Here is an 82,452-nt window from a genome sequence, read left to right on the forward strand (position 1 = left end):
CCCGGATGGGCAAGGCCGTAGAGGCGGCGTACACGACTCTGCGCCAGCGCATCGCCGGCGGTCGGTACACGGCGAGCGGGAAGCTGCCCAGCGAGCGCGTCCTCGCGAGCGAGCTCGGCGTCTCGCGCGGCACGCTGCGCGGCGCGCTCAGGGCGCTGACCGCCGACGGGGCGGTGGCCCCGGCCCCGCAGTCCGGTTGGCAAGTGCTCGCGACGCCACTCGGCGAACCGCCCCACACTCTGGTCAGCTTCACGGAGATGGCCGAGTCCCGTGGTCTGACCCCGCGTACCGAGATTCTCGGCCGCACAGCCCGCCCGGCCACGCTCGACGAGGCGGATCAGCTCCGTATCGCCCCCGGCCCGGTCCTCGATCTGCGCCGGCTCCGCGGCCTGGGAGAATCGCCTGTCTGCGTCGACCACAACGTCATCGCGCTGTCCAGGGTGCCGGGCCTCGCCGAGGTGGATCTGACGGACCGCTCGCTGTACGCCGAGATGACGCGGCGGGGCACACACCCCTACCGCAGCGACTTCTCGGTCCACGCCGAGGCCGCCGACGACACCACGGCCGCCCGGCTGCACCTGGATGCCGGAGCACCCATCCTGGTGGGGCTCGAAATCTGCACCGACGCCGCGGGAAAGCCGCTCCTGCTAGGTCGCTCGATGTACCGGATGGACGCCTACCGATTCAAGGCCACCCTTTTCCGGCGCACCTGAACAACAGTCAGCTGGCATCACTAAGGGGCCTCGCTCGGACGGGAGTTCACCGCTCGCCGGCCCGGCCTGTCGGGAACCGGACACTGACGTGTTGTCGCCAGCCTTGGATCTTGTCGCTGATCAGCTCGGTGCGCTGGCATGGCGCGCATGCATGCAACTCGCGCGGTCACAGCGACCGCACTGCTCCTGTCGACGGCCTTTCCGGCGGCGGCATCGCCGTCGTACGCCCGGACCGACGGCCACGAAGTCACCCGCATCGTCACGCTGACCGGCTCACCGGCCGAACTCCAGGTTCCCTCGTCCCGACGGCGCGCTGCCGGGGTCACGCTCGCCGCGGACCAGGACCGGTTCCTGACCGACGCGAGACAGGCCGGTATCGCCGTCACCGTCTCCCGCCGCTTCCGCCAACTGGTCAACGGACTCACTGTCCGCGTGCCGTCGTCGCAGGCCGGGCGTCTCGGCTCGCTGGCCGGCGTCGCCTCGGTGAGCGTGCCGGCCCGATATGACGCACCGGAGTCTCCGACGCCGGTCGGTGCACGGGCCCTGCGCGCAGCCACCGCCGGAGCCGCCGGTGCCCGCTCGGCCGGCACTCCCCTGGGGCGGGAAACGGTGACCGCCACCGATCTGACCGGCGTCCCCGAGGCCCATCGCAGCGGCGCCACCGGCAAGGGCGTGACCGTCGGCATCATCGACAGCGGCATCGCGTACGACCATCCGGCACTCGGGGGCGGCGGCTTCCCCAACAGCAAGGTGGTCGGCGGTTACGACTTCGCGGACGGTGACGCCGACCCGTACGACGACAGCTCTGGGTCCGCGGTCGGCCACGGAACACACGTCGCGGGCATCATCGCCGGCGACGACGATCACATCCTCGGCGTGGCTCCGGATGCGCGGTTGAGGTCGTACCGCGTGTTCGGTGCCTCGGGCGGCGCCGGGGAGGACGTCCTGCTGGCCGCTCTCGACCGCGCGGCCGCCGACGGCGTCGACGTGGTCAACATGAGCCTGGGCTCGCCGACCGGGGCCCGGGCCGGCGGTGTCCTGGCATCGGCCGTCGACCGGCTCGTGGCGTCCGGCACCGCTGTGACGGTGGCCGAGGGGAATGGCTACGCGGGACCGTTCAACACCGCCGAACCCGCGATCGCCGACGGAGCCATGGGCGTAGGAAGCACGTACAGCGACCGCTCGCCGTATCTCGCCATGGCCCTGGACGGCGACAACTCCCCAGTGGCGTACTCCCTTTCGGGCCGCGGCCCCCGCACCCCTGCCACCGGTGCGGCCGACTGGGCCGATGTGCGCACCGGGTGCGACCCGCTCCCGCCGAACAGTCTGCGCGGCAAGATAGCCCTGTTCACGCCGGGAACCTCGACCGCCGACACGGTCTGCCGGCCGATGGACGTGGCCCGCAGGATCGCGGACGCCGGTGCCGTGGCCGCCGTCCAGCACAACAGCACGCTGCCCGACACCGTGGTGCCCATCGCGCCGTGCTGCGGCACTTCCACCATCCCGGTCCTCGGGATCAGCGAGCGTGACGCCCGACGCGTCCTCGCCTCCGCCCCGGACGCCGAGCTGCACTGGGGCGCGTACGCGGGCACCGAACTGGCCGCGGACACCTCTGGGCTGATGGACCTGGGATCGTCGTGGGGCCCGGGCAACGAGCTGGGCTTCAAGCCCGACTTCGCGGCGCCGGGCGGTTTCATCCTCTCGGCGATGCCCAAGGAACTCGACTGGTACGGCGTCTCGTCGGGCACCTCCATGGCCTCGCCCCACGTGGCGGGCGCGACGGCGCTGCTGCTGCAGAAACATCCCGGCCTGTCCCCCGCCCAGGTGCAGAGCGCGCTGCAGAACACGGCGATGCCGCTCGGCCGGACGGGCGGTCCGCAACGGGGACTTGAGCCCGTGGCACACCAGGGTGCAGGGCGCATCGACGTGGCGGCGGCCCTGGCGGCCACCGCGCGCGTCAGCCCGTCCGAACTCGCCCTGCACGACCTGGAGGGACGGCCGACGGCGCGCAGACTCACCGTGCGCAACGACACGAACCGGCCGCAGACCTACAAGCTCACGCACCGCGCGGCCCTCTCCGCGGCCCCGCCCTACACCTCCGAGTGGCAGGAGGAGCAGCGGTCGGCGCGGGTGACACTCCCCGGGGCACGGAGCATCACGGTCCCGGCGCACGGCGCGCGCACCGTCACGGTCGTCGTGCGGGAGCCGGCCGGGGTGACACCGGGCACGCTGTTCGGCGGCTGGATCGAGTTCACTCCGCAAGGCGCGAACGGGCAGCCGCTGCGGGTTCCCTACCAGGGGCTGGCCGGCGACTACGACGCCGTGTCGGCCATCAACCCCACGTTCACGGCGATCAATACGACGCTGGACAACCCCGCGCTCCGCCCGGCCGCCGGCGACTTCGGAAAGAACCTGCCGGTCACCATCGACCTCGGCGACGACGACCTCGGCAATGACACGGCCGCTGTGATGCTGTCCCACGGCTTCCCCCTGCTCGACCGGCTGCGCATGCAGGTGCTCGACGCCCGGGGCCGGGTGGTGGCCACCCCGTACGACCGGGCCTACGTCACCCGGAACTCCGGTGCGGGTACCGGGGTCGGCTTCTCCGCGTGGAACGCGACGCTGGACGACGGCTCGCCCGCACCCGCCGGCGTCTACCGGCTGCGGCTCGTCTTCGACAAGGCACTCGGCGACCGCGATCACGCGCCTCCGACGCAGTTGTGGACGTCGCCGGACGTCACGGTGATCCGCTGACACCACGGCTGTGGTGACCGTGCCCTGCGCGGTCACCACCCTTGTCGGTCCGCAGAGGTGTGCGGCGGCGCGGTTGTGCGCGCACACAGCCCCAGGCACTCGGGGTTGTGTCCGGGCTCCATTGTCCGGGTCCGACAGGCCGCCTAGCGTGATCCACATCCCCTGCCGATCCCCTTTGCCCACACGCCCCGTGGACATGACGTGCCGCGCTGCCGGAGAACCGTTGAAGCCCTCCCCTCTCTCGCCCGAAGACTGGCTCGTCTACGAACGACTGGCGTCCGGGACGGCCGAGCACCCGCATCCCGTCCGTGCCGAACTGGGCGCCGACGTCGTGCGCACCGCTCTCGAACGCCTGGGCGCCTGGGGCCTGGTGGAGTACGACCCTGTGTGTGCACTGCCCAGGGTTGTGGAACCGGTGATGGGGCTGGACGGTGTGATGCGGGCGTGGGAGGCCGCTCTCGACGATGTGCGACAGACCGCGACGGAGATCGCCGGGCGATGGCGGCGCGGGCAGGAAGTCCGGGGCGACCTCGTGGAGATGCTGGAGCGCGGGGACGCGGGACTTGCCGCTTTCGAGGCCCTTCAGCGGGCCGCGCGGGACGAGGTGCTGATCTTCGACCGTCCGCCGTACGTGTCGCCGAACCGTCTGAACACCGTACAGCTGGAGATGATGCGGGACCGCCGGGTGCAGTACCGCACGGTCTACGCGCACGCCGCTCTGGCCACGGAGGAAGGCGAGAAGTCGGTGCGGGCGGCGCTCGGCGCCGGAGAGCAGGCACGGACCACGGACCGGCTGCCGATGAAGCTCGTCCTCGTCGACCGGCGCGTGGCGATGATCCCGCTGGAACGTGAGGAACAGTCGCTGCACACCGCGGTGTTGGTGCGTCCTTGCGCGCTGCTGGAGGCACTGATCGAGCTGTTCGAGTCGGTGTGGGCACGCGCGCTGCCGTTGACGCTGACCGGAACCCTCACCGCACGCCCCGCGGTGTCGGCGCAGGACGAACAGCTGGTCCGGCTGCTGGTGTCGGGGCTGACGGACGCGGCCATCGCGCGCGCCCTGGGGTGTGCCGCGCGCACGGTGCAGCGACGCATCGCCCGCCTGATGGAGGCGAGCGGCAGCATCAACCGTCTGCAACTGGGGATCCATCTCGCGGCGGCCGGCTGGGGACCCGGGCGCCGCTCACGTGACTGATACCGGCGGCGTCGCCGTGAGGATCCGGTCGGGATCCTCACGGCGACGGCGGTTCAGCGGACGGCGTAGGCGCGGACGACGCTCTGGGTCACCTCGCTGCCGTCCTTCGCGGTGGCGTGGATGCGCAGCGAGACGAATCCCTCGCGGGCCGTCGTGTTGTCGACCAGGGCGGTGACGGTGGAACCCGCTCGGAGGGTCTTCGCCGGCTGCCAGGTCTTGCCGTCGTCGGACGAGTACTCGGCGCTCAGCGTCGCGGCTTCGGCGTCGTAGCCCTGCTGTCCCTTCGCGCTCAGCACGACGGGGTAGTGCTTGGTCGCCGGGGCCCGGTTGTACGTGTCCAGCGGTGCTCGGTAGGCGGGCACGAGGAGCGGGAGGGCATCGGTGCGGGTGGTGGTGTCGGAGGTGAAGTCCCAGCGGGTGGTGGTGGTCGGGGACAGCTTCCAGTCCCGCAGGCCGGGGACGGCGAGGTTGCGGGTGTCGGTGAGGGACAACGTGTAGCGGGCATTACCCGAGGCCACGGGCCAGATCCCCTGGCTTCCCGAGACGGTGCCGGTGACGGGCTTGCCGTCGCGTGCGAGGGTCAGGGAGACCTTGTCGTTGAAGGCGGGGTAGGCGTAGTGGCCGTCCGCGTCGCCGAAGGTGGGCAGCGCGGCCTGGACGGAGTCGCCGATACGTACGCCCATCAGGGCGCCGGTGTCGGGTGCGACGGCGCTGTAGGGGGCGCCGGGGGTGATGGGGCCTCGGTACCAGGATTCGGTGTCGAGACCGGGCTTGCTCCAGCGGCGTACCGGCCCGGCCATGATCTCCAGGGTGCCGGAGCTGCTGCTGGTGCCGAGGTGGACCCAGTTGGTGTCGGTGGAGTAGTACGCCCAGCGGGTCGACGGTGCGGCCAGCTGCTGGAGGATCGCGCTGTTGGCGGCCGGCAATCCGGGCACCGTGGAGACGGCGATCGAGTCCCCGACGTCGGTCTTCGTCAGCTGGCTGTACCAGGTCTCGTGGACCTTGGACAGCTCCCGGTCACGGACGGCGAAGGTGGGCCGCTGTCCCGGGCGCAGCACGTAGGAGAGGTTGTACACGTAGGGGCTGGCGGGGGTTCCGGTCCAGTGCACGCCCTTGTGGCCCTTGGCGAGGGCGGTGCGCAGGGCGTCGCCGTCCTCCTGCGGGATGCCGAGCACCGGCAGCGCGGTGGCGGTGAAGGGTTGCCAGGCACCGGGGAAGGCGTGGGTGACCAGGACGGCGCGGGCGCCGCGGGGCTTGACGTCGGTGAGGACGGCGGCGAGCCGCTTGACGGAGTCGCTGTCGACGGCGCCGAGGTCGACGAGGACGACCCGGTTCTTCACGTCGGCCGCTGCGAGCTCGTCGGCGGTTCCCGAGCCGACGTCGACGACGTCGGCACGTCCCGCGTCCGGCAGGTAGGTGATGCCCTCGGTGGCCGTGGCGCTGTAGGCGGCGTAGAGGGCGTCGAGGCGACGGCCGTCCTGGGTGCGCAGGTCGAGCAGAGGAGCGTACTCGCGTGTGGTGTAGCCGAGTTGGGCGTCCTTCCACGCCTCGGCGTCACCGGTGGTGGAGACGGCGAGATCCTGCGCACCGGAATAGCCGGAGATGACGCTCTGGGAGTAGACGAGGTCGCCGAAGGTGCGGGTGTAGCGCAGGGCGGCGGTACGGCTTTCCAGCGGGCGCTCGCCGGTCACCTTGACGCGGTGGGCGGTGCGGCCGTCGAGTTCGATCACCGTGTCGCTGTCGAAGTGCTGTCGCGGACGCGCGAACGCGGCGACGGATTTCACGGTGCGGTACAGGTTGTCCTCGGTCACACCCGGGTCGTAGCCGTACAGGGCGGCGTCGAGGTCGTACGTACCGGCGCGGACGGTGAACTTCACCTGGCCCTTGCCGAAGTACGCGCGCTGGACGGTGTCGCGCTCGGTGGACAGCAGGTCGGCGTAGCTGACGAGTCCTGCGGGGTCGCCGGCGCGGTTGGTGCCCTTGATCGTGACGTCGACCATGTGGGGTGCGTCGTAGAAGCCGAACGCCGTGGTGGTGTGGCGGTCCCCGGCGGTGGCGGTGATGCGGCCGGTGATCTCGCCGTAGGCGTCCTCGTCGAGTTCCGGCGCGGCCGAGAAGGTCACCTGCGTGGAGGCGGTGGCGTGCGCGGGGACGGTGAGCGTGTCGGCGGCGAGGGTGACCGTGCCGGCGGGTGCGGGCCTGCCCGCGACGTCGTAGGTGTCGGCGGCGAGGTGCAGGGTGACGTCGGTGTCGCCGTCGTTCGTCCAGGTCAGCGTGCGGGCGGTGTGCTGGTCGCCGGTGTGCGGCCAGGCGAGGGTGCCGCCGTCGACGGGGGCCGGGCCGGTCAGGGTGGCCCTGGTCGCGTCGGCGACGTCGACGAAGCCCGCGCCCTGGGCGAGGGGAACGTCCTTGGCCCCGCTGCGGACCGACGAGGTCAGTGCCTGCTTGAGGCGGCGGCCGCTCCAGTCGGGGTGCCGTTGAGCGAGGAGGGCGGCGGCGCCAGCGACGTGCGGTGTGGCCATGGAGGTGCCGCTGGCCGCGGTGTAGTGGTCGTCCACGGGGGTGCCCATCGAGGTGCCGGTGGCGCGGGCGGCGACGATGTCGACGCCGGGGGCGGTGATGTCGGGCTTGGCCCAGTGCTCGCCGGCGGCGTTGTGGACGTCGCCGCGGGAGGAGAAGGAGGCGGTGGCCAGGTCGCTGTCGGCGGCCGCGACGGTCAGCGCGCTGCGGGCGCAGCCGGGGGTTCCCACGGTGGAGGCGCCCGGTCCCGCGTTGCCCGCCGCCATGACGAACAGGGAGCTGCTTGCGGCGGACAGGTCGTCGACGGCCTGCGCCAGGGGGCTGTCGCACGCTCCGGCCGTGTCGGCGCCCAGCGACATGGACACGATGTCCGCGTCCTGTCCGACGGCCCACTCCATGCCGGCGAGGATCCAGGAGTCCTGTCCCGCTCCGGTGTCGGCCAGCACCTTGCCGACCAGCAGCTCGGTGTCGGGGGCCATGCCCTTGTAGCGGCCGTCGGAGGCGGCTCCGCTGCCCGCGATGGTCGAGGCGACGTGGGTGCCGTGGCCGTGGCCGTCGGTGGTGTCGCCCTTACCGGTGAAGTCCTTCGACTCCTCGATCTTCCCGGCGAGATCGGGGTGCGTGGCGTCGGCCCCGGTGTCGAGCACGGCGACCTTGACCCCCTTGCCGGTGTAGCCCGCGGCCCAAGCCTCGGGGGCGCCGGTCTGCGGGACGCTCTTGTCCAGCAGGGCCTTTTCGCGGCCGTCGAGCCATATCTTCTTCGGGGCGTCCGCCGAGCGCGCGTCGGCCGCGCTGCTCAGTGACTTCCAGAAGCCCGCCGCCTGCTGCTTGGACGTGTGCAGGGCGCGGGTGCGCAAGTGCGGGAAGGTGCGGTCGGTGGTAGCACCGGCGGGAGTGCGGGCGGCCCGGGCGCGTGCCTGGTCGGGGTAGGTGGCCAGCAGCGGCAGCCGGGCGGTGTGCGCGTCGTCGTAGTGCATCGCGACGAGCTCGGTGACGTTGAACAGCTCCGCGTCGACCCGGTCGTCGGCAAGGGCCGGGACCGCGTCCAGCGGCATCACGTAGAGGTCGTCGCCGAGTTGCCGGGTCTGGTACTCGATCGATGTGCCCCGGGCGTCGGTGACGTCGAGGATCTGCCGCCCGCGCAGGGTGACGCGGTCGCCGGAGACCAGGGTCACGGTGCTGGTGGCGGGGGCCGGGGCGGAGGGGGCGGTCGTCGCGGCGGCGTCCGCCACGGCTGCGGGTGCCGTGAGGGGGCTTCCCCATGCCGTGAGGGTGCAGGCGAGGACTCCTAGAGCCCAACGGGCCGCTCGGGGCGGTCTTTTCACAGTGGTCCCCTGAGGGTTCGTCCGGTGGTGGTGATCACGAACCTAGAAGCAGGGGCGGTGCACATGACAGGGCTTCGGCTGTCGTCTTGTGGACGCTGTCGCAATGTCGCCACCGCAGGTCAGGAGCGGGCGAGTTCACGACAGGGGCGGGTGCGTCGGTGTGCCGGTTCCGAGGCTCGGACGGGGATGGAGCGCCGCCGTTCGGGCGCGCCGGTCGATTCGCGCACGCAATCTCAACACCCTTCCAGATAAGGCGAGTTGCGACATCTCTGCCGAGCTCGGTCACGCCGTCGACCGACGGTTTCGGAGGCGGTGAAGCGGGGGGCGGTGGCCGCCCGACCGGGCTCAAGGGCATCGCGTCCGCCCACCGCCGGCCGTTGACGCCGCGCTCCGGGTGATCGCAAGCTCCTCACAGCGGCGGAGCAGATCTCCACCGCACGAGATCGTCGCGACGGAATACTCCGCCGCCCCGTCCGGTCCGTCGCAACTCGCCGCGGTCGGCCGCACCTTCCCGCCCACTGTCACGGTCCGCCCGTGCGCATCACCCTGCCCGGAGGCATCCATTGCCCTCTGCACCCCCGAAGCCGTGGTTCAGGCAACTCACCGGCGCCCACGTCCGTGCGCTGTTCGCGGCCTGGATCGGCTACCTGCTCGACGGCTTCGACTTCGTGCTGCTGACGTACGTCCTCAGCGACGTCTCGGCCGAGTTCGACGTGTCCCTGGCGACCGCCAGCACCCTGCTGGTGGCGACCTTCGGATCCCGCTGGCTGGGCGGGTTCGTGTTCGGTTCGCTCGGTGACCGCTACGGCCGCAAGTCGGCGATGGTCTGGTCGATCGTGCTGTACTCGGGCGGCACATTCCTGTGCGGACTCGCCTGGAGCTTCGCCGCCCTCTTCGCCTTCCGTCTCGTCGTCGGCATCGGCATGGCCGGCGAGTACGGCGCGAGCAGCACCTACGCCGTCGAGAGCTGGCCTGCGCACCTGAAGAACAAGGCCAGCGCCTTTCTGATCACGGGGTTCGCGGTCGGCGGACTCGTCGCGGCGCAGGTGTACTCACCGGTGGTCGACCGCTTCGGATGGCGTGCGCTGTTCTTCCTGGGGATCCTGCCGGTCCTGGCCGCCGTGTACGTCCGCAAGTCCGCTCCCGAGAGCCCCGAGTGGGAGGCGGCGGCGCGCGAGCAGGGTCACGTACAGGGCGTCTCGGCACTGTCGCTGTTCACCCGCCGACGGCTGCCGGTGACGCTCACGCTGATCCTGGTCGTGTTCCTGGCCTTCTGCACCAACTGGCCGGTGTCCGGGCTGATGCCGTCCTATCTGGACTCGCTCGGCTACGACCGGGGAACCACGGGCGACATCATGTTCTACGCGGGCCTGGGTACCGTCCTGGGCACCGCGGCCTCGGGCTTCGTCGGGGACCGGTTCGGCACCGCGCGCACCTACGCCTCCGTGCTCGCCGTGTCACTGGTCTTCCTGTTCCCCGTCTTCGCCGTCGGCGCCGGACGCCCCCTGGCGCTGGTACTCCTCCTGTTCTGCTTCATGGGCACGAACTTCGGCATCTCCGGGCTGCTGCCCAAGTACCTGTACGACTACTTCGACGCCCGGACCCGGGCGTCCGGACTCGGCACCGTCTACAACATCGGCGCCGTGGGCGGCGGCGTCGCCCCGTGGTGGGGCGCCGTGCTGGGCGACAGCGTGGGCCTGGGCACGGCGATGGCCGTACTGACCGCCGTCGGCGTGATCGCCCTCGTCCTTCTCGTCTCCTTCGACGTACCCGGGCGACTGCTGCGCCGCCAGGCCCGCCGCCATCCCCACGTCGCCGAGCTGACGGCGGCCCCCGCCGCGGCGGGCGACCCGGCCGCCGTCAGGGGCGGCCGCCGGCAGGAGGTGGCTTCCGTCCATGACTGACCACACCTTCGCCGGCCGCACGGACCCTCACCTGCTCTCCCGCCCCGAGCGTCTGGAAGGCCGCATTCGCGCCCTGCTGCCCAGCCTCAACCCGGCCGCCAAGCGCGTCGTCGGCGTCCTGCTCGCCGACCAGGCCCGCGCCGCCCGCAGGACGATGGCAGAACTGGCCGAACTGGCCGGCACCAGCGAGTCCTCCGTCGTCCGCACCACCCGGGCCCTGGGCTTCTCCGGCTACGCGGACCTGCGCCTGGCGCTGGCCGCCGAGGCCGCCCGTGACGCGGGCGAACAGCCCGTCACCGGCGACATCACCCGCGACGACCCACTGCCCGATGTGATCGCCAAGCTGGCCGGCGAAGAGATGAAGGCCATCTCCGACACCGCGGCCCAACTCGACATCGGCGCCGTCGACACCGTCATCGACCTGATCATCGCCGCCCGCCGGATCACCGTCCACGGCTCAGGAGCCTCCGGTCTGGTGGCCATGGACCTGCACCACAAACTGCAACGCATCGGCTATCCGAGCCATGTCCATCTCGACATCCACAGCGGCCTGACCAGCACCGCCCTGCTCAGTGACACGGACGTGGCCATCGGCATCTCGTACACGGGCGAGACCCACGACGTCGTCGAGCCGCTGCGGCAGGCGACCGCGGCCGGTGCCGCCACGGTGGCGATCACCAACCATCCGCGCTCCGCCCTGGCCCGCGCCTGCGGCCATCTGCTGCGGCCGGCGGGAGGCGAGACCCCGTTCCGCCCCGGCGCGCTGGCCAGCAGGATCAGTCAACTGCTCACGGTCGACTGCCTCTTCGTCGGCATCACCCAGCGCTCCTACGACACGACCATGCGCGCCCTGTCCCTCACCCACGACGCGCTGCAACGCCGGCGCACGCCTTCAAGGACACGACACCCATGAGCGCGGTGAACTCCACCACCCGCCCCGGTCCCCCGCTGCCGGTGGCCGCCCCGGAGCACGACCGGGACACCCGACGGGTGGCAGCCGTCGACGTCGGCGGCACCGGCATCCGCCTGACCGTCACCGGGGCCCGGCACGTGGCCCACGGCCCCGGTCGGACCGTCGACCGCACAGGCGTAAACGCGCCCGCTCTGCTCGCCGGGCTGAGGAGCACGCTCGAGGCGATGGACCTGCCCGAAGGCATCCGTGTCGAGGCGGTGGCCGTGGGGATGAGCGGCCTTCTCTCGCTCACCACGGAGCCGGTCCGCCTGATGACAGACCTGGCACACCTCTTCGGAACCAGCCGCGTCGTCCTTGCCTCCGACGTCTTCACCTCGTACGTCGGTGCCCTGGGGATGCGACCGGGTGCGCTCGTGGCCGCCGGCACCGGCGCGGTGGCACTCGGCACCGACTTCGCCGACTGCTGGCGCCACCGCGACGGCTGGGGTCACCTGCTCGGCGACGAGGGCAGTGGCGCGTGGATCGGCGCCGAGGGCCTGCGCGCCGCACTGCGCGCCCACGACGAACGCCCAAGCGGCTCAACCACGCTGCTGCGGCGGGCCGTCGACCGCTACGGTCCGTGCGCGCGGTGGCCGTCGCAGTTCTATCCCCACGGCGATGTCGCCGGACGTCTGGCCTTCTTCACCACGGAAGTCGCCGCGGCCGCCCTCGGCGGCGACCCGATCGCCCACGACATCTGGCGGCGCGCCGCACAACATCTGGCCGACAGCGTCGTCGCCGCGCTGCCCGCCCACCACGATCCGCTCGTGTCCTGGTGCGGCGGCCTGTTCCAGGCCGGAGCGCTGCTGCGCGACCCGTTCGAGGAAGCGGTACGCCGTGCGGCGCCGCACGCCCGGCCGACCGCGCCGGCCGGGTCCTCGCTCGACGGCGCGGGACACCTGGCACGGCTGGCCTGCCGCACCCCCGAGCTGCTGCCGAAGGACGTCCCCTATCTGCGGACGCTCACCCTCTGAGACCACTTCCGCTGTAACACCCGCAACACCTGCAGCACCCATAACACCCGCACCAATCAAGGGAAACATCTGCCGTGAACACCAAGCGATTCGCTCTCATCGGCGCCGGACTGTTCGGCGAACGCCACGCCCAGGCCTACCACCGCTCCCCCTACGTCGACTTCGCCGCCGTGTGCGACATGCGCCCGGGCCGGGCCGAGGAGATCGCCGCCACATACGGCGCGGAACACGCCACCCGCGACCACCGCGACGTCCTGGCCGACGCCACCATCGACGCCGTGTCCATCGCCACCCCCGACCACCTGCACCGCGACCTGGCCGTCGCCGCGGCCGAGGCGGGCAAACACATCCTCGTCGAGAAGCCGCTGGCCACCACCGTCGAGGACGCCCGCGCCATCGACGACGCCGCCCGGGCCAACGGCGTGAAGCTCATGGTCGACTTCCACAACCGCGTGAACCCGATGATGTACTCGGCCAAGCAGGCCATCGCCCGCGGTGACATCGGCTCCCCCGCCTACGTGTACTCCCGCCTGAGCAACACCCTGGGCGTCGCCACCGGCATGCTCTCCTGGGCCGGCCACTCCTCGGCTCTGTGGTTCCTCGCCAGCCACACCATCGACGTCGTGCGCTGGATGCTCGACGACGAGGTCACCCGCGTGTACGCGGTGAGCCGCGACAAGATCCTGCGTGAACGCGGCATACCCACCGCCGACTTCCACGCCGCCACCGTGGAGTTCGCCGGCGGCGCCGTCGCCGTCTTCGAGTCCGCGTGGATCCTGCCCGACACCCACTCCACCGTGAAGGACCTCAAGCTGGAGATCCTCGGCGACAAGGGCGCCCTCAACATCGACGGCTCCCACAACCGATCGCTGGAGCTGTACACCGCCGAGCGCAGCAGCTTCCCCGACCTGTACGCGCCGCCGACCGGCGAGCACCTCACGGGATTCGTGCTGGACGCCATCGCGCACTTCGTCGACGCCGTCGTCTTCGACAAGCCGGTCCTCGCCACCGGCCAGGACGGCATCGAGGTCACCCGGATCCTGTGCGCGATCGAGGACTCCGTGCGCAGCGGACAGCCGGTGGATCTGAAGCCGCGCACACGTGTCTGACGACCGACGGCCGGCCTCCAGGTCTCCTCGGACGAGGGGCCGTTGTCCCTAGTCCAGGCACTCCTCGCAGGCTCGCGAGTGGGGGTCCGTCCCGGCTCACCGCCGAGGCAGGCCCCCACTCGCCACGGCGCCGTGCCGCGAAGTTGCCCCTCATCATGGTGAAGCGGGCGAGACGAACGCATTGGCTCACGCCCCCTTCGTCTTGTGCATGGCCCACCCACCGTAGGGTTGCGTGTCCGCACGAAAAGCGGCGATTGACGACACTCAGGACCTTGGATGTTGTGCTCACCCACAACTGCCGGCGTGAGCAAGGAAAGCAACTTGGAGACCAACCCGCCGCCCGAGGCACTGGCGATCCTGGAAAGACTCCGGATCCGCGTGGACGCCATCGCACGCGACAGCAGTGCCGACCCACTGCTGGACGGCATGCCCGCGGACATCGCCCGCCACGAACTCCCTCTTACCGCGAGGCGGTACTACAGCACCGTCCTGGGGATGATCCGGCTGGGCGAGTCCGCCGACACGGTCGATCTCGACCTGGCCCGACGCCGCGCGGCCCAACGAGCCGAAGAGGGGATGCCGTTGCAGCTGGTCCTGCACAACTGGCAGCACGCCACACGTGTGTTGTGGCAGGCGTGCGTCGACGCCGCGGGCACCGAACTGGCCGCGGGACTCGGTCATCTCGGCCACCGGCTCTACGCGTTCCAGGAAGTGCTGCTGGGCGCGGTGACCGAAAGCTACCAGGCACGCCAGACAGCCCTCAGGAGCGAGCGTGAAGGCGCGGGCCGCCTCATCGCCCAGTCCTTGCTCGCAGGCCAGGACCCGACCGAAGAAGCTGCCGGCCTCGGTCTCACGATCGCTCCGCGGTACGCGATCCTGACGCTGGGCCTGCCGCCGCTGCCCGCCTCAGCGGACGGACACATCGCGCAAGAAGTCTCCGCAGGACGACGCATACGCGCGCTGAGCACCGTCCTGGCTCACCATTCCCTGTTGTTCGTCCTCGAAGCCGACCAGGGCCAGGTCCTGCTTCCGGCGCAGGCCACCGACAGCCCGGACGCCCTGACCATGCGCGCCGATCAGCTCCTCGACGCCCTCCGCGCGGAAACACGGCTGGAGGTACACGCATCGCTCACCGACCCGGCACCGCACGGTTTGCTGCCCGAGCAGGCGCACACCGGACACAGGGTGCTGCACCTGGCACGCCTCATCTCCCCCACCAGTCCCCGGCGCGTCCACCGGATCGAGGACGTCGCCCTTGCCTACCAGCTGGCACACCCCACTCCGGCCCGTCCTTTGCTGGCCGCCCGCATAGCCCCCCTCACCGAGCGCCCGGACCTCCTGGCGACTTTGACCGTCTGGTTCGATCAGGACCTCGATCGGGCCCGCACGGCCCAAGCACTCAACGTCCACCCCAACACGGTCAACAACCGGCTCCGCCGTATCGAACGGCTCCTCGACGCGGACCTCACTTCATTCACCACGCTGACGGGCCTCAACGCGGCTCTGACCATCCGTGCCGATGAGCACGCCGTTCGTCAGGCATGAACCACTGGGCCCACAGCGGTTCGTCGGTGCGTGGCAGCCCGCGGGGGCACGCTTCGAGAGGCGATCGCACCCCGAGGGCATGAGGAACCCGTCCCCTCGTCCGCCCCTCCCCCCACTCACGTCTCGCGCTGCGGCTCGTACGCATCGGCCGGCAGCCCGAACGTCCAGGCGACGCCCTCGCGCGCGGTTCTCGTGCGCGGCGGTACGCGCAGCCAGTAGGTGCGGTGCGTGCCGTCGGGCTCCGGGGTGGAGTTGACGACCTCGACCATCACCACGTCCTCGTCGCCGGGGAGTTGGACCCGCCACAGGACGCCGGTGGCGTCCCGGTGCATGGGCTCCGCCCCGGACTCGGTCAAGTAGCGGTCGTATCCGAAGTGCTCCAGCATCACGCGGCGCAGTTCCGCGTTCTCCTCGTCGCGGATGCGCTGTGGGGTCAGCCCGGCGAGCCCGGCCAGGAAGTCGGCGGGCACCGGCATGCCGCGCCAGGCGTGCAGCACGAATCCGTCGGGGAAGGCCAGGGCGGGTCCGGTGGCGCTGTCGAGGCGGCCGGCCTCGTCGCGGTGCAGCTCCGTGGGCCGCTCGCACACCACGGCCACCCGCTCGTACGGCCACCACCAGCCGGCCGACCGGGCGACCTGCGCCAACCCGTCCAGCCGGGAGTCCGGCTCCGCGCCGGACGAACCGAAAGCGCTCAGCCAAGCGGCCTCGTGCTGGCCGAGCACCGCGTCCAGCAGCATGAGCCGGATCGCCGTCTCGCTCTTGCGGTCCCGTGCGCCCGCGACCGTGCGGGACGGCGCGGCCAGTTCCTCCACGATGCCCGTTCTGATGCGGTCGACCAGCATCTGAGTGGTGTCCCACAGGCAGCCGCCCGTGGCGTTCCAGTGCGCGCCCCAGCCGCCCGGGCCGAGTCGCGCGTGCAACCGTTCACGGGCCTGGGCCCATGGCCCGTTGCGCACCGAGTCCCTCACGGAGAGGCCGAGTTCGCCCGTCTCCGTGAGCCGTACGAGCAGCGGCACGGCGGCGCGCGGCGAGTCCGCCCACAGGATGCGCGTGGGCTCGGCCAGCCCGGCCCCGCGGTAGGCGCGGCGCACACCGGCCTCGGCCGCTTCCCGGTCGGCGGGTCCGGTGGCGGCGACGACCGCCCGCCAGTGCGCCAGGTCCGCCGCGGTGCCCTGCGGATCCTCCTGGGCTCCCACCCCGACCGGCGCGCCCGTCCTCGTCATCGACGTCATCTGTTGTGCCCTCATCGTGTCGGTCATCCCCCGCATCTCCCCGTCCGCGCTCACTCGTCGTCCTGTCCCGCCCCGCCGTGTCCCGCCCGCTCAGTCCGCCACGATCCGCACCGAACCCGGCACGTACTCGCGCTGCCGGATCACCCGGAACCAGCCCTTGGGCAGCGGTATCGCCGCGTGCTCCTCGTGGACCACCCGTCCGCCGTCCGGCAGTTGGAGCAGCATCGGTCCGAACGGGCCCGGCTCGCGCACCAGTCGGCCGGGGCCGACGACCGCGTGGGCGTGGCCCGTGACCTCGCCCAGCGCGAGCACCAGCCGCCCGCGGGCGTCCCGCGGCTCGTCCGGGGCGTCCGTCACGTGCGGGGGCACCGCGCCCTCCGCGAGCGGCACGATCAGCACGTCTCCCTGCCGGTACATGACTCTCCCGTCCCACGGTCCGCCGAGTGCGGCCGCGTCGTTGCCGACGGTAGAGGCAGGGTCTGACAACGGCCGCCGAGCGCCCCGCGGCAGCCGTTGTCAGTGGCGGTTGGTACAACTTCAGTCCAGTGGAGATCGCGGACGGCGCGAACGGATCGGGAACGGGGCGGACATGACCATCGGAGACCACTTGCAGGAGCTGCACGGCCTGCGCACCTTCGACTTCCCGGAGGCTGACGCGGAGCAGGCGGCACCGCTGCCCGCCGCCGACGCCGTCGCGTGGCGGATCTCCGTCGAGTCGTACGACAGCGAGGAGTCGTGGCCGGAGGCGTTCGCCCGGTTCGCCGAGGCAGTGGACCTCGGCGGTGTCAGGGCGATCGTGGTCGGCTCGTGGAGCGACCCGTACGAGAACGGGCCGGAGCCGGTCATCGCCGCGCTGCTGAAGGAGCGGGACCGGTTGACGGCGCTGCGCGCGCTGTTCCTGGGCGACATGGTCGTCGAGGAGTGCGAGATCTCCTGGATCACGCAAAGCGACGTCACCCCGCTGCTGAACGGGTTCCCGGAGCTGACGGAGTTCGCGGTGCGCGGCGGGACCAGCCTGGCGTTCCCGGCGGTGCGCCACGAGCGGCTGCGGTCCCTCACCGTGGAGACGGGCGGCCTGCCCGCCGACGTGGTGCGCGGCATCGCGGCGAGCGACCTGCCGGCCCTGACCCGGCTGACCCTGTGGCTGGGCACGTCGGACTACGGCGGCGACTCCACGGTCGCCGACGTCGAGCCCCTGCTGACGGGCGGCCGGCTGCCGGCCCTGAAGCACCTGGCCCTGTGCAACAGCGAGATCCAGGACGACATCGCGGCGGCCGTGGCGGCCGCCCCGGTGGTGGCCCGGCTCGACACGCTCGACCTGTCGATGGGCGTCCTCACCGATGACGGCGCCACCGCGCTCCTCGCGGGCCAGCCGCTCACGCACCTGAGCAAGCTCGACCTGCACCACAACTACCTGAGCAGCGGGCTGCGTCAGCGCATCCTGGACTCCCTGGTGCCCGCGGGCGTCGAGGTCGACCTCGACGCCGACGACGCGGACGAGGACCAGGACGGGGACACCGTGTGGCGATACGTCTCGGTCGGCGAATGACCGGGCGGACCACACCGGCGGGGCCGGACGGCGTACCCGACACTGGGGCCACGTCCGCATCACGTCCCGTCCCGCTCCGGCTCGCGGTCGTCGGCAATCCCGGCAATCGGCGGGTGGACCTGTTCACGGCCGCGGTACGGAATGCGGGGCTGACGGCGCCGCGCGTGGTCGCGTGGCGTGACGTACTGCGTGACGGCGGCGCCTCGTTCGCCGACGACGAGATCGTGCGGATCGACTCGGCGGGCGAGGACGAGGAGGTCGAGCGCGCCCTGCGGGACGTGTCCGATCCGACGCGTGTCGAAGGCGGCGCCCGCTGGTACCGGCGGTTCCTGACGGCCGTGCGGTCCCTGGACGGCGGGGTCCGGCTCGACGATCCCGACGACGTCGCCGTGCTCTTCGACAAGCGCCGCTGCCACCATGTTCTCGCCGACGCGGGGGTGGCCGTGCCGGCCTCCCCCACCTCCGGCGGCGCCGTTGAGGTGCGCGGCTGGGACGACGTACGGGCGCTGCTGGCGGAGCACGGGATGCCCCGGGTGTTCGTCAAGCCGGCTCACGGCTCGTCGGCCTCCGGGGTGCTCGCCCTGGAGACGGCAGGCCCCGGCCGGATCCGCGCCACGACGTCCGTGGAGATGTCGGACGGCGCGCTGCACAACTCCCTGCGCGTGCGGCGCTATACACGCGAGGCCGACATCGCGGCGATCGTGGACGCGCTGGCACCGGACGGGCTGCACGTCGAGCGCTGGCTGCCGAAGGCGTCGCTGCACGGACGGGCGGCAGACCTGCGCGTCGTCGTTGTCGCCGGCCGCGCCACGCACGCCGTCGTGCGCACCAGTCGGACCCCGCTGACCAACCTCCACCTCGGCGGCCTGCGCGGCGAGTGGGTCGCCGCCCGGCAGGCCGCCGGCGCGTCCTGGACCCACGCCCTCGACCTGTGCGAGCGCGCAGCCGCCTGCTTCCCGCGCACCCTCTGCGTCGGCGTCGACCTGCTCCCCTCGGTGGGCTGGCGGCGCTTCGCCGTCGGCGAGGTCAACGCCTTCGGCGATCTGCTGCCCCGCCTGACCGGGCTGCCCGGCAGCGGCGCCGAGGGACTGGACACGTACGCGGCCCAGGTCGCCGCCGTGCTCCGCCACTACCCCGACGCCGCGCACCCCGCACGGGCACCTGCCGAGTTCGGCGCCCCGCACCGAGCGGCCATCGCCGCAACACACCCGCATCACCTTGCAAGGACCCGCGATGCCCGCACCTGACACCACCTCGCCACCGCCGACCGCCCAGCCCGCCCCGAGCGGAGCGACGGCCGCTCCAGACGTTCCCGACATGAATGAAGTGGTGGGCCACGACGACCTCCTGCTGCTCACCCTCGACACGCTGCGCTACGACGTGGCGGTGGAGCTGGCCGAGGCGGGCCGCATCCCTCACCTGGCACGGCATCTGCCGGGCGGCGCCTGGGAGAAGCGGCACGCACCGGGCAGCTTCACGTACGCCTCCCACCAGGCGATGTTCGCCGGTTTCCTGCCGACCCCCGCGACGCCCGGCCCGCATGCGCGGCTGTTCGCGGCGCGCTTCGCGGGCAGTGAGACCACCGCGGGCCGCACGTATGTCTTCGACACCCCGGACCTGGTGTCGGGCCTGGCGGCGGCCGGGTACCGGACGGTGTGCGTCGGCGGCGTCGGCTTCTTCAACCGGCAGGGCGCCCTGGGCAACGTCCTGCCGGGCCTCTTCCAGGAGAGCCACTGGGAGCCGGAGTTCGGGGTCGCCTCACCCACGTCGTTCGAGGCCCAGGTCGCGCGCGCGGAGCGGGTCGTCGCCGAACACCCGCACGAGCAGCGGCTGTTCCTGTTCGTGAACGCGGCGGCGCTGCACCAGCCCAACTGGTTCCATCTGCCGGGCGCCACGCGCGCGGCCGGTGACACACGGGAAACCCATGCCGCCGCTCTGGAGTACATCGACCGGCACGTGGGACGGCTGTTCGCGGCGATGAGCGCGCGCCGCCGCTGCTTCGCCATGGTCTGCTCCGACCACGGCACGACCTACGGGGACGACGGCTACACCGGCCACCGCCTCGGCCACGAGGCGGTCTGGACCGTGCCCTACGCCCACTTCTTCCTGGAGCCGACCGCATGACCACCACCGCCGAAGCACCCGGACACGCCGGGACCGTGCCCACCGACGCCCCGCGTCCGTACCAGAGTTATGTCTACGCGTACCCGCACAAGACCGCCTACCGGCCGCTGCCCGAGCGTCCGGCGCTGAGCGACCTGTGGCGCGAGGAGCCCAAGGGAGCGCTCTCCCTCTATCTCCACATACCGTTCTGCGAAGTCCGCTGCGGCTTCTGCAATCTGTTCACCCGCATCGGCGTCCCCGACGAGCTGACGGGCCGCTATCTGGATGCCCTGGAGCGGCAGGCCGTGGCGGTGCGCGAGGCGCTCGGCGACGGTCCGGACGTGCGGTTCGCCAACGCGGCGTTCGGCGGCGGCACCCCCACCTTCCTCGACGCGGACGAGCTGGCCCGGCTGTGCGACATCGCGGAGCTTCGCACGGGCGCGGACCTCAAGGCGGTGCCGCTGTCCGTGGAGACCTCGCCCGCGACGGCCACGGCGGACCGGCTCGCGGTCCTCGCCGAGCGCGGCACGACCCGGCTCAGCATCGGCGTGCAGAGCTTCGTCGACGCGGAGGCCCGCGCCGCGGTCCGCCCGCAGCGCCGCGCGGACGTGGAAGCGGCGCTCACCCGCATCCGGGACACGGACATCCCGGTGCTGAACATCGACCTGATCTACGGCATCGACGGCCAGACTCCGGCGAGCTGGCGCACCTCCCTCGACGCGGCGCTCGCCTGGCGCCCCGAGGAGCTGTACCTCTACCCGCTCTACGTCCGCCCGCTGACCGGCCTGGGCCGCAGCGCCGCCCCGCTCACCGACAGGGCCTGGGACGAGCAGCGACTGCGCCTGTACCGCCAGGGCCGCGACCACCTCCTTGAACACGGCTACGAGCAGGTGTCGATGCGCATGTTCCGGCGCTCGGACGCGCCCGCGCAGGGCCCGGACGACTACGCCTGCCAGACCGACGGCATGATCGGGCTGGGTTGCGGCGCCCGCTCGTACACCTCGTCGCTGCACTATTCCTTCGAGTACGCCGTCGACATGCGGGAGATCCGCGCGATCATCGACGGCTACACGGCCACCACGTCCGAGGAGTTCGCGCGGGCGCGGCACGGGCGCCGCGTAGACGGGCGGGAGGCGCGCCGCCGTCATCTGCTGCAGTCGCTGCTGCAGGCCGAGGGCATGCCGCTGGACGACTACCGCACGCGGTTCGGCGCGGGCCCGTTCGACGACTTTCCGGCCGAGCTCGCCGTGTTCGCCGCGCGCGGCTGGCTCGAACCGAGGGACGACGGGGTGCGGCTGCGGCTGACGCCCGAAGGTCTGGCGCACTCGGACGCGCTCGGGCCGGAGCTGTTCTCCCCCGAGGTGCGCGCCGCGATGGCCGCGTACGAACCGAGGTGAACGGCCCATGGATCTGACACTGCTATATCGGGGCCCGCTGTCGTCGTGCGACTACGACTGTCCGTACTGCCCGTTCGCCAAGCGCCGCGACTCCACCGCGCAGTTGCGGGCGGACCGCGCGGCGCTGGAGCGGTTCACCGGATGGGCTGCCGACCAGCACGAGGACCGGCTGTCCGTTCTGTTCACGCCGTGGGGCGAGGGGCTGGTGCGGTCCTGGTACCGCAGGGCGATGGTCGAGCTCTCGCACCACGAGCACGTCGCGCGCGTCGCCATCCAGACCAATCTCAGCTGCCGCACGGAGTGGCTCGCCGAAGCCGACCTGGACACGCTGGCCCTGTGGTGCACGTTCCACCCGGGTCAGACGCCCTACGAGCGATTCCTCGGCAAGACGCAGGAGCTGGCGCGGCAGGGTGTGCGGTTCAGCGTCGGCGTGGTCGGCTTCCCGGAGCATCTGCCACAGGCCCGCGAACTGCGCAGGGCGCTGCCGTCCGAGGTGTACCTGTGGGTGAACGCGGCGGAGGGCCGCACGTACACGGACGAGGAGGCCGCGGCCTGGACGGCCGTCGACCCCCTCTTCCCGTACAGCAGGCACCCGCACCGCTCCGCCGGACTGCCCTGCCGCACCGGTTCCTCAGTCGTCTCGGTCGACGGCGAAGGCACGGTGCGCCGCTGCCACTTCGTCCCGGCCGAACTGGGCAACCTGTACGACGATTCCTGGCGTGCGGCGCTCGCGCCCCGGGCGTGCCCGCTGGCGGTCTGCGACTGCCACATCGGCTACGTCCATCTGGAGACGCTGCCGCTGTACGACGTCTTCGCGGGCGGGGTTCTGGAGCGGATACCGGCGACGCCGGAGTAGCGTTCCGGCATGAGCTCAGTGCCGCTCCGCTTCCCGCCGCATCCAGTCCGCGGCGTACAGGTGCTGCACCAGAAGCAGAACTGCGCGCCTCAGTTCGCGCAGATAGAGGTGGACTTCGAGCCCGCAGCCGAGGGCTTCACCTTCGAGGTGGCGTTGGAAGCGCCCGTGGACCACGAACCCTCCGAGGAACTGTCACGCTTCTTCGCGGCCGCCGCCGCGGGCATCAAGGAGCAGCTGAGCCTGCCCGAGCACCACATCGTGATCGCCGCTCGTGTGGTGCTGCGGCGCGCACGCGCCGACAGGTTCGGCTCCACCAACCTCGCGTTCAAGATCGCCGGCTTCCTCGCCGCCCGCCAGGCCCTGGAACGGGCGCAGTGCTTGCGTCCTTCGTGAACGACCGTCACAGCGCGTCCGACGCGGGCACGCCGCGTCGGCGGCTGGAGCGTTTCGTTCAGCTCATCGGATCGTTGGTCGGGTGTGTCGTCGGCTCATCCGCAGTGAGTCGCCGATGAGTTTCGGTGTGCCGGACGGTCCAAGTCGACACACCTCACAAAGGGAGAACCCGATGGGCACGACGCACTCGCATCCGACCACTCACATCGCCCGTCGCATGTTCGAGCTCCTGGAGCCGATCTGTCTGGTCACGTTCGTCGCCGACGAGTGCAACGAGGAACTGGCCGCGCTCGGCCATCGCACCTACTGGGACGGCTACTTCGCCAGCCGCGCCGCGCCACTGGGGCGGGTGCCGGCCCACGTCGTGCACGCCGCCTTCTACAACTTCGCCGACGGGGAAGCCGCACGGCACATCCCCAGCGCCTCGGAGACGATTCCACCCGAGGCCTCCGTCGCCGCGCGGGAGCGGGGCAGCGCGGCCTCCCTGCGGCGCATCCTCGGCGACGAGTTGGCCGGCTCCCCGGGCCTGGTGCGCGCCGCGGACCTGACGACCAAGGCCGCGACGAGTGCCCCCACCGAAGGCCGGGTGATGTACGCCGGCATGCGCACCCTTGAGGTACCCAGCGACCCCGTCGCCCGTCTGTGGCATTCGGCGACCATGCTGCGCGAGCACCGCGGCGACGGGCACATCGCCACTCTCGTCGGCGCGCGCATCGGCGGCACGGAGGCCCACGTGCTCTCCGCTCTGGACCAGGGCATCCACCCCCCGGAGTCGTTCGGACGCATCCATCACCTGCCGAAAGAGCGCCTGGCCGCGGTCATGGACGGCATGCGCGAACGTGGGCTCATCGACGCCGAGGGCCACTTCACCGAGGCCGGCCGTGCAACCAAACAACGCATCGAAACCCTCACCGACGAACTCGCCACCCCGCCCTACGAGGCCCTGTCCGCCGCCGAGCTCGACGAACTGATCACCGAACTGGAACCCATCACCGCGACCCTGGTGACCGCAGGCTCGCAGCCGGCATAGCAAAGCAGCGCGAAACGGATGGAGGTCTCGGCTCCGATGTCCGCTGTCATGCCGATCGAATCCGGACGGGGCTACGCCGCCCCCTGGCGTCCGCTCCGGCCAAAGGGGCTGGACGGGCCGGAAGACTCCCGCGGCAAAGGGATGACCTCGTGACCCGCACTCGAATCGCCGCCGCCCTGGCCGGTGCTCTCGCCCTGGCCGCGGCCCTGACCGGCGCAAGCAGTCTGGTCCACCAGCAGTGGGCCACTCCCCCGTCCCGGACAGAGGCCCTCACCACCTACAATCCCGACGACCCCGCAGAGGTCTCACAGACCGCCGACGACGTCTTCACCGCCACAGTCCTCGACGCCGAAGACCACCGCCGCATCAACGGACTCGACTGGAATATCCACCGGGTACGGGTCGCGGCCACCTACAAAGGCACCGTGCACGGCACCCTCGACATCGCCGTGGAGATCGGCCGCACCGACCTCGTCAGCGGCCACGCGTACGTGTTCGCCACCATCCCCTTCACCGACTCGCCCAACGTCCACGGCCAGATCGCCGAAACCACACCCCAACCCGCCACCAAGCAAGCCGTCCAGACGTGGCACCGGGCCGCCTCCCACCGACCAGAGTCGTCTGCGCCACCAGCGGTCCGCCGGGTCCAGGACCCCCAGGTCACCCATCCACGACCCTAACTGTGGTGAGCCTGGGCTCCGGTGGCCCGCAGCAGCCGGATTGCCGCGACCCGCTGGTGGCGCGGCCGGTCCTCGGCCAGGAGCTCGTGCAGCACCTCCTGCGGTATCCGGTCGGCCCACGGCAACAGGGCCGCGGTCGTCTGCCGGACCACCGCCGCCGACGGGTCGTCCAGGAGTGGTCGTACGTCGTCGACGCGCACCTCCTGAAGGGCCTGCAGCCCGGCAACCGCATAGGCGCGCACCCGAGCAACCGGGTGCGCGAGGAGCGTCCGGATCCGGTCCGCGTCCTCGCGTCCACCGCACTCGCCGAGACCCGCCGCGGCGGCGGGGTGGCTTGCGGGGTCGACGCAGAGCGAGCGGTAAAGCGGTGCCGGGTCGGTGCCGACCTGCCGCAGCACCCACCGGGCGCACGCCCGCACCACGGGGGACCGGTCGGTGAGGTAGGGCTCGGCGTCGGCGTGCCGCGCCGCACGGCGCAGTGCGGTCACCCCTGCGGAGCGGACCCGGGGCTGGCGGGAGGCGAGCAGCGGTGCCACGATCTCGGCGCCCTCGTCGAGGGCTGCCACGGCCGCGTCGGCGCACAGGTCCTGGACCACTACGTCACGGTGTCCGGCGGCGGTCCGGGCAAGTCGTACCGCAGGGAGCAGTCTCCGTTCGATGGCGACGCGGTGAGCGAGGCGGGCCGTGGCCCGGTCACCGCTGTCGAGCAGCGCCGTCGCCTGCTCGGGCGGCCCCGCACGCAGCGCCCCGGTCAGTAGATCCTGAGCGAAACCGCCTCGGGAGCGGTGGCCGACCCGCAGGATCAGCGGAGCATGCGCGGCCAGCCGCTGCGGGGGCGTGTCGGCCAGGAGGGCTCGGGCCCGTTCGCGTACCGGCTGCGCCCAGTCCGCGCAGCGGATGACCACTAGCGGAAGCAGTGCGGGCCGTTCCTCGGTATGGGCCAGCGCGGCCTCGCGGATGCGGCCGTCGCGGTGGCACAGGGCGAGGGCGAGTTCGGCGTCACCGGGCCTCCCGCGCCAGTTGACGGTGGGCAGCGACGCATCCGCGCCCCAGCTCAGCCGGCGCCCGGACAGTGAAGCCTTCGAGTGGAACAATTCCGGCCGCCGCCAGGCAAGTTCGCGCACTGCGCAGTCGAGCCCGATCCAGGACTCCGGGTTCGTCGCATCGAGCGCCTGGTCCGGGGCGACTCCGGCGGCGAGCCGCACGACGGCCTCATGCGACTCGTCTTCGCTGGTCAACATGGGTGAACCCTAGTCACTGTCCAGTCGACTTCGTCCCGTGTGGTGCATCGTTTCAGGTTCGGAGGCTGCGGGGGCCGCCGTCCGGTAGGTGTGCCTGTCGGCACTTCACGGCCGCCACCAGCGCGTCACAAACCCATGCCCGCGAGGCGCGCGTCCTGAGGGCCCGACGACGTGGCGGCAGGCCGCATGCCCAGCCACTGCTCAGCGCCCCAGGCCTCGAACCGTTCCACCTCGGTAAAGCCCAGCCTCGCCGCAAGACGCATCGAGGCAGCATTGGCGGACTGCGTGGTGAGCACCACCGGCTCGGCGGGCAGCTCGCCTGCGAGCCAGCCGAGCGCCGCCGTGCACGCCTCGGCGGCGTACCCAGCCCCCCACGCCCGGGGCAGGAACAGATAACCCAGATCCACCTTCCCCACCGCCGCCGGGCAACGATGCGCCGTTGACCTCCTCAGCAGAACCTGACCGATCATCGCTCCGTCGAGGTCCACGACGAAACTCCCGGGCCAGCCCTCAGGGACCGCGGAGACATCACGTTCGAGCTCCTCACGGGAGCGGGGGCCGCCGAGGTAGGTGTGCACCTCGGGTGAGGCGAGCAGCTCGATGAACGTCCCACGGTCACCCGCTTCCGCACCCCGCAGCACCAGCCTCCCGGTCCTGATCGGGGCCGGCGGCCAAGCAACAGATTCAAGATCAGCCATACCCGCCACCCAACCAGCACAGGCGGCAACCATCAACTATGAGGCGGGGCGGCGGTGTTCAGCGCAGGGCGGCCATGGCTGCCGCGGCCGCGGCCAGGATGCGGTACAGGACGGATACCGGGATCGACGGATTGGTGACCGCCTCGCACGCCGTGTCGCGGTTGTGCAGCAGCCCGGCAAGGACGCGGGCCGGCAGCCGCGGACTGCGCATCGCCGTCCCGCGGACGTGGGCCGCCGGGTCGTTCAGCAGCCGGACCGCGTCGGCCGGTGACAGCCGGGTGTCCTCGGCCGCGCGGTGGCGCACCTCGGCTTCCGGGTCGCGGGCGAGACGTGCGACGTCGACAGGCGTGGACTGCGGATCGTCGAGGGCCAGGCGGCGCATCCGGCCAGCGGGGTCGGCGGCGTGGCGCAGCAGGCCCGTACGGGGGAAGTTGGGGTGGCTGCGGGGGCGGTCAGGGTGACTGAAACTGCCGTCCCACCAGCGCCAGACCTCCAGCAGCATCTCGGCCGGCGCGTCGTCGCACGATTCGGCGAGGAACAGGCGGACCGTCCGGTCCTCGTCCCGCGCCAGACGCTCCACGACGTCCGGTGGAAGATGCCGGGCACGGGCCACGCTTCGGCGGATGAGCGGATGGGACGACGCGGCGAGGCGCCGCATCGCGTCGGCGTCACCGTGCAGGCCCTCGACCCAAGGCAGAGCGAGCGACATCGACGTCGGGTCGAAGTCGTAGCGCACTGCGGAGCGCTGCTCCTCGGTGAGGTCGGGCCGCAGTGCCACCGTCGAGCGGATGTCGCCGTACGGGTCCTCCGCCAGGACGGCGACGCCGTGTGCGCTGAGGCGCGGGTTGGCGGCCAGCGCTCGGCGTACCTCCGCGTCCTCGTCCCGGACCAGCTCAGCCTCCAACTCGGGCGAGAGGCTGCACTGTTCGAGCGCGAGCCGGGGCGCGGGCAGCGCGGCAAAGACGTCGCGAGGCATGGGCACGCCGTTGTGGTGGGCGAGCAGCGCCGTCGTACGTACCGCGTCGTCGGTGTCGGCCAGCAGTCGCGCCCGCAGAGGGGCGGAGAGGTCCTCCCACCGGGCGCAGACGGTCGCCCGCACCTGGGGATCGGCGTCGGCCGCGAGGCCGGGGAGGTGGTGTGCGGGGAGTCCAGGGAGTTCGGCGGCCTGGGCGCGGGACGGGCCGGCGAGGAGGCCGTCGTAAAGGTCTCCGGGGAGTTGGACGCCCCAGGCGCGGGCACGCTCGGCCCAGCGCACGCGCCGGCTCGACGACGGTTCGGCGCGGATCAGGCGTAGCCACTGATCGGACGTGAGCTTGGGCCGGAAGGTGTCCGCGGGCTGTGAGCGCACTTGCGGATCGGGGTGTGCCACGGCGGCGTCGAGTACGGCGGGCCGGTCGCAGCCGTGCAGGAAGCCCGTCTCCACGTCCAGCAGCCGGATCAGCAGTTCGTCCGGCGCGGCCGGATTGGATCCGACCCGTTCCGCCCAGTGCAGAGGCCATGTCGGCCGGCCGGGCATCGCCGCCCACACCTCGGCGCGCTCGACCTCAGTCTCGCGACCAGCGGCTGCGGCGGCCTCTTCCAGCCGCTCCGGCAGTCGGTCGAGGGCCGTCACGCGGGGCCCGTCCGCGCCGGGCACCTCCGCCAGCAGCACCTGCCCGTCGAGGGAGAGCGCCACGAACCCGGGGTCGCCGGTCAGCCCCGGCACGCCGTCGCCGGCGTGGCGGACCCGGGTCCACCAGGAGTCGTTGCCGCCGATCCGATGTCCGAGGACGGCCACGAGGAACTCGCCGTCGGCATCCGCGAGGCGGCGCCACCACGCGGCGTCGAGCGCTTCCCGCACCGCGCCGGCCGGCGCCGCGATCCCCCGCGCGATCCGCCAGCCGGCCTCCGGCGGGAACAGGCTGCCCGGGCGCATGTCCTCGACGACCGTGAGTCCGGCGCACGGGAGCAGTTCATGGAGTCTGTCTCGGTGTGGCACGCGGTCATGATCCCCTCCGACTCGCGGTGCGACAAGGCCCTCAACCCCTGCACAACGGCCCCTCACGCGCATACCCGTCCTCGCCCGCGATGGTGTTTCGGCACCCGTCGGTCAGCAGGCTCTTGCGCCCACTCGTGGTCACCGGGGCAGGTAGGAGGTGGCCAGCACGGAGACAGTGACCCGATCGGGCAGGGGACCGTCGCCGTTCAGGTCTGCGCGGTTCACGTGGCGAGCGCTGGGCGTCATCGTCACCAGGTCCAGGGCATCCGCCGCGGTCAGGGTCGCGTGGTACTCCACCTGTTCGGTGACACCGGCCTTGAAGTAGGGGTCCAGCACCCGGTGGAGGCGCTGTTCCTTGGCCGGGTCGATCGTGACCATCGCGGGCAACCGGCCGCGCAGCTCTGCCAGATGCCGCCCGGTGGGACGGACCACGATCAGCCGGCCGGTGGGACGCAGTACGCGATGGAACTCGGCCGGGTTGCGCGGGGCGAACACGTTCAGCACGACGTCGGCCACCCCGTCGGCCAGCGGGAAGGGCCGGAAGACGTCCCAGGCCACCGCGGCGGCTCGGCCGTGGGCACGAGCTGCCGAGCGCAGCGCGCGCCCCGATGTGTCCATTCCCAGGCCGCGGGCGCCGGGCAGCTGGTCGAGTACTCCGGCCAGGTAGTAGCCCGTACCGCACCCCACGTCCACCACGGTGGCCCGATCGGACACCGCATCGGCTGCCAGGCGGGCCGCGGCGTTCCGAACGTCCGCGTAGGTGCCCGTGGACAGGAACCGGTCCCGGGCCCGGACCATGGCCGCGTCGTCGCCGCTGGTGGCGCGGGCGCCGGTCAGCAGCCCGGCGTAGCCGTGGCGGGCGATGTCGAAGGTGTGACCTACCGGGCAGCGCAGTGCGCCGCGGTCGGGGTGCAGGTGACGTGCGCGGCACGTTGGGCAGCGCAGCAGATCGAGGGAGAGTTCGAGGGCAGAGGGAAGCGACATGGGCACGAGGCACTCCTGGCCAGGGTGAAGGAATGAGACCGTGCCTGCACGCGCGCTCGACGCGTCACTGCCTCAGGGAGGACGGGAGACAGTGCGGGGAACGCAGTTCGCGCGGAGGCACGCCAAGGAGGGCGGCGCCGTCCGGCGCCGCCCTCATCGTCTTCCGGTCACAGGAAGCAGCAGTGCGGGATGCTCATGAATGCCACGTCATGAGTCTACGAGGATCAGCGGCGCCTCTCATGCGTGGGGGTGGCCACCACGGGCTGTACTTGGCGCCAATTGCCGCCGGTGCTGGGTCAGCTCGGGCCGTCCGGGCCGAACGGCCCAGCACCGATTCACCGAGTGGAGTCGGGGCTCGGGTGTGGGGAGCCGCCACTGTCTGGACCTCGACGAGCTCGGCGTGCGCAGCATGTGCTGCTAGGCGGCAGCCCGGTATCCGGCGTCGAGTTCCGTGCGCAGTCGGTCTCGGTCGATCGCCTTCTCCCACTTGCCGACGACGAGGGTGGCCACGCAGTTTCCCGCGATGTTGGTGAAGACGAAGGCCGCCGAGAGGATGCTGTGCACCCCGAGGACCAGGGCGATGCTGCTGACGGGGATCGTATGGGTCGCACTGAGCGTCAGCGCCAGTACGGCGATGGCCGACCCGGACACTCCGGCGCCGCCCTTGGAGGTGAGCAGCAGTACCAGCAGGAGGCCGAGCTGAGCCGTCCAGCTCAGGTCCGTTCCGGTGGCCTGGCCGAGGAAGACGCTCACCGCGGCGAAGTAGAGGCAGGTGCCGTCGTGGTTGAAGCTGTAGGCCGTGGGCAGGACGAGTCCCACCACGGGTTCGTCCACACCGAGGTTCTTCAACTTGGCCGTGAGCTGAGGGAACACGCTCTCCGACGAACTGGTGCCGAGCACCAGGACCAGTTCCGCCCGGAAATAGCGCAGAAGCTTCAGCAGGCTCACTCCCGCGTACCGCGACACCGGCCACAGGACCAGCACGAAGAACAGCACCACGATCAGATAGAACACCGCCACCAGCCGGCCGAGTGAGAGCAGGGTTCCCAGTCCGTACTCGGACACCGTGTAGCCGATGGCGCCGAACGCGGCCAGCGGGGCGATGCGCATCACCTTGCGGATGATCCAGAAGAGCGCCTGCTGCACCGTCGACACGATGTCGAGCACCGGTTTCGCCTTCTCCCCCACGGAAGCCAGGCCGCAGGCGAAGAGCACGGAGAAGACCAGGATCTGCAGGATGCTGCTCTCGGCGAAGGCCTGTACCGCGGAGGTCGGTACCAGGCCGACGAGGAAGTCGTCGAAGCCCTCCGACTTCGCCGGTGCGGTCGCGGAGGAACTGGCGTGCAGGGACGACGGATCGATGTGCATGCCCGATCCCGGCTTGAGCACGTTGACCACGACGAGACCGATCACGAGCGCGATCGTGGTGATGACCTCGAAGTACACCAGGGACCGGATCGCGATGCGGCCGACCTTGCCCAGGTCACGCACGCTGGCTATGCCGTGCGTGACCGTGCAGAAGATGATCAGGCCGACGACCATCTGGATCAGGTGGATGAAGATGTCACCGAGGAACTGCACATGCTGTCCGACCGAGGGCAGCAGCGCGCCGACGAGCACACCGACGGCGACTCCGGCGAGCACCTGGAAGGCCAGGTCCCGGTAGAACGGCGGACGTTGTTTTCCGTCCTGGGCCGACGTGCCCGTCTCTGCGGGGGCGTCCGTGGAAGTGGTGTCGCTCATCGTCCGGTTTCTCCGTTGAATGTCCGGTGCCGACAGGGGAGTCGAGGGCCGTGCGGATCAGTCCGCGTCGTTTCCGAGCACCTCCCTTGCCGGGCCGAAGACCTCTTCCGGGCTGAGCCGCCGAGGCAGCAGTTCCTGGGCGAGGCAGGCGTCGATCACCGCTTCGACGGGCTCCCGCAGTCGTTCGAACCCGAAGATCGTGGGGTGCGGCCTGCCGTCGGGGTGCTTCACGGAGGCGTCCGCGCGCCGCAGCAGCGCGTATCCCTCGCGGACGGCGGAGGCGTTCTCGCGACACGTCGAAGCGGCCACTGCCACCATGTGGTTGATCGGCATGAAGCCGTGCCGCCGCCACCACTGTTCGTCGCGGGCGGCGGCGTCGGGGAAGACGGGTACGAACTCCTCGCCCTCGGGCAGGTCGTTGCCGAGGACGGCGGCGTCGACAAGCCCCTCGCGCAGCATGTCGGGGAGCGCCGCGCTGTGCGGATCGTGTGTGACGAACGCCGGGTCGGTGTATTCGGCGACGTGCGCACCCTCGCGGGTGATCCAGTGCACGTCCTGGGCCGCGAGGCCGTAGTCCTCGGCGAGATGGGCCCGCACCCACATTCCGGTGGTCTGCGTGAAGGACCGCACGCCGATGCGCTTTCCCTTGAGGTCCTCGGGCCGCACGGGGCGTGCGGCGTGGGCGATGAGGCAACCGCGCTGGAAGCGGGCGGCCACCACGGCGGGCAGCAGTACCACGGGACGGCCGTACGCGATGGCCTGCAAGGCGGTCACGATGGCCAACTCGCAGAGGTCGTAGGCCTCTTCGCGCACCATCGGCGCGAACGCCCGGTGGATGGGCGAGACAGGGAGGAAGTCAAGTCGCACCCGCGTACTGTCGACGTCGCGGTTCTTCAGCGGGGCCGTGTGAGGGTGGTCGCCCAGGACGGTGCGGAGCACGGGGAGTTCAGCCACGACGTCCTCCCAGCGGCTTGACGGGGGTGTAGAACGCGGCGGTCGCCCCGCCGAAGATCAGTTCCTGGTCGGCCTCCGGCAGACCCGAAGCCGCCTCTCGTGCCTGTGCCAGGAGATCGGCCGGTGTGCCCGCGGCCGCGGGGAAGTTGGAACCCCACGCGATGCGCTTCGCCCCGTACGCTGCGACCAGGTCCGCCAGGAACTCGGCGGGGTCGGACGCGCCCTGCGCCGCCGCGGCCAGCGCCCGGTGCGTGAGCTTGAGGTGCACACCGGGGTGGGCGGCCATGGCGAACAGGTCCTCGGCGTGCCGATAGGGCGGGCCGTCGGACAGGTCGGGGCGGGCGCAATGGTCCAGCAGTACCCGCACTCCGGGGAACCGCTCCAGCAGCCCCCGGAGCGCGGGCAGCCCCTGGATCGTCATCTGCAGGCAGACCGGTATGCCCTGCTCCTCGGCGTGGGCCCAGGCGGGATAGGAGTCCTCATGGCCCAGCCAGTCCGCCTGGCCGGGCATCGTGGTACCGGTCGTGAACAGCCGGAATCCGGAGAGGCCTTCGGCCTGCCAGTGCCTGATGCGGTCGACGGCGTCCGGCGCCAGGGCATCGATCGAGTACACGCCGATGAACCGGTCGGGGTGGGCCCGCACCGCCTCGACGACGTAGCGGTTGTCGTGGCCGTACACCGTCGAGGCCTGCACCACCACCGCCCTGGCGATCCCGGCGTCGTCCAGTGCCCGTACGAGCCCGTCGATGTCCACGGGGCGGGCCTGCGACCATTCCGACCGGCGCCCGCCGATCGGGGCGGGCGGGAAGCGCTCGGTATCGGCCGAGATGACGTGGGTGTGATTGTCGATCACCAACATGAAAGTGCCATGTCCTTTGCGATTGCTGTGGAGCTGCCGTGCTGGGCGTGCGAGTCAGAGGCCGGCCTCGCGCAGGCGCGCGTCGAGCCGGGGGTAGACGGTGCGGGCGTTGCCCTCCTCGATCGCCGCGAGGTCCGCGGGCGGGAGACCGGCCTGCTCGACGTAGCGGCGGGTGTCGTCGAAGTGGTGACCGGTGTCCGGGTCGACGCCACGTACTGCCCCGATCATTTCGGAGGCGAAGAGCACGTTGGCGTGCGGTATCACCTTGAGCAGCAGGTCGATGCCCGGCTGGTGGTAGACACACGTGTCGAAGAAGACGTTGTTCAGCAGATGCTCGGCCGGTTCCGGTCTGCCGAGTGCCTGCGCCAGACCGCGGAAGCGTCCCCAGTGGTAGGGCACCGCACCGCCCCCGTGCGGAATGACCAGCCGCAGGGTGGGGAAGTCGGCGAACAGGTCTCCCTGGATCAGCTGCATGACGGTGGTGGTGTCCGCATTGAGGTAATGCGCACCGGTGGTGTGGAACGCGGGATTCTCGCTGGTGCTCACGTGGACCATGACCGGCACGTCGAGTTCGACGATCTTCTCGTAGAGCGGGTACCAGGATCGGTCGGTCAGCGGCGGCGCGGTCCAGTGGCCGCCGGAGGGATCGGGATTGAGGTTGACCGCGACGGCGCCCAGCTCCTCGACCGCGCGGGTCAGCTCGGGTAGGCAGGACGCCGGGTCGGCGCCGGGTGACTGCGGCAGCATCGCGGCGGGAGCGAACCGGTCGGGGAACAACTCGGCGACGCGGGCGCACAGGTCGTTGCAGATCCGGGCCCAGGCCGCCGAGACGGGAAAGTCGCCGATGTGATGTGCCATGAACGAGGCGCGCGGAGAGAAGACGGTCAGGTCGATGCCGCGCTCGTCCATCTGACGCAGCTGATTGGCCTCGATGGTCTCCCGGATCTCGTCGTCGCCGATCCGCAGCTCCGCGGCCCGAGGCATCTCACCGCCGGTCAGGGCTCGAATCTGACGCTCGCGCCACTCCCCCAGCGCTGGTGGCGCGGTCGTGTAGTGGCCGTGGCAATCGATGATCAACGGGGTCTCCTTCGCTCGGCTGTCGACTCCGCGAGGCTCGGAGTGGGCACGAAGCGGGACGCTAATCGGCTGCCGCAACCATGGTCAATGATTTTGGTGACAATATTTTCAGCAATCTTGCCGAAGGTTTGGCGGACCTCCCTGCCGAGACCGTAGATTTGCAAAATGTTTGCTGAAAATATCGCTGATGATAGGGTTCGACACCGCGTCGACGATCCGCGCACAGGATTCCGGCGGACGGATCCGTGAGAGAGGGACCAGCAGCAGGTGACCAGCACGCAGATCAAAGGGGCGGCCGCGCGGCTTCACGTCAGCACGCACATCCGCCAAGCCCTATGGGCCGGCGACCTGTTGCCGGGGCAGCGGCTCGTGGTGCAGGACCTGGCCGACGAGCTGGGGGTGACCCGCAGCTCCGTGCGCGAAGCCCTCTTCGACCTGGCCTCCGACGACTTGGTGGAGCTGGTTCCCAACCGCGGCGCCAGCGTGAGGGTGGTCTCCGTCGACGAGGCCATCCAGATCACCGAGTGCCGCTCCGTGCTGGAGCGCTTGTGCGCGCGCAAAGCGGCCGAGCACGCGACCGAGGCGCAGCGCGCCGAACTGACGGGGCTCGGTGAACAGTTGCGCACGGCGGTGGCCGAGGAGGACTTCCACACCTACTCCGCGCTCAACCGCAAGCTGCACGACCTCATCATCGACTTCAGCGGCCAGGTCATCGCCAAGCGTCAGCTCGAGCGACTCAACGTGCAGATGGTGCGCTTCCAGTTCCGCCTCGCACTCCGGTCCGGGCGTCCGCAGGAGTCACTGCCTCAGCTTCTGTCCATCATCGACGCGATCACCGCCGGCCGTCCCGACGCCGCCGACGCGGCTGCCGAAGCTCAACTGGCCAGCGTGATCGAGCAACTGCGCATGACCGAAAGGCTGCCGCTGGCCTGAGCGCGCCCTCGCGGTGATTCCTCGCCATGGCGAGGAATCACCGTGTCCGGGGCCGACGATCCCTGGCCCCGGACAACCCGCCGATCCTGCCTACGCGTTGCTCCCTGGCCGGTAGTGCCTGCCCGCCGCGACAACGGTCATCACGGATTTCAGCGCATTCAGATCGGCGAGTGGATCACCCTCGACCACGAGGAGATCAGCGCTGTAGCCGGGGGTGAGCTGGCCCGTCTCCGTTCCGACGCCCAGGGCCTGTGCGGCTTCCGTGGTCGCCAGCGCCAGGACGCGCTCCTTCGGCAGTCCCAGGTGCTCGTAGAAGGTCAGGCTGGACGCCAGACCGCCGAAGCCCGCACGCTGCACACCCGCATCCGTACCGGCGATCAGCCGTACGCCCGCCTGCGCCATCTGCCGGACGGCAGCGACCATGGCCTCAGCGCGCTCGGCCCCGAAGAACTTCGGCAGCATCGGCCAGTGCGGGCTGATCGTCGGGCAGACGAAGATGCCCTTCTCGACGATCTCGGCGAGCACGTCAGGACGAACCTCGATGCCGTCCGCAGTCATCCACGTGCAGTGCTCGATCGTGTCGACGCCCACCTCGACCGCGGCCGCGATTCCGTCCACGCCGTGCGCGTGCGCAGCCACCGGAAGCCCAGCACCGTGCGCCTCGTCGACCAGTACCGCCAGATCCTCGAGGGAGAACTGGGATTCCCAGCTGTCGGCGCCGCCCTTGGTGAGTCCGCCTCCCGTCTCCATGACCTTGATGACCTGGGCGCCGGCCGTGACGTTGCGCCGCACGAGGGCGCGCACCTCCTCGGCTCCCGAGACCTCTCCCCCGAGGAACCAGCAGTGCCCTCCGAGCGGCGTGACCGGCGTCGCCGCCGAAACGATGCGCGGGCCAGGAGCCCGGCCCGCGGCCACGGCCCCGGCCAGGCGCAGCGCCAGACCGTTCCGGTCGCCGAGGTCACGTGCCGTGGTGATCCCGGCGCCGAGGAGTTGCTCGGCATGGGCCTTCATGTCGGTGAAGAGCGCGTCGTCGTCCTGGGCTTGGAGTGTGGGGACCGGATCGGGGCCCGCATCGAAACACAGGTGGACGTGGCTGTCGATCAGGCCCGGCAGTACGGTCCCGGAGGGGTGGGAAAGTCGGGGCTCGCCGGGCCTGGCCTGTCGCTGGACCTCTTCCCGCGGGCCGACACAGGCGATTCTGTCGTCGCGCACGAGGACCGCACCATCAGCGATGACGTGCCGGTCGGCTCCGGCCAGGACGCGGGCGGCAGTGATGAGCATGGCGAGGGCTCCCTTTCGCTTGGAGTGCACTTGGAGCGCATTGAAGTACCGAGCAGGCTCCGGTCGTCCGCTCCATCAACACAGAACAGGGACTGAACTCCGGGGCAGCCTCGCCCATCGATGCCCGCCGAGGCAACGACGAACACGCAGGCTGCGCCCCCGGCCAAATGGTCCCACCCTGACGAGCGACGCCCCGGGGTGTCCTCGCCGCTCACGCTTAAGTAAGGTGAGCCTTACCTAATTCGAGGAGTGGAGATGGTCTACCCAGTGACGCCTCCGGAGCCCACCGACGCCGAACGTGCCCGGACGATTCTGGCCGCCGCCGATTCCCTGGCGCTGAGCGTGACCAGCGGTGGCCTCCGGTACGAGTGCGTGGCGCTGCACACCGTCGACGCGGCGTCCCGCCTCCTGCTGCTCGACCCCGTGGATCCCGGCCTCACCGCCGAACTCGCCGCCGCTCCCGGCTCCGGCCTCGCAGCCTTCGCGGAGTTCACCGACATCGCGCCGGTCGCCGTGCGGGACCGGGTGCGCGCCCGCCTCGCGCTCAGCGGCCGGCTCGCCTCGGCCGGGCCCGACACCCTGGTCTTCCGGCCCGCGCGGGCCGCGCTCTCCGTGGACGACACAGTGCGCACCGTCGACGCCGCGGCACTCGGCGCGGCGACCCCGGACCCGCTGGCCAGGTGCGAGGCGGAACTGCTCGACCACCTCGACACCGGCCACGCCGACATCCTCGTCCAACTCACCGACCTGGTACGGCACGGCGACCTGTCCGGCATCGACCGGATCCGGCCCGTCGGCCTCGACCGCAAGGGGCTCGTGCTCCGCCTGGAGCGGACCGGCGGCGCCATCGAGGACGTACGCCTCGGGTTCTTGACGGAGGCTCAGGGTCCGTACGACGTGGGGCTCCGCATCCAGGAACTGCTCGACCCCGCCACCGCACGGCATTGAGGAGGAACCGGCCATGCCCCGCGGAAACCTCGCGTCGACCCGGACCAAGCCCGAGACACAGGGCCCGTTGCGGCTCCACGTCGTGCGGCGCGAGCGGCTCTCGCCCCATTTCCTGCGTGTCACCCTCGGCGGCGGCGACATCGACCTCTTCCGGCCGATGGGTTACGACCAGTGGTTCCGCCTCTTCCTCCCGGCTCCCGAGGGCACAGCGGCCTCGCTCGACCGGGTGCCCGAGCGGCTGACCACCGTCAGCTACCTCAAGCTCGTCACCGCCCCCAAGGGATCCCGGCCCGTCCTGCGCAACTACACGGTGCGCGCCCACCGCCCGCGCGGGCCGAAAGGCCCGGAGTTGGACGTCGACTTCGTGCTGCACGGCCACGAGGACGGCGCGGCTCCCGGCCCCGCCGCGACCTGGGCCGAGAACTGCTCCGCCGGGGACGAAGTCGTCCTCGTCGACGAAGGCATCGGTTTCCACGCGCCGGACGGAGTACGCCAGGTCGTGCTCGCCGCCGACGAGTCGGGGCTGCCCGCTCTCGCCGGGGTACTGGCCTCGCTGCCCGCGGACACCACCGGCACGGCCGTCGTCGAGGTGCCGACGCCCGAGGACCGGCAGAAACTGATCGCGCCGAGCGGTGTCGAGGTCGTCTGGGTCGATCGCGGCGTCACCGGTCCACCGGTGCCGGGAGCGGCGGCACTGGCCCGCGCCCGCGAACTCCCTCTCCCTGACGGTCCGTTCTACGGCTGGGTGGTCGGCGAGTCCGGCCTCGCCACCGGCCTGCGCCGCCACTGGGTGGCGCAGGGCGTACCGAAGGACCACATCATGTTCTGCGGCTACTGGAGGCACTGACCGCCCGAGCCGTGCCCGGTCGGAGCGTGCCGCGGGCCCGCCCCGACCGTGCCCGGTCGGGGCGGGCCCCAGTCAGGTTCGTGGCGGGTGCTCAGCCGTCGATCTCGTACTGGCCGACCGTCCGGAAGTGCCGGAGGGCTTCCGGGCTGCCGTCGTCGAGGACCGCCTGGATCGCGTCGAACATGGCGTCGCTGATGTTCGGGTCCGTGAGCATGTGAACGATGTACACGGAGTCGTCCTCCGCCTGCGCGAGCCGGTACCCGGTCCACCGGAAGTCGCTCAGGGCTTCGGCGGTGTTGGCGTCGAGGGCGGCGTTGGCCTCGGCCATCACCCTCTTGTCACCGTTCTGCGTGGCCACGTAGAGGTTGCGGGCCACGGCCACCGAGTCGTCCTCGGCCTGGGCCCGGGCGTACCCCGTCTCCAGGAAGGCGCGCAGTACTTCCGGGGTGTTGGCGTCGAGGGCCGTGTTGGCGTCCTTGATCACCCTCTTGTCACCGTTCTGGGAGGCCACGACGAGGATATGTGCGACCTCGACGGCGTCGTCCTCGGCCTGGGCGAGGCGACATCCCGTCTTCAGGAAGGCACGCATGTCGTCGGCGGTACCGCTCAGCGCCTCGTTGGCCTCGCGCAGCACTCCCCTCCCCGCGTTGTCGTCCGTGAGGATGTCCTGAATCGCGGTCCTGACTTGGTCGTCCGTCAGCTCGTCGACCGGGGTCCCTGTGTCGGACGAGATGTCCGGGCAGGCCGTAGCGGGATGGGGTATGACGGGCGTGGTGGCGGCGACGGGCGTGACCGACGGGGAAGTGTCGGCGGCGAGGGCCGGCGTGGTGAAGAGCAGAGTGGGCGTCAGAACGGTCGCGGCGACCAGCATCGCGGCGCGGGACGGTCTCATGTACGTGCCTCCGGGCTCGGTTGATCGATCGGTATGAAGCATCCACTTGCCCGGTGCACGAATCAACACGGTTCCCGCCGACGGCGTCATCGCGTCGTCGTTGCTCCGGTGGGGGGCCAGACCCACGGGCGCGAGCCCTCCCCCAACCGACGGGCCTCAACATGCGGGCCACCTCGTGCCTGAGCCGGCGGGCGGGTGGCGAAGCTCTGAGTTCGCTCAATCTTCGAAGCCGCCGGGCGCCGGGAGGCGATCTTCGTGCTTCGATCCCTGCACCACGTGGATCCAGGGGGGACTCCACGGCTCGACGCGGCACCGGCGCTCCGCGGCGGCTCCGCCAGAAAGGTGCGGTCATGATCCGACGCACGGCCATCACCGCTCTGCTCGTGCTGTCCGCCACCGCTTGCACCTCGGTCGAGACGGGAAGCAGCGGCATCGCGACACCGGACACCTCCACATCCTCGTCCGTGACAGCCTCGTCGGACGGCGGGGGCGTCAGGACATCGGCCTGGTTCCGGGACCAGATGGACGGCCAGCAGAAGAACTTGCTGCTGCCGGTCACCTCCGGCGCCGAGGAGACCACCCTGGGCCCCATCTCACCGTCCTCGACCGCGTACACGTTGCTCGCTGAGTGCGAGGGCAGCGGCTCGGTGCGCATCGACACGGATCCCGCGGAAAAGCCGGAGAAGGTCCGGTGCGGAGTGCCCACGCTGGGTGTGGTTCTCGTCGACAGGCGCGGCTACCAGACAGTCACCATCACACCGTCCGACGGCGTCAAGAAGTGGACCATCGCCATCCTCGACGGCTTACACAGCGCCTGAACCACCCGCCGTCCTCGGACCCGCACACTGCTCGCGACGAGGAATCGGTCCCTCACTCAGTCCTGTCCCCCGCCCGCACCAGTCCCAACTCATAGGCCGCGATCACGGCCTGTGCCCGGTCCCGTAGTTCCAGTTTCGCGAACAGTCTGTTGATGTGGGTCTTCACGGTGTGATCCGTGATGGTGAGGCGGCTCGCGATCTCGGCGTTGGACAGGCCCCGTGCGATCAGGATGAGGACCTCTGCTTCACGCGTGGTGAGTTCACCGGCGCAGTGGACGGGGAGCCGCGACGCTCGCGCGTGGACGAACTCGCCGATGACTCGCTTGGTGATCTCGGGTGAGAGCAGTGCGTTCCCGGCTGCCACCACGCGTACGGCATGGAGCAGTTCGGGAAAGGTGGCGTCCTTGAGGAGAAAGCCGGCCGCCCCGGCGGCGAGCGCGTCGTAGACGTACTCGTCGAGTCCGAAGGTCGTCAGCATCAGGACCTTCGTCGCGCCTCCGGAGCCGGACAGGATCTCGCGGGCGGCTTCGATGCCGTTCTTGTGCGGCATCCGGATGTCGAGGAGCGCGAGATCGGGCCGGGTCTCGGCGGCGACGCGTACCGCTTCCACACCGTCCGCGGCCTCGCCCACGATCTCGATGTCCTCCTGAGTGTTGAGGAGGTTCACGAAGGCGGTGCGGACGACCGCCTGGTCGTCAGCGACGAGTGTTTTGATCACGCTCGACTGCTCCTCTACGCCGATCATCCGGTCCCCCAGGGCAGCTCCGCCTGCACCAGGAATCCTCCGTCCGGGCCCGCGCCCGTGCTGAGCCGGCCGCCGACCAGGGCCGCCCGCTCCCGCATCCCGGTCAGACCGTGGCCCGCTCCGGCCCCGGGAGCAGGGCTCGGGCCCGGTCCGTCGTCGTGGATGCGCAGGGTGAGCAGTCGGTCGGCGCCGTAGTCGACCTCCACCACGGTACGTGCACCGGGAGCGTGCTTCCGCGCGTTGGTCAGCGACTCCTGGGCGATGCGGTACGCGGACAGCTCCCAGGCGGCCGGGAGTTGCTCGCGGCTGCCGGTGACCTTCAGCTCGGCCGTGCCGCCCACCGCACGATGCTGTTCCACCAGATCGGCGAGATGGTCGAGCGTCGGCTGCGGCCCGGTGAGAAGCGTCGCGTCTTCCTGCGGGGTGCGCAGGACGCCCAGGAGACGGCGCAGTTCGGCCATCGCGGAGCGTGCGGTGGTGGCGATCTGCTGGAATCCGTCCTGTGCGTCCACGGTGAGTCCTGGAGTGGCATAGGTGGCGCTCTCGGCCTGGACAGCGATCATCGACACCGAATGCGAGACGATGTCGTGCAGCTCTCGGGCGATGGCGGCCCGCTCGGCCTCGGCGGCCTGCTGGCGTTCCATCGCGATCAACTGGCTCTGGGCCAGGTTCCGTTCATGGCGGCTCTGATCGCGGGAGCGTACCGCGTCCCCCATCATCACGGCTCCGAAGATGACCACGGTCAGCAGGAACGACTCGGTGAACAGGCTGAGTGAGTCCATCTGCCACAGTGGCGGTACCGGCAGGTCCATCTGTGACCAGGTGCGGATGTGCACCAGGTTCACCCCCACGGCCCCCAGCGTCCCGCCCGCGACGATCACGGCGGGGTGGCGTACCCGGTGGCGGCCCAGGGTGTAGAAGCCGATCAGCCCGCTCACCATGATCGAGACGTACAGACTGACGTCCCCGGCGAACCCCAGCAGTCCGGCCGCGACCGTCACCACTCCTACGGGCGGGAAGGATCGCCGCCACATCAGCGAGGCGGCGGAGACGACGACCCCGATCGTGGTGGTCACCGATCCCGGATAGACGATCAGCTCCGCCACGGCGCCGGCGGTCAACGCACCGCCGGTGACCCAGGGGTAGGCGGGTGAGGCGATCCAGGCGCGGAATCGCTGTTGAAGGGACGTACTCATCCGTCCATGATCGGTGCCCGCGCGGGTGTGCGCGTCGCCGCACAGGTTGAGTCCGGGGCCGGATGTCATGCCACGGGTTGAGTTCCATGTGCGGAGTCCCGGTTGACGCGGTCCGGCCTGCGGATATCTACCGTCGATGGACATGACGAAGCGTCTTGAACGGTCCGTACAACACATTCCGCGTCCATGCCATGAGGGAGAAGGCCCTCGTATGACGCACAGCTCCCGCCCTCGTACGCTGATCGTCACCAATGACTTTCCGCCCCGCCAGGGCGGCATCGAGACGTTCGTCCGTGAACTGGCCGACCGTTTCCCGCCCGATGAGGTGGTCGTCTTCACCTCGGCCCCCAGCCCGGCCGCGGCGGGTACGACACCCGACGATCCTTTTCCGTACCCGGTGATCCGCCACCGGGGACACACCCTCCTGCCCACACCTCGGGCCACCGCACACGCCGCATCCGTGGCCCGCCGATACGGCTGCGACCGGGTGTGGTTCGGCGCGGCGGCGCCGCTCGGCCTGATGGCGAGCCGACTGCGGCGGACGACGGACATCCATACGGCCGTCGCCACCACCCACGGTCACGAAGTGTGGTGGGCCCGTACCCCAGGGTCCCGATCCCTGCTGCGCCGGATCGGCACGGAGGTCGACGCCCTTACCTGGCTGGGCGCGAGCACCCGCCGGCCGATCGAGGCGGCCCTCGGTTCCGGGGCTCGCACGGCACGGCTGGTCCCGGGCGTGGACACCGCCGTCTTCCATCCCCGGCTGGACGGCAGCTCGGTGCGGGCCCGCTACGGTCTGGGTCGCCGCCCGGTGATCCTGTGCGCGGCGCGTCTCATCCCGCGCAAGGGCCAGGACACCCTGATCAGGGCGCTGCCGTGGATCCGCAGGGCGGTCCCGGACGCCGTACTCCTCCTGGTCGGCGACGGCCCCTACGCCTCGGAACTACGCCAACTCGCTCTGCACGAGGGTGTCTTGGATTCGGTCGTGTTCGCGGGCGGCCACCCGCATCACGCTCTGCCCTCCTTCTACGCCGCTGCCGACGCCTTCGCCATGCCCTGCCGAACCCGCAGGCGCGGCCTGGAGGTGGAGGGCCTGGGCATCGTCTACCTGGAGGCCGCCGCGTCCGGACTCCCTGTCGTGGCGGGCGACTCGGGCGGCGCCCCCGACGCGGTACGCGACGGCGAGAGCGGCCATGTCGTCGACGGGCGCTCGGTGGCCGCGACGGCGGACCGCCTGACGAGACTCCTCCGCAATCCTGAACTCGCCCGTGCGATGGGCGCCAAGGGCCGCCACTGGGTCCGAACGGAATGGACCTGGGACCGCTCCTACGCGACTCTGTCGGGGCTGCTCGAATCAGCGGGAGCAGCAAGAGCAGCCGGGTGAGCGAGGACAAGCCGTACTCGAGAATGATCTGCGCCATGACGGCCGGTACGCGCTCAACGGCACGTACTGCAGCGGCGAGTTGGGCGCCCCAGTCCTAGACTTCTCCCCTCGCACGTTCGGACGCAACGCTCGGCCTGAACAGGGGGCAACGCGATGGAATGGACGAAGCTGTGGCTCCGGGAGCCCGAGGAACAGGACTTCCCGGCAGCGGCCGACTACCTCGGCCTCCTTCTCGAACCCGGCGAGGTGAAACACATCGTCGAAGCCCTGCGCACCGCCCCCGACGGCACGAAGAAGGCCAAGGACATCATGCGGGCCTCGGCCCTGCCACTGCTGCCGTCCGACAACGTCCACGTCAAACACAACATGCACAAGGTCAGGTCCGGCAAGAAACTCTCCCCGGTGCTCCTGGTCCGCGGCACTCCGCTGGTCATTGCCGACGGCTACCACCGGGTCTGCGCCGCCTACCACTTGACGGAGGACCTGGTCGTGCCCTGCCGGATCGTCGGCCGCTGACCCACGACACGGCTCCCGCAAGGCGGGTGCTCTCGGCGATGTGCGAACGGCCCCGGGCGGTGAGCGGGAGGTACGGGACCCGATGCCTCACTTCACTGCCTGTGCCGATCCGGCAGACCCAGCGCGTGGACGCTTCGGGACGGGGGCTGGATGTAGTCCTCCAGGCGCGCCACGGCGAACCCCTGCCGCTGAATGATCCTGAGGAGGCTGGCGAACATCTGTGTCATCGTGGCGCCCTTGAGTTCAGAGGGCCCACGGAAGTGGGCGAGGATGATGTCGCCGGGATGCAGTTTTTTGTCGGGGAGCTGGTAGTCGATGCTGCGGATCTGCATGGTCTCCCGCCACCACACGATCGCCCGGGGACCGCACTCCCCCACTACGGCCTTCGTGGCCGCGTCGTACGCGCCGTAGGGCGGACGGAACAGCAGCGGTGCGGTGCCGTACTCCTCGGTGAGGATCTTCTGGTCGCCGCACACTTCCTCCTTCTGGCGCGCCGCCGTGAGGGTGCTCATCACAGGGTGATGCAGGGTGTGGTTCTGAACGTGGTTGCCCAGCGCCTGCAGCTGCCGGAAGTAGCCGTAGTCGGACTTGATGACGTCATTCATCAGGAACATCGTGATCGGGATCTTCAGGTCACGCAGCATCGTGACGAACCTGGGGTCCTTCTCCAGTCCGTCGTCGACGGTGATGAAGACGACTTTCTGTGAGGTCGGAATGCGCATGAAGACCGGGACCGGCCCTGTGGCGGAGAGCTTCACCGGCTTGTCGGCCGGGGGCGCCGGGGCGGCCGGCAGCGGCCTCTCGCCCCACTTGCGCCAGTCCGCGGGGCCGGCGGCACGAGGCTCGCTGGTGGTGGCGCCACCACTTGCGGCCGGCCGGGAGCCGAGAGCGCCTCGGCCGGGTTCGCTTCCGCCGCTCGCGCCACACCCACTGACCGCCAGCGCCACGGCAACCCCCGTCGCCGCCACGCCGAGTGCTCCTCGCCTCTGCTGTCGCTCCATCCTCTTGTAGCGCTTCATCGCGCAGGCTCCCCCCATGGTCGATACAGGTGCCTCTTGTCCGTCGAAGAGGCGTCCCGCGCTCGTGTCGGCGCCCCCCTCCCCTGCGGCCTTCCATCGTGGTGTGCGCGCGGGTCGCGTCACGTCGGGCTGACCGTCCTCTTACGGGATTCGTACGCTGCCCCGCGTGTGATCGCCACGGCGCGCCGGACGGATGCGAGCAATCGCGCCTCGGCGCTGCTTCTGCTCAGTAATCGCGCAAGCCCCGTCCGGACCGCGGGCGATCTCTGTTCCCGGACAGAGTGCGCAAGCCGCAGCGAGTTGATGGACTGAGGCGATGAAGCTCCTGTCGTCTCGTGCTCTGCGCGCTCTTGAACGGTTCAACTCCGCTTATCCCTGGGATCACAACGCCCACTACCATCGCTGGATCCTGCGGCAGTTGCCGAGACGCTCCGACCGCGTCCTGGACGTCGGTTCCGGCAGCGGTGATCTCGCACGGCTCTTGGCCGGACGAGCCGACGCTGTGCAGGCCGTCGATTCCGATCCGGTCATCACCTCCCAGGCCCGGAAGTTGACGCCTTCCAGGCTCCCGGTCACCTTCACCGCCGCGGATGCAATGACCGGGATTCCCGACGGCCCCTACGACGCCATCACGTGCGTCGCCACGATCCACCACCTGCCGTTCACCCAGGCACTCACCCGTTTCCGCCGCCACCTGGCCCCGGGAGGCACCCTGGTGATCGTCGGCCTGTCTCGCGCCCAGACCCCTGTGGACCACCTGCTCGGCGCTGTCGCCATTCCGGCCAACGCCGCCATGGGCTGGCTGAAGAACAAGGGCCGCCCGGCACAGCGGCCCGTCTCCATGACGGCCCCGACTCGCCCGGCGGACATGACCTTTGACGACATCACCCGTGAAGCCGAAGACGTCCTCCCCGGCGTACGGCTGCGGCGACGGCTGTTCTGGCGCTACACGCTCGTATGGAATCAGCCCTGAACGGCTCGTGGCTTCCTCGACCCAGCGCGGTCCGGCACCGCCCGGCCAGCCCCGGAGCACTTGCCGCACGCCGTCGTAACAACTATCGTTACGACCAGATTCGAGGAGCAAAGGAGGTGGAGTCCGACGTGAGCGCCAACAGCAGACTGACCGTCGCGGCGCATGCCCTGACATGGATCGGGCTGTATCAGCGCCGCGGCCACGAGGTCGCCACCTCCGAGCAGATCGCGGCGAGCGTCAACACCAACCCGGTGGTGATCCGCCGCCTGCTGGCCACGCTGAGCAAGGCCGGCCTGACCGAATCGCGGCGGGGAGCGGGGGCGGGCTGGATGCTCACGCAGGACCTGGCGGCGATCACCCTTCTCGATGTCTACCAGGCGATCGAGCCGGGCCCGATCTTCGCCCTGCATCGCTCGACGCCGGATCCCGAGTGCGTCGTGGGTCACGGCATCGGGCCTGCCATGACCGCCGTGTACGACGACGTGGAGGCCGCCCTGCACAGGGAGCTGGCCAGAACCACGCTGGAGGACGTACTGCGGGACGTCCTGAAAGCCGCCTGACTCCGGACCGCCAACTCCCCCTGATCCAGGGGGATCACCTTCTACGCCCGTTGATGTAACCAGCTTAGTTACCTCCGGAAATCGGAGAGCCTCCGGACGAACTCCTCGCCGCTTTTCCGCACGGCGATCGGCACACCTCACCCGAACGAAAAAACATAAGGACAAGGACGATGGCAACAGACACTCACACCTCGCGGATCGTGGCCGAGAAGTTCGTGGAGCGCCTCGGCAGGCAGGACCCCGCCGGGATCCAGGATTTGTTCGCCGAGGAGATCGACTGGCACGTCCCGGGCAGTCACGCGCTGCCCTGGACCGGGCGCCGCACCCGCCGGGAGGAGGTCGCGCCCTACTTCACCACGATGTGGCCGCACTTCGCGCAGGGCAGGAGCAAGGTCGCGCGGGAGCGCGTCATCGTCGACGGTGGTGACGTGGTGCTGCTGGCGGTCTTCACACACACCGCCGCGGCCACCGGCAAGGAGTTCACCACACCGGCGGCCATGCACCTGCTGGTCGAGAACGGCCGGATCGTTCGCATGCACCTGTACGAGGACACGCTGACCGTCGAGGAGGCGTTCAACGCCGGCTGAGCGCCTCCGGCGAGTGCGGGCTCATCAGCTCTCCCGCGCCAGAGCCCCGTCAGTGCGTCCAGCAAACCGGGCACCGCCGCTTGGAGAGCCGTCCGGCGGAGACGGTGGCCGCGGGACGGGCGGCGTCACCCCCACGCTGCTCGTCGGTGTCGGCGCGACCGTTTGGAGCGACACCGCGATCTTCCCCGTCTTCTCCGTACTCGCGGCGCTCCTTCTGCCTCTCCGCCGTGGTCGTCGAACGTGCACTGGGGCGCCGTCGGCGGAGTCCTGAGACAGCGACGGCGGCCGAAGCGCGCCGGACGAGCAAGGTCGACCTCGACTGACCGCCCCCTTGATGGGCGGTGTGACCTGCGCATCGCCGTCGGACTACGTGTTTCCGGGCGGGGCGGACGCCGCCCTCTCCACACCGGTCGCAAGGGGTAGGGGGATGCGGTTCAGGCTCTCTTCCAGCTCGTTGAGGGCTCTGCGCGCCGTGTCGATGCGGGTGCGCAGTTCCTCCTCGACGTACGCGGGCTCCGGTGCGGCGGCGGGAGGTGTCTGTTCAGCGAGCTCGTCCTCCATGGCGCGGGCCTCGTCCAGGGACGTGATGACGACGCCGATGAGGACGTTGACCAGGACGAAGGAGGCGATGAGGACGTACGAGGTGTAGTAGAGGATGCTCCAGCGGGAGATCTCCAGGCCCGCGCGGACCGCGTCGCCGAGACCGTCGAGCGTCATGAGCAGGAAAAGGGTCAGCACGGCGCGGCCGATCGACCCGAAGTGCTCGGGGTCGTCGTCGGCGAAGAACGCCCAGCCCACCATCGCGTACACGTACAGCAGCAGTCCGCCCACGAGCAGGAAGCTGACCGTGCCGGGCAGGCTGCGGCCCACCGCGACGAGCACGATGCGCAGTTGGGGCAGGAAGCGGGCGGCGCGCAGCACTCGCGCCAGGCGCAGCAGACGCAGCACCGTGGCGTTCTCGCGCACCGCGGGGAGAAACACGCAGGCCACGACGATCAGGTCGAACACGTTCCACGGGTCGCGGAAGAAGTCCCCCGGCCGGTCGGCGTGGGCGGCGAGCCGCAGAAGGATCTCGGCGGTGAAGACCACCAGGAATCCGTGCTCGATCAGCTTGAGTTCGTCGTCGAAACGGTCGATGACCCCGCTGTACGTCTCGACGCCGAGTACGGCGGCGTTCGCGAGGATCAGGACGAAGACCGTGACGGCGAACCAGCGGGCCTCGGTGACGGCACGGCAGCGCGCGGCGAGGGAGGTCTGCCAGGAGGGCTCTGATAAGCGAATCGGGTTGCTGCTCACGGGAAGTGGATCTTACGGGCTCTAGCGGGCTGTCGCTTTCCGGCAGGTGACATCCGCCGAACGGGGCCGTGACGAGCGCTTTCGCACGGCCCCGCTCCTGCGTCCTCCCGCTTACGCGGCCTGCGGATGCGTGAGGCGGGCCAGCAGGTCGTCCAGGACGACGAGTCCGGTCAGGCGGCCGGTGTCGTCGCAGACCACGGCGAGCGACGAGCGGCGCTGGCGGAGTTGCTCGATGGCGTGGCCGACGGTGTCGGTGGCGAGCAACTCCGGTACGGGGCGTGCCAGTTCGCGGGCGGTGACGGCGCGTCCCCGGGCCCGTGCGATCAGGGCGTCGCGTGCGTGCACGGAACCGACGGCCAGAGCGCCGTCTCGCACCAGGAGGCGACTGCGGTCGTGCTCCGAGGCCGTGGCGAGGATCGCGGCAGAGTCCGCGTCGGCGGGTACGGAGGCGATCTGCGCGGCGGGGATCTGGAGTTCGCCCACGGGCGAGAGCGGTTCGACCAGGGAGCTGGTGATCAGCTCCGAGTCGTCCTTGCTGATCAGGCCGAGCCGCTCCGACTCCACGACGAGGTGGGTGAGTTGCTCGCGGTTGTGGACCTCGGTGAGTTCGTCGCGCGGAGTGACGCGACACAGGCGCACGAGTGCGTTGCTGATCTTGTTGAGCACCCAGATGACGGGGCGGACCACCTTCACGACGGCCCGGAAGGCGGGCGACAGGAGCATCGCCGAGCGCTCAGGGTGGGCGATCGCCCACGACTTGGGCGCCATCTCGCCGACGACCATGTGCAGGAACACCACGACGATCATCGCGACGGCGAAGGAGACGCCGTAGCTGAGGCCGCTGGGCAGACCCCAGCCGTGCAGCAGCGGGTCGAGTTCGTGGGAGATGGCGGGCTTGGAGATCGCGCCGAGGCCCAACGTGCACAGGGTGATACCCAGTTGGGCGCCCGCGAGCATCAACGAAAGTTCCCGCATACCGGCGAGGGCGGCCTTGGCGCCCCGCTGCCCGGATGCGACGGCCTTCTCCATGCGGTGCCGTTTGGCGGCGACCAGCGCGAACTCGGCCGCCACGAAGAAGCCGCTGCCGACCAGCAGCAGGACGGTGACGAAGAGAGCCATGGGGAAGCTCATGAGCCGGTCTCCTCGTGGGTCTCGGTGGCGGCCGGTCTGCGGGTCAGATGGATGAGTTCGGGTACGTGCCGGTCGAGCGTGCGGACGTCGATCACGGCCTGGGCGCCGTCGGGCAGGTCGATCGCGAGGCGGTCGCCGATGGCCGGGAAGCGGCCCAGGCGGTCCACGATCAGGCCGGCCACGGTGTCGTAGTCCTCCTCTTCGGGCAGGTCGATCCCGGTGGCCTCGGCGACCTCGTCGAGACGGCGGCCGGCGTCCACGAGCCAGCCCGCGCCGTCGGTGTCGGGAGTCGCCAGCCGCGTCTCCTGGTCGCTCTCGTCGGCGATGTCACCGACGAGTTCCTCGGCGATGTCCTCGTACGTGACGATGCCCGCGACCCCGCCGTGCTCGTCGAGGACGACCGCGAACTCGTCGTCGGCCTCCCGCATACGGTCGACGGCGTCGGGGAGCTGAAGTGTGTAGGGCAGCAGGAGCGGGCGGCGGGCGAGGGCGGCAGCTGTGGTCGTCTCGTACAGGTCATGCCTCAGAGCCATCAGTTCGCGCACTCCGAGGACGCCGGTGATGTCGTCGGGATGGTCGCCCATGACCGGGTAGTTCGAGTGGCCGTGCTTGGCGATCAGTTCGACCGTGTCGGCGGCCGTGGCCTCCTTGCGGACGAAGACGCTGTCCGCGCGCGGCACCATCACCTCGCCGAGCGTGCGCTCGTTGAACGCCAGCGCGTGGTCGAGGAGCTCGGCGGCCTCGCGGGGCAGCTCGCCCTGTTGATGGGACTCGCCGATGAGGTGGCTGAGCTCTTCCAGCGTGGCGCCGTGGTGCAGCTCCTCGACCGGTTCGATGCCGACCTTGCGCAGCAGCTTGTTCGCCACGCTGTCGAAGAGATGGACGACGGGTCCGACCACCTTCAGATACACGAGGGTGGACCCGGCCAGCGCCTTCGCGAGACGCTCCGGGACCGCGAGGGCCAGGTTCTTGGGGGCCAGTTCCCCCAGCACCATCTGCACGACCGTGGCGAGCACGAAAGCCAGGGTCACCGAGATGCCCGTGACGGCGGCGTCCGGGACGCCGATGCCGTCCAGGACGGGCCGCAGCAGCGCGGAGACCGAAGGCTCGGCGAGGAAGCCGACGACCAGGCCGGTGACCGTGATGCCGAGTTGCGCGCCCGACAGCATGAAGGACAGCCGCCCGAGGACCGTCAGCGCCTTCGCCGCCTTCTTGTCGCCCGCTTCGGCCTCACGGGCGAGCGCGAGCCGGTCCGCGGCGACGTAGGCGAATTCCTGGGCGACGAAATAGCCGGTGCCCGCCGTCAGGACGAGGACGGCCAGGAGCCCCAGTACGGCACTCATCGAACACCACCCCGCCGCGTGCCGCGTTCAGGCCCCGTCGGGCGAGGTGGTCGGGGACTGTGTCCCGCGGGGTCCGTCGGTCTGGAGGGGTCCGTCGGTCTGGCGGACAAGAAGGGCTCCTTCGCGCTTTGCCTGGTCTTTACCTTCACTCGGGTCAACGGCTCGGCCGTGGTCGTTGTTCCCGATCACTTTCCGCCACGCGTCGCCGCCTCGCCACGCGGAGTTCGGTAGCCGCCTTGAACCCGTGAGCAGGGGCCCGAGAACCCGCGCCGGTCACGCGCGACGCGGGTCACAGGCGCTGGTCACAAGCTCACCGGGGTCTCACAGGTGTCGGCCGATCGCGGGCATCAGGTCCTGGAAGGTGCGGCCGGCGGCGGGCTCACCGATGGCCGTCAGCTTCCAGCCACCGTCGGCCCGCTGGACCTTCGCCATGATCTGGGCGCTGTGGCTGCCGCCTCCGGTCAGTGTGTAGCGGGCGAGTTCCTGACCGGTGGTCTCGTCGACCAGGCGGCAGTAGGCGCTGCTCACCTCGGCGAAGGTCTGGCCGGTGAAGGAGTTCACGGTGAAGACGATCTGGTCCACCTGGGGCGGTACGCGCTGGAGGTCCACGGCGATGGACTCGTCGTCCGCCTGGCCGCTTCCGCCGACCAGGTTGTCACCGCTGTGCCGCACCGAGCCGTCGTTGCTGACCAGATGGCGGAAGAAGACGACGTCGACGTAGCTCTGCCCGGCGAAGAGCACGGCCGAGGCGTCGAGGTCGATCTCGCGGGTGCCGGTCAGCTTGGCGAGGAACCCCTTGCGGGGAGCGGCCTGCCAGCCCAGTCCCATACGGACGACACTGAGCGCGGGGCCCTCGGACTTGGTCAGGCTGATCTGCTGGCCCTTGGCCAGATTCACGGACATGGGGGTGCCTTCTCTTCGTACGGTCGCGCGTCGCGCCGGTCGCGGGTCGCGAATCGTGGGACTGGAGGTGGGCGGGCGCGCCGGCCGGCCGCTCGCGCGGGGATGCGACGGAGCGGCCGGGCGGCGAGGCCGGATCAGGTCAGGTCAGATATCGGCCCGGGTCTCGGGGCATGCACCGAGCCAGGTATCGGGCCAGGTACCCATGAACCGGGTCAGATGTTCACGCCGAAGTCGGACGCGATGCCCGCGAGTCCCGATGCGTAGCCCTGGCCGACCGCGCGGAACTTCCATTCCGCCCCGCTCCGGTACAGCTCGCCGAAGACCATCGCGGTCTCGGTGGAAGCGTCCTCGGAGAGGTCGTAGCGGGCGATCTCGGCGCCGCCCGCCTGGTTCACGACCCGCATGAACGCGTTGCGGACCTGGCCGAAGCTCTGGCCGCGCGACTCCGCGTCGTGGATCGACACCGGGAAGACGATCTTGTCGACCTCGGCCGGGACGGCGGCCAGATTCACCTTCACGCTCTCGTCGTCACCCTCGCCCTCACCCGTGAGGTTGTCACCGGTGTGCTCCACGGAGCCGTCCGGGCTGGTGAGGTTGTTGTAGAAGATGAAGTGCCGGTCCGAGACGACCTTCCCGGACGCGTCGCACAGCAGCGCGCTCGCGTCGAGGTCGTAATCGGCGCCCGTGGTCGTCCGCACATCCCACCCGAGGCCCACCAGCACCGCCGTCAGCCCAGGCGCCTCCTTGCTCAGGGACACATTGCCACCCTTGGCCAGGGAAACTCCCACTGCTCTACCTCCGTTGTTCGTGCTTCGTGCACAGCGTGCTGTCACATGGATCAACGTCGACGTCGCAGCGTTGGTTCCCTTGTTTGCGCAACACCTAAAACATCGTGCGCGTCGGGGCGCCACGCCGCCGCCAACTCCTCTCATTGATGCCGGGCTTCGGATCCGGGCAGGCCTCCCAGCGCCCTCCGGGCCGTGGCATTCGAGTGACTTGGGCGGCGCGGGACACCGATGCGCGGTGTGCCCATGCAAATGTCGGGAAGCCGCTCGGGGTGCGCCGGGTGATCACCGTGGCAGAGACTTACCCCTGGCGAGGAGAGAGCAGAAGAACTGAGAGAGGCGGCATCGGCACGTGGCCCACACACCTACGGACGGCCCGACCCCCGGAAGCCGCAAGCGCATGCCGGAGACGATCGCGGCCATGCCTCAGCACGTGCGGGAGGAACTGGGCCGTCGGCTGCGGCGCACCAAGCGGGCCTATCGCAAGCAGGACGTGCAGGTCGTCGAGAAACCACTGCTCAAGCGGGCCGTCAGCGCCTCGGCGCTCGGCAACTGCATGGAATGGTTCGACTTCGGCGTCTACAGCTATCTCGCCGCGACCATCGGCAAAGTGTTCTTCCCCGGCGCCTCGCCCGGCGCCCAGCTGATCTCGTCCTTCGCGACATTTGCTGCCGCATTCGTGGTGCGACCGCTCGGCGGCCTGGTGTTCGGCCCGCTCGGTGACCGTGTCGGGCGGCAGAAGGTACTCGCCACCACCATGATCATGATGGCGGCCGGCACCTTCTCGATCGGCCTCATCCCGAGCTACGCGACGATCGGGATGGCCGCTCCCATTCTTCTGCTGCTCGCCCGAATGGTGCAGGGCTTCTCGACCGGCGGTGAATACGGCGGCGCGACCACCTTCGTCGCCGAGTATTCGCCGGACCGCCGACGCGGTTTCCTCTCCAGCTGGCTCGACTTCGGCACGTTCGTCGGCTACGCCCTCGGATCCGCGCTGGTCACCGTATTGAACATGGCTCTGACGGACGACCAGATGCTGTCCTGGGGCTGGCGCCTGCCGTTCCTGATCGCGGGTCCGCTGGGTGTCATCGGCCTGTACATGCGGCTGAAGCTGGAGGAGTCCCCCGCCTTCCAGCAGCAGCTCGACGAGCACGAGAAGAGCCTCGCCCAGGACTCGGTCGGCAGTGAGTTCAAGACCATCGTCCGCGAGCACTGGCGCCCGCTGCTGATCTGCATGGGCCTGGTCCTGCTGTACAACGTCACGAATTACATGGTCACCGGCTATCTGCCGACCTATCAGACCGAGACGCTCAACCGCTCCAGCAGTTCCGCGGACATCCTGGTGCTCATCGGCATGGTGTGGATCGTCATCCTCATCACCTTCCTCGGGCGCCTCAGCGACCACATCGGCAGACGCCCGCTCTACGCGGGCGCGGCCGCCGCCATGATCGTGCTCGCCATCCCCGCCTTCCTGCTGATCAAGTCAGAGGGCTCCTGGCGTCCGATCTGCGGAGTGCTGATCCTCTCCACACTCCTCGCGTGTTTCGCGGCGCCGAGCGCCGCCACGCTCCCGGCACTGTTCCCGACCGCCGTGCGGTACGCGGCGATGGGCATCGGCTTCAACTTCGCCGTGGCGGCGTTCGGCGGCACCACCCCTCTGGTGACGGAAGCCCTGGTGAACGTGACCGGCGACAAGCTGGTGCCCGCCTACTACCTCATGGTGGCCGGAGTCATCGGCCTGATCACCGTCAAGTTCCTGCCGGAGAGCGCGCAGCTGCCCCTCAGCGGCTCTCAGCCGATGGTCGCCTCGGCGGAGGAGCAGAAGGAACTGATCGACACCTCTCAGGACCTGTACCGGTACGCCAAAGAGGAGTCCTCGACGCACTGACCGCGCGCTCGTCCAGCGGTTGGGCGTGGTGGGCCGCGGTCTACGAGAGTTCGCCGGTCACAGGGCCACCGTCAGGACGATCTTGCCCTGGAGGTGGCCCTGCGCGGCTCGCATGTGGGCGCCGCCCGCCTCGGACAGCGGGTAGGTGCTGTCCACCCCGACCTGGATCCGCCCCTCGTCGAGCAGCCGCCCGATCTCGGCGAGCTGGGGGCCGTTGGAACGCACCTGGATGTTCGAGACCGTGATGCCCCGGCTCGCCGTCTCTTCCGGGTCGTACTGGGCGAAGAACACCGGAAGCATGGTGCCGCCGTGTTTGAGGACGGTCAGGAAGCGTGAGCTGTCCGGGCCGCCGACGGCGTCGATCACCAGGTCGACTTCGCCGACCACGTCCGTGGCCCGCGTCCTGGTGTAGTCGATGAACTCATCGGCGCCGAGCTTGCGCAGGAACTGCTCGTGGCGGCCCGAGGCCACCGCGATGACGTGTGCCCCCTTCCATTTGGCCAGCTGCACCGCGAAGTGGCCCACTCCCCCGGCGGCCCCGTTGACGAGCACGGTCATCCCGAGCGTGATCGGCACCGGCCGGTGCACCTCGCCGGTGAAGGGGGACGGCACGTCATGGCCGAGATCGATCAGGTACTGCCAGGCCGTCAGCACGGCCATCGGCGCCCCGGCCGCCCGCACATGGTCGATACCGGCCGGCTTGTGCGCCAGGTCGGCGGCCGGCGCGGCCACGTACTCGGCGTACGTCCGGCCGTCGAAACCGGGGAACCGCAGCATGCCGAAGACCTCGTCACCGACGGCGAACCCCCGGACGTCCGGGGCGACCGCTTCGACCACGCCTGACATGTCCGTTCCCGGGATCAGGGGGAACTCCAGCACCGGCCTCATCTCGGCCGGCATGACCTTCATCCCCTCACGCAGGTACCAGTCCGGCGGATTGATGCCCGCCGCGTGCACCCGGACGAGCACCTCCCCCGGGCCGATCTCGGGAACCGGCACCTCCTCGTACCGCAGAACTTCCGGCCCGCCCGCTTCGTGAAACTGGATCGCCTTCATCGCGCCTGTCGCTTTCCCGAGGAGATGTTGTTGCTCCCTCAGTCAAGGCCCAGGAGGGTACGGCCGTCCAAGACCGGTTCGGCAACCTGATCATTCCGAAACGGCATGACGCGTACGCTGGAACGGTGAGCGATCTCGGACAGGACCTGGAACTGCGGCTGGTCCGCCACTTCACCGTGGTGGCCGCGCACCAGCACTTCGGCCGGGCCGCCGCCGACCTGCACATGGCGCAGCCGGCACTGAGCCGCCAGATCCAGCGGCTCGAGAAGTATCTCGGCGTCCGATTGCTGGACCGCGTCCCTCAGGGCGCCCGGCTCACTCCGGCCGGTCAGAGCTTCCTCCCCCGGGCCCAGGCCCTGCTGCAGGCCGCCCGCCAGGCCGAGCTGGCCGTGCGTGAACAGGCGGAGACCGAGCGGATCGTCATCGGCTACGTCGAAGACCTGGTGATCACCGCCGCTGTGCAGGAACTGCGCCGCCGCCACCCGGACGCCGAGGTCGCCACCCGGTACCTGAGCTGTCGTGACGTCGGGGCCCTGTCCGACCAGCGTGTCGACGCCCTGATCGCGCGGGCTCCGCTTCCGTTCTCCGCCGACGACGTGTTCACCACCCCGCTGTACGAGGAGGCCCGGATGCTCGTGGTCCCGCGCGGCCACCCGTTGGCCGACCGTGCGTCGGTGACCGCGGAGGAACTGGCCGGTGAGGAAGCGGCGCCGTGCGCGTTCGAGACCGCGGACTGGACTTCGTACCGCATCCTCGGAGCCGGCGTGCCGCCGATCGAGAGCTACGAGGACAAGCTCGAACTCGTCGCGAGTGGCAGGGCGATCGCCGTGCTGCCGGTCGGCGACCGCCGCAGCTCGCTCCGTCCCGACCTCGTCACCGTCCCGATCGACGGCGCTCCGCCCAGCCAGGTCGTCCTGGCCGGCCGCAAGGGTGACCCGAATCCGATGATCAGGAATCTCCGGCTGGCGGCCGAGGCCGTCCTGACCGCCCCGGCCGCCTGACCGGACACCTCACTTCGGGGGTTTCACATCTTCCGGCAGTACAGCGCGTCCGGAGTGCCGCCCCGGCCCAGCGCCGTCGAGAAGGCGATGCCGGCCGCGTACTCGTCGGCGGCGCACTGGGCCTTGTAGAAGCCGGCGGCGTAGTCGCCGCCCTCGCCGGACGCGGGGCGGGAGTCGCCCCGGTCGTCCCAGAGGGTGCGGCCCGATCCCGCGAGAGGGATGCGGGCGGGTGAGCACAGGGCGGCCGAGACCCGGTTGCCGCGGACGCTGTAGCCGGACATGAACTGCCCAGCGGCGCACTGGTACTTCGTGAAACCGCTCGCCCAGTCCGTGGTGACGTTGGCCTCCGAGGTGACCTTGACGGGTGCTGCGGCGGTGGCGAGGTCCGCGGTGCCGGCGTCGGTGCAGAGGCCGCCCTGGCCGCGCTGGCTGATGCCGATCAGCCGCTGGTCGTCGGGGCAGGACAGTTTCCGGGCGCCGCTGTCCCAGTCCGCCGCCGCCTTCAGCGAGCGGTTGGCGTCGGTGTGGGTGGCCTTCAGCATCGACCACGTGCGCACCTGCGGCACGGGTCCCTGCTGTCCGACGGCGGCGGTGAGTTCGCGCCATGCGGTGCCGCGCCAGTCGTCGGCGTCCAGGATGCTGCGGGCGGCGCCGGTGGTGTCGTAGCGGATCAGGCCCCACTGGTTGCCCTGATCGGCGTCCTGGAAGCCGACGGCGGGCCAGTACGCGAAGTCGAGGTCGTGGTCGACGAGGAAGTCGACGGTGTTGGCGAACCAGGCGCGTTCCTTGGTGTCCGCGTCCTTGCCGACGCCGAACTCGCTGATCCACACGGGAGCGGTGAAGTGGCGGTCGGGGGTGTCGGCGACGTAGGAGGCGGTGTCGCGCATGGTCGCGAACAGGTCGTCCCGGCTGAGGTCGCGGTAGCGGGCGTCGGTGGTTTCCCCGATGCCGGTCGCGCCGCTGTGCCGGGGGCCGGTGTAGCCGTAGAAGTGGGCGGCGTAGACGAGCTTGTGGGAGCGCACCAGCGTGTTCGACAGTGTGGCGAGGGGTTTGAGGAGCGGGCGGTCGTGCCAGAAGCCGTCGACCGGAATGCCCGCCCAGTTGATGCCCTCGACCATGATGAGCAGGTCCGGGTTGGCGTCCTTGAGGATCAGGTCGCCGGCCTGCTGGGCGGCGGCGGCCCAGTCGTGGGAGTCGCCGAGACCCCAGTTGGGGTCGTCCAGTACGTCGCGGCGTATCTCGTTGCGCAGGTCGGCGCCCACGACGCGGGGGTTGGCCCGGTAGCGCTTGGCCATGAAGACCCAGTCGTCGAGCCACTTCTGCGTGCTCTGGCCGCTGTTCCAGCGTTCGTTGCCGTCGACTCCGCAGCACCAGCGGGTCGTGGTGGTGTGGTTGTTGAGGATGACCGCGAGTCCCGCGTCGGTGAGTGCGCGAACCGTCCGGTCGAACACTTCCAGCGGGCTCAGCCCGTTGAGCTGCGGATTGGCGGTCAGCCCGGTGACCGGCCGGGTGTCGGTGATCATCTCGTCGGAGAAGGGGAGGCGCACGCTGTTCAGCCCGAGGCCCTGGAAGTCGGCGACGATCCGGCTCATCGGCACCCGGTCCAGGCCGAGCGGTGCGCGGTGCCCGACCTCTCCCGCGTGGTTGTGCGCCGGGTCGTCCTCGGATCCGGAACCGTCCCATGTCCCGCTGGAGCCGTGCCAGTTGCCCGACTTGAGCTTGAAGCGTCTGCCGTCGGCGTCGACGATGTAGCGGCCGCGCGTGCTGAGCGGCGCGGTCCAGGCCGCCGACGCGGGCGCGGCCGCGGGGAGACGCGATGGCGATGCGGCGTGTCTCTCGCCCGCGGTGGCGGGCGTCGGCACGGCGAGTGCGATCAGCAGAGCGACGACCGCACAGGAGGAGAGGCGCACGACATCACCCGTCTGCCGACGATTCGGGCCTCGACGATAGAGCAGGCGGGCCCGGTTTTGAAGGTCGTCGGGACGGAGAGGACATTCGCGCTGCCAGGTGGTGGGGATTACGTGGCGTCGCGGACCAGCAGCGCGATCTGCACCCGGTTCTCCACCGCCAGCTTGGCGAACAGGCTGCTGGTGTGTGCCTTGACGGTCGCGACGCTGATGTGGAGGCGCTCGGCGATCTCCGGGTTGCCCAGGCCGTCCGCGATGGCGCGAGCGGTGTCGAGTTCGCGTTCGGTCAGCCCGGACAGGCGCTTGCGTGCGGCTTCGCGGGACGCGGCGTGCGCGTCGGACGATCCCGGGCCGGTGGCCGCGGCGATCACCCGCGCGGTGGCCTCCGGGGACAGTACGGGGTTGCCGTCCGCGACCGTGCGTACCGCGTCGGCGATGCGCGGCGGCGGGGTGTCCTTGAGGACGAACCCCAGTGCTCCGGCGCGCAGGGCGCCGAGTACCAGGTCGTCGGAGTCGAACGTGGTCAGCATGAGCACCCGCGGCGGCGCCGGCCGGGTCAGGATCTCCCTGGTCGCGCTGAGCCCGTCACGGCCGGGCATCCGCACATCCATCAACACGACGTCCGGACCGTGTTCTTGCACCATCTCGATCGCGTCGTCCCCGTCGGCCGCCTCCGCGACGACCGTCAGGTCCGGTTCACCGTCGATGATCAGGCGCAGCGCCATCCGCACCAGCCGGTCGTCGTCGACGATGACGACACGCACCGGATCCCGCTCGCTGTCCACACACGCTCATTTCTCGTAGGGGTGGTGCGGCCAGGGTAGTTGCGCCGTGAGCACGTAGCCGTCGTCCGAGGTCGGGCGGTGGTCGAGCTCTCCGCCGGCGAGGGTGACACGCTCGTCGAGGCCGAGCAGACCGAACCCGGAGGCGGGCAGCAGGACGGGGTGGGCGACGGCGGCCGGGGAGTTGCGGACGCCGATGCGCAGTTCGCCGCCGGCCGTTCCCTCGATGGTGATGCGCACGTCCGCGCCCGGGGCGTGCTTGGTGGCGTTGGTCAGTCCCTCCTGGACGACGCGGTAGCAGGTACGTCCGACGGCATCGGGCGGTGTGCCTGTCACGGTGCTGGTGAGCGTGACGTCCAGTCCCGACGCACGGGCGCCTTCGACGAGTTCCGGGATGCGGTCGAGGGAGGGCTGCGGCGACGCGGGGCTGTCCGGGTCGGCCCGGAGCACCCCGAGAACGTCCCGCAGTTCCTCCAGGGCCTGGCGGGAGCCGTCGGCGATGCCACGGACCAGCGTGCGGTTCTCCTCGGGCGTGAGGTCGGCGCGGTGGTCGAGGACTCCGGCCTGCATGACGACCAGGGAGATCCGGTGCGCCATCACGTCGTGCATCTCCCGGGCGATGCGGTTGCGCTCCAGGGCCCGTACCTGCGCCGCGCGCGCCGCCTGTTCCCGCTCCGCGCTCTCGGCCCGCTCCCGCAGCGACCGCACTTCCACCCGGCGCGCTCCGACGGCCGCGCCGACGGCCACCGCGATGCCCGCGGTCAGCGCCGGTATCAGCGGGTGGAGCCACGTCGGGCTGTCCGAGCTGTCGACCGGGTAGAGCCGGACGGCGAGCGTGGACGCGACCACGTAGGCCAGGACGACGGCCCCGGTCTCCGCGGGGCGGCGGCGCGTGGCGATCGAGGTCAGTGCCAGCAGTGCGGCGCCGGTGGCCAGGGCCGACGCGGCCGAGGCGATCGCGACCGTCAGGGCGACGGCGAACGGGAACCGCCGCCGCCACAGCAGCAGAGCCAGGCTGCCGAGGGCGAACAGCGGATCCCCGGTGGCGTACCAGGAGCCCGTCCTGGCCGCCTGTCCGGGTGGCATCAGCACACCCGCAGCAAGCCATACCAGGATGCCCAGTGCCGCGGCGGCCGCCAGCCGCCAGGTCTGCTGCCACCCTCCGAGCCGTGGCGCCACGTCTGTGTACATGCCCTCATTGTCGCGAGAGCGTACGGGGCCGCGCAGCCGACCGAGGTCTACCGCTCCCCCGACCCGGGTCGTACCGGCACCTCGACCCTGGTCGAGGACGGTTCGAGACGCCGGACCGATGTGCCGGCGACACCCGCTGGACAGAATCGTTCACCGAGCCGCTCACACCTGACACCTGACACCTGAGGGGATCATCAGATGCACAGGAAGAAGACCCTGTCCCTTGGACTTGCCGCCGCCGTGGTGGCGTCGACCGCTGTCGCGGGAGCGTCGCAGGCGGCGATGTCGGACACGGCCCGGGCGGCGTCCGGCTCCCCGCACTGGGGCCCGTGCTCGGAGACGGCCACCACCCGCCTTGAGTGCTCGACACTCCAAGTGCCCCTGGACTACCGGGATCCGGACGGCCGGCAGATCGGGATCGCGGTCTCCCGGCTGGCGAGCAAGAACCCTTCGAAGCGCCGCGGCGTGCTCTTGGTGAACCCGGGTGGACCCGGACTCTCGGGACTCGGCTACCCCTTCGCTCTCGCCGCCGCCGGGCTGCCGCAAAAGGTGCAGGACTCCTACGACCTGATCGGCTTCGACCCGCGCGGCGTCGGACGCAGCACACCGGTGACCTGCGACCTCACGGCCGAGCAGCAGCAGAGCCGCCCGGCGTACGCGCACAACGCGGCCGATGTCGCCCAGGAGGCGGTTCGCGCACGGGCCGTCGCCCGGCAGTGCGCCACCTCCAAGACGTCGTGGATGCTCCCGCACACCACCACCATGAACACCGCGCGCGACATGGACCGGATCCGGACCGCCCTGGGCGAGTCGAAGATCTCGTACTTCGGCGGCTCCTACGGCACTTCGCTCGGTTCGGTGTACACCACGCTGTTCCCCCGCCGCAGCGACCGGATCGTGCTCGACAGCAATCTCGGCCCCGGGGGCTACGACATCACCTCCACGCGGCAGTTCGCGCGGGGCATGCAGGAGCGGTTCCCGGACTTCGCGGCGTTCGCCGCCGCCCACCCCGCGTACGGCCTGGGCGCCACACCGGCTCAAGTGACCGCGAAGTACTACGAGTTGGCGGAGCGGCTGGAGAAGAAGCCGGTCCGGGGCGTCGACGGGACGCGGTTCCGCACGGACACGTTCGATCAGCTCTACCTCGACGCGAACCTGCCCCTGCTGGCCCGGACCTGGCAGGCCCTCGACACGGACCGGCCGCTGCCGCCCCGCCCGCCGTCGGCCGGGGACCCGGACAACGAGGTGTCCTCCCGCTACTACGTGACCTGCAACAACGGCCGCTGGCCGAAGACCGTCGGGGCATACGTGCGCCACACCGCGGTCGACCGGCAGAAGTATCCGATGCTGGGCGGGTCCACCGCCAACATCGGGCCGTGCGCCTTCTGGCCGGACGCGCGGACCGAGCGGCAGGTGCGCATCGGTGACCGGGGTCCGTCGAACGTGCTGATGGTGCAGAACGAGCGGGACCCGGGCACACCGCTGTCCGGAGCCGGGGAGCTGCGGCAGGCGTTCGGAAAGCGCGCCGTCATGGTGACGGCCGATCAGGGCGGTCACGGCGTCTACCCGACCACCGCCAACACGTGTGCCAACGATGCGGTGACGGCCTATCTGACCACAGGGAAACGACCGATGAAGGACCTCGCCTGCCCGGCGGAGCAGCCCGGTACGTAGCCGGAGCGGGACCGGAAGCAGGAACGGGAGAGGAGCAGGAACATGTTCGAGGAACGTCGGCGGCGTCGGGCCGCACAACGCGTCAAGGCGGGCGACGGGCGCGCATTGAAGCGATTTCGCTGGTGGCAGCAGCTTTCCCGGGCCCTGTTCCATCTCCGGTTGACGGACTCCGCCGGGCGGGACGCGGTCTACGCGGTGGACGTCAGGCACGGCCAGAACCAGAGTTCCGGCAACGTCAAGGCCCAGCTCTACCTCGACGGACGACAGCATGCCGTGTGCAGACTCCCCGCCGTCTTCCCCGTTCCGGGCGGCACCATCGAAGTGGCGATGAGCGCCTTCGGACTCAAGCGCTGCCACTACGTCGCCGCCGACGGGTCCGAGCAGCAGTTGACTCCCGACCCCGCCTCCGCCGAGGGACGCCGCGCGAAGCTCGCTCGCAGACACCCGGGGCTGAGCCGGGCGATCGGCTTCGTCTCGGCGGTGGCACTCGCCGCCGCGCTGGCTCTGCTCGTCTGTCAGTTCGCCGAAAAGCTCACCCGGCCACCCGAAATCGCCGAGCGCATCGGGGCGTTCACCTCGCCCGTGCACCTGTCGACGTGGATGAACGTCGCCGTCGTCCTCGTCACGCTGGTGGCCAGCACCGAACGCGCCCTGCGGCTGCGCCACAACCGCCTGCTCGACGGCGGGGCGGGCTGACGCCACCGGAAAGGGTGGGTCAGGCGGGCGGAGTTTCGGTGCGGCTGTCGTAGTCGGCGCGGGCGGCTCCGATGTGTGTCAGGTGCGCGAGGCTCCACTCCAGCAGGGGTGCGGCGGCCTCGCGCAGGGTCCTGCCCATCGGGGTGAGCTCGTAACTGACATGTGGCGGCATGACGTTGCGGACCGTTCGTGTGAGGATCCCGTCCCGCTCGAGACCGCGCAGGGTGACGGTGAGCATGCGCTGACTGATCCCGTCGACGCTGCGCTTGAGTTCGGTGAAGCGGCGCGGTCCTTCGCTGAGATTGCGCACGATCAGCAGCGACCATTTGTCGCCGACGATGCCGAGCACTTCCCGGGCCCGGCACGGGTCCTCCGGCTGTTCCTGCCGCGACGCGCCACCCGCTGCCGTACCGCTCATGGTTACCTCCAGGGAACCGGGGCACCGAAATGTGCCTTATTGATCGAAGTGCGTCGGATGCAGCACGATGATCGTGGTTCCTGAAGAGTACCGAGGCACGAACGGGAACCGTGATGCCCCGCGCCTCGAACTTCCGAAGGGGATTCCCCTCATGTCTACTTTTCTTCTGGTGCACGGTGCCTGGCACAGCGGCCGGTGCTGGGAGCGGGTGGTACCGCTCCTGGAGTCGGCCGGACACCGCGTGCTCGCGCCCTCACTGACCGGCTACGGCGACACGTCACACCTGCTCGGCCCCCAGGTGGGGCTCGACACACACGTCGAGGACGTCCTGAAGCTGATCCACCAGGAGGACCTGACCGACGTGGTGCTCGTGGGCCACAGCTATGCCGGGCTGGTCGTCACGTCCGTGGCCAACGAGGTACCGGAGCGGATCGCGCACCTCGTGTACCTCGACGCGATGGTCCCCGAGCACGGTGAGACCGGCGTCGACGTGCAGCCGATGAGCCGGCACCTGATCGACCTGGCGGCCCGGTCCGGCGACGGCTGGCGCATCCCGCCGATGCCGGAGATGCCCCCGCCCCTCGGCCTGTTCGGAGTCACCGACGCGGCGGACGTCGCGTGGCTGCGCACGATGCTCTCCGACCATCCCGTGCGCTGCCTTCAGCAACCGGTCCGGCTGGACAACCCCGCCGCACAGGCGATTTCACGTACGCACATCCACTGCGTAGACGCCCAGCCGGAAGGCATCGTGCGGCGGCCCGTCCCCGCGACGCAGCCCAACGGCTCTCCGGCACGGATACGGGAACTGCCGACCGGGCACGACTGCATGATCACCATGCCGGCGGGGCTGAGCGATCTGCTGCTCGAAGCCGCTCTCGGGTGACGGCCGAACCCCGCCGGCGGACATGACCCGCCACTCGGCGAGGGAGGCGCGAGGCCCGTGTACACGCACCGCGGGCCTCCCTCGCCGGACGGCTCACCCCGTCAGCGGGGCGGCCGGGGCCGGGTCAGCTGAGCGTCTTCAGGGCGGCGGCGTCGTACGGCTTCAGCTCGTCGAAGCGGTCGGCGAGCACCTTGGCCGCCCATTCGGGGTCCTGCAGCAGCGCGCGGCCGACCGCGACCATGTCGAACTCCTCGGCCTCCATGCGGTCGAGGAGGTTGTCGATGGTCTTGACCGGTGAGCCCTGCCCCTGGAAGGCGTTCACGAAGTCGCCGTCGAGGCCGACCGAACCGACGCTGATGACCTGCTTGCCGGTGAGCTTCTTCGTCCAGCCGGCCAGGTTCAGGTCCGAGTCGTCGAACTCGGGGAGCCAGTAGCGGCGGGTGGATGCGTGGAACGCGTCGACGCCGGCCGCCGCGAGCGGGGCCAGGATCGCCTCGAGCTCCTGCGGGGTCTCGGCGAGCCGCGCGGTGTAGTCCTGCTGCTTCCACTGCGAGTAGCGGAACAGGACCGGGAAGTCCGGGGAGACCTTCTCGCGGACCGCCGCGACGATCTCCGCGGCGAACTTCGTCCGGGCCACCGGGTCGCCGCCGTACGCGTCGGTGCGCCGGTTCGTGCCCTCCCACAGGAACTGGTCGACGAGATAGCCGTGGGCGCCGTGCAGCTCCACGCCGTCGAAGCCGATGCGCTCGGCGTCCGCGGCGGCCTGCGCGAACGCGGCGACGACGTCGTCCAGGTCCTGCTGCGTCATCGCCTTGCCCGAGCGCTCGGCGCCCGCGGTGACCAGGCCGGAGGGGCCGACGGCGGGGGCCTGCGGGTAGGGAGCGTCGCCCTCCTGGCGCACCATGCCGATGTGCCACAGCTGCGGCACGATGGTGCCGCCCGCCGCGTGCACGTCCTCGGCGACCTTCGCCCAGCCTGCGAGCTGCTCCTCGCCGTGGAACCGAGGCACGCGGTCGCTCTGTCCGGCCGAGTCGTGACCGACGTACGTCCCCTCGGTGACGATGAGGCCGACTCCGGCGGCGGCCCGCCGCGCGTAGTAGGAGCGCACGTCGTCGCCGGGAATGCCGCCCGGGGAGAACATACGCGTCATCGGCGCCATCACGATCCGGTTCGGGACGGTGAGCCCGCCCAGCGAGATCGGGCGGGACAGAAGGCGAGCCGCGCGGGAGGCGGGCGTCGTGGCGGTCACATGGACTCCTCAAATAATGCAGGGTAAACCGGTTGGTATGTGAGCGTGCATTGTTACAGCCCCTGAAGTAACTGCTCTCACGGGGCCCGCATTCCCGGCCGGTGGGACCGGCGTCCCGGCGCGGTTCGACTCGCCGCCGACGCGCTCGTAGCGTGGGGGCATGATCGGTATGACGCAGATCGAGAGCGACGAGGCCCGCCGGATCGTGGAGTCGGAGCTGGTCCTCCCGGCCGGGGAACTCCTCGACATCGCCGAAGCACGGCACCCTGGCGGCCAGGGTGCCCTGGGGCTCGAGTTCGGCCGCTACGAGGAGAGCACGAGTCGCTATCTCTTCGCGACGGAGGTGGAGGACGAGGAGGGCACGGTCTGGCACCTGCTCCTGGACGCACACTCCGGCGAGATCGTGCAGGACATGAAGGCGTCGGCTGAGGAGGCTCCGCCCACTGCCGGGTGACAGGGCAGGGGCCGGGCGTCCGGTTGCTCAGCGCAGCACGGCCGCCAGCACGTCGGCGCCGAGCGCCGTCAGGTCGGGCAGATTGAGGGTGTAGCGGACGTAACGTCCGTGCCGCCGGGCCGTGAGCAGGCCCGCGCGGCGCAGGACGGCGAGGTGGCGGGAGGTCTCCGGGGCCGAGAGTTCCCAGGCGTGGGCCAGCTCACCGGTGGTGTGCGGGCCGCGGGCCAGGGTGCGGAGCAGCCGCAGCCGTACCGGATGCGCGAGTGCTTCCAGCCGCAGCGTGACCGTTTCCAGCGACACCGGCTCCGAGGGACTCGTCACGGCCACGGGGTACTGCACCACCGGCTGCCAGCCGGGCGCGTGGATCACCACCAGGTGCGGGCGGCCGAACACGCTGGGCAGGAAGGTGACCCCGGCGCCGTGGGCAGTGGTCGCGTTGTCCTGCAGTTTGTCCACGATGATGCGGTTGCCGTCCGGCGCCAGCGTGACGGCGCCGGAGACCGAGGCGAGTGCCGCCTCGATGCCCTGGCGCCGCAGCAGGTCGTTCTTCAGGCGCAGGTCGGTGGCGAGTTGAACGGCGGCGCCCGTCCACGCGGCGTCGAAGAAGGCCTCCGCGCACTGTTCGAGGGTGGCGCGCACCCGTGCCCGCACGGCGGCCGGGTCTGCGAGCAGCCGTTCCGCGAAAGCCTCTTGGAGTGCGCCGCGGGCCTGGGCGAGGTCCAGGGCCCGCTCGCGCGCCGTGGCGTCGGTGAGCGGCGACGGCCCGGCGAAGTGGACCCGGTTGCTGCCGCACGTGGTGACGAGCGCGGCGGTCACATAGGTCTCGTCGTCGATCCGGTCCACATCGTCCAGCTCCTCGGCGAGGGTGGGCCGGGGACGTGCGGGGACCAGGAAGTCGGCTCGTGAGGAACGCCAGAGGAACTCGGCCTCCCTGAGACGCTCGGCCAGCTCCGGCCGCAGTCCGGCCCGGACGTCCCCGGCCCAGTCGGCGAACTGCGGGTGATGCCCGGGTTCGGCCAGGACGTGCAGCATCGCGGTCAGCTCGGCCAGCGGGGACGCGGCGAACCGCAGCCGCTCGGCCGGGAGGCCGCCGATGTCGATCCTCAGCGTCATCCCCTCATCATCGACGCTGGGCAGCAGGCGGACGCGTCGATTGACGGTGTCCGTCAACCGGCGAGGCGGGACCGTCGGCGCTCCGCACCGTTGACGCCATGGCAACCATCACCGAACTCCGGCCGCGCGCCCTCGTCCGCGCCTCCGGAGGCCCTCGCTACACCGTCGCCCTGGCCGTGGACGCGCTCGGCACCGGCCTGCTGCGGCCCTTTCTGCTGCTCTACGGAGTGACGGTGCTGAGGCTGTCCTCGCCGGTCACCGGCATCGCCATGACGGTCGGCATCGTCACGGGTCTGGCCTGCATGCCCGCTGTCGGCCGGTGGCTGGACCGGGGCGCACGCAGTTCGGTCGTGGCGGCGTCGATGCTGGTACGGGTGCTGGGCGTGGCGCTGCTGCTGGCCGCCCCGGCCGGGCACGTATGGCTGTTCGCGACGGCGGCGCTCTTCCTCGGCGTCGGCAACCAGGCATGGCCGGCCGCCCACGCGGCCCTCGTGGCCACCGTCGCCCACGGCCGCGAACGCGACGCCGCCCTCGCGGCGGGCCGCGCTCTGCGCAACGCGGGCCTGGGCGTGGGCGCCCTGCTCGCCGCCGCCTGCCTGGCGGGCGGCACCACCGCGTTACGGTCAATGGCAGCTGTCACCGGGATCGCCTATCTCGTAGCGGCAGCCCTGGCACGGTCGGTCCGCCTGCACGCGCGTTCGGCCGTCGCCGCGGTCGAGGACAGGGCCGTCGGGCCCACGCCGAGGATGCGCGCGCTGCTGGCCGCCAACGTGGTCTACGCGTTCTGCCTCAACGTTCCCGAAATCGCGCTCCCCCTGGTCCTGGTGACCCAATTGCACGTCTCCGCGCAGTGGTCGGCGGCCGTCTTCGTGGCCAACACCGTGCTGGTGGTCACCTTGCAGGTGCCGGTCACCGTCCTGTTGTCCCGCTTCTCGCGGCGGACCGTGCTGGCTCTCGCGGGCGTCGTCCTCGCCGCGTCCTACCTCGGCTTCCTCGCGGTGAGTTCACCGGTACACGGCTGGAGCGCCCCGGCCGTCGCCATCGTGTCCGTGCTCTGCACCCTCGGCGAGATCGTCTACGCCGGCAGCGCCACCGCGCTCGTCACCGCCCTCGCCCCGGCCCCCGTCCTGGGCAGGGCCCTCGCCCGCCTCCAACTCTCCACCGGCTTCGGCCTCGCCGTGTCTCCGGCGGTGCTCACGGCTCTCGCCTCCCGCGGCCCGGCCGCCCTCTGGGGCCCTCTCGCCGCAGCGACGCTCCTCTCGGCCGGTGCCGTCGTGGCCGAGAAGGACCGACGACCGCGAGCGGAAAGTGAGTACGGCGAGAACCTCTAGCATGTGCGCATGGTGTCCTTCGTCCCGTCTCTCGTCTGCTTGTTCTTGTTCTGCGCAGGGGTGGTGCGGGACCGCCGTCGGGTCAGCAATGCCGTGCTTCTGGGCCTCTCCGTCGTCTTCGCCGGGATCGCACTGTTTCTGAAACTGGCGTCCGAGCGAGAGGAGTTGGGCCGCAGCCTGGCGCTCGCGCTTCTGATGCTGGCGGTGCTGGGCGTCATCACGCTCGCGTGGTTCCTGATCGTCAACGGGATCACCATGGTCCGCAAGGAGGGCCGGAGTCCGGCGAATCTGCTCTCCCTCGGAGCGGGTCTCGCGCTGGTCGCTCTGCTCGCCCTGCTGGGCACCGCGCTGGCCCTGCACACCCACACGCTGCTGGTGGCCGCGGCCACGGCCGTGGCGCTCTCCGGGTATGTCGCCTTCCTGTTCCTGTGCTTCATCGTCTACGGCGGGCTGTACGCGCGTCTGCGCATCCGGCGCCGGGCGGACTTCGTGGTGGTCCTCGGCTCGGGCCTGATCGGCGGCACCACCGTGCCGCCGCTACTGGCCAGCCGTCTCGACCGGGCCCGCAAGGAGCACGCCCGGCTCTCCCGCAAGGGGCGGCGGCCGGTGCTGGTCGCCTCCGGAGGGCAGGGCCCCGACGAGAAGCTGCCGGAGTCCCACGCGATGGCCGACTATCTCGTGGCCGAGGGCTTCCCCGCTGATCTGATCGAGCGCGAGGACCGCTCGACGACCACGGACGAGAACCTGACGTTCAGCAAAGCCCTGATGGAGAAGGCGAATCCGGACTATCGCTGCGTGATCGTCACGAACAACTACCACGTCTTCCGCGCCGCGGTCACCGCGCGCCGCACCGGCGTCCGGGGCCAGGTCGTGGGCGCCCCCACCGCCTCGTACTTCTGGCCGAGCGCCATGATCCGCGAGTTCGTGGCCCTCCTCGTCTCCTACCGCCGCACCAACGCGGCCCTCTTTCTGCTCGTCCTGCTGAGCGGCCTGTTCATCTGGTGGCTGGGGTGGCCGTCCACACCCTGATCGGGCCCCGTCCGGCTTTCGCCCACCGAAGGCACCGGCCGGCCACCACCGTGCTCAGCCCGCGTCCGCCTCCTTGCTCCGCAGTACGTCGTCGATGTCCTGCTCTCGCCAGCGGCGCAGCATGTCGTGGAAGGCGACCGCGCCGTAGGGGTAGGCGTTCGGGCCGTTCGGCCGGCCCCGGCCTTCCCTGTTGTAGTAGCCGGGGGTGCACTCGGCGTGGAACCACTCGTGGTCCGGGGCGTCCTGGGCGCAGACCGCGAGCCAGGCGTCGACCGCCTCGGGAGTCGGCTCCAGGACGGCGTTCCGCTTCTCGGCGGCGGCGATCAACGCGGCGGCGTGGACTGCCTGTTCGTCCAGGATGTGGGTGAAGTTGACGCTGCTGGCGTTCTGCAGGGGCCCCATCATGAACAGGTTCGGGAAGCCGTGGCTGGTGAAGCCGTGCAGGGTACGCGGTCCCCGCTGCGCGAGTGTGTCCAGGAAGCGGATGCCGTCGCTGCCGGTCACGGGCAGCTTCCCGGAGGTGACTCCGGAGACGCCCACCGAGAATCCGGTGGCGAACACCAGGCAGTCGACTTCGTACTCGACGCCGCCCACGACGACGCCGTTCGCGGTCATCCGCTCGATGCCGTGGGTGTCGGCGGTGTCGACGAGGGTGACGTTGTCCCGGTTGAAGGCGGGCAGGTACTTGTCGGAGAACGTGGGCCGCTTGCACGCGTACCGGTACCAGGGCTGGAGGGCCGCTGCGGTGTCCGGATCGGTCACCTCGGCGGCCACGCGGGCCCGTATCCCGTTCATCGTGGCGTGGTCCGCGGACTCGTAGGTGGCCTCGAAGTCCGGTTCGTTGCCGCGGCGGAAGCTGGGCAGGAGCTTTTCGAGCAGGTCTGCCGACTCCGTCCAGCGGTCGGTGACGAGGTCCTGTTCGGCGTCCTCGCCGGACACGATGCGCAGGAAGTTCTCGCGCCGCTCGGCCGCCCAGCCCGGACGGTCGGCGCCGACTTCTCGTGGCGTCACGCGTCGCTGACCGCGCACGTCCACGGCGGACGGGGTGCGCTGGAAGACGTAGAGATGCCCGGCGTCCTCGGCCAGCATCGGGATGGCCTGCACGCCGGTCGCGCCCGTGCCGACGACGCCGACGCGCTTGCCGGCAAGGCCGGTCATGCCGCCGTCGGGACCGCCGCCGGTGTAGCCGTAGTCCCAGCGTGAGGTGTGAAAGGTGTGCCCCTTGTAGTCCTCGACGCCGGGGATGCCGGGCAGTTTGGGCTCGGAGAGGGTGCCGGTGGCGGTGACGACGTAGGTGGCGCGGAAGTCGTCGCCCCTGTCGGTGCCGACCACCCACTGGTGGGCGCTCTCGTCCCAGGTGAGGGAGGTGACGGTGGTGGAGAACAGGGCGTCTTCGTAGAGGTCGAACTGCTCGGCGATGCGCATCGCGTGCTGCCGGATCTCCTCGCCCGGCGCGTACTTCCACTCCGGTACGTAGCCGGTCTCGTCGAGCATCGGCAGGTAGACGTGGGACTCGATGTCGCAGTGGATGCCGGGGTAGCGGTTCCAGTACCAGGCGCCTCCGAAGTCGCCGCCCTGCTCGACGACACGCACCTTCGCCACGCCCTGCTGACGCATCCGGGCTCCGGCCAGGATTCCGCCGAACCCTCCGCCGACGACCACGACGTCCACCGCGTCGCGCAGTGGCTCGCGCCGGGCGGGCTCCGCGTGCGGGTCCTTGGCGAAGTAGCCGAACTCGGCGGTGGTGGACCGGTATTGGCGTGTCCCCTCGGGGCGTACGCGCCGCTCGCGCTCGATCCGGTAGCGCTCCCGCAGGTCTGCCGTCTCCTGCGGGGTGGGGGGCGCGTCGTGTCGCTGGGGCGGGGTCATGCGGCGGATTCCTCTCGTGGGGGACAGGGAGCCTGCACTGTGCGGTGCGGGCCCTGGCTGGGCCTTCCGCACGGGCACCGGTACCGTAACCCAACAACCGGACAAGGCTGTCCGGTAGGGGTGGGCTTTGCGCCACGCGGGCCCGCCCGAGCGTCACGTCACGAAAGGCCCGCGATGTCGAACCTCACCCCCGCGTCCCCGCTGCGCGACTGGCTGGCGGACCCCGCCGCTGGACAGGTCCTGCGCGGCATGCTGGCCTCCCAGGGCCAGAGCGAGCAGGCCCTCGCCCCGGCCCTCGCCCTCCCGTTGGAGCAGCTCGTGCAGATGGCCGGGGACAAGTTCCCGCCGGAGCTGGTGGATGCCCTGGTCACCGCTGCCGAGACCGGTGAGGTCCCCGAGGGCCTGCCCACCGCTCCCCCGGCCTCCGCCGCTCCGGCGGCGGAACCCGACCTGGGCGTCGAGATCGGGACCCCCGAGCCGTGGAGCGAGCAGGTGACAGCCGGCCGTTTCGGCGGCCAGACCGTCGTCGTCACCGGAGCGGCGTCCGGCATCGGGCGGGCCGTGGCCGCCCGTATCGTGCGCGAAGGCGGGCGCGTGGTCGCCGTCGACGTCTCCGCCGACGGACTCGCGAGCCTGGCCGCCCGACTGGGCGACGCCGTCGTGCCCGTCACCGCGGACATCACCGAACACGCCTCCGCCGACGCCGTCCTGGCCGCGGCGGGCGGCCGCGTCGACGCGTTGGCCAACGTCGCGGGCGTGATGGACGACGACGCCGCCGTCCACGAGGTCGACGACGCGATCTGGGACCGTGTCATGCGCATCAACGTCGACGGTCCGATGCGCCTGATGCGCGCCGTCGTACCCGGCATGCTCGCGGCGGGCGGCGGACGCATCGTCAACATCGTGTCCGAGGCCGCGCTGCGCGGCTCGGCCGCCGGTGCCGCCTACACGACCTCGAAGCACGCCCTGCTCGGCCTGACCAAGTCGTCCGCCTACCAGTACGCGGGCACGGGCGTCCAGGTCAACGCCGTCGCACCGGGAGCGGTCGCCACCGGTATCCAGGTGCCCGCCGCGGCTCCGTACGGTTCGCACCGCACCGCGAAGATGCGGGTGGCGATCCCCGGCCTCGCGACGGCCGAGCAACTGGCCGCGTCCATCACGTTCCTGCTCAGCAAGGACGCCGTGAACCTCAACGGCGCGATCCTGCCGTCCGACGGCGGCTGGTCGGCCGCCTGAGGCGACCGTCACCGGGCCGCGGCCCAGCCCGTCGGCCCGGAGCACCTCCCTGCACACCCCCACGTCCGGAATCCCGGACGCCAGGAAGGAGCACGACCCCATGACCACGACCCCCACGACACCGAACTCCACGATCACGACCACGACCACGACCTCCATGACCGTGTACCGCGCATCCCGCGGCGCTCTGGCCGGCCTCGCCGCCGTCGGCCTGCTGGTGCTGGTCGGCTGCGGCACCGAGACGACCGCCGACCCGGCCGCGAAGCCCGTGACGGCCGGCGAGGGCCGCACCATCAGGGCCACCCAGGTCTCCCACGTCACCGACGTGCACGAGGCCACCGGCATGACGCTCCTCGAAGGCCCGGTCCTCGTCGAGGACGACGAGCTGTACGTCACGGACGTCACCGCACCGCCCGGCGAACCCAAACTCATCTCCGTCGACGTGCGAACGGGCAAGCACAAGGGCGTCTACACCGACAAGACCGGCGCGTACACCTCCGCGCAGATCAGCCCGTACGACGACCGCGTGTATCTGACCGAGTATCAGACGGGGGCCGTCGTCAGTCTCGCCCGCGACGGCTCGGACCGGCGCACGTTCTTCCCGGGCGAGGTCGACGGTTCCCCCATGAACCCCGACGACATCGCCTTCGACGACGACGGCAACCTGTACGTCAGTGATCTGCACGGCATGGAGACGGGCAAGGCGGAGGGCCGGATCGTGCGGATCGACCGCGACGGCGAGAAGGCCACGGTGCTGGCCGACGGGCTCGCCCACCCCAACGGGGTCATGTTCGATCCCGAGCAGCGTGGTCTGTGGATCAGCGAGCTCGCGCGGGACACGATCTCGTACCTGCTGCTCGACGCCGACAGGACGACCGTGACGTCCCGCCACGAGGCGATCCATGTCGACGGCGGAGTGGCCCAGACCGACTCGATCGCCGTGGACGCCGACGGCAACCTCTACCAGGCGCTGCACGGCCGGCCCGCCATGGCCGTCTTCAGCAAGTACGGGGAGCGTCTGGGCACGGTCGAAGTTCCGGCCAGGGCGGCGAAGGGACTTCAGTCGGCCACCAATGTCGCGATCACCCCGGGCGGCACGGACGCCTACATGACGGTCAGCGGTTCCTCGGGGGGATACGTGTACAAGTTCTCGGCGCTCGCGGAGGGCATCCGCCTGTCGAACGGCGGCTGAGCGTCACACCTCGATGTCCGTCTCCACGGGCCGCAGCGGACCCACCTCGATGCCGAGGAGTCGCCAGGCCGCCAGGGCCTGGCGCTCGCGCTGCTCGAGGGGGCCCGCGACGGCCCCGGAGACCATCGCCACCGCGAGCATGAGATCGTCCACGGTCAGTTCGTTCCGGTCGGCCAGGCAGCCGGCCAGGACGGTACGGACGCGCTCGGACAGCTCGCGACCCTGCCCGTCGTCGCCGCGCACCCGCAGGAGGTCGACGAACGCGGTCGACCGGGTCACGTGCCAGGTGACCACGCCGAGGACGCTCTTCAGCGTCGCGCCCGGCTCGATCGCGGCCTGCTCGATCTGCCGGACGTTCTCCCCGAGGACGGCCGAGGCCAGCGCCATCCGGTCGGCGAAGTGCCGGTAGAGACTGCCCTGGCCGACCCCGGCACGGCGGGCCACCGCGGACAGCGGAGCGTTGAGCCCCTGCTCGGCGAAGACCTCGCGGGCGGCGGCGATGAGGGCGGCCCGGTTGCGGGCGGCGACCCGGCGCCCCTGATTCGCGGGGCGGGGCCGGCCGGGGTCGGAGGGGTTCGTCACCTCGGCAGCGTAATACGGCTGAAGCCGCTGCTCAGCCCGTGAAGCGGTCGGGGTCGGGGCCGGTGCGCTCGTCGCGGTTGAGGGCGGAGATCTCCCCCATGTCGCCCTCGCTGAGCTCGAAGTCGAAGAGGTCGAAGTTCTCCTCGATGCGCTTCGGTGTCGACGACTTGGGGAAGACGATGTCCCCGCGCTGGAGGTGCCACCGCAGGGTGACCTGCGCCGGAGTCTTGCCCACGCGGTCCGCGATGCGGCCGATGGTCGGGTCCTCCAGCACCTTGCCCTTCGCGATGGGCGACCACGCCTCCGTGGCGATCTCGTGCTCGGCTCCGAAGGCCCTGACGTCGTCCTGGGTGAGGTAGGGGTGCACCTCGATCTGGTTGACCGCGGGGACGACCTCGGAGTTCTCCAGGAGGCGGCGCAGATGGTGGGGCTGGAAGTTGGACACGCCGATCGCCTTGGCCCGGCCGTCGCGGTAGATCTCCTCCAGGGCCTTCCAGGTCTGCGTGAAGTCACCCTTGTCCGGCACCGGCCAGTGGATGAGGAAGAGGTCGAGGTGGTCCAGGCCGAGCTTCTCCATGGTGACGTCGAAGGCGCGCAGGGCGTCGTCGGGCGCGTGCGCGTCGTTGTTCAGCTTGCTGGTCACGAAGATGTCGGCACGGTCGAGTCCGGAGTCGCGGACGGCCTGCCCGACCTCCTTCTCGTTGCCGTACATCTGCGCCGTGTCGATGTGCCGGTAGCCGGCTTCCAGCGCGGCCGACGTCGTCCCGCGGGTCTCCTCCGGCGGGATCTGGAAGGTGCCGAAGCCCAGTTGCGGGATCTCGACGGCGTTGTTGAGGGTGATGGTGGGGACGGTGCTCACGCTGTGCTCTCCTGACGTTGGATGCTGGGGCCCGAGTCGGTCGGCCCGGCGGGGTGCTGCGACGGTGTCCTCAGCCTGCGATGCCGCGCAGTGGGGCGTCGGGCGGCAGGACCCGGACGAGTTTGCGGTTCACGAATTCGCGCATACCCAGTGCGGACAGTTCACGCCCGTAACCCGAGCGCTTGATGCCGCCGAAGGGCAGGTCGGGCTGGGTCGAGGTCGGGTGGTTCACCCAGACCATGCCGGTCTCCACACGCTCCGCGACGCGTCGGCCCCGCTCCGGGTCGGCGCAGAAGACGGATCCGCCGAGGCCGTACTGGCTGTCGTTGGCGAGCGCGATGGCCTCGTCCTCGTCCGCGACGCGGTAGATCACCGCGGCCGGGCCGAAGAGTTCCTCGGCGTAGGCGCGCATGCCCGGCTCGACGCCGGTGAGGATCGTCGGTTCGACGAAGGCTCCCGGGCGGTCGATCCGGTGCCCGCCGATGACCAGTTCGGCGCCCTGCTCGACGGTCTCGCGGATCTGGTCGGCGAGATCGGCGGCCGCCTGCTCGGAGGAGAGCGGGCCCACGGTGGTCGACTCGTCCGCGGGGTCGCCCGGCTCCAGCGACGCGAACTTGCGGCGCATGCCCTCCACGAAGTCGTCGTAGACGTCGTCCAGCACGATGAACCGCTTGGAGGCCACGCAGCTCTGGCCGGTGTTCGCCATGCGGCCGGCGACAGCGGCGCCGATCGTGCGGTCGAGGTTCTCCCGGTCGAGGACGATGAAGACATCGCTGCCACCGAGTTCGAGCAGGCTCGGCTTCATGTTCCGGCCGGCCCGTTCGGCGACCTTGGCGCCCGCTCCCTCGCTGCCGGTCAGCGAGACGCCGCGGACGACCGGGCTGTCGATGATGCGCTGGATCTCGTCATGGCCCACGAAGAGGTTCACATAGACGCCGTCGGGTGCTTCGGCGTCCCGGAAGAGCTTCTCCAGGGCCAGCGCGGAGCGCGGACAGATTCCGGCGTGTTTCACCAGGACCGTGTTGCCGAGCACCAGGTTCGGTCCGGCGAAGCGCACGACCTGGTACAGCGGGAAGTTCCAGGGCATGACACCCAGCAGCACGCCGAGCGGCTCGCTGAGGAGGTATGCCTCGCCCTCCCCCACCTTCAGGGGCTCGGCGGCGGCGAACTCGGGACCGTTCTCCGCGTAGTAGTCGAGGATCGACGCGGCGAGGTCGACCTCTCCGCGCGCCTCCGAGATGAGCTTTCCCATTTCCAGGGTGATGGTCTGGGCAAGCTGTTCCTTGCGCTCCCGCATCAGCTCGGCGGCGCGTGCGACGACGGCGGCACGTTCCGCGATCGGCCGCTTCCGCCACGCCTGTGCCGCCCGGTCCGCCGTCTCCAGGACGGCGTCGACGTCCTTTCCTTCCATGGCGGAAAACTCTTCGACGGTCTCCCCGGTGTACGGATTGACGGTCGCGAACTGGCTCTTGCGTTGCTCCGACATGAAAACTCCAGAACAAGAACGATGACTGATGGGCGCCCGAGGGACGGGACCGGCCCCGGAGGGAGCGATTCCGCCTGCCACTCCGGAGTCCCCCTGCATATCGGTGGCAAACCTCGCATAGCGGCTACCCGGGACCTTGCTGTTGTTCGGTGTGCCCGCACGCCTCTACGGCATATCGGGACTTTGGTCCCCTTTCGGCTGGGCACTGTGGATCCGGTCGTCAGGACGTCACAGGACGCCATTCGAACAACAGGATCGTGGCGTCGTCCCGCAGGCGGTGGTCCTGGGCGTCGAGCAGGGAGTGGATGAGACGGCGCAGCGTTTCGGGCGCGAGTTCCCCGGCGGCCGTGGCACGGATGACGTGGTCGGCGAAGCGGTCGAGCCCGAGCTCGTTGCCGTCGGCGGTGCGGGCCTCGGTGACGCCGTCGGTGTACATGAGGACCCGGTCGCCCGGCCTCAGGGCGAACTCGTGGACCTCCCGCGGGCCGGTCACGAACTGCGAGGCGTACCCCATCGGCGGCTGTGCCGGGCGCTCCAGCGCACCGACGACGAGGTTCTGGTCGCGGATGAGCAGTGGTGGCGGATGTCCGCAGTTCACCCAGCGCATGAGGCCGGTGGACAGGTCGACCCGTGCGAGCACCGCGGTGCAGAACTGGTCGGGCATCCACTCCATCAGTGCGTCGTCGACGGCCGCGGCCAGATCGGGCAGATCGGCACCGGTACGCCGCGCGTTGCGGCACGCGGCGAGCGACACCACCGCGGTCAGTCCCGAGGCGAGGTTGTGGCCCACGGCGTCCACGATTCCGGCGTGCAGGGTGTTCTCCGACAGAGCGTGGTCGTAGGCGTCGCCCCCGACCTGGTACGCCGGTTCGAGCACCGCGGTGGAGACGGTGTGTGTCGTGCCGATCGTGCGGGGCGGGAGATAGGCCCGCAGCAGTTCGGCGGGCAGTTCCATGGGCTCCGTACGGGAGCGGCGCACGAAGCTGTCCTTGTACGTGCGCTTCGACGTCACCATCATCGCGAGCAGCGCCGCCAGGGCTCTGCCGCGACGCAGGACGCCGGGGTCGAGGGACGGCGCTCTGACCGCGAGGACGCCGAGCCGCTCGGATCCGTCGACCAGCGGCAGCCACGCGACGAGCCCCCCGTCGTCCTCGTCCTCTTCGACGCGCAGTGACTGGGTGCGGTAGCTCCAGCCGGCGAGCGAGTCGTCGATGGTCAGCTGGGAGGCCGTCGCGTTCAGCGGTGTCAGACGGCGCTGCTGGAGGTCCGCGATGTAGACCACGGCGCCGCGCAGCCCCAGCGCCCGGGAGGCGCGTGCGGCGGCCGTCGCCAGATCGAGCGGCAGATTGCGTGGGTCGGCGAGAAATTCGCCCAGCACGCCTTCGGCCGATTCGGGGACCGTCATCTCGCTTCCCTTGGTTGTTCCGTCAACCGTCGAGCGCCACCGAGCGGTCGCACCACCGGGCCCGCCGGGCGGTGCCCGGCCGCGGCTCGAGGTGTCTGATGCGTTCTGGATATCAGGGGTGGTGAGGGGCCGCCATGCGGGAAGGCGGCACCCGGCCCTGCCGGTCCGATCGGCGTCCGCGCAACGCGTCGTACGGCGGACCGGCGACCCGGGCGCACATCAAGGCCCCAAGCGTTCGGGCCCGCGACGCGGGTCACGTCACCAGCAGCCGGAGTCCGAGATCTGCCGCGTCGAGGTCGACGAGGTCTCCGTTGAGTTCGGCCCACCGGCCGGAGTCGAGGTCGTCGTCGAGGCTGCGTACCGCCCGCCGCTCGGCCTCCGAGCCGACCCTCGTCCACACAGACATCGCACGGCGCACGGGCTCCTCCAGGTACGCCTCCGGCCGACGCCAGTACGCCTCGAACAGGCCGTCGGTGCAGTCCCACGGGACGGGCACCGGCTCGGCGCGGGCGTCGATCGCGTCGGCCATCCCGGCAAGCGAGGGAAACTCCGCGAGGACGCCGGCGAACTCGGGCAGGTAGTCGCGGGTGAGCCAGAACCGGTCCTGCCATCCGGGCTCGTCGGTGTCGAACGTGAGCACCACGACGCGGCGGGCCACGCGCCGCATCTCGCGCAGCCCCGCCATCGGGTCTCCCCAGTGGTGCACGGTCGAGACGGCCATCGCGACATCGAAGGACCGGTCCTCGAACGGCAGGCTCTCGGCGGCGGCGGCCACGCACGGCGCCGCGTCGGCAGGCCGCTGCTCGCGCATGACGGCCGACGGCTCCAGCGCGGTCACGTCGCGGTCACGGGGTTCGTAGGAGCCGGTGCCGGCCCCGACGTTGAGCACCGTCCGCGCGTCACCGAGCGCGTCCCAGATCTGGGCGGCGATCCGCGGGTCGGTACGCCGTGTCGCGGTGTAGGCGCCGCCGATCTCGTCGTACAGACGTGCGCCGAGCATCTGCAGTTGTTCCTGCGGTGTCACCCGTACTCCCTTCGCGCGTGCCTCTAGTTCTCTGTCGATGGCTGCCGCCATGGCGGCAGCGCGGTCGCGCCGCTCCAGCAGCAGGCCGCGCAGCCGGTGCAGGTGCGCGATCGCGTCGGTGGACGGATCGCCCACCAGTTCCGCGACCTCCCGCAGCCCGAAGCCCAGTCGCCGATAGGCCAGTACCTCCCGCAGCCGCTCCACGTCGCCCGCCGAGTAGGCGCGGTACCCGGCCGGGGTCCGCGCCGACGGCCGAACGAGCCCGATCTGGTCATAGTGATGCAACGTGCGCACGCTCACGTCGGCCAGTCCGGCCACGCGCCCCACGGTCCAGTAGTCCTCCACAGCACCGACCATGCGCCCTGACGCCACGTGAGGGTCAAGAGCCGCACCCGTGACACGGGCCCCTCCGCGCCCGCGCACCGGCAACTCCCCCTGGCCACTGCCGCGTTCGAACCTCACCGACCACGCGAGCCGAGAGGGAGTGTCGGCCACCGACTCAAAACGGGGAGGTATCCCCACTACGTGTTACGGTCACTCCCGACACGCAAACGGGGAGAGTTCCCCACTTTCGTTCGGGAGTCGCCATGCCTGCGCAGCACCCCACCGTTCAACTCGCCGATCTCACCGACGACTTCGCCGTGGACCCCTACTCGGCCCTCACCGCGCTGCGGGCACGCGGGCCCGTCCACCACGTGCGTTTTCCGACCGGGGACGAGTCGTGGATGGTGGTGGGGCACGCGGAAGTGCGGGCCGCGTTCGCCGATCCCCGGCTGCGCAACGACGTGCGGCACTCCGCCGACTTCGAGGACGACGGGCTGTACGCCGTGGGCCGCAACATGCTCCAGGTCGATCCGCCCGACCACACCCGCCTGCGGACCCTGGTGGCCCGCGAGTTCACCGCCCGCCGCGTCCAGGCGCTGCGCCCCCGCGTCCAGGAGGCGGCAACCGCGCTCCTGGACGCCGTGGCCGCCGACGGCCGTACCGACCTCGTGGCCGCGTACGCGTATCCGCTGCCGCTCACCATCATCTGCGAGCTACTGGGTGTGCCGGAGGCGGACCGGGCCGCCTTTCGAGTGTGGTCCACGCAGGTCGTGGCCCTCGACGATCCCGAGCAGTCCGTCAAGGCATCGCAGGAGATGGGCGCCTACCTCGCGGGGCTGGCGGACCAGAAGCGACAGCAGCGGAACGCGGCGGAGAGCGACCTGCTGCACGCTCTCGTCCGCGCCCACGACAGCGACGGCGCCGACGGGCTGACGCCCGAGGAACTGCTCGGGATGGCCTTCCTGCTGCTCGTCGCGGGGCACGAGACCACCGTCAACCTCATCGCCAATGCGGTCCACCTGCTGCTCGACCATCCCGAACAGCTCGCCGCCCTGCGCGCCGAACCGGACCTGCTGGAGGGGGCCGTGGAGGAGACGCTCCGCTTCGAGTCCCCGGCGCCGGCGGGTACTTACCGCTACGCCGCCGAGGCGATGGACCTCGGGGGCGCCCGCATACCGGCGGGTGCGCGGGTCGTGCTCTCCATCGCCGCCGCGAACCGCGACCCCGCGCGTTTCCCCGCCCCCGAACGGTTCGACATCCGCCGCGACCCGGCAACGACCCGCGCCCACCTGGCGTTCGGGCACGGTCTGCACCACTGCCTGGGCGCCCCGCTGGCCCGCCTGGAGGCGACCCTGGCCCTGCGCATCCTGCTGGACCGCTTCCCCGGTCTGGCCTTCGACGGGGACGGTGCGCCCACGTGGCGCGCCAGCCTCATGCGTGGCCTGCGGGAGCTGCCGGTGCGCTGGTAGGCCGGGATTGACATCACCGGTGCGTCAATCGCGGTGATCTAGGTGTTGGTCAGGGGATGCCGGCCACTGCAAGGCTGAAGCCCCGCCCTTCCCGGGGCCGACGCGCGACGAGAGGCGGTCTTCCGATGGAGACCTTCAGGACGAAGAACGGTCCGGTCCGAGGTTTCCGGGCCGCTGCCGACGTCGTGGCCGTCCTCGGCATCCCCTACGCCGCTCCTCCGTTCGGCGCCGGCCGGTTCCGGGAGCCGTCCCCGGCGGCGGCGTGGAACGGAGTGCGTGACTGCATGGCATTCGGTCCGGTCGCCCCGCAGTCGGCACAACTGCCCGGCTCCCCCGCGTGGTCGCCCGGCGACGAGGACATCCTCACCCTCAACATATGGACGCCGGCCGCGGAGGGCGGCTCCCTGCCCGTCCTGGTCTGGATCCATGGCGGCGCCTACACCTTCGGGTCCTCGGCGCAGCCCGACTTCGACGGCACCGCGCTGGCCCGGGCCGGTCTGGTCGTGGTCACCCTCAACTACCGGCTCGGCTTCGAGGGCTTCGGCCACATCCCGGCCGCCGAAGGGTCCGCCCACCCGGACAACCGTGCTCTGCTCGACCAAGTCGCGGCCCTTCGCTGGGTGCGTGAGAACATCGCCGCCTTCGGTGGCGACCCGGGCAGTGTCACCGTCGCCGGCCAGTCCTCCGGCGCCGCTTCGGTTGCCTGCCTGATGGTGATGGACCGCGCCCGCGGCCTGTTTCACCGCGCCATCGCGCACAGCCCCGCCAGCCCCTGCTACACGCCGGGGATCGCCGCGGAAACCACCCGCGAGATCGCCGCGGCGGCTCGCTGCCCCGCCACACCAGAGGGCCTCACCTCGGCGACTCCGCAGGCACTGGTGCTCGCCTCGGACCAGGTGGTCGACGCCTACCGGCAGGACCCCGCCTCCGGATCCCGCCACTACGACCCCTCGCTCTACGCTCCCGTCCTCGACGGCGACGTCCTGCCCACCGACCCCCTGACCGGGATGGCCTCCGGCGCCTCACGGGACGTGGACCTGCTGGTGTGTCACACCACCGAGGAGTACTGGCTGCTCGACGCCGTCGGCAGCAGCGCGAAGGTCACCACCGTCGAACAACTGGCGCTCTTCGCCGCGGACTTCGGCCTGCCCGACGGCCTGGTGGCCGGCTATCGCGCCGCGCTGCCCGACGCCCCGGTGCTCGACCTCTATCTCGCCGTCTTCAGTGATCTGCTCTTCGGCGAGTACAGCAACCGGCTGGCCGAGGTCCACGCCCAAGCCGGCGGCCGGACGTTCCTGTCCCGGTTCGACCGCCGACGCGCCGGTCCGGACGAGGCCGTACGGGCCTGGCACTGCGCGGACATCCCCTTCGCCTTCGGCAACGTCCACACCGAGTCCCTCGCGTTCCTCATCGGCGGCGCGCCCACACCCGCCGACGACGCGCTGGCGCACCGCATGGTGCGCGCCTGGGCCGATTTCGCGGCGACCGGAGACCCGGGCTGGCAGCCCCTCACCAACTCCGAGGCCGGCGCGCACATTTGGCGCACCGACGACACCTCCGCCGACGGCGGGTCCGCCGCGATCCGTCCTCTCTGGGACAAGGCCCGATTCCCGGTCCTGCGCCCGTGACGGAATCCCCTTGATGACAGCTGCGCCCCGCTCTACGGGCGCGCGTAAGGCCGCGTCATGACCTCCATGTTGTGGCCGTCCGGGTCGTCGAAGTAGGCGCCGCGGCCGCCGAACAGCCGGTTGATCCGGCCGGGTTCGGTGTGGCTGGGATCGGCATAGTAGGTGACCCCGACCGCGTCCAGCCGGGTGATGACGGCGTCGAACCGCTCGTCGGGGACGAGGAACGCGTAGTGCTGCGACTGGATCGGCTCGTCCCTCTTCTCGTAGTAGTCGAGCGTGACGCCGTTGCCGAGGTCGACGGGCAGGAACGGGCCGAACGGGGCTCCGACCTCCAAGCCCAGGACCACGGCGAGGAACTCGGCGGACAGGTACCGGTCGCTCGCGTAGACGGCAGTGTGGTTCAGCTGGACAGTGGCTGTCGGCAGCGCGGATTCGTGCGCGTACTGCTGGTCGTAGGACATGAGTGATGTGTCTCCGGTCTCGGGATCCGCTGGAAGGGGGCGCCGCGTGCGGGCGCCGGGAGCTGAGACGCGGAGAGGGGCGGGCCTCTGGCCCGCCTCGTGCTCACTGCGGGGCCGGGAGCCTCACTCGTGCGTGGCCCATGGCCGACCCGGTAGTCACCCGAGCGACCTTAATGACCGTCACCGGTGCGGGCAACACCGTTCCTTGGCGTGCGCATGCGCGTGTGGTGGGGGGGGGAGGGGGTGGGGGAGGGCGGGGGGGAGACCATGGAGGTAAATGGGGAGGACCCCGTGGACCCGGCCCGAAGAAAACCGGCCGACCCCCC

General features: G+C 70.7%; 72 protein-coding genes (1 of these 72 running past the window's edge). 37 read left to right on the top strand and 35 right to left on the bottom strand.

Features of this window, described 5'->3' with window-relative positions; all coding sequences use genetic code 11:
* From ACFVDP_RS08425 to ACFVDP_RS08435, 3 genes are all read left to right on the top strand, one after another.
* Window positions 1–713 carry the 3' portion of a GntR family transcriptional regulator gene (locus ACFVDP_RS08425; protein ID WP_383485294.1) on the top strand. 25 nt of this gene lie to the left of the window's left edge, so only the last 713 of its 738 coding nucleotides appear in the window; its start codon lies beyond the left edge, outside the window; its stop codon occupies window positions 711–713.
* Window positions 714–860: 147 nt separating this feature from the next.
* Complete coding sequence (locus ACFVDP_RS08430; protein ID WP_383485297.1) at window positions 861–3,467, top strand: S8 family serine peptidase; 2,607 nt, start codon at window positions 861–863, stop codon at window positions 3,465–3,467.
* A 223-nt stretch (window positions 3,468–3,690) separates the two neighbouring features.
* Complete coding sequence (locus tag ACFVDP_RS08435) at window positions 3,691–4,659, top strand: hypothetical protein (protein ID WP_383485300.1); 969 nt, start codon at window positions 3,691–3,693, stop codon at window positions 4,657–4,659.
* A gap of 53 nt (window positions 4,660–4,712) precedes the next feature.
* Here ACFVDP_RS08435 and ACFVDP_RS08440 read toward each other — a convergent pair whose 3' ends face one another.
* On the bottom strand, window positions 4,713–8,411 hold the full coding sequence (locus ACFVDP_RS08440) for a S8 family serine peptidase (RefSeq protein WP_383485303.1): 3,699 nt from the start codon (window positions 8,409–8,411) through the stop codon (window positions 4,713–4,715).
* A gap of 656 nt (window positions 8,412–9,067) precedes the next feature.
* On the opposite strand from ACFVDP_RS08440, the gene ACFVDP_RS08445 reads away from it, so the two are divergent.
* The 5 genes from ACFVDP_RS08445 to ACFVDP_RS08465 all read left to right on the top strand — a co-directional run bounded on the left by ACFVDP_RS08445 (window position 9,068) and on the right by ACFVDP_RS08465 (window position 14,988).
* The gene (locus tag ACFVDP_RS08445) at window positions 9,068–10,408 is read left to right on the top strand and encodes an MFS transporter (RefSeq protein ID WP_383485306.1); all 1,341 of its coding nucleotides are present in this window, start codon (window positions 9,068–9,070) and stop codon (window positions 10,406–10,408) included.
* On the top strand, window positions 10,401–11,321 hold the full coding sequence (locus ACFVDP_RS08450) for a MurR/RpiR family transcriptional regulator (RefSeq protein ID WP_383485308.1): 921 nt from the start codon (window positions 10,401–10,403) through the stop codon (window positions 11,319–11,321). Before ACFVDP_RS08445 ends, ACFVDP_RS08450 begins: the two co-directional genes overlap by 8 nt.
* Window positions 11,318–12,334 (top strand): N-acetylglucosamine kinase, encoded by a 1,017-nt coding sequence (locus tag ACFVDP_RS08455; protein WP_383485311.1) that lies wholly within the window; start codon window positions 11,318–11,320, stop codon window positions 12,332–12,334. Before ACFVDP_RS08450 ends, ACFVDP_RS08455 begins: the two co-directional genes overlap by 4 nt.
* 74 nt (window positions 12,335–12,408) lie before the next feature.
* Window positions 12,409–13,443, top strand: a complete 1,035-nt coding sequence (locus ACFVDP_RS08460) for a Gfo/Idh/MocA family protein (protein WP_383485314.1) — start codon at window positions 12,409–12,411, stop codon at window positions 13,441–13,443.
* A gap of 303 nt (window positions 13,444–13,746) precedes the next feature.
* The gene (locus ACFVDP_RS08465) at window positions 13,747–14,988 is read left to right on the top strand and encodes a PucR family transcriptional regulator (protein WP_383485317.1); all 1,242 of its coding nucleotides are present in this window, start codon (window positions 13,747–13,749) and stop codon (window positions 14,986–14,988) included.
* A 116-nt stretch (window positions 14,989–15,104) separates the two neighbouring features.
* Here ACFVDP_RS08465 and ACFVDP_RS08470 read toward each other — a convergent pair whose 3' ends face one another.
* Together ACFVDP_RS08470 and ACFVDP_RS08475 are read right to left on the bottom strand one after the other, a co-directional pair.
* Entirely contained in the window at window positions 15,105–16,247 is a 1,143-nt protein-coding gene (locus ACFVDP_RS08470; protein ID WP_383485320.1) for a DUF6745 domain-containing protein, read from the bottom strand.
* 63 nt (window positions 16,248–16,310) lie between these two features.
* Complete coding sequence (locus tag ACFVDP_RS08475) at window positions 16,311–16,637, bottom strand: hypothetical protein (RefSeq protein WP_383485323.1); 327 nt, start codon at window positions 16,635–16,637, stop codon at window positions 16,311–16,313.
* 172 nt (window positions 16,638–16,809) lie between these two features.
* On the opposite strand from ACFVDP_RS08475, the gene ACFVDP_RS08480 reads away from it, so the two are divergent.
* The 8 genes from ACFVDP_RS08480 to ACFVDP_RS08515 all read left to right on the top strand — a co-directional run bounded on the left by ACFVDP_RS08480 (window position 16,810) and on the right by ACFVDP_RS08515 (window position 24,228).
* A complete protein-coding gene (locus tag ACFVDP_RS08480) occupies window positions 16,810–17,769 on the top strand; it encodes an STM4015 family protein (protein ID WP_383485325.1) in 960 nt (319 codons plus the stop codon).
* Window positions 17,766–19,016, top strand: a complete 1,251-nt coding sequence (locus ACFVDP_RS08485; protein WP_383485327.1) for an STM4014 family protein — start codon at window positions 17,766–17,768, stop codon at window positions 19,014–19,016. Before ACFVDP_RS08480 ends, ACFVDP_RS08485 begins: the two co-directional genes overlap by 4 nt.
* A 70-nt stretch (window positions 19,017–19,086) precedes the next feature.
* Window positions 19,087–19,893, top strand: a complete 807-nt coding sequence (locus ACFVDP_RS08490) for an STM4013/SEN3800 family hydrolase (protein ID WP_383485330.1) — start codon at window positions 19,087–19,089, stop codon at window positions 19,891–19,893.
* Window positions 19,890–21,269 carry an STM4012 family radical SAM protein gene (locus ACFVDP_RS08495; RefSeq protein ID WP_383485332.1) on the top strand — a complete coding sequence of 460 codons (1,380 nt, stop codon included), beginning with the start codon at window positions 19,890–19,892 and terminating at the stop codon, window positions 21,267–21,269. The genes ACFVDP_RS08490 and ACFVDP_RS08495 overlap by 4 nt, the downstream gene beginning before the upstream one ends.
* Before the next feature lie 7 nt (window positions 21,270–21,276).
* A complete protein-coding gene (locus ACFVDP_RS08500; RefSeq protein ID WP_383485335.1) occupies window positions 21,277–22,125 on the top strand; it encodes an STM4011 family radical SAM protein in 849 nt (282 codons plus the stop codon).
* Between the two features lie 9 nt (window positions 22,126–22,134).
* Entirely contained in the window at window positions 22,135–22,518 is a 384-nt protein-coding gene (locus ACFVDP_RS08505; RefSeq protein ID WP_383485338.1) for a hypothetical protein, read from the top strand.
* 172 nt (window positions 22,519–22,690) lie between these two features.
* Window positions 22,691–23,548, top strand: a complete 858-nt coding sequence (locus ACFVDP_RS08510) for a MarR family transcriptional regulator (protein WP_383485340.1) — start codon at window positions 22,691–22,693, stop codon at window positions 23,546–23,548.
* A 149-nt stretch (window positions 23,549–23,697) separates the two neighbouring features.
* Window positions 23,698–24,228 (top strand): hypothetical protein, encoded by a 531-nt coding sequence (locus tag ACFVDP_RS08515; RefSeq protein WP_383485343.1) that lies wholly within the window; start codon window positions 23,698–23,700, stop codon window positions 24,226–24,228.
* Here the strand turns inward: ACFVDP_RS08515 and ACFVDP_RS08520 are convergent.
* From ACFVDP_RS08520 to ACFVDP_RS08555, 8 genes are all read right to left on the bottom strand, one after another.
* Entirely contained in the window at window positions 24,225–25,469 is a 1,245-nt protein-coding gene (locus ACFVDP_RS08520; RefSeq protein ID WP_383485346.1) for a hypothetical protein, read from the bottom strand. The two genes, ACFVDP_RS08515 and ACFVDP_RS08520, sit on opposite strands and share 4 nt — an antisense overlap.
* Window positions 25,470–25,594: 125 nt before the next feature.
* A complete protein-coding gene (locus ACFVDP_RS08525) occupies window positions 25,595–26,167 on the bottom strand; it encodes a GNAT family N-acetyltransferase (RefSeq protein ID WP_383485349.1) in 573 nt (190 codons plus the stop codon).
* A 58-nt stretch (window positions 26,168–26,225) separates the two neighbouring features.
* Window positions 26,226–28,145: a hypothetical protein gene (locus ACFVDP_RS08530; RefSeq protein ID WP_383485352.1), complete on the bottom strand. Its 1,920-nt coding sequence runs from the start codon at window positions 28,143–28,145 to the stop codon at window positions 26,226–26,228.
* 138 nt (window positions 28,146–28,283) lie between these two features.
* On the bottom strand, window positions 28,284–29,135 hold the full coding sequence (locus ACFVDP_RS08535) for a methyltransferase domain-containing protein (protein ID WP_383485354.1): 852 nt from the start codon (window positions 29,133–29,135) through the stop codon (window positions 28,284–28,286).
* Window positions 29,136–29,546: 411 nt separating this feature from the next.
* Window positions 29,547–30,872, bottom strand: coding sequence for a cation:dicarboxylate symporter family transporter (locus tag ACFVDP_RS08540; RefSeq protein ID WP_383485357.1), 1,326 nt, complete (start codon window positions 30,870–30,872; stop codon window positions 29,547–29,549).
* A gap of 57 nt (window positions 30,873–30,929) precedes the next feature.
* Window positions 30,930–31,826, bottom strand: a complete 897-nt coding sequence (locus ACFVDP_RS08545; RefSeq protein ID WP_383485360.1) for a hypothetical protein — start codon at window positions 31,824–31,826, stop codon at window positions 30,930–30,932.
* A complete protein-coding gene (locus ACFVDP_RS08550; RefSeq protein WP_383485363.1) occupies window positions 31,819–32,685 on the bottom strand; it encodes an amidohydrolase family protein in 867 nt (288 codons plus the stop codon). Before ACFVDP_RS08550 ends, ACFVDP_RS08545 begins: the two co-directional genes overlap by 8 nt.
* A 54-nt stretch (window positions 32,686–32,739) precedes the next feature.
* A complete protein-coding gene (locus tag ACFVDP_RS08555) occupies window positions 32,740–33,762 on the bottom strand; it encodes an amidohydrolase family protein (protein WP_383485366.1) in 1,023 nt (340 codons plus the stop codon).
* A gap of 267 nt (window positions 33,763–34,029) precedes the next feature.
* Between ACFVDP_RS08555 and ACFVDP_RS08560 the strand changes: the two genes are divergently transcribed.
* Window positions 34,030–34,695, top strand: a complete 666-nt coding sequence (locus ACFVDP_RS08560) for a GntR family transcriptional regulator (protein WP_383485369.1) — start codon at window positions 34,030–34,032, stop codon at window positions 34,693–34,695.
* Window positions 34,696–34,785: 90 nt separating this feature from the next.
* On the opposite strand, the gene ACFVDP_RS08565 is transcribed toward ACFVDP_RS08560, so the two are convergent.
* Window positions 34,786–35,976, bottom strand: a complete 1,191-nt coding sequence (locus ACFVDP_RS08565; protein ID WP_383485372.1) for an amidohydrolase family protein — start codon at window positions 35,974–35,976, stop codon at window positions 34,786–34,788.
* 255 nt (window positions 35,977–36,231) lie between these two features.
* Between ACFVDP_RS08565 and ACFVDP_RS08570 the strand changes: the two genes are divergently transcribed.
* Window positions 36,232–36,924 (top strand): DUF2470 domain-containing protein, encoded by a 693-nt coding sequence (locus ACFVDP_RS08570; RefSeq protein ID WP_383485375.1) that lies wholly within the window; start codon window positions 36,232–36,234, stop codon window positions 36,922–36,924.
* Window positions 36,925–36,937: 13 nt separating this feature from the next.
* Entirely contained in the window at window positions 36,938–37,771 is an 834-nt protein-coding gene (locus ACFVDP_RS08575; RefSeq protein ID WP_383485378.1) for a siderophore-interacting protein, read from the top strand.
* A gap of 91 nt (window positions 37,772–37,862) precedes the next feature.
* Here ACFVDP_RS08575 and ACFVDP_RS08580 read toward each other — a convergent pair whose 3' ends face one another.
* A complete protein-coding gene (locus ACFVDP_RS08580) occupies window positions 37,863–38,663 on the bottom strand; it encodes an ALF repeat-containing protein (protein ID WP_383485381.1) in 801 nt (266 codons plus the stop codon).
* Between the two features lie 350 nt (window positions 38,664–39,013).
* Here ACFVDP_RS08580 and ACFVDP_RS08585 point away from each other — a divergent pair, with 350 nt between their 5' ends.
* On the top strand, window positions 39,014–39,481 hold the full coding sequence (locus ACFVDP_RS08585; RefSeq protein WP_383485384.1) for a hypothetical protein: 468 nt from the start codon (window positions 39,014–39,016) through the stop codon (window positions 39,479–39,481).
* A 52-nt stretch (window positions 39,482–39,533) separates the two neighbouring features.
* On the opposite strand, the gene ACFVDP_RS08590 is transcribed toward ACFVDP_RS08585, so the two are convergent.
* Complete coding sequence (locus tag ACFVDP_RS08590; RefSeq protein WP_383485386.1) at window positions 39,534–40,226, bottom strand: response regulator transcription factor; 693 nt, start codon at window positions 40,224–40,226, stop codon at window positions 39,534–39,536.
* On the bottom strand, window positions 40,223–41,422 hold the full coding sequence (locus ACFVDP_RS08595) for a sensor histidine kinase (protein WP_383485389.1): 1,200 nt from the start codon (window positions 41,420–41,422) through the stop codon (window positions 40,223–40,225). Before ACFVDP_RS08595 ends, ACFVDP_RS08590 begins: the two co-directional genes overlap by 4 nt.
* Before the next feature lie 211 nt (window positions 41,423–41,633).
* On the opposite strand from ACFVDP_RS08595, the gene ACFVDP_RS08600 reads away from it, so the two are divergent.
* Both ACFVDP_RS08600 and ACFVDP_RS08605 read left to right on the top strand, forming a co-directional pair.
* Window positions 41,634–42,806 carry a glycosyltransferase family 4 protein gene (locus ACFVDP_RS08600; protein WP_383485392.1) on the top strand — a complete coding sequence of 391 codons (1,173 nt, stop codon included), beginning with the start codon at window positions 41,634–41,636 and terminating at the stop codon, window positions 42,804–42,806.
* A gap of 153 nt (window positions 42,807–42,959) precedes the next feature.
* Window positions 42,960–43,322 (top strand): hypothetical protein, encoded by a 363-nt coding sequence (locus ACFVDP_RS08605; RefSeq protein ID WP_383485395.1) that lies wholly within the window; start codon window positions 42,960–42,962, stop codon window positions 43,320–43,322.
* 92 nt (window positions 43,323–43,414) lie between these two features.
* On the opposite strand, the gene ACFVDP_RS08610 is transcribed toward ACFVDP_RS08605, so the two are convergent.
* Window positions 43,415–44,341, bottom strand: coding sequence for a polysaccharide deacetylase family protein (locus ACFVDP_RS08610; RefSeq protein WP_383485398.1), 927 nt, complete (start codon window positions 44,339–44,341; stop codon window positions 43,415–43,417).
* 316 nt (window positions 44,342–44,657) lie between these two features.
* Here ACFVDP_RS08610 and ACFVDP_RS08615 point away from each other — a divergent pair, with 316 nt between their 5' ends.
* From ACFVDP_RS08615 to ACFVDP_RS08625, 3 genes are all read left to right on the top strand, one after another.
* Entirely contained in the window at window positions 44,658–45,314 is a 657-nt protein-coding gene (locus ACFVDP_RS08615) for a class I SAM-dependent methyltransferase (RefSeq protein WP_383485401.1), read from the top strand.
* A gap of 128 nt (window positions 45,315–45,442) precedes the next feature.
* Window positions 45,443–45,874 carry an Rrf2 family transcriptional regulator gene (locus ACFVDP_RS08620; protein WP_383486050.1) on the top strand — a complete coding sequence of 144 codons (432 nt, stop codon included), beginning with the start codon at window positions 45,443–45,445 and terminating at the stop codon, window positions 45,872–45,874.
* A gap of 170 nt (window positions 45,875–46,044) precedes the next feature.
* Window positions 46,045–46,461, top strand: a complete 417-nt coding sequence (locus tag ACFVDP_RS08625; RefSeq protein ID WP_383485404.1) for a nuclear transport factor 2 family protein — start codon at window positions 46,045–46,047, stop codon at window positions 46,459–46,461.
* Window positions 46,462–46,827: 366 nt separating this feature from the next.
* Here the strand turns inward: ACFVDP_RS08625 and ACFVDP_RS08630 are convergent, their stop codons facing one another.
* From ACFVDP_RS08630 to ACFVDP_RS08650, 5 genes are all read right to left on the bottom strand, one after another.
* Window positions 46,828–47,757, bottom strand: coding sequence for an ion transporter (locus ACFVDP_RS08630; protein ID WP_383485406.1), 930 nt, complete (start codon window positions 47,755–47,757; stop codon window positions 46,828–46,830).
* A gap of 111 nt (window positions 47,758–47,868) precedes the next feature.
* Complete coding sequence (locus ACFVDP_RS08635; protein WP_383485409.1) at window positions 47,869–48,888, bottom strand: hemolysin family protein; 1,020 nt, start codon at window positions 48,886–48,888, stop codon at window positions 47,869–47,871.
* The gene (locus ACFVDP_RS08640) at window positions 48,885–50,231 is read right to left on the bottom strand and encodes a hemolysin family protein (RefSeq protein ID WP_383485412.1); all 1,347 of its coding nucleotides are present in this window, start codon (window positions 50,229–50,231) and stop codon (window positions 48,885–48,887) included. Before ACFVDP_RS08640 ends, ACFVDP_RS08635 begins: the two co-directional genes overlap by 4 nt.
* 321 nt (window positions 50,232–50,552) lie before the next feature.
* Window positions 50,553–51,134, bottom strand: a complete 582-nt coding sequence (locus ACFVDP_RS08645) for a TerD family protein (protein ID WP_383485415.1) — start codon at window positions 51,132–51,134, stop codon at window positions 50,553–50,555.
* A gap of 212 nt (window positions 51,135–51,346) precedes the next feature.
* Window positions 51,347–51,922: a TerD family protein gene (locus ACFVDP_RS08650; RefSeq protein ID WP_383485418.1), complete on the bottom strand. Its 576-nt coding sequence runs from the start codon at window positions 51,920–51,922 to the stop codon at window positions 51,347–51,349.
* Window positions 51,923–52,340: 418 nt separating this feature from the next.
* Between ACFVDP_RS08650 and proP the strand changes: the two genes are divergently transcribed.
* Entirely contained in the window at window positions 52,341–53,807 is a 1,467-nt protein-coding gene (gene proP, locus ACFVDP_RS08655) for a glycine betaine/L-proline transporter ProP (RefSeq protein WP_383485421.1), read from the top strand.
* Window positions 53,808–53,864: 57 nt separating this feature from the next.
* Here proP and ACFVDP_RS08660 read toward each other — a convergent pair whose 3' ends face one another.
* Entirely contained in the window at window positions 53,865–54,863 is a 999-nt protein-coding gene (locus ACFVDP_RS08660) for an NADP-dependent oxidoreductase (protein WP_383485424.1), read from the bottom strand.
* A 125-nt stretch (window positions 54,864–54,988) separates the two neighbouring features.
* Here ACFVDP_RS08660 and ACFVDP_RS08665 point away from each other — a divergent pair, with 125 nt between their 5' ends.
* Window positions 54,989–55,864, top strand: coding sequence for a LysR family transcriptional regulator (locus ACFVDP_RS08665; RefSeq protein ID WP_383485427.1), 876 nt, complete (start codon window positions 54,989–54,991; stop codon window positions 55,862–55,864).
* Between the two features lie 23 nt (window positions 55,865–55,887).
* On the opposite strand, the gene ACFVDP_RS08670 is transcribed toward ACFVDP_RS08665, so the two are convergent.
* The 3 genes from ACFVDP_RS08670 to ACFVDP_RS08680 form a co-directional block, all read right to left on the bottom strand.
* On the bottom strand, window positions 55,888–57,774 hold the full coding sequence (locus tag ACFVDP_RS08670; protein ID WP_383485429.1) for a glycoside hydrolase family 5 protein: 1,887 nt from the start codon (window positions 57,772–57,774) through the stop codon (window positions 55,888–55,890).
* Window positions 57,775–57,881: 107 nt separating this feature from the next.
* Window positions 57,882–58,556 (bottom strand): response regulator, encoded by a 675-nt coding sequence (locus tag ACFVDP_RS08675; RefSeq protein ID WP_383485432.1) that lies wholly within the window; start codon window positions 58,554–58,556, stop codon window positions 57,882–57,884.
* A gap of 6 nt (window positions 58,557–58,562) precedes the next feature.
* A complete protein-coding gene (locus ACFVDP_RS08680; RefSeq protein WP_383485435.1) occupies window positions 58,563–59,744 on the bottom strand; it encodes a sensor histidine kinase in 1,182 nt (393 codons plus the stop codon).
* 198 nt (window positions 59,745–59,942) lie between these two features.
* On the opposite strand from ACFVDP_RS08680, the gene ACFVDP_RS08685 reads away from it, so the two are divergent.
* A complete protein-coding gene (locus tag ACFVDP_RS08685) occupies window positions 59,943–61,418 on the top strand; it encodes an alpha/beta hydrolase (RefSeq protein WP_383485438.1) in 1,476 nt (491 codons plus the stop codon).
* A 42-nt stretch (window positions 61,419–61,460) separates the two neighbouring features.
* Window positions 61,461–62,114: a hypothetical protein gene (locus ACFVDP_RS08690; protein ID WP_383485441.1), complete on the top strand. Its 654-nt coding sequence runs from the start codon at window positions 61,461–61,463 to the stop codon at window positions 62,112–62,114.
* 19 nt (window positions 62,115–62,133) lie between these two features.
* On the opposite strand, the gene ACFVDP_RS08695 is transcribed toward ACFVDP_RS08690, so the two are convergent.
* On the bottom strand, window positions 62,134–62,532 hold the full coding sequence (locus tag ACFVDP_RS08695) for a winged helix-turn-helix transcriptional regulator (protein ID WP_383485444.1): 399 nt from the start codon (window positions 62,530–62,532) through the stop codon (window positions 62,134–62,136).
* Window positions 62,533–62,683: 151 nt separating this feature from the next.
* On the opposite strand from ACFVDP_RS08695, the gene ACFVDP_RS08700 reads away from it, so the two are divergent.
* Complete coding sequence (locus ACFVDP_RS08700) at window positions 62,684–63,415, top strand: alpha/beta fold hydrolase (RefSeq protein WP_383485447.1); 732 nt, start codon at window positions 62,684–62,686, stop codon at window positions 63,413–63,415.
* A gap of 124 nt (window positions 63,416–63,539) precedes the next feature.
* Here the strand turns inward: ACFVDP_RS08700 and ACFVDP_RS08705 are convergent, their stop codons facing one another.
* Entirely contained in the window at window positions 63,540–64,664 is a 1,125-nt protein-coding gene (locus ACFVDP_RS08705; protein WP_383485450.1) for an NADH:flavin oxidoreductase, read from the bottom strand.
* 160 nt (window positions 64,665–64,824) lie between these two features.
* Here ACFVDP_RS08705 and ACFVDP_RS08710 point away from each other — a divergent pair, with 160 nt between their 5' ends.
* Entirely contained in the window at window positions 64,825–65,118 is a 294-nt protein-coding gene (locus ACFVDP_RS08710) for a PepSY domain-containing protein (protein ID WP_383485453.1), read from the top strand.
* A 27-nt stretch (window positions 65,119–65,145) separates the two neighbouring features.
* Here ACFVDP_RS08710 and ACFVDP_RS08715 read toward each other — a convergent pair whose 3' ends face one another.
* The gene (locus ACFVDP_RS08715; RefSeq protein ID WP_383485456.1) at window positions 65,146–66,231 is read right to left on the bottom strand and encodes a DUF5937 family protein; all 1,086 of its coding nucleotides are present in this window, start codon (window positions 66,229–66,231) and stop codon (window positions 65,146–65,148) included.
* Between the two features lie 98 nt (window positions 66,232–66,329).
* Here ACFVDP_RS08715 and ACFVDP_RS08720 point away from each other — a divergent pair, with 98 nt between their 5' ends.
* On the top strand, window positions 66,330–67,562 hold the full coding sequence (locus ACFVDP_RS08720) for an MFS transporter (RefSeq protein ID WP_383485459.1): 1,233 nt from the start codon (window positions 66,330–66,332) through the stop codon (window positions 67,560–67,562).
* Window positions 67,563–67,571: 9 nt separating this feature from the next.
* Window positions 67,572–68,591, top strand: a complete 1,020-nt coding sequence (locus ACFVDP_RS08725; RefSeq protein ID WP_383485462.1) for a YdcF family protein — start codon at window positions 67,572–67,574, stop codon at window positions 68,589–68,591.
* Window positions 68,592–68,645: 54 nt separating this feature from the next.
* Here the strand turns inward: ACFVDP_RS08725 and ACFVDP_RS08730 are convergent, their stop codons facing one another.
* Window positions 68,646–70,460 (bottom strand): flavin-containing monooxygenase, encoded by a 1,815-nt coding sequence (locus ACFVDP_RS08730; protein ID WP_383485465.1) that lies wholly within the window; start codon window positions 70,458–70,460, stop codon window positions 68,646–68,648.
* A 174-nt stretch (window positions 70,461–70,634) separates the two neighbouring features.
* On the opposite strand from ACFVDP_RS08730, the gene ACFVDP_RS08735 reads away from it, so the two are divergent.
* Both ACFVDP_RS08735 and ACFVDP_RS08740 read left to right on the top strand, forming a co-directional pair.
* On the top strand, window positions 70,635–71,696 hold the full coding sequence (locus tag ACFVDP_RS08735; RefSeq protein ID WP_383485468.1) for an SDR family NAD(P)-dependent oxidoreductase: 1,062 nt from the start codon (window positions 70,635–70,637) through the stop codon (window positions 71,694–71,696).
* A 163-nt stretch (window positions 71,697–71,859) separates the two neighbouring features.
* A complete protein-coding gene (locus tag ACFVDP_RS08740; protein ID WP_383486053.1) occupies window positions 71,860–72,888 on the top strand; it encodes an SMP-30/gluconolactonase/LRE family protein in 1,029 nt (342 codons plus the stop codon).
* A 3-nt stretch (window positions 72,889–72,891) separates the two neighbouring features.
* Here ACFVDP_RS08740 and ACFVDP_RS08745 read toward each other — a convergent pair whose 3' ends face one another.
* From ACFVDP_RS08745 to ACFVDP_RS08765, 5 genes are all read right to left on the bottom strand, one after another.
* Complete coding sequence (locus tag ACFVDP_RS08745; RefSeq protein WP_383485471.1) at window positions 72,892–73,470, bottom strand: TetR/AcrR family transcriptional regulator; 579 nt, start codon at window positions 73,468–73,470, stop codon at window positions 72,892–72,894.
* Window positions 73,471–73,501: 31 nt separating this feature from the next.
* The gene (locus ACFVDP_RS08750) at window positions 73,502–74,329 is read right to left on the bottom strand and encodes an aldo/keto reductase (protein WP_383485474.1); all 828 of its coding nucleotides are present in this window, start codon (window positions 74,327–74,329) and stop codon (window positions 73,502–73,504) included.
* 70 nt (window positions 74,330–74,399) lie between these two features.
* Window positions 74,400–75,815 (bottom strand): NAD-dependent succinate-semialdehyde dehydrogenase, encoded by a 1,416-nt coding sequence (locus ACFVDP_RS08755; protein ID WP_383485477.1) that lies wholly within the window; start codon window positions 75,813–75,815, stop codon window positions 74,400–74,402.
* 220 nt (window positions 75,816–76,035) lie between these two features.
* Window positions 76,036–77,220: a PP2C family protein-serine/threonine phosphatase gene (locus ACFVDP_RS08760; protein ID WP_383485480.1), complete on the bottom strand. Its 1,185-nt coding sequence runs from the start codon at window positions 77,218–77,220 to the stop codon at window positions 76,036–76,038.
* 253 nt (window positions 77,221–77,473) lie between these two features.
* Window positions 77,474–78,571, bottom strand: coding sequence for a methyltransferase domain-containing protein (locus tag ACFVDP_RS08765; protein WP_383486056.1), 1,098 nt, complete (start codon window positions 78,569–78,571; stop codon window positions 77,474–77,476).
* A 260-nt stretch (window positions 78,572–78,831) separates the two neighbouring features.
* Here ACFVDP_RS08765 and ACFVDP_RS08770 point away from each other — a divergent pair, with 260 nt between their 5' ends.
* Window positions 78,832–80,037, top strand: coding sequence for a cytochrome P450 (locus ACFVDP_RS08770; protein ID WP_383485483.1), 1,206 nt, complete (start codon window positions 78,832–78,834; stop codon window positions 80,035–80,037).
* 125 nt (window positions 80,038–80,162) lie between these two features.
* The gene (locus ACFVDP_RS08775) at window positions 80,163–81,665 is read left to right on the top strand and encodes a carboxylesterase/lipase family protein (protein ID WP_383485486.1); all 1,503 of its coding nucleotides are present in this window, start codon (window positions 80,163–80,165) and stop codon (window positions 81,663–81,665) included.
* Between the two features lie 32 nt (window positions 81,666–81,697).
* Here the strand turns inward: ACFVDP_RS08775 and ACFVDP_RS08780 are convergent, their stop codons facing one another.
* Window positions 81,698–82,126 (bottom strand): VOC family protein, encoded by a 429-nt coding sequence (locus tag ACFVDP_RS08780; protein ID WP_383485487.1) that lies wholly within the window; start codon window positions 82,124–82,126, stop codon window positions 81,698–81,700.
* Window positions 82,127–82,452 lie beyond the last annotated feature (326 nt).

This window comes from Streptomyces sp. NPDC057694 (assembly GCF_042799415.1).
In the GTDB taxonomy this organism is placed as follows: Bacteria; Actinomycetota; Actinomycetes; order Streptomycetales; family Streptomycetaceae; genus Streptomyces.

Excerpts from the sequence above, each read along its gene's own strand:
- ACFVDP_RS08430 (WP_383485297.1), top strand. The coding sequence starts at position 861 with ATGCATGCAACTCGCGCGGTCACAGCGACCGCACTGCTCCTGTCGACG.
- ACFVDP_RS08450 (WP_383485308.1), top strand. The coding sequence starts at position 10,401 with ATGACTGACCACACCTTCGCCGGCCGCACGGACCCTCACCTGCTCTCC.
- ACFVDP_RS08455 (WP_383485311.1), top strand. The coding sequence starts at position 11,318 with ATGAGCGCGGTGAACTCCACCACCCGCCCCGGTCCCCCGCTGCCGGTG.
- ACFVDP_RS08470 (WP_383485320.1), bottom strand. The coding sequence starts at position 16,247 with ATGACCGACACGATGAGGGCACAACAGATGACGTCGATGACGAGGACG.
- ACFVDP_RS08475 (WP_383485323.1), bottom strand. The coding sequence starts at position 16,637 with ATGTACCGGCAGGGAGACGTGCTGATCGTGCCGCTCGCGGAGGGCGCG.
- ACFVDP_RS08480 (WP_383485325.1), top strand. The coding sequence starts at position 16,810 with ATGACCATCGGAGACCACTTGCAGGAGCTGCACGGCCTGCGCACCTTC.
- ACFVDP_RS08485 (WP_383485327.1), top strand. The coding sequence starts at position 17,766 with ATGACCGGGCGGACCACACCGGCGGGGCCGGACGGCGTACCCGACACT.
- ACFVDP_RS08490 (WP_383485330.1), top strand. The coding sequence starts at position 19,087 with ATGAATGAAGTGGTGGGCCACGACGACCTCCTGCTGCTCACCCTCGAC.
- ACFVDP_RS08495 (WP_383485332.1), top strand. The coding sequence starts at position 19,890 with ATGACCACCACCGCCGAAGCACCCGGACACGCCGGGACCGTGCCCACC.
- ACFVDP_RS08500 (WP_383485335.1), top strand. The coding sequence starts at position 21,277 with ATGGATCTGACACTGCTATATCGGGGCCCGCTGTCGTCGTGCGACTAC.
- ACFVDP_RS08505 (WP_383485338.1), top strand. The coding sequence starts at position 22,135 with ATGAGCTCAGTGCCGCTCCGCTTCCCGCCGCATCCAGTCCGCGGCGTA.
- ACFVDP_RS08510 (WP_383485340.1), top strand. The coding sequence starts at position 22,691 with ATGGGCACGACGCACTCGCATCCGACCACTCACATCGCCCGTCGCATG.
- ACFVDP_RS08520 (WP_383485346.1), bottom strand. The coding sequence starts at position 25,469 with ATGTTGACCAGCGAAGACGAGTCGCATGAGGCCGTCGTGCGGCTCGCC.
- ACFVDP_RS08525 (WP_383485349.1), bottom strand. The coding sequence starts at position 26,167 with ATGGCTGATCTTGAATCTGTTGCTTGGCCGCCGGCCCCGATCAGGACC.
- ACFVDP_RS08540 (WP_383485357.1), bottom strand. The coding sequence starts at position 30,872 with ATGAGCGACACCACTTCCACGGACGCCCCCGCAGAGACGGGCACGTCG.
- ACFVDP_RS08550 (WP_383485363.1), bottom strand. The coding sequence starts at position 32,685 with ATGTTGGTGATCGACAATCACACCCACGTCATCTCGGCCGATACCGAG.
- ACFVDP_RS08565 (WP_383485372.1), bottom strand. The coding sequence starts at position 35,976 with ATGCTCATCACTGCCGCCCGCGTCCTGGCCGGAGCCGACCGGCACGTC.
- ACFVDP_RS08570 (WP_383485375.1), top strand. The coding sequence starts at position 36,232 with ATGGTCTACCCAGTGACGCCTCCGGAGCCCACCGACGCCGAACGTGCC.
- ACFVDP_RS08575 (WP_383485378.1), top strand. The coding sequence starts at position 36,938 with ATGCCCCGCGGAAACCTCGCGTCGACCCGGACCAAGCCCGAGACACAG.
- ACFVDP_RS08580 (WP_383485381.1), bottom strand. The coding sequence starts at position 38,663 with ATGAGACCGTCCCGCGCCGCGATGCTGGTCGCCGCGACCGTTCTGACG.
- ACFVDP_RS08585 (WP_383485384.1), top strand. The coding sequence starts at position 39,014 with ATGATCCGACGCACGGCCATCACCGCTCTGCTCGTGCTGTCCGCCACC.
- ACFVDP_RS08590 (WP_383485386.1), bottom strand. The coding sequence starts at position 40,226 with ATGATCGGCGTAGAGGAGCAGTCGAGCGTGATCAAAACACTCGTCGCT.
- ACFVDP_RS08595 (WP_383485389.1), bottom strand. The coding sequence starts at position 41,422 with ATGAGTACGTCCCTTCAACAGCGATTCCGCGCCTGGATCGCCTCACCC.
- ACFVDP_RS08600 (WP_383485392.1), top strand. The coding sequence starts at position 41,634 with ATGACGCACAGCTCCCGCCCTCGTACGCTGATCGTCACCAATGACTTT.
- ACFVDP_RS08605 (WP_383485395.1), top strand. The coding sequence starts at position 42,960 with ATGGAATGGACGAAGCTGTGGCTCCGGGAGCCCGAGGAACAGGACTTC.
- ACFVDP_RS08610 (WP_383485398.1), bottom strand. The coding sequence starts at position 44,341 with ATGAAGCGCTACAAGAGGATGGAGCGACAGCAGAGGCGAGGAGCACTC.
- ACFVDP_RS08615 (WP_383485401.1), top strand. The coding sequence starts at position 44,658 with ATGAAGCTCCTGTCGTCTCGTGCTCTGCGCGCTCTTGAACGGTTCAAC.
- ACFVDP_RS08625 (WP_383485404.1), top strand. The coding sequence starts at position 46,045 with ATGGCAACAGACACTCACACCTCGCGGATCGTGGCCGAGAAGTTCGTG.
- ACFVDP_RS08635 (WP_383485409.1), bottom strand. The coding sequence starts at position 48,888 with ATGAGCTTCCCCATGGCTCTCTTCGTCACCGTCCTGCTGCTGGTCGGC.
- ACFVDP_RS08640 (WP_383485412.1), bottom strand. The coding sequence starts at position 50,231 with ATGAGTGCCGTACTGGGGCTCCTGGCCGTCCTCGTCCTGACGGCGGGC.
- ACFVDP_RS08645 (WP_383485415.1), bottom strand. The coding sequence starts at position 51,134 with ATGTCCGTGAATCTGGCCAAGGGCCAGCAGATCAGCCTGACCAAGTCC.
- proP (WP_383485421.1), top strand. The coding sequence starts at position 52,341 with ATGCCTCAGCACGTGCGGGAGGAACTGGGCCGTCGGCTGCGGCGCACC.
- ACFVDP_RS08660 (WP_383485424.1), bottom strand. The coding sequence starts at position 54,863 with ATGAAGGCGATCCAGTTTCACGAAGCGGGCGGGCCGGAAGTTCTGCGG.
- ACFVDP_RS08680 (WP_383485435.1), bottom strand. The coding sequence starts at position 59,744 with ATGTACACAGACGTGGCGCCACGGCTCGGAGGGTGGCAGCAGACCTGG.
- ACFVDP_RS08685 (WP_383485438.1), top strand. The coding sequence starts at position 59,943 with ATGCACAGGAAGAAGACCCTGTCCCTTGGACTTGCCGCCGCCGTGGTG.
- ACFVDP_RS08690 (WP_383485441.1), top strand. The coding sequence starts at position 61,461 with ATGTTCGAGGAACGTCGGCGGCGTCGGGCCGCACAACGCGTCAAGGCG.
- ACFVDP_RS08695 (WP_383485444.1), bottom strand. The coding sequence starts at position 62,532 with ATGAGCGGTACGGCAGCGGGTGGCGCGTCGCGGCAGGAACAGCCGGAG.
- ACFVDP_RS08700 (WP_383485447.1), top strand. The coding sequence starts at position 62,684 with ATGTCTACTTTTCTTCTGGTGCACGGTGCCTGGCACAGCGGCCGGTGC.
- ACFVDP_RS08710 (WP_383485453.1), top strand. The coding sequence starts at position 64,825 with ATGATCGGTATGACGCAGATCGAGAGCGACGAGGCCCGCCGGATCGTG.
- ACFVDP_RS08715 (WP_383485456.1), bottom strand. The coding sequence starts at position 66,231 with ATGACGCTGAGGATCGACATCGGCGGCCTCCCGGCCGAGCGGCTGCGG.
- ACFVDP_RS08720 (WP_383485459.1), top strand. The coding sequence starts at position 66,330 with ATGGCAACCATCACCGAACTCCGGCCGCGCGCCCTCGTCCGCGCCTCC.
- ACFVDP_RS08725 (WP_383485462.1), top strand. The coding sequence starts at position 67,572 with ATGGTGTCCTTCGTCCCGTCTCTCGTCTGCTTGTTCTTGTTCTGCGCA.
- ACFVDP_RS08730 (WP_383485465.1), bottom strand. The coding sequence starts at position 70,460 with ATGACCCCGCCCCAGCGACACGACGCGCCCCCCACCCCGCAGGAGACG.
- ACFVDP_RS08735 (WP_383485468.1), top strand. The coding sequence starts at position 70,635 with ATGTCGAACCTCACCCCCGCGTCCCCGCTGCGCGACTGGCTGGCGGAC.
- ACFVDP_RS08755 (WP_383485477.1), bottom strand. The coding sequence starts at position 75,815 with ATGTCGGAGCAACGCAAGAGCCAGTTCGCGACCGTCAATCCGTACACC.
- ACFVDP_RS08760 (WP_383485480.1), bottom strand. The coding sequence starts at position 77,220 with ATGACGGTCCCCGAATCGGCCGAAGGCGTGCTGGGCGAATTTCTCGCC.
- ACFVDP_RS08770 (WP_383485483.1), top strand. The coding sequence starts at position 78,832 with ATGCCTGCGCAGCACCCCACCGTTCAACTCGCCGATCTCACCGACGAC.
- ACFVDP_RS08775 (WP_383485486.1), top strand. The coding sequence starts at position 80,163 with ATGGAGACCTTCAGGACGAAGAACGGTCCGGTCCGAGGTTTCCGGGCC.
- ACFVDP_RS08780 (WP_383485487.1), bottom strand. The coding sequence starts at position 82,126 with ATGTCCTACGACCAGCAGTACGCGCACGAATCCGCGCTGCCGACAGCC.